The sequence below is a fragment of the Leisingera sp. ANG1 genome (assembly GCF_000203975.2).
In the GTDB taxonomy this organism is placed as follows: domain Bacteria; phylum Pseudomonadota; class Alphaproteobacteria; order Rhodobacterales; family Rhodobacteraceae; genus Leisingera.
This window is the reverse complement of sequence record NZ_AFCF02000001.1, coordinates 224,030-336,694: the sequence shown is the minus strand read 5'-3', so window position 1 is coordinate 336,694 and position 112,665 is coordinate 224,030. Positions and strand designations below refer to the sequence as shown.

At 62.7% G+C, this 112,665-nt stretch carries 109 protein-coding genes (2 of these 109 only partly in view); 56 read left to right on the top strand and 53 right to left on the bottom strand.

Translation table 11 applies throughout. The features are described from left to right. Nucleotides 1–183, bottom strand: partial view of a heme A synthase gene (gene ctaA, locus GC1_RS01655; RefSeq protein WP_019296253.1) — the 5' portion only. It extends 963 nt beyond the left edge of the window; 183 of the gene's 1,146 nt are visible here — the first part of the coding sequence; the start codon lies at nt 181–183; the stop codon falls past the left edge of the window. A gap of 60 nt (nt 184–243) precedes the next feature. After that, entirely contained in the window at nt 244–996 is a 753-nt protein-coding gene (locus tag GC1_RS01650) for an RNA methyltransferase (RefSeq protein WP_019296252.1), read from the bottom strand. Nucleotides 997–1,162: 166 nt separating this feature from the next. Between GC1_RS01650 and GC1_RS01645 the strand changes: the two genes are divergently transcribed. Beyond that, the gene (locus GC1_RS01645; protein WP_019296251.1) at nt 1,163–1,795 is read left to right on the top strand and encodes a thiamine phosphate synthase; all 633 of its coding nucleotides are present in this window, start codon (nt 1,163–1,165) and stop codon (nt 1,793–1,795) included. 12 nt (nt 1,796–1,807) lie between these two features. On the opposite strand, the gene GC1_RS01640 is transcribed toward GC1_RS01645, so the two are convergent. After that, nucleotides 1,808–2,959: a HupE/UreJ family protein gene (locus GC1_RS01640; RefSeq protein ID WP_019296250.1), complete on the bottom strand. Its 1,152-nt coding sequence runs from the start codon at nt 2,957–2,959 to the stop codon at nt 1,808–1,810. On the opposite strand from GC1_RS01640, the gene GC1_RS01635 reads away from it, so the two are divergent. The 4 genes from GC1_RS01635 to GC1_RS01620 all read left to right on the top strand — a co-directional run bounded on the left by GC1_RS01635 (nt 2,958) and on the right by GC1_RS01620 (nt 6,425). Further along, the gene (locus GC1_RS01635; protein WP_019296249.1) at nt 2,958–3,767 is read left to right on the top strand and encodes a DUF4198 domain-containing protein; all 810 of its coding nucleotides are present in this window, start codon (nt 2,958–2,960) and stop codon (nt 3,765–3,767) included. The genes GC1_RS01640 and GC1_RS01635 overlap by 2 nt on opposite strands. Before the next feature lie 41 nt (nt 3,768–3,808). Further along, nucleotides 3,809–4,717, top strand: coding sequence for a PfkB family carbohydrate kinase (locus GC1_RS01630; protein ID WP_019296248.1), 909 nt, complete (start codon nt 3,809–3,811; stop codon nt 4,715–4,717). Beyond that, complete coding sequence (locus GC1_RS01625) at nt 4,714–5,628, top strand: pseudouridine-5'-phosphate glycosidase (protein ID WP_019296247.1); 915 nt, start codon at nt 4,714–4,716, stop codon at nt 5,626–5,628. Before GC1_RS01630 ends, GC1_RS01625 begins: the two co-directional genes overlap by 4 nt. Nucleotides 5,629–5,708: 80 nt before the next feature. Next, complete coding sequence (locus GC1_RS01620; protein WP_019296246.1) at nt 5,709–6,425, top strand: DUF502 domain-containing protein; 717 nt, start codon at nt 5,709–5,711, stop codon at nt 6,423–6,425. Here the strand turns inward: GC1_RS01620 and GC1_RS01615 are convergent. Then, complete coding sequence (locus GC1_RS01615; RefSeq protein ID WP_019296245.1) at nt 6,422–7,450, bottom strand: patatin-like phospholipase family protein; 1,029 nt, start codon at nt 7,448–7,450, stop codon at nt 6,422–6,424. The genes GC1_RS01620 and GC1_RS01615 overlap by 4 nt on opposite strands. Nucleotides 7,451–7,550: 100 nt before the next feature. Further along, on the bottom strand, nt 7,551–8,324 hold the full coding sequence (locus GC1_RS01610; protein WP_019296244.1) for a 3-hydroxybutyrate dehydrogenase: 774 nt from the start codon (nt 8,322–8,324) through the stop codon (nt 7,551–7,553). Nucleotides 8,325–8,752: 428 nt separating this feature from the next. Here GC1_RS01610 and GC1_RS01605 point away from each other — a divergent pair, with 428 nt between their 5' ends. From GC1_RS01605 to GC1_RS01585, 5 genes are all read left to right on the top strand, one after another. Continuing rightward, the gene (locus GC1_RS01605) at nt 8,753–10,468 is read left to right on the top strand and encodes an extracellular solute-binding protein (RefSeq protein WP_029204820.1); all 1,716 of its coding nucleotides are present in this window, start codon (nt 8,753–8,755) and stop codon (nt 10,466–10,468) included. Between the two features lie 72 nt (nt 10,469–10,540). Beyond that, nucleotides 10,541–11,374, top strand: a complete 834-nt coding sequence (locus GC1_RS01600; RefSeq protein ID WP_019296242.1) for an arsenate reductase/protein-tyrosine-phosphatase family protein — start codon at nt 10,541–10,543, stop codon at nt 11,372–11,374. A gap of 21 nt (nt 11,375–11,395) precedes the next feature. Beyond that, nucleotides 11,396–11,872, top strand: coding sequence for an arsenate reductase ArsC (locus tag GC1_RS01595; protein ID WP_019296241.1), 477 nt, complete (start codon nt 11,396–11,398; stop codon nt 11,870–11,872). Then, complete coding sequence (locus GC1_RS01590; protein ID WP_019296240.1) at nt 11,869–12,525, top strand: aquaporin; 657 nt, start codon at nt 11,869–11,871, stop codon at nt 12,523–12,525. The genes GC1_RS01595 and GC1_RS01590 overlap by 4 nt, the downstream gene beginning before the upstream one ends. 172 nt (nt 12,526–12,697) lie before the next feature. Continuing rightward, nucleotides 12,698–12,889, top strand: coding sequence for a hypothetical protein (locus GC1_RS01585; protein WP_443136559.1), 192 nt, complete (start codon nt 12,698–12,700; stop codon nt 12,887–12,889). A 23-nt stretch (nt 12,890–12,912) separates the two neighbouring features. Here GC1_RS01585 and GC1_RS01580 read toward each other — a convergent pair whose 3' ends face one another. Continuing rightward, nucleotides 12,913–13,536, bottom strand: a complete 624-nt coding sequence (locus GC1_RS01580; RefSeq protein WP_019296238.1) for a helix-turn-helix domain-containing protein — start codon at nt 13,534–13,536, stop codon at nt 12,913–12,915. A 64-nt stretch (nt 13,537–13,600) separates the two neighbouring features. Here GC1_RS01580 and GC1_RS01575 point away from each other — a divergent pair, with 64 nt between their 5' ends. From GC1_RS01575 to GC1_RS01560, 4 genes are all read left to right on the top strand, one after another. Next, nucleotides 13,601–15,106: a class I adenylate-forming enzyme family protein gene (locus tag GC1_RS01575; RefSeq protein ID WP_019296237.1), complete on the top strand. Its 1,506-nt coding sequence runs from the start codon at nt 13,601–13,603 to the stop codon at nt 15,104–15,106. Further along, the gene (locus tag GC1_RS01570) at nt 15,103–15,768 is read left to right on the top strand and encodes a DsbA family oxidoreductase (protein ID WP_019296236.1); all 666 of its coding nucleotides are present in this window, start codon (nt 15,103–15,105) and stop codon (nt 15,766–15,768) included. The genes GC1_RS01575 and GC1_RS01570 overlap by 4 nt, the downstream gene beginning before the upstream one ends. A 151-nt stretch (nt 15,769–15,919) precedes the next feature. After that, nucleotides 15,920–17,155: a multidrug effflux MFS transporter gene (locus GC1_RS01565; RefSeq protein WP_019296235.1), complete on the top strand. Its 1,236-nt coding sequence runs from the start codon at nt 15,920–15,922 to the stop codon at nt 17,153–17,155. A 61-nt stretch (nt 17,156–17,216) separates the two neighbouring features. After that, nucleotides 17,217–18,890: a tetratricopeptide repeat protein gene (locus GC1_RS01560; protein WP_019296234.1), complete on the top strand. Its 1,674-nt coding sequence runs from the start codon at nt 17,217–17,219 to the stop codon at nt 18,888–18,890. A 57-nt stretch (nt 18,891–18,947) separates the two neighbouring features. On the opposite strand, the gene mfd is transcribed toward GC1_RS01560, so the two are convergent. Next, the gene (gene mfd / locus GC1_RS01555) at nt 18,948–22,400 is read right to left on the bottom strand and encodes a transcription-repair coupling factor (RefSeq protein WP_019296233.1); all 3,453 of its coding nucleotides are present in this window, start codon (nt 22,398–22,400) and stop codon (nt 18,948–18,950) included. Between the two features lie 42 nt (nt 22,401–22,442). Further along, complete coding sequence (locus GC1_RS01550) at nt 22,443–22,964, bottom strand: hypothetical protein (protein WP_019296232.1); 522 nt, start codon at nt 22,962–22,964, stop codon at nt 22,443–22,445. Nucleotides 22,965–23,146: 182 nt separating this feature from the next. Here GC1_RS01550 and hemB point away from each other — a divergent pair, with 182 nt between their 5' ends. Further along, nucleotides 23,147–24,145, top strand: a complete 999-nt coding sequence (hemB, locus tag GC1_RS01545) for a porphobilinogen synthase (RefSeq protein WP_019296231.1) — start codon at nt 23,147–23,149, stop codon at nt 24,143–24,145. A 150-nt stretch (nt 24,146–24,295) separates the two neighbouring features. After that, a complete protein-coding gene (locus tag GC1_RS01540) occupies nt 24,296–24,871 on the top strand; it encodes a YSC84-related protein (protein WP_019296230.1) in 576 nt (191 codons plus the stop codon). 92 nt (nt 24,872–24,963) lie between these two features. Here the strand turns inward: GC1_RS01540 and GC1_RS01535 are convergent, their stop codons facing one another. Further along, nucleotides 24,964–25,932 carry an NAD(P)-dependent oxidoreductase gene (locus GC1_RS01535; RefSeq protein ID WP_272946421.1) on the bottom strand — a complete coding sequence of 323 codons (969 nt, stop codon included), beginning with the start codon at nt 25,930–25,932 and terminating at the stop codon, nt 24,964–24,966. Between the two features lie 24 nt (nt 25,933–25,956). Between GC1_RS01535 and GC1_RS01530 the strand changes: the two genes are divergently transcribed. Further along, nucleotides 25,957–28,434 carry a penicillin acylase family protein gene (locus GC1_RS01530; RefSeq protein WP_019296228.1) on the top strand — a complete coding sequence of 826 codons (2,478 nt, stop codon included), beginning with the start codon at nt 25,957–25,959 and terminating at the stop codon, nt 28,432–28,434. 61 nt (nt 28,435–28,495) lie between these two features. On the opposite strand, the gene hflX is transcribed toward GC1_RS01530, so the two are convergent. The 4 genes from hflX to trkA all read right to left on the bottom strand — a co-directional run bounded on the left by hflX (nt 28,496) and on the right by trkA (nt 33,039). Then, entirely contained in the window at nt 28,496–29,767 is a 1,272-nt protein-coding gene (gene hflX / locus GC1_RS01525; protein WP_019296227.1) for a GTPase HflX, read from the bottom strand. After that, on the bottom strand, nt 29,767–30,006 hold the full coding sequence (gene hfq / locus GC1_RS01520) for an RNA chaperone Hfq (RefSeq protein ID WP_005611588.1): 240 nt from the start codon (nt 30,004–30,006) through the stop codon (nt 29,767–29,769). Before hfq ends, hflX begins: the two co-directional genes overlap by 1 nt. Before the next feature lie 119 nt (nt 30,007–30,125). Continuing rightward, nucleotides 30,126–31,661, bottom strand: coding sequence for a TrkH family potassium uptake protein (locus GC1_RS01515; protein ID WP_019296226.1), 1,536 nt, complete (start codon nt 31,659–31,661; stop codon nt 30,126–30,128). A 1-nt stretch (nt 31,662) separates the two neighbouring features. Beyond that, complete coding sequence (gene trkA / locus GC1_RS01510) at nt 31,663–33,039, bottom strand: Trk system potassium transporter TrkA (protein ID WP_019296225.1); 1,377 nt, start codon at nt 33,037–33,039, stop codon at nt 31,663–31,665. A gap of 113 nt (nt 33,040–33,152) precedes the next feature. Between trkA and GC1_RS01505 the strand changes: the two genes are divergently transcribed. Both GC1_RS01505 and GC1_RS01500 read left to right on the top strand, forming a co-directional pair. Further along, the gene (locus GC1_RS01505; protein ID WP_029204818.1) at nt 33,153–33,620 is read left to right on the top strand and encodes a hypothetical protein; all 468 of its coding nucleotides are present in this window, start codon (nt 33,153–33,155) and stop codon (nt 33,618–33,620) included. 508 nt (nt 33,621–34,128) lie between these two features. Continuing rightward, the gene (locus tag GC1_RS01500) at nt 34,129–36,468 is read left to right on the top strand and encodes a caspase family protein (protein ID WP_052260466.1); all 2,340 of its coding nucleotides are present in this window, start codon (nt 34,129–34,131) and stop codon (nt 36,466–36,468) included. A 44-nt stretch (nt 36,469–36,512) separates the two neighbouring features. On the opposite strand, the gene ntrX is transcribed toward GC1_RS01500, so the two are convergent. The 5 genes from ntrX to dusB all read right to left on the bottom strand — a co-directional run bounded on the left by ntrX (nt 36,513) and on the right by dusB (nt 43,732). Next, nucleotides 36,513–37,922 carry a nitrogen assimilation response regulator NtrX gene (gene ntrX, locus GC1_RS01495; protein ID WP_019296221.1) on the bottom strand — a complete coding sequence of 470 codons (1,410 nt, stop codon included), beginning with the start codon at nt 37,920–37,922 and terminating at the stop codon, nt 36,513–36,515. After that, nucleotides 37,919–40,201 carry a sensor histidine kinase NtrY-like gene (locus GC1_RS01490; protein WP_019296220.1) on the bottom strand — a complete coding sequence of 761 codons (2,283 nt, stop codon included), beginning with the start codon at nt 40,199–40,201 and terminating at the stop codon, nt 37,919–37,921. Before GC1_RS01490 ends, ntrX begins: the two co-directional genes overlap by 4 nt. A gap of 100 nt (nt 40,202–40,301) precedes the next feature. Next, the gene (locus tag GC1_RS01485; RefSeq protein WP_019296219.1) at nt 40,302–41,666 is read right to left on the bottom strand and encodes a response regulator; all 1,365 of its coding nucleotides are present in this window, start codon (nt 41,664–41,666) and stop codon (nt 40,302–40,304) included. 3 nt (nt 41,667–41,669) lie between these two features. Further along, entirely contained in the window at nt 41,670–42,749 is a 1,080-nt protein-coding gene (locus GC1_RS01480) for a two-component system sensor histidine kinase NtrB (RefSeq protein WP_019296218.1), read from the bottom strand. Continuing rightward, complete coding sequence (gene dusB, locus GC1_RS01475; RefSeq protein WP_019296217.1) at nt 42,746–43,732, bottom strand: tRNA dihydrouridine synthase DusB; 987 nt, start codon at nt 43,730–43,732, stop codon at nt 42,746–42,748. The genes GC1_RS01480 and dusB overlap by 4 nt, the downstream gene beginning before the upstream one ends. Before the next feature lie 182 nt (nt 43,733–43,914). Here dusB and GC1_RS01470 point away from each other — a divergent pair, with 182 nt between their 5' ends. From GC1_RS01470 to GC1_RS01455, 4 genes are all read left to right on the top strand, one after another. Next, nucleotides 43,915–45,051 (top strand): bifunctional 2-C-methyl-D-erythritol 4-phosphate cytidylyltransferase/2-C-methyl-D-erythritol 2,4-cyclodiphosphate synthase, encoded by a 1,137-nt coding sequence (locus tag GC1_RS01470; RefSeq protein ID WP_029204817.1) that lies wholly within the window; start codon nt 43,915–43,917, stop codon nt 45,049–45,051. After that, a complete protein-coding gene (locus GC1_RS01465) occupies nt 45,048–45,554 on the top strand; it encodes a phosphatidylglycerophosphatase A family protein (protein WP_019296215.1) in 507 nt (168 codons plus the stop codon). The genes GC1_RS01470 and GC1_RS01465 overlap by 4 nt, the downstream gene beginning before the upstream one ends. A gap of 2 nt (nt 45,555–45,556) precedes the next feature. Continuing rightward, nucleotides 45,557–46,048, top strand: a complete 492-nt coding sequence (locus tag GC1_RS01460) for a CinA family protein (RefSeq protein ID WP_019296214.1) — start codon at nt 45,557–45,559, stop codon at nt 46,046–46,048. Nucleotides 46,049–46,187: 139 nt separating this feature from the next. Then, nucleotides 46,188–47,369, top strand: a complete 1,182-nt coding sequence (locus tag GC1_RS01455) for an ammonium transporter (protein WP_019296213.1) — start codon at nt 46,188–46,190, stop codon at nt 47,367–47,369. 85 nt (nt 47,370–47,454) lie between these two features. Here GC1_RS01455 and tmpT read toward each other — a convergent pair whose 3' ends face one another. Together tmpT and GC1_RS01445 are read right to left on the bottom strand one after the other, a co-directional pair. Then, nucleotides 47,455–48,096, bottom strand: a complete 642-nt coding sequence (tmpT, locus tag GC1_RS01450; RefSeq protein WP_019296212.1) for a thiopurine S-methyltransferase — start codon at nt 48,094–48,096, stop codon at nt 47,455–47,457. Between the two features lie 93 nt (nt 48,097–48,189). Continuing rightward, entirely contained in the window at nt 48,190–48,636 is a 447-nt protein-coding gene (locus tag GC1_RS01445; RefSeq protein WP_019296211.1) for a type II toxin-antitoxin system RatA family toxin, read from the bottom strand. Between the two features lie 74 nt (nt 48,637–48,710). On the opposite strand from GC1_RS01445, the gene hpt reads away from it, so the two are divergent. Both hpt and GC1_RS01435 read left to right on the top strand, forming a co-directional pair. Continuing rightward, a complete protein-coding gene (hpt, locus tag GC1_RS01440; protein WP_019296210.1) occupies nt 48,711–49,256 on the top strand; it encodes a hypoxanthine phosphoribosyltransferase in 546 nt (181 codons plus the stop codon). A 245-nt stretch (nt 49,257–49,501) separates the two neighbouring features. Then, on the top strand, nt 49,502–49,876 hold the full coding sequence (locus GC1_RS01435) for a hypothetical protein (RefSeq protein ID WP_019296209.1): 375 nt from the start codon (nt 49,502–49,504) through the stop codon (nt 49,874–49,876). A gap of 3 nt (nt 49,877–49,879) precedes the next feature. Here the strand turns inward: GC1_RS01435 and GC1_RS01430 are convergent, their stop codons facing one another. Next, on the bottom strand, nt 49,880–51,022 hold the full coding sequence (locus GC1_RS01430) for an amidohydrolase (RefSeq protein WP_019296208.1): 1,143 nt from the start codon (nt 51,020–51,022) through the stop codon (nt 49,880–49,882). After that, complete coding sequence (gene lipA / locus GC1_RS01425) at nt 51,019–51,972, bottom strand: lipoyl synthase (protein ID WP_020424455.1); 954 nt, start codon at nt 51,970–51,972, stop codon at nt 51,019–51,021. Before lipA ends, GC1_RS01430 begins: the two co-directional genes overlap by 4 nt. Before the next feature lie 207 nt (nt 51,973–52,179). On the opposite strand from lipA, the gene GC1_RS01420 reads away from it, so the two are divergent. Beyond that, complete coding sequence (locus tag GC1_RS01420; RefSeq protein ID WP_019296206.1) at nt 52,180–53,094, top strand: hypothetical protein; 915 nt, start codon at nt 52,180–52,182, stop codon at nt 53,092–53,094. Between the two features lie 174 nt (nt 53,095–53,268). Next, complete coding sequence (locus GC1_RS01415) at nt 53,269–53,817, top strand: peroxiredoxin (RefSeq protein ID WP_019296205.1); 549 nt, start codon at nt 53,269–53,271, stop codon at nt 53,815–53,817. Nucleotides 53,818–53,889: 72 nt separating this feature from the next. Here the strand turns inward: GC1_RS01415 and GC1_RS01410 are convergent, their stop codons facing one another. Further along, the gene (locus GC1_RS01410) at nt 53,890–54,963 is read right to left on the bottom strand and encodes a DUF6456 domain-containing protein (RefSeq protein ID WP_019296204.1); all 1,074 of its coding nucleotides are present in this window, start codon (nt 54,961–54,963) and stop codon (nt 53,890–53,892) included. 232 nt (nt 54,964–55,195) lie between these two features. Here GC1_RS01410 and GC1_RS01405 point away from each other — a divergent pair, with 232 nt between their 5' ends. Further along, entirely contained in the window at nt 55,196–55,546 is a 351-nt protein-coding gene (locus GC1_RS01405; protein ID WP_019296203.1) for a DUF6477 family protein, read from the top strand. A gap of 15 nt (nt 55,547–55,561) precedes the next feature. Here the strand turns inward: GC1_RS01405 and GC1_RS01400 are convergent, their stop codons facing one another. Together GC1_RS01400 and GC1_RS21810 are read right to left on the bottom strand one after the other, a co-directional pair. After that, nucleotides 55,562–57,109, bottom strand: coding sequence for a trimethylamine methyltransferase family protein (locus GC1_RS01400; RefSeq protein ID WP_019296202.1), 1,548 nt, complete (start codon nt 57,107–57,109; stop codon nt 55,562–55,564). Nucleotides 57,110–57,252: 143 nt separating this feature from the next. Continuing rightward, nucleotides 57,253–57,750, bottom strand: a complete 498-nt coding sequence (locus GC1_RS21810; protein WP_152612169.1) for a GNAT family N-acetyltransferase — start codon at nt 57,748–57,750, stop codon at nt 57,253–57,255. Nucleotides 57,751–57,946: 196 nt separating this feature from the next. On the opposite strand from GC1_RS21810, the gene guaA reads away from it, so the two are divergent. The 11 genes from guaA (at nt 57,947) to GC1_RS01340 (ending at nt 69,702) form a co-directional block, all read left to right on the top strand. Beyond that, the gene (guaA, locus tag GC1_RS01390; RefSeq protein WP_019296200.1) at nt 57,947–59,515 is read left to right on the top strand and encodes a glutamine-hydrolyzing GMP synthase; all 1,569 of its coding nucleotides are present in this window, start codon (nt 57,947–57,949) and stop codon (nt 59,513–59,515) included. A 147-nt stretch (nt 59,516–59,662) separates the two neighbouring features. After that, a complete protein-coding gene (locus GC1_RS01385) occupies nt 59,663–60,349 on the top strand; it encodes a sulfotransferase family 2 domain-containing protein (protein WP_019296199.1) in 687 nt (228 codons plus the stop codon). 17 nt (nt 60,350–60,366) lie between these two features. Next, nucleotides 60,367–61,206 carry a glycosyltransferase family 1 protein gene (locus GC1_RS01380; RefSeq protein ID WP_019296198.1) on the top strand — a complete coding sequence of 280 codons (840 nt, stop codon included), beginning with the start codon at nt 60,367–60,369 and terminating at the stop codon, nt 61,204–61,206. A gap of 264 nt (nt 61,207–61,470) precedes the next feature. Continuing rightward, nucleotides 61,471–62,976 carry a hypothetical protein gene (locus tag GC1_RS01375; protein WP_019296197.1) on the top strand — a complete coding sequence of 502 codons (1,506 nt, stop codon included), beginning with the start codon at nt 61,471–61,473 and terminating at the stop codon, nt 62,974–62,976. 136 nt (nt 62,977–63,112) lie between these two features. Further along, complete coding sequence (locus tag GC1_RS01370; RefSeq protein WP_019296196.1) at nt 63,113–63,997, top strand: DMT family transporter; 885 nt, start codon at nt 63,113–63,115, stop codon at nt 63,995–63,997. 103 nt (nt 63,998–64,100) lie between these two features. Beyond that, nucleotides 64,101–65,225, top strand: a complete 1,125-nt coding sequence (locus GC1_RS01365) for an OmpP1/FadL family transporter (RefSeq protein WP_019296195.1) — start codon at nt 64,101–64,103, stop codon at nt 65,223–65,225. 140 nt (nt 65,226–65,365) lie between these two features. Next, nucleotides 65,366–66,229, top strand: a complete 864-nt coding sequence (locus tag GC1_RS01360; protein ID WP_019296194.1) for a hypothetical protein — start codon at nt 65,366–65,368, stop codon at nt 66,227–66,229. Between the two features lie 59 nt (nt 66,230–66,288). Then, nucleotides 66,289–67,206 (top strand): homoserine O-acetyltransferase MetA, encoded by a 918-nt coding sequence (gene metA, locus GC1_RS01355; protein ID WP_019296193.1) that lies wholly within the window; start codon nt 66,289–66,291, stop codon nt 67,204–67,206. Between the two features lies 1 nt (nt 67,207). Next, nucleotides 67,208–68,161: an alpha/beta fold hydrolase gene (locus GC1_RS01350; RefSeq protein ID WP_019296192.1), complete on the top strand. Its 954-nt coding sequence runs from the start codon at nt 67,208–67,210 to the stop codon at nt 68,159–68,161. 61 nt (nt 68,162–68,222) lie between these two features. After that, nucleotides 68,223–69,092 carry a polyphosphate kinase 2 gene (gene ppk2, locus GC1_RS01345; RefSeq protein WP_019296191.1) on the top strand — a complete coding sequence of 290 codons (870 nt, stop codon included), beginning with the start codon at nt 68,223–68,225 and terminating at the stop codon, nt 69,090–69,092. Beyond that, a complete protein-coding gene (locus GC1_RS01340; protein ID WP_019296190.1) occupies nt 69,085–69,702 on the top strand; it encodes a TetR/AcrR family transcriptional regulator in 618 nt (205 codons plus the stop codon). The genes ppk2 and GC1_RS01340 overlap by 8 nt, the downstream gene beginning before the upstream one ends. A 9-nt stretch (nt 69,703–69,711) precedes the next feature. Here GC1_RS01340 and GC1_RS01335 read toward each other — a convergent pair whose 3' ends face one another. From GC1_RS01335 to GC1_RS01310, 6 genes are all read right to left on the bottom strand, one after another. Next, nucleotides 69,712–70,770, bottom strand: a complete 1,059-nt coding sequence (locus tag GC1_RS01335; RefSeq protein WP_019296189.1) for an adenylate/guanylate cyclase domain-containing protein — start codon at nt 70,768–70,770, stop codon at nt 69,712–69,714. Then, complete coding sequence (locus GC1_RS01330) at nt 70,767–71,135, bottom strand: group I truncated hemoglobin (protein ID WP_019296188.1); 369 nt, start codon at nt 71,133–71,135, stop codon at nt 70,767–70,769. Before GC1_RS01330 ends, GC1_RS01335 begins: the two co-directional genes overlap by 4 nt. Nucleotides 71,136–71,270: 135 nt before the next feature. Beyond that, on the bottom strand, nt 71,271–71,882 hold the full coding sequence (locus GC1_RS22940; RefSeq protein WP_019296187.1) for a CatB-related O-acetyltransferase: 612 nt from the start codon (nt 71,880–71,882) through the stop codon (nt 71,271–71,273). A gap of 152 nt (nt 71,883–72,034) precedes the next feature. Then, on the bottom strand, nt 72,035–72,520 hold the full coding sequence (gene rpsI / locus GC1_RS01320; RefSeq protein WP_019296186.1) for a 30S ribosomal protein S9: 486 nt from the start codon (nt 72,518–72,520) through the stop codon (nt 72,035–72,037). Between the two features lie 5 nt (nt 72,521–72,525). Beyond that, nucleotides 72,526–72,984 carry a 50S ribosomal protein L13 gene (rplM, locus tag GC1_RS01315; RefSeq protein ID WP_019296185.1) on the bottom strand — a complete coding sequence of 153 codons (459 nt, stop codon included), beginning with the start codon at nt 72,982–72,984 and terminating at the stop codon, nt 72,526–72,528. A gap of 167 nt (nt 72,985–73,151) precedes the next feature. Next, nucleotides 73,152–74,555, bottom strand: coding sequence for an aminotransferase-like domain-containing protein (locus GC1_RS01310; protein WP_019296184.1), 1,404 nt, complete (start codon nt 74,553–74,555; stop codon nt 73,152–73,154). Nucleotides 74,556–74,651: 96 nt separating this feature from the next. Between GC1_RS01310 and GC1_RS01305 the strand changes: the two genes are divergently transcribed. From GC1_RS01305 to asd, 3 genes are all read left to right on the top strand, one after another. Next, nucleotides 74,652–74,885 carry a DUF1127 domain-containing protein gene (locus tag GC1_RS01305; protein ID WP_019296183.1) on the top strand — a complete coding sequence of 78 codons (234 nt, stop codon included), beginning with the start codon at nt 74,652–74,654 and terminating at the stop codon, nt 74,883–74,885. Nucleotides 74,886–74,984: 99 nt separating this feature from the next. Beyond that, entirely contained in the window at nt 74,985–75,221 is a 237-nt protein-coding gene (locus tag GC1_RS01300; protein ID WP_019296182.1) for a hypothetical protein, read from the top strand. An 84-nt stretch (nt 75,222–75,305) separates the two neighbouring features. Continuing rightward, complete coding sequence (gene asd / locus GC1_RS01295; protein ID WP_019296181.1) at nt 75,306–76,196, top strand: archaetidylserine decarboxylase; 891 nt, start codon at nt 75,306–75,308, stop codon at nt 76,194–76,196. 10 nt (nt 76,197–76,206) lie between these two features. Here the strand turns inward: asd and GC1_RS01290 are convergent, their stop codons facing one another. Beyond that, nucleotides 76,207–76,629, bottom strand: coding sequence for a PaaI family thioesterase (locus GC1_RS01290; protein ID WP_019296180.1), 423 nt, complete (start codon nt 76,627–76,629; stop codon nt 76,207–76,209). Nucleotides 76,630–76,687: 58 nt separating this feature from the next. Between GC1_RS01290 and GC1_RS01285 the strand changes: the two genes are divergently transcribed. From GC1_RS01285 to gluQRS, 4 genes are all read left to right on the top strand, one after another. After that, nucleotides 76,688–77,473: an enoyl-CoA hydratase gene (locus GC1_RS01285; protein WP_019296179.1), complete on the top strand. Its 786-nt coding sequence runs from the start codon at nt 76,688–76,690 to the stop codon at nt 77,471–77,473. 322 nt (nt 77,474–77,795) lie between these two features. Then, nucleotides 77,796–79,151, top strand: a complete 1,356-nt coding sequence (trmFO, locus tag GC1_RS01280; RefSeq protein WP_019296178.1) for a methylenetetrahydrofolate--tRNA-(uracil(54)-C(5))-methyltransferase (FADH(2)-oxidizing) TrmFO — start codon at nt 77,796–77,798, stop codon at nt 79,149–79,151. Nucleotides 79,152–79,184: 33 nt separating this feature from the next. After that, nucleotides 79,185–79,799, top strand: a complete 615-nt coding sequence (locus tag GC1_RS01275; protein WP_019296177.1) for a class I SAM-dependent DNA methyltransferase — start codon at nt 79,185–79,187, stop codon at nt 79,797–79,799. Further along, on the top strand, nt 79,796–80,656 hold the full coding sequence (gluQRS, locus tag GC1_RS01270) for a tRNA glutamyl-Q(34) synthetase GluQRS (protein ID WP_019296176.1): 861 nt from the start codon (nt 79,796–79,798) through the stop codon (nt 80,654–80,656). Before GC1_RS01275 ends, gluQRS begins: the two co-directional genes overlap by 4 nt. Nucleotides 80,657–80,692: 36 nt before the next feature. Here the strand turns inward: gluQRS and hisI are convergent, their stop codons facing one another. Then, entirely contained in the window at nt 80,693–81,052 is a 360-nt protein-coding gene (hisI, locus tag GC1_RS01265; protein WP_019296175.1) for a phosphoribosyl-AMP cyclohydrolase, read from the bottom strand. Nucleotides 81,053–81,129: 77 nt separating this feature from the next. Between hisI and GC1_RS01260 the strand changes: the two genes are divergently transcribed. Beyond that, entirely contained in the window at nt 81,130–81,582 is a 453-nt protein-coding gene (locus GC1_RS01260; RefSeq protein ID WP_019296174.1) for an iron-sulfur cluster assembly scaffold protein, read from the top strand. Nucleotides 81,583–81,884: 302 nt separating this feature from the next. On the opposite strand, the gene GC1_RS22935 is transcribed toward GC1_RS01260, so the two are convergent. The 5 genes from GC1_RS22935 to sciP all read right to left on the bottom strand — a co-directional run bounded on the left by GC1_RS22935 (nt 81,885) and on the right by sciP (nt 87,788). Continuing rightward, entirely contained in the window at nt 81,885–82,007 is a 123-nt protein-coding gene (locus tag GC1_RS22935; RefSeq protein ID WP_019296173.1) for a hypothetical protein, read from the bottom strand. A 148-nt stretch (nt 82,008–82,155) separates the two neighbouring features. After that, nucleotides 82,156–84,246 (bottom strand): ATP-dependent DNA helicase RecG, encoded by a 2,091-nt coding sequence (gene recG / locus GC1_RS01255; protein WP_019296172.1) that lies wholly within the window; start codon nt 84,244–84,246, stop codon nt 82,156–82,158. Next, nucleotides 84,243–86,495 (bottom strand): NAD-dependent DNA ligase LigA, encoded by a 2,253-nt coding sequence (gene ligA / locus GC1_RS01250; protein WP_019296171.1) that lies wholly within the window; start codon nt 86,493–86,495, stop codon nt 84,243–84,245. The genes recG and ligA overlap by 4 nt, the downstream gene beginning before the upstream one ends. A 168-nt stretch (nt 86,496–86,663) precedes the next feature. Further along, entirely contained in the window at nt 86,664–87,383 is a 720-nt protein-coding gene (ctrA, locus tag GC1_RS01245) for a response regulator transcription factor CtrA (protein WP_019296170.1), read from the bottom strand. Between the two features lie 117 nt (nt 87,384–87,500). Then, a complete protein-coding gene (sciP, locus tag GC1_RS01240) occupies nt 87,501–87,788 on the bottom strand; it encodes a CtrA inhibitor SciP (RefSeq protein WP_019296169.1) in 288 nt (95 codons plus the stop codon). Between the two features lie 147 nt (nt 87,789–87,935). On the opposite strand from sciP, the gene mnmA reads away from it, so the two are divergent. Further along, nucleotides 87,936–89,081, top strand: a complete 1,146-nt coding sequence (gene mnmA, locus GC1_RS01235; RefSeq protein WP_019296168.1) for a tRNA 2-thiouridine(34) synthase MnmA — start codon at nt 87,936–87,938, stop codon at nt 89,079–89,081. A gap of 264 nt (nt 89,082–89,345) precedes the next feature. On the opposite strand, the gene lpxB is transcribed toward mnmA, so the two are convergent. From lpxB to pyrH, 13 genes are all read right to left on the bottom strand, one after another. Then, a complete protein-coding gene (gene lpxB, locus GC1_RS01230) occupies nt 89,346–90,512 on the bottom strand; it encodes a lipid-A-disaccharide synthase (RefSeq protein ID WP_019296167.1) in 1,167 nt (388 codons plus the stop codon). Next, complete coding sequence (locus tag GC1_RS01225) at nt 90,509–91,297, bottom strand: LpxI family protein (RefSeq protein ID WP_019296166.1); 789 nt, start codon at nt 91,295–91,297, stop codon at nt 90,509–90,511. The genes lpxB and GC1_RS01225 overlap by 4 nt, the downstream gene beginning before the upstream one ends. Before the next feature lie 4 nt (nt 91,298–91,301). Next, nucleotides 91,302–92,087 carry an acyl-ACP--UDP-N-acetylglucosamine O-acyltransferase gene (lpxA, locus tag GC1_RS01220; RefSeq protein WP_019296165.1) on the bottom strand — a complete coding sequence of 262 codons (786 nt, stop codon included), beginning with the start codon at nt 92,085–92,087 and terminating at the stop codon, nt 91,302–91,304. A 1-nt stretch (nt 92,088) separates the two neighbouring features. Continuing rightward, entirely contained in the window at nt 92,089–92,559 is a 471-nt protein-coding gene (gene fabZ / locus GC1_RS01215; RefSeq protein ID WP_019296164.1) for a 3-hydroxyacyl-ACP dehydratase FabZ, read from the bottom strand. A 75-nt stretch (nt 92,560–92,634) separates the two neighbouring features. Next, entirely contained in the window at nt 92,635–93,189 is a 555-nt protein-coding gene (locus GC1_RS01210; protein WP_443136561.1) for an OmpH family outer membrane protein, read from the bottom strand. Nucleotides 93,190–93,244: 55 nt separating this feature from the next. After that, nucleotides 93,245–95,635 (bottom strand): outer membrane protein assembly factor BamA, encoded by a 2,391-nt coding sequence (bamA, locus tag GC1_RS01205; RefSeq protein ID WP_019296162.1) that lies wholly within the window; start codon nt 95,633–95,635, stop codon nt 93,245–93,247. Between the two features lie 127 nt (nt 95,636–95,762). Next, complete coding sequence (locus tag GC1_RS22930) at nt 95,763–95,888, bottom strand: hypothetical protein (protein WP_019296161.1); 126 nt, start codon at nt 95,886–95,888, stop codon at nt 95,763–95,765. A gap of 143 nt (nt 95,889–96,031) precedes the next feature. Further along, nucleotides 96,032–97,381 carry an RIP metalloprotease RseP gene (rseP, locus tag GC1_RS01200; RefSeq protein ID WP_019296160.1) on the bottom strand — a complete coding sequence of 450 codons (1,350 nt, stop codon included), beginning with the start codon at nt 97,379–97,381 and terminating at the stop codon, nt 96,032–96,034. A 4-nt stretch (nt 97,382–97,385) separates the two neighbouring features. Continuing rightward, a complete protein-coding gene (gene dxr, locus GC1_RS01195) occupies nt 97,386–98,558 on the bottom strand; it encodes a 1-deoxy-D-xylulose-5-phosphate reductoisomerase (RefSeq protein ID WP_019296159.1) in 1,173 nt (390 codons plus the stop codon). A 16-nt stretch (nt 98,559–98,574) separates the two neighbouring features. Further along, nucleotides 98,575–99,351, bottom strand: a complete 777-nt coding sequence (locus tag GC1_RS01190; protein WP_019296158.1) for a phosphatidate cytidylyltransferase — start codon at nt 99,349–99,351, stop codon at nt 98,575–98,577. Continuing rightward, nucleotides 99,348–100,106: an isoprenyl transferase gene (locus tag GC1_RS01185; RefSeq protein WP_019296157.1), complete on the bottom strand. Its 759-nt coding sequence runs from the start codon at nt 100,104–100,106 to the stop codon at nt 99,348–99,350. Before GC1_RS01185 ends, GC1_RS01190 begins: the two co-directional genes overlap by 4 nt. 8 nt (nt 100,107–100,114) lie before the next feature. Next, complete coding sequence (gene frr, locus GC1_RS01180) at nt 100,115–100,678, bottom strand: ribosome recycling factor (RefSeq protein ID WP_019296156.1); 564 nt, start codon at nt 100,676–100,678, stop codon at nt 100,115–100,117. 253 nt (nt 100,679–100,931) lie between these two features. Beyond that, on the bottom strand, nt 100,932–101,681 hold the full coding sequence (pyrH, locus tag GC1_RS01175; RefSeq protein WP_019296155.1) for a UMP kinase: 750 nt from the start codon (nt 101,679–101,681) through the stop codon (nt 100,932–100,934). 114 nt (nt 101,682–101,795) lie between these two features. On the opposite strand from pyrH, the gene miaA reads away from it, so the two are divergent. The 6 genes from miaA to GC1_RS01145 all read left to right on the top strand — a co-directional run bounded on the left by miaA (nt 101,796) and on the right by GC1_RS01145 (nt 110,168). Next, the gene (miaA, locus tag GC1_RS01170) at nt 101,796–102,671 is read left to right on the top strand and encodes a tRNA (adenosine(37)-N6)-dimethylallyltransferase MiaA (protein ID WP_019296154.1); all 876 of its coding nucleotides are present in this window, start codon (nt 101,796–101,798) and stop codon (nt 102,669–102,671) included. A 130-nt stretch (nt 102,672–102,801) separates the two neighbouring features. After that, nucleotides 102,802–103,605 carry a helix-turn-helix transcriptional regulator gene (locus GC1_RS01165; RefSeq protein WP_029204814.1) on the top strand — a complete coding sequence of 268 codons (804 nt, stop codon included), beginning with the start codon at nt 102,802–102,804 and terminating at the stop codon, nt 103,603–103,605. A 311-nt stretch (nt 103,606–103,916) separates the two neighbouring features. Next, a complete protein-coding gene (locus GC1_RS01160; RefSeq protein WP_019296152.1) occupies nt 103,917–105,581 on the top strand; it encodes an ABC transporter substrate-binding protein in 1,665 nt (554 codons plus the stop codon). A gap of 119 nt (nt 105,582–105,700) precedes the next feature. Beyond that, nucleotides 105,701–106,753: an ABC transporter permease gene (locus GC1_RS01155; protein ID WP_019296151.1), complete on the top strand. Its 1,053-nt coding sequence runs from the start codon at nt 105,701–105,703 to the stop codon at nt 106,751–106,753. A 15-nt stretch (nt 106,754–106,768) separates the two neighbouring features. Beyond that, entirely contained in the window at nt 106,769–107,983 is a 1,215-nt protein-coding gene (locus tag GC1_RS01150) for an ABC transporter permease (RefSeq protein WP_019296150.1), read from the top strand. Nucleotides 107,984–108,077: 94 nt separating this feature from the next. Continuing rightward, on the top strand, nt 108,078–110,168 hold the full coding sequence (locus GC1_RS01145; RefSeq protein WP_019296149.1) for a dipeptide ABC transporter ATP-binding protein: 2,091 nt from the start codon (nt 108,078–108,080) through the stop codon (nt 110,166–110,168). A 153-nt stretch (nt 110,169–110,321) separates the two neighbouring features. On the opposite strand, the gene GC1_RS01140 is transcribed toward GC1_RS01145, so the two are convergent. Both GC1_RS01140 and GC1_RS01135 read right to left on the bottom strand, forming a co-directional pair. Further along, nucleotides 110,322–110,696: a hypothetical protein gene (locus GC1_RS01140; protein ID WP_019296148.1), complete on the bottom strand. Its 375-nt coding sequence runs from the start codon at nt 110,694–110,696 to the stop codon at nt 110,322–110,324. A gap of 118 nt (nt 110,697–110,814) precedes the next feature. Then, complete coding sequence (locus tag GC1_RS01135) at nt 110,815–111,399, bottom strand: lytic transglycosylase domain-containing protein (RefSeq protein WP_019296147.1); 585 nt, start codon at nt 111,397–111,399, stop codon at nt 110,815–110,817. 230 nt (nt 111,400–111,629) lie between these two features. Here GC1_RS01135 and ssb point away from each other — a divergent pair, with 230 nt between their 5' ends. Together ssb and GC1_RS01125 are read left to right on the top strand one after the other, a co-directional pair. Continuing rightward, nucleotides 111,630–112,148 carry a single-stranded DNA-binding protein gene (gene ssb / locus GC1_RS01130; protein WP_019296146.1) on the top strand — a complete coding sequence of 173 codons (519 nt, stop codon included), beginning with the start codon at nt 111,630–111,632 and terminating at the stop codon, nt 112,146–112,148. A gap of 389 nt (nt 112,149–112,537) precedes the next feature. Next, a protein-coding gene (locus tag GC1_RS01125) for a methyl-accepting chemotaxis protein (protein WP_052260465.1) crosses the window boundary here: on the top strand, nt 112,538–112,665 show its 5' end (the start). It continues 2,077 nt past the right edge of the window; only the first 128 of its 2,205 coding nucleotides appear in the window; its start codon is at nt 112,538–112,540; its stop codon lies beyond the right edge, outside the window.

Genomic DNA, 112,665 nt, shown 5'->3' with positions numbered 1-112,665 from the left:
GTCGGTCAGGCGGGTCAGCCCGCCCACCACGATCATTGCAACCACAAGCGCAAACAGCACCATAAGCCAGGCGCGGATCGCCTTGCGGGCACCGCCGCGGCCGCGGTCGATCAGTCCCGGCTGCACCGCGGGCGCGTCTGTCTTCTCGCCCTCAACCTCTTCGAAAATGCTGCGCTTGCTCATGCTTGCCTCTTTGTCTGTGGTGCCAAGCTACGGGCGGGTTATTCAAAGGTCCAGAGCGGCCTATTCGCCGCCGCGTTCTTTCCAGCGGACCATCTGGCGCATGATGCCGTGCAGCATCTGCACGTCCGAACGCGTCATCCGCATCCGGCTCCACAGATTACGCAGGTTGGTCTTCATGCCCTCGGCCTTTTCCGGCGGGAAGAAGAAGCCAGCCGCGTCCAGACGGTCCTCGTAATGCTCCACCAGCTTTTCGACCTCAACACCTGTGGCCCATTCGCCTTTGCGGCCCAGATCGGTGGTCTCATGCAGCACGTCGCTGGACTGGCGCATCCATTCATATCCGGTCAGCAGCACGCATTGGCCGAGGTTCAGCGAGGCATAAAGCGGGTTCACCGGCACCGAGATGATGGCGTTGGCCTTGGCGATATCCTCGTTTTCCAGCCCGGCACGTTCCGGACCGAACATCACCGCGACCTTCTCGCCCGCCGCGATCTTCTCTGCCGCGATCTGCATCGCCCGTTCGGGGCTGTAGACAGGTTTGGTCAGCCCGCGCTGGCGGGCGGTGGTGGCAAAGACATAGGTGCAGTCGCCCAGCGCCTCCGGCACGTCGGCGCACAGCTGCGCCTCATCCAGCAGCCGCCCGGCGCCAGAAGACATCGCCACCGCCTTGGGGTTCGGCCAGCCGTCGCGCGGCGCCACGATGCGCATCCGGTCGAGGCCGAAGTTCCACATCGCCCGCGCCGCGGCACCGATATTCTCGCCCATCTGCGGGCGGACAAGGACAAAGGCGGGCTGGGGCGTATCGGTGGGCATCGTGTTCTCCGGCAAAATCGGACCTGCTGTACTGCCCGCGCGGCGGCGGGGCAAGGTCCAGCGCGGCTTTGGGCTGCAAATACCGGGGCTTCACCGCCGCAAATCCTTGCGTCCGGCCGGAAATCGGCTAAACACCGTCAAACCGCCTGAACAATGGAGCACCGCCATGGGAAGCCCCTCTGACGCACCGGAGCAGCCGCAGATCTACCTGATCTCCCCGCCGAGTTTCGAGCTGGGCAAATTTCCCGGCCAGCTGGCACGGGTGCTGGATGAGGTGGACGTGGCTTGTGTGCGCCTGGACCTGGCGAGCCGCGATCAGGACACCCTGAGCCGCGCAGGCGACGCGCTGCGCGAGGTGACCATGGCGCGCGACGTGGCGCTGGTGATCTCTGACCATCAGATCCTGGCGGAGCGGCTGGGCCTGGACGGCGTGCATCTGACCGATGCGTCAAAATCCATCCGCACCGCGCGCAAGGCGCTGGGGCCGGATGCGATTGTCGGCTGTTTCTGTGGCGCCTCGCAGCATGACGGCATGGTGGCCGGTGAGGCGGGCGCGGATTACGTGAGCTTTGGCCCGGTGGGCACCTCCGGTCTGGGGGATGGCGCGCAGGCGGAGGCTGACCTGTTCCAGTGGTGGTCGCAGATGATCGAGGTGCCAGTGGTGGCCGAGGGCGGCCTGACTGAGGATCTGGTGCGCGGCATTGCGCCCTTTACCGACTTCTTTGGCATCGGCGATGAGATTTGGCACGCGGAAGACCCGCTGGCGGCGATGAAGGTGCTGATGCGGGCGATGGGCTGAGGCGTTACGCACTCACAAGAACACCCGCTCCACAAACCAGTAGCCGCCGATCATTGCGATGGTGACAGAGGCCGGGATCGCCACCCGGCCGCGGTATTTCGGATGCCGCCCGAACCACAGGCGCACGCCGAGGTAGGCGGCGGCAATCACCGCCAGCTGACCCAGTTCCACCCCCACGTTGAAGCCGATCAGCGCAGGCAGGAACTGGCTGGCAGGCAGGCCGAACTCCCCCAGCACGGAGGCAAAGCCCAGCCCGTGCAAGAGCCCGAAGCCGAAGATCACAAAGCTGCGCCAGGTGTGCAGCTTGCGGGCAAAGATGTTCTCGACCGCGACGAACACGATCGACAGGGCAATCAGCGGCTCAACGATGGCGGGGTCCACCTTGACCATGCCCAGCGCGCCCAGCGCCAGGGTGATGGTATGGGCCACAGTGAACAGGCTCACCTGCAGCAGCAGCGGCTTCACCCGCGGGCTGAGGAAGAACAGCCCCAGCACAAACAGGATGTGATCCAGCCCCTTGGGCAGAATGTGAGTGAAGCCGACAGGAATGTACTCCATGAAGGCCTCAACCGGGGTCTTGGCTGCGCCGCCCTGCAGCGGGATCGGAGGGGACGTCTCACCGCCCTGCAGGTAGCCGGTATAGGGTTCTTCGACTCCGTTCTGCCGCAGCACCACGCCGCCTGAGCCCTTTGGCCAGGTAATGCGCAGGCTTCCGGCTTCGGGCGGGATCTCTCCTGTGAGCTCAAGGTAGGACGCCCGCGGCAAGCTGGCGTTGCCGACCTCGGGGATGGTGATCCTAGCGACAACCAGCGCAACCGGGCTGCCAGCCTGCACGGAAAACGTCTCCAGCCAATCCTCGGCGAACAGCTGCACCATAGGTTCCAGTTCATCGCCCCCCAGCGCGCGCAGTTCGTCATAGTCGGCGGCCTGGGCGGTCTGGTTGGTGTCCGTCAGCCCATCGAGGTTGATGCCCGCAACAAAGGCCTCGACGTTCAGGCGCAGCTTCAGCGTGATCTGCCCGTCCTTCACCGTGAAATCGGCAATCGCCGGCGTGACCTCATGCGCGCGGGCTGGCGGCGATGCTATTGCAACCACGCAGAACAGCAGCGCAAATAGGCCCTGCAACCAAGTGACGCCGCGCCTCACAGCCAAGGAACCATTCATGCAATACCGCCTGTTCTGCTCAATTCTTTGTGCCGGGCTGGCCCTTGGGGCCGCGCCGGTTCTCTCCCACGAGTTTTGGATTGAGCCGGAGAAATATCAAGTTAAATCCGGGGAAACTGTGGTGGCTAAGCTGCGCAATGGCCAGGAGTTCAACGGCGCCGAGCAGCCTTACCTGGATCATCGGATTGCCCGTTACGACGTGATACATGATGGCACAACCACTCCGTATGAAGGCCGCATGGGGGATATGCCCGCCTTTTCTGCGGAGGTGATGCAGGACGGGCTGGCGGTGCTGATCCACCAGACGCAGCCGCAGACCATCAGCTATGACAGCTGGGAAGAGTTCCAGGCTTTCATTGATCACAAGGCGATTGGTGACGTGCGTTCCCGGCACCAGGCGCGCGGGCTGGCGGATGCGGGTTTCACTGAGCAGTACATCCGTTATGCCAAGGCGCTTGTGGCGGTCGGCGATGGTGCCGGTTCGGACCTTGCCACCGGGCTGGAGACCGAAATTGTGGCCTTGGCCAATCCCTATGCGGACGACACAGCAGGCGGGCTTCCGGTCCGGGTGCTGTATCAGGGTGCTCCACGGGCAGGCGCGCAGGTCGAGGTATTTGCCAAGGCCCCGGATGGCACAGTTTCCATTACAACCCAGCTGACGGATGCGCAGGGGGAAACCGCTGTTGCCGTCCTCCCCGGCCACAGCTACCTGCTGGATGCGGTGGTCCTGCGCCCTGCCCCGGAGGGCGCGGATTACGTTTGGGAAAGCCTGTGGGCGGCGCTGACATTCGCGGTGCCTGTCCGGTGATGCCGCTTGCAGAGGCCTGTCAAAGGCGGCAATAGGTCATTATGACACAAGCCCCTACCCCCCAAACACCCGCCATCCTGTGCATCGGGTCGGTCCTGTGGGACATCATCGGCCGCTGCACCAGTGAAATGCAGCGCGGATCGGACATGCCCGGGCGCATCACCCGGCTGCCCGGCGGCGTCGCCATGAACATCGCGATGACCCTGTCGCGCTTTGGTATGAAGCCTGCGCTGCTGACTGCCGTGGGCCGCGACCCCGAGGGCGACGAGCTGATCCACGCCTGCGGCCATTTCGGCCTGATCACCGACCATATCTACCGCTCCGAAGATCTGCCCACCGACCGCTACATGGCCGTAGAGGGTGCCAACGGGCTGATTGCCGCCATTGCCGACGCCCATTCGCTGGAGGCTGCAGGCGACAAGATCCTGCGGCCGCTGTCCGACGGTTCGCTCGGCACCGAGGCTGCGCCTTATGAGGGCCAGGTGGCGCTGGACGGCAACCTGACGCTGTCGCTGCTGGACGACATTGTCGCCAGCCCTGCCTTTGCCAGGGCTGACCTTCGGGTGGCGCCTGCCTCGCCCGGCAAGGCGGAACGGCTGCGCCCGTTCCTCACCCGCACGCGCGGCACGCTTTATGTGAACCTGGAAGAGGCCGGCATCCTGTGCCAGGCGGAGTTCACCGACAGCGAAACCGCCGCGCAGGCGATGCTGGACCGGGGTGCTGCCCGGGTGCTGGTCACCGATGGCGGCTCCTCTGCCACCGTCGCTGATGCCGAGGGCGCCATCACCCTGCACCCGCCCCGCGTTACCGTCGCCCGGGTGACCGGCGCAGGCGATACATTCATGGCCGCCCATATCGTTGCCGAGGCACGGGGCGAAGACCGCAAAACCGCTTTGGCCTCAGCCCTCAAGGCTGCGGCGACCTACGTTTCAGGAGAACCCCCGCTTTGATCGACATTCAGTATTCAGCCGAAGTCCAGGCCGCCAAGGCCGCAGGACAGGCCATCGTTGCGCTGGAAAGCACCATCATTACCCACGGCATGCCCTATCCGCAAAATGTCGAGGTCGCAGCGCAGGTGGAGCAGGATATCCGCGATGCCGGTGCCGTGCCTGCCACCATGGCGGTGATTGAGGGCGTGCTGCATGTCGGGCTTGAACCCGATCAGCTGCAGGCGCTGGGACAGGCCAAAGGGGTTGCCAAGATCTCCCGCGCCGACATGCCCGCCTGCATCGCCACCGGCGGCACCGGCGCCACCACCGTTGCAGCCACCATGATCGCGGCGCGGCTGGCGGGCATTTCCGTCTTTGCCACCGGCGGTATCGGCGGTGTCCACAAGGGGGCGGAGACCACGTTCGACATTTCCGCCGACCTGATGGAGTTGGCGCAAACCCCGGTGACCGTTGTGGCCGCGGGTGCCAAGGCGATCCTCGACCTGCCAAAGACGCTGGAAGTGCTGGAAACCCAGGGCGTGCCGGTGATTGCCTACGGGCAGGACAGCTTCCCCGCGTTCTGGTCGGCCCAGTCGGAGCTGAAGGCACCGCTGCGCATGGACACCCCCGCCGAAATCGCACGCGCCCATGCCACGCGCCAGGCCATGGGGCTGCCCGGCGGCCAGCTGGTGGCCAACCCGATCCCGGCAGACGCCCAGATCGCGGCAGAGGAATTGGCCCCGGTGATTGCCCAGGCCCAATCCGAGGCGGACGCCCAGGGTGTTGCAGGCAAGGACGTGACCCCCTTCCTGCTGAGCCGTATCTTCGAGCTGACCGAAGGCCGCTCGCTCACCGCGAACATTGCATTGGTGCGCAACAATGCCCGGCTGGCGGCAAAGATCGCACAGGAACTCAACAATCTCGCACAATGAGTTGATTTTTGGGGCGGAAACCATTGCTCCGCCCCAAAACAGTGCCTAGGTTCCACGCGGAATTCCTGGAAAACTGATCTATGACCACGCCATTCGACGAAGAACCCCAACGCCGCCGCGGCCTGTTCGCCAGCCTGCGGGCCTCCTTCTTTACCGGCATCGTGGTGATTGCGCCGGTGGGGCTGACCATCTGGCTGCTGTGGTCGGTGATGGGCTGGATCGACAGCGTGGTGCTGCCGCTGGTGCCGCACACCTTCCGCCCTGAGCAATACATAGGCATCAACCTGCGCGGCGTCGGGCTGATCATCTTCCTGTTGTTCACCATCATCGTCGGCTGGATTGCCAAGGGCATCATCGGCCGCTCGCTGATCACCTTTGCCGAAGGCCTGGTGGACCGGATGCCGGTGGTGCGCACGGTTTATTCCGGTATCAAGCAGATCTCCGAGACCGTCTTTGCCCAGTCCGAGCGCAGCTTTGAAAAGGCCTGCCTGGTGCAATACCCGCGCAAGGGCATCTGGGCCATTGGCTTCATCTCCACCCATGCCAAGGGTGAGATTGCCAAGCGCGCCGAAACCAGCGGCGGGCTGGTCAGCGTTTTCCTTCCGACCACGCCGAACCCCACCTCCGGTTTCCTGCTGTTCGTGCCGGAGGAAGACGTGATCGAACTGGAGATGTCGGTGGAGGACTCGGCCAAGCTGGTGATCTCAGCAGGCCTCGTATATCCGAACCCCAAGGACCCCACCAAGCCGGTGGAAAACGGCAAGAAGCCGAAGGTCCTGGAAAAAGAAGACGCCTAACCGAACATTGCCGGCAGATCGGCGGAGGAGCGCACCCCAAGGTTTCCCCGGTCCCGCGCAAGGAACGCCTCTGCGGCAGCCCGTCCTGCCTGTTTCAGCCGCGCCAGGATCTGCGGCACCGGAAACAGCTTGGTGGTGACCGACAGCTGCGTCATCAGATCGTCATCAGCGATCATGTGCACCCGCACCTGTTTCATCCGGCCCTGCTGAATGGTGCCATCGGCCAAAAGACGCTGCACGAAATTGATCGCCCGCAGTTCCCGCAGCAGCGAGGAGTTGAAGCTGATCTCATTCACCCGGTTGCGGATCTGCTGCGGCGTCTTGGGGATCTCGTCGCGCTCCAGCGGGTTGATGTTGACGATCACCACATCCCCTGGCAGGTCCTCGCGGAACAGCGGAAACAGCGCTGGGTTGCCGGTGTAGCCGCCGTCCCAATAGGCCTCCATGCGGCCTGTTTCCGGGTCCTCGATCTCCACTGCCTGAAACAGGTCCGGCAGGCAGGCGGAGGCCAGGATCGCGTCGGTGCTGATCTCCTCACCCTCAAAGATGCGGATCTTGCCGCTGCGCACGCAGGTCGCGCAGATGAAAAGCTCCGGGCCTTCGCCGGCGCAGACCTCGGCAAAATTGAACTGCTCCACCACCTCGCGCAGCGGGTTCTTGTAGAACGGGCCATAATGATAGGGCGAGATCACCTGACTCAGGCTCTCCAGCGGCGAAAACGGCATCGCCGCCTCCAGTGCGCCAGCCCAGGCCACCGCATCAAACCGCGTCAGCCAATGATTGAACCGCATGTCGCCCACGGCGCCCATCCGCGCCCACAGCCCGTCCAGCGCCGCCTTGGCGCCTGCGCGACCGTCCTGCACCATGCCGGCCTTGAGCGCCGCCCCGTTCAGCGCCCCGGCGGAGGTCCCGGTGATGCCGGCAACCTCGATCTCCTCGTCCTCCAGCAGCCGGTCGAGCACACCCCAGGTGAACGCCCCATGCGCGCCGCCGCCCTGCAGGGCCAGATTAATCCGTGTCACCAAACGCCACCTGCCTATTTCACCTTTGTGAAAATACTCCGGGGGTGAATTGCCCCGTCGGGGCAAGAGGGGGCTGGCCCCCTCCCGCCGTTACCGCACGCGCTTACAGCGCCGTCCAGCCGCCATCGACGCTGAGGGTGGTGCCGGTGATCTGCGCCGCCGCGTCCGAGCACAGGAACACCGCAGTGCCGCCCAGTTGCTCCACCGTGGCAAACTCGCGGCTCGGCTGGCGTTCCAGCATCACCTTCTTGATCACCTCATCCCGGCCCATGTTGTATTTCTCCATGGTGTCGGGGATCTGCGCCTCCACCAGCGGTGTCAGCACATAGCCCGGGCAGATCGCGTTGCAGGTGATCGGCTCCTCCGCGGTCTCCAGCGCCACGGTTTTAGTCATGCCCACCACCCCGTGCTTAGCGGCCACATAGGCGGCTTTGTAGGGCGAGGCAGTCAGCCCGTGCGCTGACGCAATGTTTACGATCCGTCCCCAGCCTGCCGCACGCATCTTGGGCAGTGCTGCTGCCATGGTGTGGAAGTTCGAGTTCATGTTGATGGCGATGATCGCATCCCATTTTTCCTGAGGAAACTCGTCAATCGGCGCCACATGCTGGATGCCGGCGTTGTTGATCAGGATATCGCAGGCTCCGGCCTTTTCGATCAGCGCGCGGCAGTCCGTGCCCTTGGACATATCGGCCTGGACGTACTGGGCCTTGACGCTGAACTCACGGGCGAGTTCTGCTGCGAGCGCGTGATCCTCTTCCCGGTCGGTAAAGGAGTTCAGAACCACATTGGCTCCTGCCCGTGCCAGCTCTCGGGCCACCCCCAGGCCAATGCCTGAATTCGATCCGGTGATAACGGCGGTCTTGCCTTGCAATGTCATCGCATCCTGCCTCTTGGCTGATTGAAACTGCCGCCACTGTGCCATGCTGCAGATGCAAAAGAAACGCGTAAGACTACGGATGCCGCGAAGGTCATTCCTGCCATTTTCGCAGCTTGCAAAAAGAGAGAAACGGGCAGAAAAAAACGCCCGCACAAGGCGGGCGTTAGTTATTGAGGCAGGTTTCATACAGGCAAGAAACCTATCGAGCAGTGACCCCTTTATAAGCAATTTCCGGCTTTCGTCCAAGCTAAAAGTTTGAAAAGACGAAAAAGCGCACGTAGCGTGCGGAGGCAAGAAAATAAGGGCAGAGCGGGATTGTTGTGAATCAGCGAAAAGAAAATTTCCGGACTCTTCGCGCGGCATTGGCTGGAATCACCCTGGCAATTACCGCGAATTATGCGCAAGCAGAATCGGCCCATGGCATAGCTATGTACGGCGACCCCGCACTGCCACCGGATTTTGTGTCTTTACCCTATGCGAACCCGGACGCGCCGAAGGGCGGCAAGGTTGTGTTCGGCAATACCGGAGGTTTTGACAGCCTCAATCCGTTCACCCTTAAGGGGACCTCTCCGTGGCAGCTGAGGTTCTGGGGATACGAGAGTCTGATGGGCCGTTCCTGGGACGAGCCATTCACCCTTTACGGTCTTCTGGCCGAATCGATTGAGGTGCCCGAGGACCGTTCCTGGGTCGAATTCACCCTGCGGCAGGAGGCCCGATTCTCTGACGGCAGCCCGGTGACGGTCGAAGACGTGATCTGGTCTTACGAGACTTTGGGTACCCAGGGGCATCCGCGCTACCGCGGGTTCTGGACCAAGGTGGAGACCATCGAACAGACCGGACCGCGCAGCCTGCGGCTGACCTTCAATGTTGAGGACCGCGAGCTGGCGCTGATCGCTGGCATGCGGCCGATCCTGAAAAAGGCGCAATGGGACGGCAAGGACTTTGCCAGCGATGCCGTTGAGGGCGCGCCCATCGGCACCGGCGCCTATGTGGTCAGCGCTTATGAGCCCGGCCGCTTTGTCACCCTGCGCCGCAACCCGGACTATTGGGGCGCGGACCTGCCCCTGCAGCGCGGAACCCAGAATTTCGACGAGCTGCGGATCGACTTCTTCGGGGATGAAACCGTTCTGTTCGAGGCCTTCAAGGCGGGCGAACTCAGCGCATTGCGCGAATTCAATGCCGAAAAATGGGAAAGCGCCTACAGCTTCCCGGCGATCACCCGCGGCGATGTGGTCAAAAGCGAGATCCCGCATCAGCGCCCCTCCGGCATGACCGGGCTGGTGATGAACACCCGCCGCGCGCCGCTGGATGATTGGCGCGTGCGCGAGGCGCTGCTGCTGGCGTTCAATTTCGAATACATCAATGGCACCGTGACGGGCGGTGCCCAGCAGCGCATCACCTCCTATTTCTCCGGCTCGGTTCTGGGAATGCGCCCCGGCCAGGCAGAGAACAAAGTGCGCGCGCTTTTGGAACCATTCCAGGACAGCCTGCTGCCCGGCACGCTGGAGGGCTACACCCTGCCCCAAGGCGACGGCAGCAAGCGCAACCGCGGCAACCTGCGCAAGGCGATGAAACTGCTGGAAGAGGCCGGCTGGACCGTCACTGATGGCGTGCTGCGCAATGCGGCGGGCACCGCGCTGGAGCTCAGTGTGCTGATCCGCCAAGGAGACGGCGAGATGAAAACCGTCACAGAAATCTACGCCCGCGCCCTGGAGCGGCTGGGCATTACCTTGACGGCTGAGACCGTGGACAATGCGCAATACGCCGAACGGGAAAACGCCTACGACTTCGACCTCACCCGGTTCCGCCGGGAACTGTCGCTGAGCCCCGGCAACGAGCAGCGCTATTACTGGGGCAGCGACGGTGTGGATCAGCCCGGCAGCCGCAATCTGATGGGCATGGACAGCCCGGCGGCGGAGGCGATGATTGACGCCATGCTGACCGCAACCGAGCCTGAGGATTTCACCGCAGCGGTGCGGGCGCTGGACCGGGTTCTGACCGCCGGGCGCTATGTCATTCCATTCTGGAGCTTTGATACAGGGCGCATCGCCCACATCAAGGAGATGCGGTTCCCGGACAGGCTGCCGATTTACGGCGACCGAACCGGGTTCATGCCGGACGTCTGGTGGTATCAGGCGGACTGACCGTGCAAAGCGGTTCTGCGCACACCACCAAGCCTGTTGACAGCAGCTATCTATTTCCGTATTTCGCGAAATATGGAAATAGAACTGTCAGATAAACTCGCCGCTCTGGCGCACCCGAAGCGGCTGGCGCTGTTCCGGCTGCTGATGCGCCGATACCCGGACGGCGTGCCGGCGGGTGAAATTGCGCAGGCGCTGGAGTTCAAGGCAAACACTGCCTCAGCTTACCTGTCTGCCCTTAAGCAGGCCGGCCTCATCACCCAGCAGCGCACCGGCACCTCGCTGATGTATGCCGCCAACCTGCCGGGCCTTCGCGGCATGTTCGACAGCCTTTTGACCGGCTGCTGCCAGAACCGGCCCGATATCTGTACCCCTGTCACCAGTGAAGTGGAAACCATGCCGACAACTGAACGCCCGTTTAATGTCCTGTTTATCTGTACTGGTAACTCTGCCCGCTCCCTGCTGGCCGAGGCTATTCTGAACTCCGAGGGCGGCGGCAGGTTCCGCGCCTTCTCTGCCGGAACGCGGCCATCGCCGGGACCACGCCCTGAAGTGATAGCCCTGCTGCAGGCCAAGGAGATTGACACCAGCAGCCTTCGCTCCAAGGATCTGGATGAGTTTTCCGGCCCGGACGCGCCGCAGATGGATTTCATCTTCACCGTCTGCGACCACGCCGCCAATGAGGAATGCCCGGCCTGGCCCGGCCAGCCGATGAGCGCACATTGGGGCCTCGCAGACCCGGTCAAGGCCGAAGGCACCGATGCCGAACGCCGCCTTGCCTTCCAGCAGGCCTATGGGCTGCTCAGAAACAGGATCAGAGCCTTTGCGGCGCTGCCCTTTGAAACACTCGACCGCATGTCGCTTCAGCATCAGGTTGACGATATCGGCCGCCTGAACTCATCCGACTAAACGAAAGCACGGACATATAACATGAACATCCTGGTCCTTTGCACCGGCAATTCCGCGCGCTCCATTCTACTGGAGTCGATTTTCAACACGCTGGGCGCTGGCCGAACCCGCGCCTATTCGGCGGGATCCAATCCCACCGGCAAGGTGCATCCGCAGTCGCTGGTGCTGCTGAATGAGCTGGGCCACGACGTTTCCGGTGCCCGCTCCAAGAGCTGGGACGAGTTCGCCGAAGCGGATGCGCCGGAAATGGACATCGTGATCACAGTCTGCGCGTCTGCCGCTGGCGAGACCTGCCCGATCTGGCCCGGTGCCCCCGTGCGCACCCATTGGGGGGTTGAAGACCCGGCAGCGGCAGATCAGCCGGAGTGGGACAAGGCATTCCGCACTGCCTACATCACGCTGGAGAAGCGTGCCAAGGCCCTGCTGGAACTGCCGTTTGAAAACATGCAGCCAGCGGAACTTTCCGAACAGCTCAAGCGGATCGGAGAGATCGCATGACCGCGCAGAAACTGCTGGCCGAGGGTCTGGGCACCGCCATGCTGCTGATCGGCGTCGTCGGCTCCGGCATCATGGCAGAGACGCTGGCGGATGGGAATGTAGCGCTGGCACTCTTGGCCAATGCCATCGCCACGGGCTGCATGCTTTATGCCATCATCACCACGCTTGGACCCGTTTCCGGCGCCCATTTCAACCCGGCGGTGACGCTGGCCTTTGCCCTGCGCGGCGAGCATTCCTGGAGCGCTGTCGCCCCCTATGTCATAGTGCAGATCGGCGGCGGCATCCTCGGCGTTTGGGCCTGCCACGTGATGTTCGATCTTGCAATTCTGCAAAGCTCCGCCACCATGCACCGGACCGGTACCGCACAATGGTTTTCCGAAATCCTGGCCACCTTCGGTCTCTTGTTCGTGATCTTCGGCGGCCTCCGCTCGCGGCCCGACGCGGTGCCTGCGCTGGTTGGCCTTTACATCACCGGCGCCTATTGGTTCACCTCCTCGACCAGCTTTGCCAACCCGGCGGTGACCATCGCCCGCGGCTTCAGCGACACCTTTGCCGGCATCTATCCCGGCCACATACCGATGTTCATTCTGATGCAACTGATTGCGGTTGGCATCGGCCATCTGGTGCTGCCACGGCTCTTCGCGAAAAGCTAGAGATCAGCAAAAATCCGCTCACATGAGCCGCCCCAGGTCAGCACCCTGGGGCGAAAGTTACAAAATGACACGAAAAGTGTTACCATGAGGGTCTGCGAACCATAAACAACCGTTTGTCAGGGAGTGCCCCCAAATGCCTGTACAAGCAGCAGCTGCCAGCTGGATTGACAGGATGCCCCGCATCAAACAGCGCTTTCCGCATCTGAAAGCCAGCAACGCGCCGTCAATACTGGATGACCGGGACAGATTCGTTGCCTATTTGGCGCGAACGCATCACCTCACCATGAATGAAGCCAAGGAAGAGGTGGACGATTTCCTGTACATCGAAAGCCTGCTGAGAGAGCTGGACGGCCGCCCGCACTGATCCTTCCCGGAAGTATCCGCCAGTCAGGCCAGTGACGTCACCCAGAGGATCGTCGCGTCCTCGGGACTGACGGAAATGACATTGTGCCCCATCGCCGCGTCGTAGTAGGCACTGTCGCCGCGGCGCATCTCCACCGGCTCGTAGAATTCCGTATACAGCTTGACCACCCCGGTCAGCACATAAAGGAATTCCTCGCCGTCGTGGCGCACCCAGCCATCGAATTCATCCATCGACCGCGCCCGCACGCGCGCCCGGTAGGGCAGCATCTGCTTGCGTGTGAGCCCGTCGGCCAGCAGCTCGTGCTCATATGTCGCGGTCGCATGGGCGGAACCGTCACCGGATTTGGTCACCGTCATCCGGCCGTTCACCTGGTCCCGCTGCGGCGGCGTGAACAGCTGCGGAATGGAGATTTCCAAGCCCTCTGCCAGCTTCTTCAACGCCTCGTAAGTCGGTGACATCTGGCCGTTTTCGATCTTGGACAGGGTAGAACGCGCCAGCCCGGCCTGATTGGCCGCATGCTCCAGCGTCCAGTCGCGCGCCTTGCGCAGCTCGCGCACGCGGGCGCCCAGGTCCAGTGGTTCTGCTTGATCGTCGCCGCCGTTCGCGCGGGCGATGGTGATCAGGGATTTCGGATCGCGGCTTTTCATAACAACTCTATAAGCCGCACCTGCGAAGCTTGCAACGCAGCACAGCGCGGGCTAGCCCTTTGCCATGCTGTCGGTTTTTGATCAGGGGCCGTTTGCGCCCTGTCCTTCGCCCTTCAACCTTGCCGCCCATGTGCTGCGCCATGCCGCGCGGCTGGCGGGCAAGACCGCGTTGTCGGTACTTGACGGTGATGCTCCTGATGATTGGAGCTATGCCCGGCTGGAGGCCGCCGTGCGCGGCACCGGCACCGGGATGCTGCGCGCTGGCCTGGTTCCGGGTGACATCGTGCTGATGCGGCTGGGGAATACGGTGGAGTTTCCGGTTGCCTATCTGGGCGCCATTGCCGCCGGGCTGATTCCGGTGCCGACCTCATCGCAGCTGACAGAGGCGGAAACCGCGCGGATGATTTCAGACCTCGATCCGGCGGCGGTGCTGCGCGACCCGGCTGTGGCTTGTGCGAGTCACCCGAAACAGATCAGCACCGAGGCGCTGCTGGACATGCACGGATTGCCGCCGTGCGAATACGCCATGGGCGATCCTAAGCGGCTGGCTTATGTGGTCTACACTTCCGGCACCAGCGGAAATCCGCGTGCGGTGGCGCACGCCCACCAGGCGGTCTGGGCGCGGCAGATGATGGTGGACGGTTGGTACGGGCTGACAGAGCATGACCGGCTTCTGCATGCCGGCGCCTTCAACTGGACCTACACCCTGGGCACCGGGCTGATGGACCCTTGGGCGGCAGGCGCCACCGCGCTGATCCCGGCCCCCGGCACGCCGCTGGAGGACCTGCCTGCCCTGCTGCAGAAGCACCGCGCCACGATTTTTGCCGCGGCCCCTGGCGTCTACCGCAAGTTCCTGAGCGGCAATGCGCTGGACCTGCCGGACCTGCGGCACGGGCTTTGCGCAGGTGAAAAGCTGTCACGCCATCTTCACGAAGCCTGGGAGGCTGCCACCGGCTGCGGCCTCTATGAGGCTTTCGGGATGTCGGAGTGTTCGACCTTCATCTCTTCCTCGCCCGCGCACCCGGCGCAGGACGGCGCCTTGGGCCAGCCGCAGCCGGGCCGCAGGGTCGCGATTGTCGGCATGGAGGGGCCAGTTCCCGTGGATGAGGAAGGCACCATCGCCATCCACCGGTCTGACCCCGGCCTGATGCTGGGCTACCTGGGTGCGCCGGAGGAAACTGCGGCCCGCTATCAGGGTGACTGGTTCCTGACAGGCGATCAGGGGGCAATGTCTGCGGACGGCCAGATCCGCTATCTGGGACGCAGCGACGACATGATGAATGCCGGCGGCTACCGGGTGTCGCCGATTGAGGTTGAGACCGCCTTGGCCGCCCATCCCGGCATCACCCAGGCAGGCGCCGCCGCGGTTGAAGTGAAGGAAGACACTTATATCATTGCCGCCTTCTATACTGGTCCCGAAGAGTTGAAGACCGAAGACCTGCAGGCCTTTGCATCCGAACGCCTGGCCCGCTACAAGCAGCCCCGCGCATATGTTCACCTGGACGCGCTGCCCACTGGCGCCAACGGGAAACTGCTGCGCCGCGCCCTGCCCGCCCTGTTCAAAGGATGACCCAAATGCCCGCCGTCAAGCTCGACATCCTGTCCGACCCGATCTGCCCCTGGTGCTATATCGGCAAGACCCATTTGGACAAAGCGCTGGCCGAGGTGCCGGACCATCCGTTTGTCATCGAATGGCACCCCTTCCAGCTGAACCCCGACATGCCGCGCGAGGGCATGGACCGGCGCGAATACCTGGAGCGCAAGTTCGGCGGCAAGGAGGGTGCGGTAAAGGCCTATGCCCCAGTGGTGGAGCACGCCGAGAAGGCCGGGCTGACGATCAATTTCGAAGCCATGCAGCGCACCCCGAACACGCTGGACGCGCACCGGCTGATCCATTGGGCCGGGGTTGAGGGCAAGCAGACACAGGTCGTTGATGGGCTGTTCAAGGCCTATTTCGTCGACGCCAAGGATATCGGCAACCACGCAGTTCTGGCGCAGGTCGCGCAAGAGGCAGGCATGGAAGCGGACGTCGCCGCCCGCCTGCTGGAAGGCGACAGCGATGTGCAAGCCATCCGCGACCGCGACGCCCATTCCCGCAAAATGGGCGTGAGTTCGGTCCCGACCTTCATCGTTGCCAACCAGCACGCAGTGCCAGGCGCTCAGCCGCCGGAGCTGTGGAAACAGGTGATTGAAGACATCCTGCAGCAGTTGAAGGCCGCAGAGACCGAATAGGCGGGCGGAAATTACTTAGCATCGCAACTATGCACAGCAACCTGTGCAGCCGGGCGCTAGCACGGCAGGAAGGATTGTGGTAGCGGAACCGAACAGCTCCCAGACCGGCCTCATTCCCCGGATCCATCTGAAGAGCTGTTAGAGGTTTCAGATGTCCCAATCCCAGGCTCACAACCCGGCCCATGGCATGGCCAAGGCTGAGTTCATCGCTCTGATTGCGATGATGTTTGCCACCATTGCGCTGTCGATCGACGCCATGCTGCCTGCCCTGCCGGAAATTGGCCAGACGCTCAGCCCGGACAACATAAACCGGGCGCAGCTGGTGCTGACGTCCTTTGTGCTGGGCATGGGGCTTGGCACTTTCTTTACCGGTCCGCTGTCGGACGCCTTTGGCCGCAAGCCGGTGGTGGCTGCGGGATGCGCCCTTTATGTCCTCGCCGCGCTGACCGCCTGGCTGTCGCCTTCGCTGGAGGTTCTGCTGATCTCCCGCGTGCTAATGGGGATCGGTGCTGCCGGCCCGCGGATTGTGGGCGTTGCCGTTGTCCGCGACCTTTATTCCGGTCGCGAAATGGCACGGCTGATGTCGATTGCAATGATGATCTTCATGATTGTTCCGGCCATTGCCCCCTTGATGGGGGCCGGCATTATCGCCCTGTCCGGCTGGCGTGCCATCTTCCTGCTGTTTGCACTGTTTGCAGCGATCATTGTGCTGTGGACCAGCCTCCGCCTGCCGGAGACGCTGGCCGTAAACGACCGCCGAGCCTTTCGCGCGCCGCTGCTGATGGCCGCGGTCAAGGAGATGCTCACTCACCCGACGGTGCGCCTGTCGATCATGGTGCAGACGCTCTGCCTGGGCATGCTGTTCACCATGCTGACCATGGTGCAGCCGGTTTACGACATCATCTTTGGCCGCGCGGACAGCTTTCCCTTGTGGTTCGGGCTGGTCGCAGTGATTTCCGGCACCGCCAGCCTGCTGAACGCGGCTATCGTGGTCCGGATCGGTATGCGCCGCATTGTCACCGTTTCGCTGGCCGCCCAGATCCTGATCACTGGCGCGATGCTGCTGATCAGCGGCTGGAGCCTGCCGGACCCGTGGATGTTCGGCCTGTTTGTGGCCTGGCAGGCCAGCGTTTTCTTCATGGTGGGCACCACGGTCGGCAACCTCAATGCCATGGCGATGGAGCCGATGGGCCATATCGCCGGCATGGCGGCGTCGGTGATCGGGGCGATCTCGACAGTTCTGGCTGCCGCCGTTGCCGCACCTGTCGGGCTGCTGTTTGACGGCTCGCTGGTGCCGCTGGCGGCAGGTCTCTTGATTATGGCCTGCATTGCTTTCCTTCTGATGCTGCAAATGGCCAAGGCCGAGGCGCGTCTGCCCGCCCAATAAGCGCCTTGCCCGCAACCTGGCCGCTCCCTAACCTTCCCATGTGAATGGGGAGGTTTTTTTCATGGGCTATGATTACGATCTCGGCAGTTATTCCTGCCAGGTGACAACCGCTTCGCCTGTGGCGCAGCTCTGGTTCGACCGGGGACTGGTCTGGACCTATGGCTACAACCACGAAGAAGCCATCGCCTGCTTTCGCCGCGCGCTGGAACACGACCCGGACTGCGCCATGGCCCATTGGGGTGCTGCCTATGCGGCCGGTCCGAATTACAACCTGCCCTGGGATCTGCGCGACGCCAAAAGCCGGGCCGAAGCGCTGGCCGAAGCCTTTGACGCGGCGCAATCCGCCCTGGCCTGCATAGAAGGCTGTACAGAGGCCGAACAACTGCTGATCCGCGCCATTCAAACCCGCTATCCCCAGCGCGAGCCGGGTGAGGACATGCACGCCTGGGACTATGACTTTGCCGAGGCGATGCGCACGGCCTTTGCCGCCTGCCCGGATCATCTGGACCTGCGCACGGTCTATGCCGAGAGCCTGCTGAACCTGACGCCCTGGAAGATGTGGGACCTGAAGACCGGCGAGCCCGCCGAAGGTGCCGCCACGCTGGAGGCGCAGGAGGTGCTGGAATGGGCGATGAACAGTGATCCGGCGGCGATGCAGCACCCGGGGCTGCTGCACCTCTACGTGCATCTGATGGAAATGTCGCCCGTGCCCGAAAAGGCGCTGAAGGCCGCCGATGCCCTGCGCACACTGGTTCCGGACGCGGGTCACCTGGTGCATATGCCGACCCATATCGACGTGCTGTGCGGCGACTACCGCAGTGTGGTTTACTGGAACCAGAAAGCGACCGAGGCGGACCTGAAATTCTATGAACGCGAAGGCGCGTTCAACATCTACACCGGCTACCGCCAGCACAACTACCATTTCGTTATTTACGGCGCGATGTTCCTGGGCCAGCTGGAACCGGCGCTGGCGGCCAATCAGGGGATTCTGGACACCACCCCGCCGGAAATGCTGCTGGTCGAAAGCCCGCCCATTGCGGATTTCTTTGAGAGCTACCTGGCGATGCACCCGCATATCCTGGTCCGCTTCGGGCGCTGGGAGGAGGCGATGGCGCTGGAGCTGCCGGAAGATCAGGACCTTTACTGCACCTTGACAGCCAACACCCATTACGCGCGTGCCATCGCCTATGCCGCGACGGGCCGGGTGGCACAGGCTGACGCGGAGGAGCAGTTGTTTCTGGCAGCCAAGTCCCGGGTGCCGGACAGCCGCCGGCTGCACAACAACAAGGTCGTTGATCTGCTTGAAATCGCATCAGAAATGCTGCGCGGGGAAATTGAATACCGAAAGCAGAACTATGACGCGGCCTTCACCCACCTGCGCCGCTCGGCGGAGCTGGACGACAATCTGCCCTATGACGAACCCTGGGGCTGGATGCAGCCCACCCGCCACGCGCTGGGGGCGCTGCTGTTCGAACAGGGCCACGCTGAGGAAGCCGAGGCCGTCTATCGCGCGGACCTTGGGCTGGACGATACCTTGTCTCGCGCCTCTGTGCATCCTGGCAATATCTGGAGCCTGAAGGGGCTGCATGATTGCCTGAAGGCCCGCGGCGAAAGCGTTGAAATCAGGCACATTAAACAGCAGCTGGACCTGGCGCTGGCGCGGGCTGACCAGGCCGTGGGCGCCTCCTGTTTCTGTGCTCAGGCAGCTATGACGCCCACCCCCTGCTGCGGCTGAGCAAATTTCTTGCGAAGAAATTTGCCAAGGAAATTCGAATTTCCTTGGCGCTTAAACTCAAGCCTTCGCCTTCTTTTTCTCGGCCACGACCTTTTCCGCCAGGTCGCGTGCGATAGCAAAGGCGCCCTTGATCTTGTCGGCATCTTTCTTCCAGTCGCGGCGCACGACGATCTTGTTGTCCTTCACCTTGGCCAGGCCGTTCTGACCCTGGATGAACTCCACCAGCCCCTGCGGCGAGGCAAATTTGTCGTTGTGGAACTGAATTGTCGCGCCCTTCGGCCCGCCGTCCATCTTGGCGATGCCTGCGCGTTTGCACATCGCCTTGATCCGGACCACCAGCATCAGCGTGTTCACTTCCTTGGGCAGCTTTCCGAAACGGTCGATCAGCTCGGCCGCGAAGCCTTCCAGCTCTACCTTGGTCGACAGTGACGACAGGCGGCGGTAGAGGCCCAGGCGCACATCCAGATCCGGCACGTAATCCCCGGGTATCAGCACCGGAACGCCCAGGTTGATCTGCGGCGCCCATTGCTCGTCGGCATCCGACAAGCCCTCCATCTCACCCGCCTTGATCTTGGCAATCGCCTCTTCCAGCATCGACTGGTAGAGCTCATAGCCAACGTCACGCATCTGGCCGGACTGTTCCTCACCCAGAAGGTTGCCGGCACCCCGGATATCAAGGTCTTGCGAGGCGAGGGTGAAGCCTGCGCCCAGCGTGTCGAGCGATCCGAGTACCCGCAGCCGCTTCTCTGCCGCCGGGGTCAACCGCTGGCGCGGTTTGGTGGTGAGATAGGCATAGGCGCGGGTCTTGGAGCGCCCGACGCGGCCGCGGATCTGGTATAGCTGCGACAGGCCGAACATGTCAGCCCGGTGCACCACCATGGTGTTGGCGGTCGGAATATCGAGGCCGCTTTCGACAATCGTGGTGGCCAGCAGCACATCGTATTTGCCGTCGTAGAAGGCGTTCATCCGGTCGTCGAGCTCCCCCGCCGCCATCTGGCCATGAGCCACCACGTAAGTCAGCTCCGGCAGCTGTGCCTTCAGGAACGCCTCGACGTCTGGCAGATCAGTGATCCGCGGCACCACATAGAAGCTCTGGCCGCCGCGGTAATGCTCGCGCAACAGTGCCTCGCGGATCGTAACGGTATCGAATTCGCTGACGTAGGTGCGGATTGCCAGACGGTCCACCGGGGGCGTGCCGATGATCGAGAGATCCCGCACTCCGGTCAGGGAAAGCTGCAAGGTCCGCGGGATCGGGGTTGCCGTCAGCGTCAGCACATGGATGTCGCTGCGCAGCTGTTTCAGCCGCTCCTTATGGGCCACGCCAAAGTGTTGTTCTTCGTCGATGATCAACAGACCGAGGTTCTGGAACTTGATGTTCTTGGCCAGCACCGCGTGGGTGCCGACCACGATGTCGACGGTGCCCTTGGCCAGCCCTTCGCGGGTTTGGCTCGCTTCCTTGGTGCTAACAAAGCGCGACAACTGCCTGACCTGCAAAGGGAAACCGCGGAACCGTTCGGCAAAAGACGCGGCATGCTGGCGCGCCAGCAGCGTAGTCGGCGCAACCACCGCAACCTGCAGGCCCGACATCGCAGCAACAAAGGCCGCGCGCATCGCCACCTCTGTCTTGCCAAAGCCGACGTCGCCGCAGATCAGCCGGTCCATCGGCTGGCCGGAGTGCAGGTCCTCCATCACATCCTCGATGGCGCGCAGCTGGTCGTCGGTCTCCTGATAGGGGAAGCGGGCCGAGAACTCCTCCCACGCGTGCGGCGGCGGATCCATCACCGGTGCCTTGCGCAGGGCGCGTTCGGCGGCAATGCGGATCAGCTTGTCCGCCATCTCACGGATGCGTTCCTTCAGCTTGGCTTTCTTCGCCTGCCAGGCGCCGCCGCCGAGCCGGTCCAGCAGCCCTTCGTCGTGTCCGTATTTGGACAGAAGCTCGATGTTTTCGACCGGCAGGTACAGCTTCGCCTGTTCGGCGTATTCCAGCAGGATGCATTCATGCGCCGCGCCCGCTGCAGTCACCACTTCCAGCCCCTTGTAGCGGCCAATGCCGTGGTCTACGTGCACCACCAGATCGCCGGGAGTCAGCGATTGGGTTTCGGTCAGGAAGTTCTCTGCCTTGCGGCGTTTCTTCGGCGCCCGGATCAGCCGGTCGCCCAGCACATCCTGTTCCGCGATCACTGTCATGTCCGGGGCTTCGAACCCGTGTTCCAGTGCCCAAACAGCCAGATGCAGGCCGGATTTGCCGATGCGGGTGCCATCCATCAGCGGAATCGCTTCAGCCAATCCCTCATCCTCGATCAGCCCGGTCAAACGTTCCCGCGCGCCTTCGGAATAGGAGGCGATGAGGACTGGTCCCTCTTGCATCCGGGACTTAATATGTGCCGCCAAGGCACCGAAAAGGCTGATGTTTTCCTGCTGCCGTTCCGGTGCAAAGTTGCGCCCGATGCGCCCGCCCGCATCCGCCACACCGGGACCGGAGGCCTGCGGAAGCGGGTGGAATTGCACCACCCGCATGTCCGAAACTGCTGCCTCCCATGCCGCATCATCCAGATACAGCAAGCCCGGCGGTGTCGGTTTATAGACTGTGTCGATCCGCCCTTTTTGCTCCAAGGCGTGTTTGCGGGTGCCGTACTGGTCCTCGATGCTGTCCCAGCGCGCCAGCCGCGCGGGCGTCATCTGATCGTCCAGCGTGACAGTCGCCTGCGGCAGGTAGTCGAACAGCGTTTCCAGCTTCTCATGAAAGAACGGCAGCCAGTGTTCGATCCCCTGGTGCTTTCGCCCTGCACTGACGGCCTCATAGAGCGGATCATCAGTGCCAGCCGCGCCAAACTCAATCCGGTAGTTCTGGCGGAACCGGGTGATCGCCGCCTCGTCCAGGATCACCTCAGAAACCGGTGCAAGCTCCACCACTTCCAGCTTTTCGGTGGTGCGCTGGGTGGCGGGGTCAAAGCGGCGGGCGCCATCCAGCACATCGCCGAACAGGTCCAGCCGCACCGGGCCGCTTTCGCCCGGCGGAAAAATGTCGATGATACCACCGCGAATGGCATAGTCGCCCGGCTCCATCACCGTGGGACTTTGGGAAAACCCCATACGAACCAGGAAGTTGCGCAGCGCATCTTCATCCACCTGGTAGCCGACGCGGGCGGTAAAGGCCGCCTCGCGCAGCACTTCGCGCGCGGGCACCCGCTGGCTGGCGGCATTGAGCGTGGTCAGCAGCACGAACTGCTTGGGCATCTGGTGCACCAGCGCCGCCAGCGCGGCCATCCGCGCCGCGGAGATGTCCGCATTGGGCGACACCCGGTCATAGGGCAGGCAGTCCCAGCCCGGAAACACAAATACCGGCATATCCGGCGCAAAGAAGGCCAATGCCGCGCGCATCGCCTCCATCCGCTTGTCATCGCGGGCCACATGCATCACCGGTGCCCCGGATTTCTGCACTTCCTTCAGGATCAGCCGGGCGTCAAACCCTTCGGGCGCGCCGCCCATGGTGATTGCACGCTGTGTCATACGGTTTCCTTTCCGGGACTTCCTCCGGGATGGCCCCGGGTCTTACAGGGCTCCGATTGCCAGGTTCTGGTACATCCCCCAGAACGCCGTGACCAGAATGGAGACCGTTCCGACAAACTGAATGTAGAGACGGCAAAACGCCAGCCGCCTGCGCAGATCCTCCCCCGCGGCCTGCTCCCGCGCGATCCGGCGGGCGGTGAAAAAGCTGATCAGCCCCACAACCGACATCGGAAAGGCCAGCAGGAACACCGCCTGGGCGATCTCCATCAGATACACAAACCCAAGCGTCGCCAGTGCCGACAGCACGAAACAGGCCAGCGCCACAATCCACGGCCCCGAGACCTCAGCGATATAGAGCATCCGGTTCACGTTGACCCGGGTGATATCCTCCAGGTCCCGCTCCGCCTGGCCGCCGCGGCGGCGCGCCCGGTAGACCATGTCGTAAGGAACGCCCAGAATCCAATGGCTGGCAGAGGACCACAGGACAGCCAGCGAAATCCAGTACCACAGGTTGGAGAAAGACCGCAGGTCAATCATCTCATAGATAATTTCGAGAAGATCCACTCAAGCCCCCGTCTGCCGCTGCCGGCCCTTGGGGCCTTTTCTTGTAACCGGCCCTATATCAACCGGGAAGCGCCCGCAGGCAAGCCCGCAGGGCGCACAAGTTTCCCGGCGCGGCGAATGTGCCTCTTGTTCCCGGGGCGGCTTCCATGCCACCCATGGGCCAGCCAAAACGAGAGACCGCCATGAAGCCCACCGTCGCGCCCTTTCCCGCCGCCCGCCTGCGCCGCACCCGTGCCAGCCAGGCGATCCGCAACCTGGTGCAGGAAAACACCCTGACCCCGTCTGATTTCATCTGGCCGGTGTTTGTCCGCGACGGCGAAGGCCAGGAGGAGCCGGTTGCCTCAATGCCGGGCGTGATGCGCCGTTCGGTCGACAGGATTGCCGAGGCGGCGGTGGAGGCCCAGGCACTAGGTATTCCCGCCATCTGTCTGTTCCCCTACACCGATGCCTCGCTCAAGACCGAGGACTGCGCCGAGGCCTGGAACCCGGACAACCTGACCAACCGCGCCATCCGCGCCATTAAGGATGCGGCGCCGGAGATCGCGGTGATGACCGACGTGGCGCTGGACCCCTATAACATCAACGGCCATGACGGCTATGTGGTGAATGGCGAAATCGTCAACGACGCCACCGTCGAGGCGCTGGTCAAGATGACCCTGGCCCAGGCCGATGCCGGCGCCGACATCATCGGCCCCTCGGACATGATGGACGGCCGCATCGGCGCCATGCGCACCGGATTGGAGCAAGCCGGACACCACAATGTGGCGATCCTGTCCTATTCTGCCAAATACGCCTCAGCCTACTACGGCCCGTTCCGCGATGCGGTCGGCGCTTCCGGCGCGCTGAAGGGCGACAAGAAGACCTATCAGATGGACCCGGCCAACAGCGACGAGGCGCTTCGGCTGATCGAACGCGACCTGATGGAAGGCGCCGATATGGTTATGGTCAAACCCGGTATCGCCTACCTGGACATCTGCCAGCGGGTGAAATCGGCCTTTGGCGTGCCGACCTACGCCTATCAGGTCTCCGGTGAATACGCGATGATCCAGGCCGCGGCGCAAAACGGCTGGGTGGATGGCGAAAAGGTGATGATGGAAAGCCTGATGGCCTTCAAGCGCGCCGGCTGCAACGGCATCCTCACTTACTTCGCTCCCGCCGCGGCGCGTCTGCTGAACGGCTGAGCCGCCAAGCCAGGCGGTGATGATCACTTCAGCGGGAAGCCGCCAATATCTGCCTTTGCAGCGGATGACAGGCAGCGGTTTTCCGCGTATAACCCTGCCCAGAGCCGGACCAAACCGGCCTTGGAGCAATTCATTACAGGCACCTGAAAAATGAGCGATAATTCCTCTACCCGCATGACCCGCCGCGGTTTTGCCCTGACCGCTTTGGCCGGCGCAGGCGTGACTGCCGCCTGCGGCAACGGCGTCGGCAACACAAACGCAGCCACCATCGACGCCCGTGTCGATGCCACGCTGAACCATATGTACAACCAGTACCCCAATACCCGCACCCTGGCGGACAAGGCTTCCGGCATGCTGGTGATGCCGCTGGTGACTGAGGCGGGCTTTGTCTTTGGCGGCGCCTATGGCCGCGGTGCGCTGCGGATCAATGATGTGACCGTCGACTACTACGCCACCTACAAGGGCAATGCCGGCATTCAAATCGGCGCCCAGCAATATGCCCACGTGCTGTTTTTCATGACCCAGGACGCGCTGTCCGGCTTCCGCCGCTCGCAGGGCTGGGCAGCTGGCGCCGATGCCGAGTTTGTCATCATGAACGAAGGCGAGTCTTTGCGGGCCGATACCAATACGCTGACCTCGCCGGTGCTGGCCGTGGTCTTTGCCCAGGCGGGCCTGCGTGTGGGTGCCACCCTGGAAGGCACCAAATACACCCGTATCATTCCCTAAGCGGAAACAGGCGGCAGAACCCGCCTTTTCTTCTGGCTTGAAATATCCTCGCTGGAGGCATGGCCTTTCCAATTGGAAAGGCCACTTTCATGTCAGCCGTCCAGCTTGCGCAGCCGCTTGAACAGCGACGAGGTGTCCCAGCGCCCGCCGCCCATCTTCTGCACATCCTTGTAGAATTGATCGACCAGCGCCGTCACCGGCAGGCTGGCGCCGGTTTCATTTGCCGCGTCCAGGCAGATGCCCAGGTCCTTGCGCATCCAGTCCACCGCAAAGCCATGCTCGAAATGATCATCCAGCATGGTCTCGTAGCGGTTGGCCATCTGCCAGCTGCCCGCCGCGCCCTGGCTGATCACCTCGACCACAGCGCGCCCGTCAAGCCCTGCCTTCTCCGCGAAATGCAATGCTTCACTCAGGCCCTGCACCAGACCGGCAATAGCAATCTGGTTGCACATCTTGGTCATCTGCCCGGCGCCGCTCTCGCCGATGCGGCGGCAGATGCGGGCATAGGCATCAATCACCGGCTCCGCACGCGCATAGGCATCCTCATCGCCGCCGCACATTACCGACAGCACCCCGTTCTCCGCTCCCGCCTGGCCGCCGGATATCGGCGCATCGACAAACGCGATCCCCTGTTCCGCCGCGGCGCCATAGAGTTCGCGCGTAACCTTGGCCGACACAGTGGTGTGGTCGGTAAAAACCGTGCCCTTGGCCATGCCGGCAAACGCTCCGTCAGCGCCCAGGCAGACCGAGCGCAGGTCATCGTCATTGCCGACACAGGCCATTACGAACTCCGCGCCCGAGGCCGCTGCCCGCGGGGTCGCCGCAAAGTGGCCGCCATGCTCCTTGGCCCAGGCCTTGGCCTTGGCCTCGGTGCGGTTGTAGACGGTGACCTCATGGCCCGCGGCCTGCAGGTGCCCCGCCATCGGATAGCCCATGACGCCAAGCCCCAGAAACGCGATTTTTGCCATCTGCTTTTCCCCTGATCTGTCTTCGCATATGTTGGCACCAACCCTACCACCGCCGCCGCGGGGCGCAATCTGCCATGCGGCTGGAAATGACAAAAACCCAAGGGAAAACAACCGCTGATGGGACTTCTTTTCCGCTGGCTGCTGCGCCTTGCTGCGGGCCTGATTCTGCTGAGCGTTCTGGCCGCCGCGCTGGTCTATTACCTGGCTTCGCAGTCGCTGCCCGAATACAACAAGGAGCTGGCACTGCCCGGCCTCTCCTCGCCTGTCGAAATCGTGCGCGACAACGCCAATGTCCCGCATATCTTCGGCAGCTTCGGTGCCAGCGATGAAGATGTCTATTTCGGCCTAGGCTACGCCCACGCGCAGGACCGTCTGTGGCAGATGGCAGTGATGCGGCGCACGGCACAAGGACGCCTGTCGGAAATCTTCGGCACCCGCACGGTGGAGACCGACACCTACCTGCGCCGCCTCGATCTCTACAATCTGGCGCGGCAGTCGGTAGAAGTGCAGTCGCCTGAGGCGCTGGCCGCGCTCAAGTCCTATGCCGACGGTGTGAACGCCCGGCTGCTGGAAATCAATGAGGACGCATTGGGCCGCGGCGCGCCGGAAATGTTCCTGTTTCAGATGCCGCTAGCCCCCTGGCAGCCTGCCGACAGCATTGCGATCATGAAGCTGATGGCGCTGCAGCTTTCGGGCCACATGCGGGAAGAGATCCTGCGCGCCCGCACCTCGCTGGCGCTGAATGATGCGGACCGGATCCGGGACATCCTGCCGGACGCCCCCGGCAAAGGCGTGACCGCCCTGCCCGAATACGCCGAATTGGTACCGGGCGCCCGGCAATTTGCGGCTTCAAAGCCCTCAGGGGATGATAGTCTTCTGTTCCCGGTTGCCCCGCGCGGCCTCGCTGGCGCCTCCAACGCCTGGGCCGCCGCGCCCAGCCGCTCGGCAGCGGGCGGAACGCTGCTGGCAAACGACCCGCACCTCGGCCTCAGCGCTCCGGGTGTTTGGTATCTGGCGCGGCTGGAGCTTGGCACCGGCGGTGTGATCGGCGGCACCATCCCCGGCATTCCGGCGGTGATCACCGGCCGCTCCGACACCTTGGGCTGGGGGGTCACTTCCTCCTACATGGACGATCAGGACCTGTTCATTGAAAAACTGAACCCCGAAAATCCGCAGGAATACCTGAGCGTTGACGGCTACAAGAAATTCGTCACCCGCCCCTCAATCATCAAGATCAAGGACGAGGCCCCCGTCACTCTGACCCTGCGCTGGACCGACAACGGCCCGGTGCTGCCCGGTTCCATGTTCAACCTGGCGGAAATCACTCCGCCCGGCCACGTGGTGTCGCTCGGCTGGACTGTGCTCAGCCCCAGGGACACCTCGATGAGCGCGACCATCGGTCTGATGCGCAGCGCCTCTGTGCAGGAGGCGATCATCGCAGGCGAAGATTTTGTTGCCCCGGCGCAGAACCTGACGCTGGCGGACAAGGACACAGTCGCGCTGAAAACCGTTGGCGCCTTCCCGCTGCGCCAAGCAGACCACCAAAGCAAAGGGCGGATGCCCAGCCAGGGCTGGCGCCCGGAGAACCGCTGGCAAGGCCAGGCGCCTTATGCTGAAAACCCGGAATTCGTCAGCCCCGCGGGCGGCATCCTGGGCAACACCAACAACAAGATCCTCGACCGCCCCTTCCCCAAACATGTCTCCTTTGACTGGGGTGATACCCAGCGCATCCACCGCTGGGAAAAGCTGATGCAGAACCGCGAGGTGCATACCCGCGACAGCTTTATCGAGGCGCAGCTGGACACCGTGTCCTACACCGCGCGCACCCTGCTGCCGCTGATCGGCGCAAACCTGTGGTTCACCGGCGAGGCCGCTCCGGCCGGCACCCGCGAACGCCAGCGCCAGATCGCCCTGACCCTGCTGTCAGAGTGGAACGGCGAGATGAACGAGCATCTGCCGGAGCCGCTGATCTACGCCGCCTGGCTGCGCGCGCTGCAGGCCCGTCTGATCACCGATGAGCTGGGACCGGTCGCCAAATCCTACCGCCATGTGGAGCCGCTGTTCATCGAGCGCGTCTTCCGCAACGTCGACGGTGCTGCCGCCTGGTGCGACGTGCGCCAGAGCGCGCCGGAGGAGACCTGCACCGACATGGCCCGCCTCGCACTGGATGACGCGCTGATCTGGATCGAGGAGCGTTATGGCGATGCGCTGGAATCGCTGCGCTGGGGGGATGCGCATCAGGCGGTGCAGGACCATGCGGTGCTGGGCGACGTGCCGCTGCTGCGTTATTTCGTGAACATCCGCCAGTCCACCAGCGGCGGCGACAACACGCTGCAGCGCGGTAAAAGCTCCGGCAAGGATCCCGACCCGTTCCAGAACATCCACGCTGCCGGCTACCGCGGTGTCTATGACTTTGCCGATCCGGACAGTTCCGTCTTCATCACCGCCACCGGCCAGTCCGGCCATCCGCTGTCGCGTTACTATGACGACATGGCCCAACTGTGGCGCCGGGGCGAGTACATCCCGATGTCGCTGGACGAAGAACTGGCCCGCGCCGCGGCTGTCGGCATCACCCGGATCACCCCCCGCCAATAATAACGGGGCAATAAAAAACGGGCGCTGCGGCGCCCGTTTTTCTTTCTGAATGATGCAAGCTTCACAGCCTTTCGAACTTGGCCTTCTGCCGGTCGGTCCACAGCACGGTGATGTCAAACCCGGTCTCGGTCTGCTCCTCGCGCTGCACCAGATCCTCCTTGAACAGCCAGGCCCGCTGCTTGCCCTGCGCGAAGGTAAGCTGCAGCAATTCCTCGTGCCGGACGCCCTGCAGCTGCTCCGCAATGTCGGCCAGCAGTCCGTCCAGCCCCTCACCAGTCAGAGCAGAGATCGCATGGATGCCTTCCTCGCGCTCAGCACGCTGACGGCGCGCGTCCGCCTCTTCCTCAGACAGCTGGTCCAGCTTGTTCCAGACCTCGATCCGGGCGCGGTTTTCATCCACGCCCAGCGACGTCAGGATCGCCTCCACATCCTCTGCCTGCTCTTCGCTCTGGTCGTGGCTGATGTCGCGCACATGCAGGATCACATCCGCCGCCAGCACCTCTTCCAGCGTGGCACGGAAGGCGGCGACCAGCTCTGTCGGCAGGTCCGAGATGAAGCCCACGGTGTCGGACAGGATCACCTCCGGCCCATCGGGGATCTGCACCCGGCGCATGGTCGGGTCCAGGGTGGCAAAGAGCATGTCCTTGGCCATCACCTCAGCGCCCGTCAGCCGGTTGAACAGCGTCGACTTGCCGGCGTTGGTGTAGCCCACCAGCGCCACGATCGGATAGGGCACCTTGGCGCGGGAGGCACGGTGCAGCGTCCGGGTCTTCACCACCTTGTCGAGCTGCCGGCGCAGCCGCACCAGCTGGTCGTCGATGGCACGCCGGTCAGCCTCGATCTGGGTTTCGCCGGGTCCGCCGACAAACCCCAGGCCGCCGCGCTGGCGCTCCAGGTGGGTCCAGGCCCGCACCAGCCGCGTCCGCTGATAGCTGAGCGCCGCCATTTCAACTTGCAGCACGCCTTCACGCGTCGCTGCTCGGTCGGAGAAGATCTCCAGGATCAGCCCGGTCCGGTCGAGGATCTTGACCTTCCAGGCCTTCTCCAGGTTGCGCTGCTGCACGGGGGAAACCGGCCCGTCGATCAGGACCAGTTCAATTTCATTCGCCTTCAGGATGCCTGCCAGCTCTTCGATCTTGCCGGAGCCGAACAGCATTCCTGGATGCGCCTTGGGCAGGCGCACCACGTTTGATCCGATCACCTCAAGATCGGGCAAGGCCGCTGCCAGCGCAACGGCCTCCTCAAGCGCGGGAGCAGCCTCGCGGCGCCCGCTGTCTGATTTGATTTCCGGATGCAGGACCCAGGCGCGGGTCTGCTTCCTGTCATGCTCCATCAATTGGAGTCTTCACCCTCATAGAGACTGATCGGCTGGGCCGGCATGATGGTCGAGATCGCGTGTTTGTAGACCAGCTGCGACTGTCCGTCGCGGCGCAGCAGCACGCAGAAGTTATCGAACCAGGTGATCACACCCTGCAGTTTGACCCCGTTGATCAGAAAGATTGTAACCGGAACCTTGGTTTTGCGAACGTGATTCAGGAAGGCATCCTGAAGATTCTGTCTGTCCGAAGCCATTTTTATTATCTCGCCTTTGTTCTTGCCACGCGCTGCGGACCAGCACGCACGTTAAAATTCAGTATGAACAAAGAAAATATAAGTTTCCACCCGAAAAACACTTTTCACTGCCAAGGCGGTCAGCTGCGCCAGAGGTTCGGGGACAGCAGCGCGATAAAGGCCAGGGTTTCCAGCCGCCCCAGCACCATGGCGACACACAGGATCAGCTTGGCCGGGTCGGTCAGCAGGTTCAGCACAATCGGCGTGCTGCTGGCGCTTTCGGTCAGCGGGCCAGTGGTCGACAGCGCGGCAATTGCCAGCACAAGGGACTGCTCGAAGCTGGAGCCGACGGCGGCCAGCGCGGTGCTGACCAGTGCCAGCGACAGGGCAAACAGCATGAAAAAGATCCAGGCAACAAAGGCCCCGTTTTTCTGCAGCCGCTTGGTGCGGTCGCCCTCGCCGCTCACTGAACTCGGGTGCACCAGCCGCTCCATTTCGCGCAGCCCGTTGAGGTAGAGTGCGTAAACCCGCAGCAGCTTGACCCCGCCGGCCGTTGTCGCCACGCCGCCGCCGAACACCGCCAGCCCAAGCAGGATCATGCCCGGCGTTTCCAGCCCGGACCAGGTGCGGGCCGCCTCCCAGTGCACACTCTCGAAGCCGGTGGTGGACAGGAAAGACATCACCGTGAACACCGTCCCCCACAGTGCCCTTAGCGCCTGCAGCAGATCCTCGCCCGCGTCCACTTCATAAGCCGCCACCCAATGGCGCAGGAACAAAAGCAGCGGCACACCAAAGACGATCAGCAGACCGGTTCGGAATTCCGGGTCCTTGTCCAGCCGCCCCTGCCCGGATGTCACCGTGTCGCTGGAGAAAGTCAGCCGTGACAGCGCGAAGAACATGAACAGGAACATAACCATCTCGCCAGCAATGCCGCTGCCTGCGTTCTCGACCCCGCCAGTTGCGGAAATGCCCGAGGTCGCCATCACCGACATCGCATGGCTAAGGCCTGTAAGCGCTTGCTCTCCTGTGATCATCAGGAGCAGCCACAGAACCATGGTCAGCCCGGCATAGACCGGCGCAAGCGTGCGGGTGACAAGCACCAGCTGGCGCCGCGGGTCCGCCCGCTCCATATGGCCAGGCCCCGCAGTGCCGCCGCCCGGCTCCCCCTTGGCGGTGACCTCGAACCCGCCCAGCGACATTGGTGCCAGCACGGCTGAGGCTGCTACCCACATCAATAGCCCGCCCATCCAGCCGACCATGGCCCGCCACAGGTGCACGCTGGGCGGCAGGCGGCCGGGATCGGCCCAGATATCGGCACCGGTGGTGGTGATGGCGCTGATCATGTCGAAATAGGCATTCACATAGCGGGTGCTGACCAGCGCATCCTGCACCGGCACTGCCAGGAACAGCGGCAGAACCGTGAAGGTCGCCAGCAGTGACAAAAGCTGCCCCGGCATCCCGTAGCGCGGCACCCGGTTGCCCATCGACAGGGCAATCAGCACCACTAGGATCAGCCCGGCCAGGCCGGAGTAGAAAAAGCTCTGCGATGTGTGATGGTCGTCCAGCACCAGCGCATGAATGGCCGGCAGCCACATCGCCAAGGAAGCGATGCCCCAGATCAGCAGGAACAGCGGCAGGCGCAGGACGCCAATGGGGGCTTGGACCACGCGGCGCATGCTAGAAGTAGTCGATCGACACCTGCAGGAGCCGCTCCACCTCGGGCACGTCGTCCGCCATTGCAAACAGCGCGATCACGTCGCCTTCCTCGATCCGGGTTTCACCCGACGGGCGCAGCATATCGCCGCCCTTCAGAATGCCGCCAACCAGCACGCCCTCGGGAAAGTCGGTCTCGCGGATCATCTGCCCGGCAATCGGCGAGGTCGACAGCACCTCGGCCTCGATCATCTCTGCCTCTGCGTCGCCCAGCGAGTAGACCTGCCGCACCCGGCCATAGCGGATGTGGCGCAGGATGGAGCTGACAGTGGTGGAGCGCGGGTTGATATAGGCGTCAATCCCGAGGTGCGGCAGCAGAGGTACCAGAGTCGGGTCATTGATCAGCGCAATTGCCAGCGGGCAGCCTTCGGCCTTGGCGCGCACTGCCGCCAGCATGTTGACCTTGTCGTCGTCGGTCACCGCCAGCAGCGCGTCGGCCTTGTCGATGCCAGCCTCGATCATCAGCGAGCGGTCCAGACCGTCACCGTTCAGCACGATTGTGCGCTCCAGCGCCTCGGCGGCGCGTTCGGCGCATTTGCGGTCCCGCTCGATCACCTTGGCCCGGATCCGCGAGGTGCTGCTTTCCAGCGCTTTCGCCACTTCCAGCCCGACGTTGCCGCCGCCGACCACAACTACCCGGTCCTGGCGTTTCTCTTTCTTGCCGAACACCTCGATGGTGCGCGGCACGTCGTCCACATGCGAGAACACATAGCAGCTGTCGCCCACGAACAGCTGGTCGCCCGGCTCCGGCGCAAACAGTGTGCCATCACGGCGGACCCCCACCACAATTGCACGCAGCGTAGAAAACAGGTCCGTCAACTGGCGCAGCGGCGTGTTTACCACCGGGCATTCGGCATCAATCTGGATGCCCAAAAGCTGCGCCTGGCCGCCCATGAAGGTCTCGGTATCAAAGGCGGCTGGCGCCGACAGCCGCTGCATCGCCGCCGCGGCAACCTCCCGCTCCGGGCTGATCACTACGTCAATCGGCAAATGCTCGCGCTGGTACAGATCGGAATAGATCGCGGTCAGGTAGCTCTTGGCCCGCAGCCGCGCGATCTTGCGCTGAACCTTGAAGACGGAGTGCGCCACCTGGCAGGTCACCATGTTGACCTCGTCCGAGTGGGTGGCGGCGATGATCATGTCCGCGTCCCGTGCCCCGGCCCGGTCCAATACGTCCGGATATGAGGCAAAGCCGTGAATGCCCTGCACGTCCAAAGTGTCGGTCGCCCGCCGCACCAGCTCCGCATTGCTGTCAACCACCGTGACATCATTGTGCTCACCGGACAGGTGCCGGGCGATCTGCCAGCCGACCTGGCCCGCGCCGCAGATAATGACCTTCATTTACATGTCCCTTGGCGGAGTTTCGGGCAGAGATTTGTCCGATGTGAATGACAGATGCCGCTTTCACGGTCAAATTAATTGTAACTTCCTCAGTTTGCGGCCATTCTTTCACCATGCGACGGAGTTTGACAGTCACGGCAGCCGCTGTTTTGCTGGCCTTCGCAACGGCCTGCGGACCGCTGCCGGTCTACTACAAGCAGGGGGCAGAGGTTTCCCGCCTGCAAAGTGATGAGCTGACCTGCGCCACCCAGGCACTGAAAGACGCCCCTGTCGCAAATGAAATCCGGCAGCATCCCCCTGTCTTCTACCCGGGCAGGCAGGTCTGCCACGGCGGCAAGTGTTACTACCGGCCTGGATACTGGGTGGACGGCGGCATTTACACTGTCGATGTGAACAAGCCCCTGCGCAAACGGCTGGAAAAATCCTGCATGGCCTCGAAAGGGTATCAGCAAATTGCGCTGAAACGCTGCACCCAGCGCAACGCGGCAGTCCCCGCAGGGCCGCGGCTGGCCCCCTTGAGCGAAGCCTCCTGCGCGCAGCGGAACCGGGATGGCAGCATTGTCATCCGCACCGGCGGCTAGGAAATCCAGTCTCCCCGCGGACCTGAACAGCTATTTTGCGGCAGGACAGTTTTGATTTGCGGCCTAAGATCAAGTAGGCTGAACACCGATTGTTTTATTTGCAACCAGTATTCTCAATAGAGAAAGGTACCCGATGCGGATTCATTTCCTGTTTGCAGCGCTGCCCTTGGCAGCCGTCACTGCGGCCTGTGAACCAACGGCTCCGATAGCGCCGCCGCCTTCAGCCGCACCGGCCCCTGCTCCCGCAACCTACAGTGCGCCTGCCACGCGGCCTGCGTCCGCGACTTCAACTGCTCCTGTAGCGGCTCCAGCACCGGCGGCGCCAGCCATTGAACCCGTTGGCCCGCCGGGCGGTGGCGGCGCTGGTGCCGGCGGCGGCGGCGGCGGGGGGGGCGGCGGGGGGGGCGGGGGGGGGGGGGGGGGGGGTGGGGGGGGGGGGGGGGGGGGGGGGGGCGGTGGTGGCGGCTCCGGCGGTGGCGGAGGCTGGGGTTAACCCCCTGTCCTCGCCATGACAGCCCTCCCCCCCCTTCATCCAGCGATTGCAGCCGCATTGCTGACCTTTGCGCTGCCGCCAGCGGCAGCGCAGGCGGCCTATGAAACCAGCGAACGGGGTGCCGCCCCGGAAACCGCCATCGTCATCGGCATCCAGGATTACGACCACGTCAGCGATCTGACCAATACCCGCAAGGACGCTGAGGCGATGGCCGGGATGCTCAAGTCCTTCGGGTATACCGTCTACGAGGGCTACGACCTGGACAAACGCGGCTTTGAGGCGCTGCTGCGCCAGGCCGCGCTCAACATCCGCGATGGCAGCCAGGTGTTTTTCTATTACGCAGGCCACGGCATCCAGCTGGGGCGGCGTAACTATCTGCTGACCAGCGATGCGGAGCTTTCGGGCATTCACGATCTGCCGTTCCAGTCGGTGACGCTGGACCGCGTGTCCGCCATTCTGGGCGGCAAGGCCGGGAGCCAGATCCTGATGCTGGATTCCTGCCGCGACAATCCGGTGCCGCAGGCCAAGCTCAACGCCGAGGTCGGCGCCCAGCTCTATGAGGCGCGCGAAGGTTTTGACGTGTTCCGCCCGCCGCTGAACACACTGGTGGCGTTTTCCACCTCCCCCGGCGCCACCGCTCTGGATGGGGAGCCCGGCAGCAACAGCCCCTACACCGCCTCTGTCGTGCGGCATTTTCCCGACAACCCCAATGAGGACGCCATGACCGTGCTGGCGGCCATCCGCAGCGATGTCTACAGCGCCACCGGCAACACCCAGGTGCCCTGGGAAAGCTCCACCTTGATGCAGAAGATATATCTGCGCCCCGCCGAACGGTCGCTGAATGTCGCCCTAGCGGAGCCGGAAGCCACCACGGAACCTGCACCTGCCAGCCTCGACCAGATCCCGGCAGAACTGTCTCTGAAGGTGCCGCTTGGCCGGGCCTTGGAACTGGCGCCGGAAATCAACCCCTACGTCCAGGCCGGCACCAAGGTGTCGATTGTTGAGACACCCTCCGCAGGCGTGACCTCGCTGCGGTCCGGAGAGGGAAGCGCCCTCAGCCTCAGCTATGCCCCCAAACTGTCGGAACTGCCCGCCCGCAAGGACGGCGGCCAGGTCCGCAAGGACCGGATGGTGCTGCGGCTGGCGCAGGCGGACACGGTACGCGACGTCACCGTCAACCTGGAGATGATTGCCCGCCAATGCGATCTTGAAGCAGGCGACCTGCTGGATCCGCAAGGCGTCGGCCTGTTCCGCTTTCCCAATGAAATCGACCTCAAGGCAGCGGAAACCGCCTGCCGCGAGGCCGTCGAGGCGGCGCCAGACCTCGGGCGGCTGCATTATCAGCTGGGCCGCGCCCTGCAGGGCCAGGGCCGCCTGATGGAGGCCTACGAAACCTTTGAGAAGGCAGCGGAACTGGGCCATGTCCGCGCCTATAACGCGGTCGCCTACCTGCATGTCACGCCGAATGTCGACCGCGAAACCGTGCCGATCCCCTACAATCCGGACAAGGCATTTTCCCTGTGGGACAAGGGGATCGAGGCCGGCGACCCGTTTTCGATGCATGCCCGCGGCAAGCGGCTCCTGCGCAAGAACGGAACGGCGGAGGAGAAACAGCGCGGCTTTGACCTGCTCAGCCGCGCGGTGGAGCTGGGCCATACCTATGCTCTGAACGAACTGGGCGTGTTCTTCCTGTGGAGCGGCGATGAACTGGCGCAGCCGGAGCGCGGGCTGACCTATCTGGAAGCCTCCGCCGGGCGCGGCGACATCTACGGCACGGCCAACCTGGGCTATGTCTACCGGGATGGCGGCGCTGGCAAGGCGGTGGACAAGGAAAAAGCCCGCGCGCTGTTTGCCGAGGCCGCCCAGCTGGGCCATCCGCATGCCCCGGGTGAGATCGGCCGGATGATCATGAACGGCGATCTGCCCGGCAGCGATGCCGCCGAGGCGCTGGAATGGTATGACATGGGGCTTGCACGCGGCGACGCTTGGGGCGGCGCCAACGGTGCCTGGGTTGCGCTGAACCGGCTGGGAGACCGCATTCCGGCCCATGCTGCAGCGGCGCGGGCCGGCAAAGCAATGGCGCTGAACGACCCGGATGCTCGTGCCGCCGCACGGGAGCTGCTGGCGGGTATGACAACGGCGGACATATCCGCCGCCACCCAATCCGTCCTGCGTGAGCTCGGCTCCGGCATTTCTGTTGACGGCCAGTTCGGCCCGGCCTCACGCCGGGAACTGGCCGACTGGGCCCGCCAAGCGGGTCTGCCCGCAACGGTTCCGGAGGACGCCATCAGCCAGCTTCAACTGGCAGCACAGGTCCATTTCGCACTGAACCCGATCCGCCAGGACCTGTTCTGATACCAAAGCGCGCCCGGAGCTTTCCGGGCGCGCGGGGGCCATTCTCAGGCCTGTTCTTCTTCGGCTTCCACATGCGCCACCCGGGCGCCCGCCTTGTTGGAAGTGACCACCCCCAGCGACTTCAGCTTGCGGTGCAGTGCTGAGCGTTCCATGCCGACAAAAGACGCCGTGCGGCTGATGTTGCCGCCAAAGCGGTTGATCTGGGTCAGCAGGTATTCGCGTTCAAACGCCTCCCGCGCCTCGCGCAGCGGCAGGGTCGCCAGCGCACCGGACAGCACCACCCGGCCTTCCTCCTGCGGCTTTTCTTCCTCGCGCGGCAGATCCTTGGCCTCAATCGGGCCGCTGCCGTCACCCAGGATCAGCACCCGCTCCACCAGGTTTTTCAGCTGGCGCACATTGCCCGGCCACAGCATGGTCTGCATCAGCGCCACGGCCTCATCTGTCAGCTCGCGCAGCGGCAGGCCCTGGGCCTCGTTGAACTGGGCGATGAAATGGCCCGCCAGCAACGGGATATCCTCGCGCCGGTCCGCCAGTGAGGGCACCGCCACCGGCACCACGTTCAGCCGGTGATACAGCTCCTGGCGGAACGTGCCGGCCTCGATCTCGGCATCCAGATCCTTGTTGGTGGAGGACACCACCCGAAGGTCGACTTTGATCTTGTCCGAACCGCCGACCCGCTGGAACTGCTGGTCCACCAGCACACGCAGGATCTTGGACTGGGTGCCCAGCGGCATGTCTGCGACCTCGTCAAAGAACATCACGCCGCCATGCGCCTGCTCCAGCAGCCCCGGCTCCACACCGCGCTCCGAGGATTCGCGGCCGAACAGAACCTCTTCCATCCGGTCCGGTTCAATGCTGGCGCAGTTCACGGTGACAAAGGGCGCAGAGGCGCGGTTTGAATTGGCGTGGATATAGCGCGCTGCAATCTCCTTGCCGCTGCCCGCCGGGCCGGTCAGCATCACCCGGCCATTGGATTTCGTCACCTTGTCGAGCTGGCTGGTCAGGGTGCGGAACGCCGCAGAGGTACCGATCATCTCTGCCGGCCCGGTGTCCTTGCGCTTCAGATCGGTATTCTCCCGGCGCAGGCGCGAGGTTTCCATCGCACGCCGGATCACCACCATCAGCTGGTCGATGTTGAAGGGCTTCTCGATGAAGTCATAGGCGCCCTGCTTGATCGCCGCGACCGCGATTTCAATGTTGCCATGGCCGGAAATGATCACCACCGGAATATCCGGCGTGTCCCGCTTCACCGCCTTCAGGATGTCGATCCCGTCCATCTGGCTGTCCTTCAGCCAAATATCCAGGATCATCAGGGCCGGCTGGGCCTCTTCCAGCCGCGCCATGCATTCGTCGGAACTGCCCGCCTTGCGGGTGGCATAGCCTTCGTCCTCAAGAATGTCCGAGACCAGTTCGCGGATGTCGCGCTCGTCATCAACAATCAGAATGTCACTCATGTCAGACCTGCTTTCACTGTGCTCTTGTTAGGCGCCGCCGCTTTCTGGGCTGCGGCGGGCAGGCGGATCACCGCCATTGCGCCGTTATGCGCGTGTCCCTCGAACACCGGGGCATCTTCCAGCGTCAGCGTGCCCCCGTGCTCTTCGATGATTTTCTTGACGATCGGCAGCCCCAGCCCGGTGCCAGCATCCCGCGTGGTCACATAAGGCTCGAACAGCCGCGCCCGGTCTTCCGGCAGACCGATGCCATTGTCCGCAATCCGGACCTCATAGGCAGCGCCGGCCTTTTGGACAGAAACCCGGATTTCCGGCAGCAGCCCCTCCGGAGCGCCTTTTTGCTGCAGGCTTTCAATGGCTTCACCTGCGTTCTTGATCAGATTGGTCAGCGCCTGGCCAATCATGGTTGCATCCAGATCCGAGGGCATCTCCGCCTTGGGCAGATCCGCCTTGATCCGGACATCCGGCTGGCCCTGCTGCTGCAGGATCACCGCGTCCCGCACCAGTTTCACCAGATCCTCCTCGCGCCGTTCCGGTTCCGGCATGCGGGCGAATTTCGAAAACTCATCTACGATCCTGCGCAGATCATTGGTCTGGCGCACGATCACGTCAGTCATGGATTGGAGCTGATCGCTGTTCTCCTCGCCCAGCTTGGGGGCGAACTTGCGCTTGATGCGTTCGGCGCTCAACTGGATCGGGGTCAGCGGGTTCTTGATCTCATGGGCAATGCGGCGGGCCACATCACCCCAGGCCGCCATCCGCTGGGCGCTGACCAGATCGGTCACATCATCAAAGGCCACCACATAACCTTCCAGCCTGCCCTCGCCGGAGCGGCGCGGCGACATTCTGACCAGCAGGTTCTCCAACTGGCCTTGGCGGGTCACCTTGATCTCTTCCTGTACCACCTCGGCACCGGTCTCGATCAGCTCTGCAAACAGCGGTCCGAACTCAGGCACCGCAACGGCCAGCGCCAGCGATTGCTGATCCTCCTGCCAGTCCAGCAGCCGTTCGGCAGAGCGGTTCACGAAGGTCACCCGGCCGTCAGCATCAAGGCCAACCACGCCTGAGGTCACGGAGGACAAAACCGAGTCGAACAGCCGCCGCCGCCGTTCAATCTGGCGGGTGTTGTCCAAGAGCCTGCCGTGCTGGGCCTTCAACTCCCGGGTCATCTGGTTGAAGTACTGGCCGAGCTGGGAAATTTCGTCACCGCCGTCCTCAATCGGCACCTGCACATCCAGATTGCCGGCCCCGACCCGCTGCGCCGCCACTGTCAGCCGCCCGACCGGACGCGACAGCCGCTCCGCAAACCACATGCCCAGCCACATCGCGGCCAGGATCAGGATAACCGCAAACCCGATATACAAGAGCGCAAATTCAAACAGCACCCTTCCCCGTTCGCTTTCCAGCTGCTGGTACAGATGCGCAGTTTCCTGGGTGTCATCCAGCAGGTTCAGCAGCTCGCCGTCCACGTCCCGGCTGATATACAGGAACCGGTCGACAAAAGCGTCCAGCCGCACCAGTGCGCGGAACTCGCTGTTGTCCCAGTCCTCGATCAGCAGCAGTCCGTCTTCGCGGGCAGCCCCGAGCTGCCGCTCGCTGGGCTTTTCGAAATCGAACTCATAAGACCGCTCGCCGCGCGCACGGATCAGCCCTGCGCTGTCAACAATATAGGCCTCGCGCAGTCCCCGCTGAACCTGCAGCTGGCCTTGGGCCAGCACCAGCCGCAGTTCGGCATCGTTGATGAAAAAACTGCGCGACCGGCTGCTGTCGAGGTAGCGTGCCAGCGCACGGGCATCCTCGGTCAGATCACCTTTCTGCTGCGACTGATAGGCTTCTGCAGCCTCCAGCGAGCTGCCGATCACCTGCCGCACCCGCTGCGAAAACCAGCCCTCAAGCCCGACATTCACCGTCAGCACCGCAAAGACAGCAACAATGACGGTGGGGATCAGCGCCAGGAACCCAAAGGCCCCGATCAGCCGCAGGTGCAGCCGGGAGCCAGCCGATTTCGACCGCCGCGCTGCAAACAGGCGCACGATCTGCGCCATCACCAGCGCTGCAATGGTCAGGATGTAAACGAGGTCGGCCAGCAGAATCAGCCGCAGCGACCTGGACGAGGCCCCCTGCCCCAGCGGGCCGATGATAAGAAACGTCGCCAAGGCCAGCACCGGACCCAGCAGAACCAGTCCGATGGTGCCGATATTGCGCGCCCGGCGGGTTCTCCGCCACCGGTCCAAGGCCGCAAACGGCCCGTATGCCGCCCTCAGATGTGACTTATGCGCCACTTACTGCCCTCATCCTGATGTGCGACTCTTTGCGAGTCACCGCCATATCTCGTGGTCCTGCCTAGGAAATTTACAACAGGGCCACATTTCTGTGGCGATATTACATCAGTTTGCGGCGGCGTGTCACCTCAATATCCAGATCGGTAATCTTCTTACGCAGGGTATTCCGGTTGATCCCCAGCAAATCCGCGCATTTTGCCTGATTTCCGCCAGTCGCCGCTAGGGCGATTTCGATCAGCGGCGTCTCCACCTCGCGCAGCAGCCGCATATACAATCCCGGCGGCGGCAGCATATCGCCATGCAGGTCAAAATACCTCTGCAAGTGGCGGCCCACTGCTTCCGACAGCTTCTCATTTGCAAATCCCGCCGCTTCCGGCTGCGGTCCGGCTTGCGGCCCCAGCACCGCCTCCGCATCCGCCTTGGTGATTTCTTCGCTGCGCGAAGTCAGCGCCAGGCGGCGGACAGTGTTTTCAAGCTGCCGCACATTGCCGGGCCAGGAGAACCGGCGCAAAACCTCGCGCGCAGCTTCGCTCAGCACCCGGTGCGGCGCGCCTTCGTTTTCGGCCTTGATCAGGAAATGCTCCGCCAGCAGCGGAATATCCTCGACCCGTTCCCGCAGCGCCGGCACATGCAGTTCCGAGCCGCAGATCCGGTAGTAGAGATCCTGACGCAACCCGCCGCCTTCCATCGCCGCACCCAGATCCTTCTGACTGGAGGCTATGAACCGCGGCGCGTGATCGCCCGGCACATCCATCATCCGCACCAGCCGCGCCTGTGCCTCCTCCGGCAGGTCGGCCAGCTCATCAATCACCAGTGTGCCGCCCTTCACTTGCGCCAGCAGCCGCGACGGGCCTTCCAGCGCGATCAGATCCGCCGCATCCGCATGCACAAAGGGCAAGGTGCGGCGGTCCGAAAAATCATGAATTGCCTGCGCAATCAGCGACTTGCCGGTACCGCTTTCACCGGTGATCAAGAGCGGCAGATCGGTGTTCATCACCCGTGCAATGAGCCGGTACAGCGCCTGCATCACCTCGCTGCGGCCAATCAGCGGCAGCTCCTCGGGGCGTTCCGCTGTATCCGGACGCGCAGCAGGCGCCACCCGCTTGGCCGCCAGCGCCTTGGCGGTGCGCTTCATCAGTTCCGGCAGGTCAAAAGGCTTGGGCAGGTAATCATAGGCCTCCGCCTCCTCCGCCTTGATCGCCGTCATGATGGTGTTCTGTGCCGAGATCACGATCACTGGCAGCCCGGGCCGGTCCGCCTGGATCTTGGGAAGCATCTCCAGCCCGTTCCCGTCCGGCATCATCACATCGGAGATGACGACATCGCCCTTGCCCTCTCCCACCCAGCGCATCAGCGTCGTCAGTGAAGAGGTCGCATGCACCTTGCAGCCCGCGCGCGTCAGCGCCTGGGTCAGAACGGTGCGGATGGTGCGGTCGTCATCAGCGACCAGAACGGTGCCGTCCATGGATCAGCTCTCCTGCGGTTTGGCGTCACGCGGCACGCGCGACAGCGACAGCCGGAACACCGTGCGCCCGGGAACCGAGCTTACGGAAATCCAGCCATTATGCTCCGAGACGATCTTGCTCACCAAAGCAAGGCCGAGCCCGGTGCCGTTCTCCCGGCCCGAAACAAACGGGTCGAAAATATCGTCCTTGATCTTGTCCGGCAGCCCTGGCCCGTCATCGGTAATTTCGATCTGAAGGGGCAACAGTTTGCCGGTCCCGTCACTGCGGCGCAGCCGGAAGGAATGTTCATAGAAAGTACGTATCTGAATATTTCCGCCTTTTGGATCAGCAGCTTCCGAGGCATTCCTCAACAAATTCAGCACCACCTGCAGCAGCTGGTCCGCATCGCCCCAGGCCATCGGAAGCGAGGGATCGTAGCTCTCGGTGATGGTCATATGGGCACCAAAACCCAAGAGCGCAGACCGCCGCGCGCGGTCCAGAACATCATGCAGGTTCACCGGCTGGAACGCCGGTTCAGTCAGGTTGCCAAACTGCTCCACCTGCTCCAGCAGTTTCACGATGCGGCGGCTTTCGCTGACGATCAGGTCGGTCAGCTCCAGGTCCTCCGGTCCCAGCCCCATGCTCAGAAGCTGCGCTGCGCCGGTGATGCCCGCCAGCGGGTTCTTGATCTCATGCGCCAGCATTTCTGCCATACCGATGGCAGAGGCGGCGGCGGATTTGGCGGAATGGGTCTGGGTCATCCGCCCGGCCAGCTCCCGCGGGGTGACCATCAGCAGCATCACCCCCTCCTGCCCCTGCAACGGCGCGATCTGCACCCCGCATTGCAGCGGCGCCCGGCTGCCGGAGCCGACGTCGATATCGTTCACAAACAGCGGTGTGCTCTGCACCCGGGCCCGGGCAAAGGCCTCCTCGATCGGCGCGTCGATCGCCAGCGTATCCCACACCGGCTGCCCCAGCAGCGCCTTGCGCGAGGTGTTCAGGAACCCCTCACCGGCGGCGTTCACATCAGCAATCTTGTCCCAGGCGTCGATCAGAAACGCCGGCACCGGCAAAGAGGCCCAGAGAGCTGCGCTGTCCATCATGCGGCGGCCTCCGGTCTTTCGGCGCTCAGCGCCTCCGGCAGCAGCGCCAGAACTTCTTCCGGGTTCTTCTCCGTCAGCACCGCCCTGCGCCTGGCGGGGGTGGTTCCGGCCTCATCCATGTACCAGCCCAGGTGCTTGCGTGCGACACGGACGCCAAGATCCTGCCCGTAGAAATCCAGCATTGCCCGGTAATGCTCTGAAACCATTTGAATAAACGCATCTCCTTGCGGAATCTCCGGCGCCGGTGTGCCCCACAGGTGATGCGCCACTTCAGCCAGCAGCCAAGGCTTTCCTTCGGCCCCGCGCCCGATCATCACGCCATCTGCGCCAGAAAGCTCCAGCGCCTGCCGGGCAGAGGCGGTATCAACGATGTCGCCATTTGCCAGCAGCGGCACAGTCACCGCGTCCTTGACGCCCCGGATCGCCGCCCAATCGGCAGAGCCCTTGTAGAACTGGCAGCGGGTGCGGCCGTGGATCGTCACCATCTGCACCCCGGCCTCGCAGGCGCGGCGCGCCACGTCCGGCGCGTTCAGGCAGTTGTCGTCCCAACCCAGCCGCGTCTTCAGCGTCACTGGCACATCCACGGCTCCGACCACCGCCTCGATCAGCTTCAGCGCATGATCCGGCGTCTTCAGCAGGGCAGAGCCGGAATAGCCGTTGGTCACCTTCTTGGCCGGGCAGCCCATGTTGATGTCGATGATCCGCGCGCCCTGCCCGGCGACCTGTTTCGCCGCCTCGGCAATCCAGTACTCGTCCCGCCCGGCCAACTGCACCGCGGTGTTCTCCACATCCGCGCTCAGCTCAGCCCGCTCGCGCACGCCGGGCTTGGCCTGAACCATCTCCTGGCTTGCCACCATCTCGCTCACCATCAGCCCAACGCCGAAGGAGCGGACAAGATCCCGGAACGGCCGGTCGGTGATTCCCGCCATCGGCGCCAGTGCGATGGGCGGGGACATGGAGGTGGTTCCAAGCGTGAAGGACAACTGCCTAATCCTTGTGCAACTGAGAGGTTTTTACCCGAAGCTTCTGCTATGCAGCAATGAATTGCGCCTCTGCAAGCCGCTCTCGATCTTCATTTGCCTATTTTTTAATCACATTCCGCCGGGTGATTGCCACTTCCCGCGCCACCTCATAAACAATGCGGGACCTATCGGACGAGGACCGCATGACCACAGCCGCCCTGATCGTCGCCGCCGGCCGCGGCACCCGCGCAGGCGGCGGCACGCCCAAACAATGGCGCCCGCTCAAGGGCCGCCGGATGATCGACTGGACCCTCGAAGCCTTTGCGAATGCAGGTGTGGACCTCACGGTTCTGGTGCTGTCACCGGATGACGCCGCCGCCTGGGAAGAATTCTCCGGCAGCCCCGGTCTGATCCTCGCTGAAGGCGGCGCAGAACGGGCTGCCTCTGTCCTGAACGGTCTCAAGGCGCTGGAGCTGCACGGCGTAGACAAGGTGCTGATCCACGACGCCGCCCGCCCCTGTGTCAGCCCTGCCCTGATCCACAGCATTCTCAATGCCTTGGACGCCGGACCTGCCGCAGCCCCGGCGCTGGCGGTGACGGACGCGCTGTGGACCGGAGCAGACGGCAGCGTCACCGGCACCCAGGACCGCAATGGCCTGTTTGCCGCGCAGACGCCCCAGGGTTTCCGGTTTCAGGACATTCTGGCGGCACATCTTGCCCACCCCGGCGGAGCCGCCGATGATGTCGAGGTGGCACGCGCTGCCGGGCTTGACGTCCGCATTATCCCGGGGGAGCCGGACAATATCAAAATCACCCGCCCCGAGGACTTCACCCGGGCGGAGCGTATTCTGGGAGCAGACATGGATATCAGGCTTGGCAACGGCTACGACGTGCACCGCTTTGGCCCCGGCGACAGCGTGATCCTGTGCGGGGTGGAAATCCCGCATGAGAAAACCCTGCAGGGCCACTCTGACGCCGATGTTGGTATGCACGCCGTCACTGACGCCATCTATGGCGCGCTGGCGCAGGGCGACATCGGCCAGCACTTCCCGCCCTCGGACCCGCAGTGGAAAGGCGCGGCCAGCGAGATTTTCCTGCGCCACGCCGCCAATCTGGCGCGCGAGATGGGGTTCACCCTGTCGAACGTCGATTGCACCCTGGTCTGCGAATACCCCAAGGTTGGCCCGCACGCCGCCAGAATGCGCGCGGTGATGGCTGAAATCCTGGGCATCGGCGCAGACCGTGTGTCAATCAAGGCCACCACGTCGGAGCGCCTCGGCTTCACCGGCCGCGGCGAGGGCATTGCCGCTATCGCCACCGCAGCGCTGGTGAAATCATGAAGAGACAACGCCTGGCCTTCCTGATCGGCACCGTGGGCGGCATCGGCTACCTGCGCCCCGCGCCCGGAACCTGGGGTTCGCTTGCAGCCCTTCCCCTGGCCTATCTGCTGCACCAACTGGGCGGGTTTCTGCTTCTGGCGCTGGCAACCGTGATCTGCATGATCGTGGGCGTCTGGGCGGCAGAGGCAATGACCCGCAACCGCGAGAACATGGACCCCTCGGAATTTGTCCTGGACGAGGTCGCTGGCCAGTTCACCGCGCTCTGGGCCGTGTCCTACCCGGCCTGGGCGCATGATATCGAGATCACCGCGCTGTGGCCGGGCTGGATCGCCGCCTTTGTGCTGTTCCGCCTGTTCGACATCCTGAAACCCGGCCCCGTCGGCTGGGCCGACCGGCAGAAGGGCGCAACCGGTGTGATGATGGACGACATCATCGCGGGCATCCTGGCCGCCATCTGCGTGGCTGCGCTCGCCTTCCTGTCGCACGGCGTCTTGGGGATGTGACCATGGACGCGGATGAGCTGATCAGACGCGCAACCGCCGCAGGCATCACCATCGCCACGGCCGAAAGCTGCACCGGCGGCATGATTGCCGCGGCGCTGACGGATATCCCGGGCTCCTCCGCCGTGGTCGACCGCGGCTTTGTCACCTATTCCAACGCCGCCAAGATGCAGATGCTGGGCGTCAAGGCGGAGACGCTGGACTCCGTCGGCGCAGTCAGCGAGGAGGTCGCCGCGGAAATGGCGGCAGGCGCAGTGCGGAACGCAGGCGTTACCCTGGCCGTCTCCGTCACCGGCATCGCAGGCCCCGGCGGCTCAGAATTCAAGCCCGAGGGCCGCGTCTGCTTTGGCCTGGCCCGCGCAGGCCAGACTGCCACAACAGAAACCGTGGAATTCGGCGCCATCGGCCGCGCCAAAGTCCGCGCCGCCACCCGTGACCACGCGCTGGAGCTGCTGGCGCAGGCCGTTTCCCAAATCGAACGCGAAACGGGCAGCTGACCCGCAACGGCGCTCAATTTTTCAGCACTTGCAAAAAAGCCCCGTTTTTGTGCGCCTCCCGCACCCCTGCCGCTTTTTTCTGCGCGCGGTCTGCGCTTTCTCCTGACCTCACCGGCTTTTGAGGGGAAGGAACAATCGGATGAACGGAGCGGATACCGCATGGATCATTGTGGCCACGGCCCTGGTCCTCTTCATGACATTGCCAGGCCTGGCCCTGTTCTACGGCGGCCTTGTGCGTGCCCGCAATGTGCTCAGCGTCTTCATGCATTGCTACGCCATTGCCTGTTTGATGAGCGTTCTGTGGCTGGCCTTCGGCTACAGCATTGCCTTCGGAAGCGGCACCTCCGGTATCTGGGGCGGTCTGGACAAGATGTTCCTGAACGGCGTCACCGCCGACAGCCTGTCCGGAACCCTGCCAGAGGTTCTGTTCTTTGCCTTCCAGATGACCTTCGCCATCATCACGCCCGCGCTCATCGTCGGCGCCTATGTGGAGCGCGTCGGCTTTGGCTTTGTGCTGGTGTTCTCCGGCCTCTGGATGCTCTTGTGCTATGCGCCGGTGGTGCACTGGATCTGGGGTGGTGGCTTCCTGGCGGATGACGGCATCTTCGGCGACGTGGGCGTCAAGGACTTTGCCGGCGGCATCGTGGTGCATGAGACCGCAGGCCTCGCAGCCTTGATCATCGCCTTCTTCCTGGGCCCGCGCAAAAACCGCACCATCCCGCCGCATAACCCCGGCTATGTGATGATCGGCGCCGCAATGCTGTGGGTCGGCTGGTTCGGCTTCAACGGCGGCTCCCAGCTGGCCGCAGACGGCGGCGCGGCAATGGCACTGACCGTGACCCATATCTCCGCTGCCACCGCGTCGCTCAGCTGGGCGCTGTGGGAAAAGATCAAATACGGCAAGGCCTCCCTTGTGGGCCTGGTCACTGGCACCATTGCAGGCCTCGCCTCGATCACCCCGGCGTCAGGCTTTGTCGGCCCGATGGAAGCGCTGATCATCGGTGCCATTGCCGGCGTGCTTTGCCAGGAAATGGTTAATCTGGTGCGCAACAAGATGCAGATCGACGACACCCTGGATGTTTTTGCCGTGCACGGCGTCGGCGGCATCTTCGGCACCATCATGATCGCCATCTTCGGTGCCGGCGCCTGGGCCGCGCAGCTGGGTGCGCTGGTGATCGTCGGCATCTTCACCGTGGTGGTAACCATCGCGCTGGTGAAGATCTCCGCTTTGATCACATCCCTGCGCGTGGATCTTGAAAGCGAGACCAATGGCCTCGATCTTTCTGTTCACGGTGAGCGCGCATACGACATGAACAGCTGACCCCGGCTATGACGGATGCCACCACTCACGGCAGACGGTGCCATTTCGCACCGGACGGGTCCCCTTGGGGGACCCGTTTTCTGTTTCAGGAGAAGGGAGTTAGCAGCCAGGCCTGTTCCAGCGCATTGCAGCGTTCGCCGATCCGGCCGTCCGCGGCGCGTTCCTCGATCAGACTGATTTCATGGCTGCCCTGATAGAGCGCACGCACCGCTGATCCCGGCACCGAAAACGGCGGCCCGTCCATCAGGGATTGATCGTAGTCGAACCCGATCAGCAGTTGTTTTGCGTTTCCAGTGATCCGGTTCAAATGCGCCGCATAGGCCTGCCGGTCCTCTGGTTTCACCGCGACCAGCGCCGCCCGGTCATAGACCGCGTCAACCGCGCCAAGATGTGCCGGGGCAAGGGCAAAGAAATCACCTGCGTAAAGGGCCAGCTCGCCTGACTGATAGCGGATTAGCCCTTCTGCTTGGGAGACGTCCGGTGTCAGCCCCAGCCGGGCAAAGACCTCCTCCACCGCGCCTTGATTGAACTCCACACCGGTCACACGCAGTCCCAGTGACAGCAGCCAGTCCAGGTCCAGCGCCTTGCCGCAAAGAGGGAGGAACACGCTTTGGCCGGCCGAAATCCCGAGCCGGGAAAAATGCTTGATCAGCAATGAGTTCGGCGCCGCTTCGTGAAAGCCGATGCGGTTCTCGCGCCAGCGCGCCTGCCAGAATTCCTGTTCCATTGCAGCTTCCCTTTCAGCTGGAAGTATCATTTCCAAAAGGTGATACGACTTGAAGCGCGCTTGAGGTCAACAGCTATCTCGCGCGGCAATGCCTCAGCTGTACAGCTCCGCAGCGCGGCGTTCGAACGCGCGTACGATGCGCTGCATCGCCTCGTTGAAGACAACGCCGATGATGCCCTGCAGAACCGCATTCTTGAATTCGAAATCGACGAAGAAGTCGACGTCGCAGCTGCCATCCTCGCGCGGGGTGAAAATCCAGTGGGACTTCATGTAGCGGAACGGGCCGTCCAGATACTCGGTATCGATTTTTCTCTCGCCCGGATAAAGGGTTACCCGGCTTCCGAAGCGTTCGCGGAAGACCTTGAAGGAGATCACCAGATCCGCCTCCATCACTTCTGCCTCACCCATCGGCGCACGGCTGCGGATACGGGCGGCGGCGCACCAGGGCAGGAATTTCGGGTACTGCGCGACATCGGCCACCAGATCGTACATCTGCTGTGCCGAATAGGGCATCTGGCGGGTTTCCGAGTGTGTGGGCATCTGTCCGCTGATTTTCTGCTACAATTACCGGGCGTGATGTCCTATGTACGCGCGGGAAATTCAAGGGGGCAGCCATGACACAGCGTCCATATGTCATTGATGTGATGATCTCGGCCAAGGCAATCGCCGCGCGGATCGAGGAGCTTTGCGAGGAAATCCAGAAGGAATTCGGCAATACCGACAAGCTGGTCGTGGTTGGCCTGCTGCGCGGCAGTTTCGTATTCATCGCCGATCTGGTGCGGGAGCTGGATCTGCCGATCGAGGTCGATTTCCTGGAGGCGTCCTCTTACGGCGACTCGATGGAAAGCAGCCGGGAAGTGCGCATTCTCAAGGACTTGCGCGGTGCCATTGAAGGGCGCGACGTGCTGGTCGTGGAAGATATCGTCGACACCGGCCACACGCTGAACCATGTCACCCACCTGCTGCAAAGCCGCAATCCGGCGCGGCTGAAATCCATTGCGCTCTTGGACAAGCCGTCGCGGCGCGAGGTGGATTTCCGCTCTGATTGGGTTGGCTTTGAAATCCCCGACGAATTTGTTGTCGGCTATGGCATCGACTATGCGCAGCGCAACCGGAATCTGCCGCATATCGGCAAAGTGCGGTTCACCGACGAGGGCTGAATCAGCCAATACCCGGGGGTGACGTGCGTGCACCCCCTGTACACCGCCTGTGCACCCCCTGGTGCAGCCAGCGGCGGCGCTTGTGCAAAACTGCCACAAACCACGATAAACACAGCGCAATCGGGAACCGGCGGCCCTCCGCCGGTTCCGGCCAAGCGGGTGGCGCTTTCCGGCGCAGCGGATTTGCCTTTCGCCGCAACCTGCCTCATGTGATTTCCAAACGCAGCGATCACAGGAGATCCGCCATGCAGAAGTTTTTGACCGCAGCAGCGGCAGCCGCAATGACCCTGTCCCTTGTCCCCGCAGCCACCCACGCGGGGCCGCCGAAATGGGCGCCCGGCCACAGCAAGAGCGCAGCCCATTATGCGCCGGGCCAGGTCAAGAAACGGCACCACCGCAAGCACAGTCACGATCACGATCATGACCATGATCACGACCGGTACGATGGCCGCATCCGCGGTGACGACTGGGTCTATATTGACGACTACGGCCGCTGGGGGCTGAACCCGCCGCGTGAGGGGCACCGCTATGTGCGCCAGGGCGACAAGATCTTTGAGGTCGTCAAGGACACGCTTGCGATCATCGGCGCGGTGGCCGTCGTCAATGCGCTGACCCAGTAAGGGTCAGCCCAGCAGGTTTCTGAGCGTGTGCAGAAAGATCCCGGCCCCGGCCGGGATTGCTGCGTCCGGGAAGTCGAAATCGGGGTTGTGCAGCTGCGGCTGCGCCTCGCCGGACCCCAGCCAGAACATCGCGGCCTTTGCCTGCTTGCCGAACTGGCCGAAGTCCTCGGACCAGCGCTGCGGATAGTCCCGCATATGCGCCGGATGGCCTGCCGCGGCGCAGGCGGCCTGCAACAGCTCCACCGCCTCCGGGTGGTTGGTGCAGGCGTCGAACACATCGTCGAATTCTATTGAGAACCCCAGCCGCTCCGCCGCGCAGACCTGTTCCGCCAGTGCCGTGGCCTCTGCAATCAGCTGATCCATTCGGATGTTTGTAACGGTGCGCAGAGTGGCCCAAACCTCGCCCTCGCCAGGGGCGATGCCAAAGGTGGCTTCACCCAGCTTGGCATGGGTCAAGGTGACCAGCGCGAACTCCGGCCCCAGATCACCGCCGCTGCCCAAGGCGGCAAGGCCCGGCAGAAGCCGGGAGATGGCACCGGCAGGCGACACCCCGTCCTGCGGCGCGGCAGCGTGGGAGGTTTTACCGGTCAGTTTGATCCGCATTCCGCGTGACGCGCAGTTGGCAGCGCCCGAACACAAGGCCACCTGACCCACCGGCAAGCCCGGCAGGTTGTGCAGGGAAAAGGCATAATCCGGCGCGATTTGCGCGAAACCCGGATCGGCAATCACCGCCGCTGCGCCCTTGCCGGTTTCCTCGGCGGGCTGAAACAGCAGCACGGCGCGGCCCCTTGCTGGGCGCTGTACCGCGAGATCCGCGGCCAGCGCCGCCACCATCGTCATATGGCCGTCATGGCCGCAGAGATGGCCGCGGCCTGCGTGGGTGGAGCGGTAGGGTTGATCCGACAGCTCCTCGATCGGCAAGCCGTCCAGCTCGCAGCGGATCAGCACCGTGGGGCCGTCCGCCCTGCCCTCAAAGACCGCGGCAACACCGTGGCCGCCAAGCCCTGTCAGCAGTTGGTCGGGCTGATGCTGGCGCAGGTAGCCCGCCACCATGACGGCGGTCTTTTCCTCGGCGCCGGAAACCTCGGGGATTTGATGCAGGGCGTGGCGCAGCTGCGTCAGCTGCGCCAGACGCTCAGGCGTCATGCCAGGCCCAGCTTCTTGTTGCGGGCCTGGCGCAGGCGGGCGAAATCGTCGCCTGCATGGTAGGAGGACCGCGTCAGCGGGGTTGCCGAAACCATCAGGAAGCCCTTGCCATAGGCGGCTTTCTCGTAGGATTTGAATTCCTCGGGCGTCACGAAGCGGTCCACTGCGTGGTGTTTCGGCGTCGGCTGCAGATACTGGCCGATGGTCAGGAAATCGATGTCCGCAGCGCGCATGTCGTCCATCACCTGCTTCACCGCCTGCGCGTCCTCGCCCAGGCCGACCATGATGCCGGATTTGGTGAACATCGACGGATCCAGTTCCTTGACCCGTTGAAGCAGGCGCAGGGAGTGGAAATAGCGCGCGCCGGCGCGGACCTCAGGGTAGAGGCCCGGCACGGTCTCCAGATTGTGGTTGAAAACGTCGGGCCGCGCCTCGACGACCGTTTCCAGCACCGAGGGATCGCATTTCAGGAAATCCGGGGTGAGGATTTCAATGGTGGTGTTCGGGCTGCGGTGGCGCACCGCGCGGATAGTCTGGGCAAAATGCTCTGCGCCGCCGTCCTCGATATCATCGCGGTCCACGGAGGTGATCACCACGTGGTTCAAACCCAGTTTTTCGACCGCATGGGCGACGCGGCCCGGCTCAAACGCATCCAGCGCCTCAGGCGGCTTGCCGGTGGCGATGTTGCAGAAGGAACAGGCGCGGGTGCAGACCTCCCCCATGATCATCATGGTGGCGTGGCCCTGGCTCCAGCATTCGCCGACATTGGGGCAGCCCGCTTCCTCGCAGACTGTCGTCAGCTTGTTGTCGCGCATGATCTTGTGGGTTTCGGCATAGCCTTTGCCGCCCGGCGCCTTGACCCGGATCCAGCTTGGCTTTTTGGGCTGAGCATTGTCGGGACGATGCGCCTTTTCGGGGTGGCGCTGCTCCGGGATCTTGAGGTCTCTCACGTGGGTTTCCCTTCCGGCCTTTGGCTTTGTGAGCGGTTTAACACAGCTGATCTGGCTTGGCACGGTCATATCGTCAACCCTGCCTTGCCGCCTTGTCATGGCTCAAACTCCGAAAATGTGCCGTTTTTCTTTGCCAAAGCGGCGCAGCGGGACACATAATTCCACCAAGCATCAGGATTTCGCTGCAGATCATTCAGGGAGGGACGCATGGCCAAGGAACTGGAGAAATTCAAGGCAGAGCATAAGAAGCTGGCTGCAGGCACCAAGAAATTCACCACCGCAGAGGGCGACAAGCTGAAGAAGCGGATCGGGATTTCACTGGGCAACGCCTGGGAGGGCGAGGATTATTTCCGCGAAAGCCTGGCCAAGGCGCGCAAGGACGGGGTGAAATCGGAAAAGCTGGCCGATTTCCAGAAGAACAAGCATTTCAAGGACGGGCTGGTCACCTGGAACAAGGCGGTGGACATCCACCAGGAGGAAGTCGGCGCGATGAAGGGGTTCTGCGCTGATGCCAAGGCGCATATGGCCAAGCAGCAGGCGCTCTTGAAGGACATCGAGAAGGACCTGAAGAAACGCGGCAAGTCCTCAGCCTCGAAGAAGGATATCGAGGCGCTGCAGGGCGAGCTGGAAAAGGAGATTGCCGCCGTCAAGAAGGCGTCTGAGTATGAGGGCAAGCTGAACGCGGCGCAGAAGCTGTACGGCGCGAATTTCCAGAAGACGGTCGACAAGATCCTGAAGGAAAAGGCGGAAGGCCATGACAAGAAGAAGGACGCAACCGAGCTGCCGCAGCTGCTGGTGGACCGCAACCTGAAGAAATACACCAACCGGGTCGGCGCGCTGGTCAAGGCGATCAATGCCCATTGCGTGACCGCCATCGACAAGGCGGGCGAGGATCTGAAAGCCGCAGCGCCCGAACTGAAAGAGGCGGCGGCGAAATACAAGGATCTGAAGAAGATCAACGACCAGTATCAGACCGCCAAGAAGAAGTTCCCGGGCGCCATTGAGGATTCCAAGGACAAGAAGAAGCTTCTGGCGACGCTCAAGAAGTTCAACGACCTGACCGCCGCTGCCGAACGCAAGATCCGCGGCACCACGGTCACCATCAAGAAGGCTGCGGCGTAACGTCCCTGCCAGGGGCGAAGATGCCGTATTTGCGAGGTTTTCCGGCGCTGGACTGCCGTGTTCGCGGACTGGCGCCGGAAACCTGCGCGCAAATCACCGGGACGTGTTGAAGCCAGCTTAGAATCATTTTAAGCCTGCCCGCCGAATGAAATCCGCAATCAGGAGCAAGCTGAGATGAAAGCTGGCGTTAAGCTGCCCGACGTGACCTTCCACACCCGTGTCCGCGACGAAGCGATCGAGGGCCCGAACCCGTTCCGCTGGGAAGACAAGACCACCGCTGACTACTTTGCAGGCAAGCGCGTTGTGCTGTTCTCGCTGCCGGGCGCCTTCACCCCGACCTGCTCGACCTACCAGCTGCCGGGCTTTGAAAAAGGCTTTGCCGACTTCCAGGCCGAGGGCATCGACGCGATCTACTGCATGTCCGTGAACGACAGCTTTGTGATGAACGCCTGGGCGCGCGCGCAGGAGCTGGAAAACGTGGAAGTGATCCCGGATGGCTCCGGCGAGTTCACCCGCAAGATGGGCATGCTGGTCGCCAAGGACAACCTGGGCTTCGGCAACCGCTCCTGGCGCTATGCGGCCATCGTGAACAACGGTGTTGTTGAGGCATGGTTCGAAGAGCCGGGCCTGTCCGACAACCACGGCGAAGACCCCTATGGCGTGTCCTCCCCGGAGACCGTGCTGAAGCACCTGAAAGAAGCCAAGGCAGAAGTCGCAGCCTAAGCTGCACTGCCCGATCTGGCATTCGAACGGGTCCGCGCTGCGGGCCCGTTTTCGTTTGAGGCATCGTGCGCCTCAACCGATCATCTCTTCCTGCTGCGGGCTGGCCTCGCCGTAGTAATCGGCCAGGTGCTGCAGGGCGATGCGCAGCACCACCTTGCCTGACCGCGCAGGCCAGCCCAGATTGCGCTCTGCGGTTTCCAGCCCCTCAAGGTGGCAACAGCAGCGCAGGGCGATGTCGCTGAGGCCGGCCCCGAGCTTCTGCAGCGCCCCAGTCATCCGCTGGTGGGCTTCTGCCGCCGCCTGGTGGCTGGTGCTGCGCATCGGGTGGGTGCCCTGGGCGAAATACAGCTCCTCCTGCATCAGGTGGCTGCTGATCTGCGCCAGTTCGAAATCCTCGCGCAGACGCCGCCCGGCCCGCACCATCGGCTGGGTCAGGAAGGACTTGCCGTCCTTGTCCGACAGCCGGGACAGCATTTCCAGCGGGGTTTCGGCGCCGCTGTAACGGGATTTGCGGCCCAGTCCGCCGCCCTCGCCCGCGTCCGGCGCCCCAAACGGTGTCTGCGCTTCGGCAAAGCCGCCCTCCAACCGGGCGCGGGCGCGGTTTTCCTGATCGGCGATGATCCGGTTCAATGCGGTGCGCCCGCCCGCGGTGATGGAATAGCGGCTGATCCGGCCCCGGCGGGAGCAGGCAATCCAGCCGGTCAGCGCCAGCGCCCCTGCCAAGGGCCGCGACACCGCCACCTTATGCCCGTCGGCCTCCTGGCCTTCGCGCACCACAACGGCCATTTCCATGCCTTCTGCTGCGGCCAGAACTGCGCCGCCGCGGCTGAGCAGGGTCAGCACGCTGGCCGCTTCCCGCTCAAACCCCGACCGCAGGCTGCGGCTTGCGGCGGAGGGCTTTTCCTCCTGCCGCGGTTTCGCTGCTTCGGACCGGTAGCGCCCGGCCAGATAGGTCAGCACCTCGTCAATCAGCGGATCGTCCCGCAGGACCTCTACCCGGCGGACCTGGCGCAGGATGGTGGATGGATGGCAGCCCGCCTTGCGGGCCAGCTGGCGGATCGGGCGGCCAGCCTCGGTGTGCTGAAGGTAGCGGCAAGTTTCCAGCGGCACCCAGCCAGGAAAGGGTGCCTGTGTCATGTTTTGCATTCGTAACCCCCGGTCGTGAGCCAGGCTGCCGGGCCAGCCGCACTCAAAGGTGCCTGCGGCATGTCCCATTTCGCCCGGCTGGATTTGGACAAAAGCGCGGATCGGACATCATTGTTTCCAGAAAAACCATAATCATCACAAAACGGACCGTTCGCCGGTCGCCCCCTTTCCGCAACACCACCTAGGGTTGTGTTATAGCAGAGCCAGATTAGAGATAGGAAAGGAGACGATCATGCAGGATGTTTTCAGCCGCGTTTCGTTGCTCCGGCGCCCGAGGATCCTGGCACGGGCCGCCCGGTTAGGCGCCCGGAATTATTGCCGCAAGCGCGACCTGCGCCGCATACTGGGCTATGGAGATGTGCCCAAGCCTGCTGCCGCCGTGATGCGGCTGCTGGAGCTGGAGGAGGCGCTGAACGCAGAACGCAAGGCAGGCGAGGCCGGCTATTCGATGATCCGCCACGTGGATGTACTGATCGCACTGGCCGGTGAGGCAGCGTGTTTGAAGGCACGTGCGAAAACAAGAACGGCGGCCCCGCGGGACCGCCGTTTTGCTGCGACAGAGGGTCCTGCCCCCTGCCCCTGATCTTCAGGCTCGCGCTTACATGAAGGCGTCGGGCATGGAGGCCTTCTTCTCGGCCACATACTCGTCCAGCGCCATCTTGATCGACGGATCGAGTGCGGGCTGCTCGTAAGTTGCCAGCAGCTTCTCAACCCGGCTTTCGGCCAGCGCGTAGGTGTCGCGCGCGCCTTCTTCTTCCCACTGCTCGAACGGCTTGTAGTCGAGCACTTCGGATTTCCAGAAGGCCGATTTGAAGTTGGCCTGGGTGTGGGCGCAGCCGAGGTAATGGCCGCCGGGGCCAACCTCGCGGATGGCTTCCATCGCCTGGCCGTTCTCGTCCACCGGGACGCCCTTGGCGAGGCCGTGCAGGGTGCCCAGCTGGTCCGCGTCCATCACGAACTTCTCGAAGTCGGCAACCAGGCCGCCCTCGAGCCAGCCGCAGGAGTGCAGCATGAAGTTCACGCCGGACATCAGGCCCATGTTGAGCGAGTTGGCGGTTTCATAAGCCGCCTGCGCATCCGGCAGCTTGGAGCCGCAGAAGGAGCCGGCCGAACGGAACGGCACGCCCAGGCGGCGGGCCAGCTGGCCTGCGCCATAGGTGACCAGCGACGCTTCGGGGGTGCCGAAGGTCGGAGCACCGGAGTTCATGTCGATCGAGGACACGAAGGCGCCGAAGATCGCGGGCGCGCCGGGGCGGCACAGCTGGTTGTAGGCGATACCGGCCAGAACCTCTGCCAGCACCTGGGTCAGGGTGCCTGCCACCGACACCGGCGCCATGGCACCGCCGACGATGAACGGCGAGATGATGCAGGCCTGGTTGTTCTGGGCGTAGACTTCCAGCGAGCCCATCATCACGTCGTCGAAGGTCATCGGCGAGTTGATGTTGGTCAGCGAGGTCATCACGGTGTTGTTCTGCACGAATTCCTTGCCGAACAGGATGCCGGCCATATCGACGGAGTCCTGGGCGCGGCTGGGTTCGGTGACGGAGCCCATGAACGGTTTGTCGCTGAGGGTCATATGCGCCATCAGCATGTCCAGGTGGCGCTTGTTCACCGGGATGTCGGTGGGTTCGCAGACGGTGCCGCCGGAGTGGTGCAGCCACTTGGACATATAGGCCAGCTTCACGAACTTGTTGAAGTCGTCCATGGTCGCATAGCGGCGGCCGCCGCTGCGGGTGCGCACGAAGGGCGGGCCATAGACCGGAGCCAGAACCAGGTTGCGGCCGCCGATGACCACCGATTTCTCGGGGTTGCGGGCGTGCTGGGTGAATTCCGCAGGTGCGGTTTCGCACAGCTTGCGGGCTAGGCCGCGGGGGATGCGCACGCGCTCGCCCTGGACATCGGCACCGGCATCGCGCCAGCGCTGCAGCGCCGCCGGGTTATCAACGAAGTTGACGCCGACCTCTTCCAGGATCGTGTCCGCGTTGTACTCGATGATCTCCAGCGCTTCCTCATTCAGGATCTCGAAGTTCGGAATGTTGCGCTCGATGTACTTGGCGGTTTCGATCTTGACGCTGGTGCGCTCGGCGCGGCGGGCGGCGCCGCCGCCGGAACCGCGGGCACGACGGCGCGGGGCTGCTTCTGTCATGGTTTATCCTCACCACAGGCATTTCATTGCGAAGGGTATTATAGCCCTCGCGCGCGCCGCCGCCGCAGGATTGCGGCCATTCAAGTTGAAAAGCGACATTCGCAGCACAGAGTTCGCCGGAACTCGCACCCGCCAAGCCGGTTTTACGCTTTCAGCAGCGGATCAAGACTGTCCCAATGCACCCGGATCGCGGGCATGGCGTATCCGAAAACGTCAATCTCCTTGCGCTCGCCGGCACTGCCGCCGATCCGGAAATAGAACGCCAGTGCGCGGGAATTACTCTCTGCGACCCACAGATAAGCCGAATTTGCACCCTGGGCCTGCAAACGGCGGGCGGCCTCCTTCATCAGACGGCGGCCAAGACCTTGTGACCGGGCGGTTTCCGACACATGCAGGTTGTCGATATAGGGTTCATCTCCGGTCCAGACGGTTATAAAGCCCTGTATCCCCGCACCCTCTGCAACAAGCACGACGTCACGGTCCGAAAACTGCAGCTTTTGCCAGTGCCGGGCGAGGTCGGACACGACCTGCTCCTGCAGATACGCCGACGGCAGGACACCGGCATAAACACTGCGCCAGCTGGCAATCTGCAATTGCGCAACAGCCGCGCGGTCGCCTGCCCGCATTTCCCTGATAACCACTGTGCATGCCTCCCCTGTACCGGAAGTTCAGCAGAGCAGAAGCTTTACCTGCAAGGCAAGCCTCTGCACCGAGTTTTACTGCACCGCACCCAGCCGGAGGGTTTTCAGAGCCGGGTGAGCTGTTTGCCCGGCACCCTGTGCCACTGCAAGCACCAAAGCCCTTGCGAAAAAAACCTCCTTGGCCTATGGCGCGTGCATGACCCAAGACACCCATGACCGCCTTCTCATCATCGACTTCGGCAGCCAGGTCACGCAGCTGATTGCGCGCCGCCTGCGCGAGCTGAATGTCTATTGCGAAATCCACCCCTATCAGAATGTCACCATGGACTTTGTGCGCGAACTGGCGCCCAAGGCGGTGATCTTCTCGGGCGGGCCTGACAGCGTGACCCGCGAGGGCAGCCCGCGGGCGCCGCAGGAGATTTTCGACTACGGCGTGCCGATCCTGGGCATCTGCTATGGCCAGCAGGTGATGATGCATCAGCTGGGCGGCAAGGTGGAAAGCGGCCATGGCACTGCGGAATTCGGCCGGGCCTTTGTGACCCCCACGGTTGAGACGCCGCCGCTGCTGGAGGGCTGGTTCGCAAACGACAACGACCGCGAGCAGGTCTGGATGTCGCACGGCGACCACGTCAGCAAGATCGCCCCGGGGTTCGAGGTCTATGGCACCTCCCCCAACGCGCCTTTTGCCATCACCGCCGATGTCAGCCGCAATTTCTATGCGGTGCAGTTCCACCCCGAGGTGCACCACACCCCGAACGGCGCCAAGCTTTATGAGAACTTTGTCAAACTGGCGGGTTTCTCCGGCGACTGGACCATGGGCGCCTACCGCGAGCAGATGATCGAGAAGATCCGCGAGCAGGTCGGCGACAAACAGGTGATCTGCGGATTGTCCGGCGGCGTCGACAGCTCGGTTGCGGCGATCCTGATCCACGAGGCGATCGGCGACCAGCTGACCTGCGTGTTTGTGGACCACGGCCTGTTGCGCAAGAACGAGGCGGAAGAAGTCGTCGCGATGTTCCGCGACAACTACAACATCCAGCTGATCCACGCGGATGAGAGCGATCTGTTCCTGGGCGAGCTGGACGGCCAGTCCGACCCGGAAACCAAGCGCAAGATCATCGGCAAGCTGTTCATCGACGTGTTCCAGAAACACGCCGACACCATCGACGGCGCCGAGTTCCTGGCACAGGGTACACTGTACCCGGACGTGATTGAATCGGTCTCCTTCTCGGGCGGGCCTTCGGTCACCATCAAATCGCACCACAACGTCGGCGGCCTGCCGGAGAAGATGGGCCTCAAGCTGGTGGAACCGCTGCGCGAGCTGTTCAAGGACGAGGTCCGCGCGCTGGGCCGCGAACTGGGTCTGCCGCAGAGCTTCATCGGCCGCCACCCTTTCCCCGGACCGGGCCTGGCAATCCGCTGCCCCGGCGAGATCACCCGCGAAAAGCTGGAGATCCTGCGCGAAGCGGATGCGATCTATATCGACCAGATCCGCAAGCACGGTCTGTACGATGACATCTGGCAGGCCTTTGTGGCGATTCTGCCGGTCCGCACCGTTGGCGTGATGGGCGACGGCCGCACCTATGACTACGCCTGCGCCCTGCGCGCGGTGACATCTGTCGATGGCATGACCGCGGACTACTATCCGTTCAGCCACGAGTTCCTGGGCGAAACCGCCACAAGGATCATCAACGAAGTGAAGGGCATCAACCGCTGCACCTACGACATCACCTCGAAACCTCCGGGAACCATCGAGTGGGAATGATCCCTGCAGTTCACGGGCTTTGAAACCGCGGTGGAAACCACGCCTGTTTTAAAGAACGTTTAAACAATTTGCGCCATCTTGAGCCAAACGCTTGGCCGCCGGTTTAACCACGGCGGCCAACTGCTTGGAGGCAAATGGAGGCGCAAAATGCCCTTGATCAAATACAAAGACGTGCTGCTGCACTTCGCGCATATTCCCAAGTGCGGCGGCACATCCATTGAGCGTTACATTCAGGGCCTGAACGGCGTCAGCCTGGCGTTTGTGGACGAGCAGTATGTCGCTAATCCGCCCCAGCAGCACTGGAACATATCCTCCCCGCAGCACATCGACGGGGAATCGATTTCGCGGCTGTTTCCCAAGGATTTTTTCACCGGCTTTTTCACCATCGTGCGCGATCCGATTGCCCGGCTTGAAAGCGCCTACAAGTTCCAGCGGCTGGTGGAACGCCGGATCGGCAGCGATGAAACCCTGGACCAGTTCGTCAAGACCCGCCTGCTGGAGAATGTGCTGACCAAGGGCTGGATGGACGGTCATTTCTACCCGCAGTCTGGCTTCTTCTATCCCGGCGCCAACTACCAGGTTTTCAAGCTGGAAGAGAACGGCGCCGAGAAAGCCAAGGCGTTCATTGATGCAGCCCTGTTCGGCAACCCGGCCAGCCAGCAGATGACGCACAGCAACCACCTGCGCGTTCCCGAAGGTTTCAACCCCGGCGACCTGGTTTTGAGCGACGAAGGCTTGGCCGTTGCCGAGAAGATCTACGGCATGGACTTCGATAATTTCCAGTATCAGCGGCGCTCCGCCGTCCGGCAGCTGCCCGAAGCGGCTGCTGGCTGAGGTCTGATCGGCATCCCATGACACAAAAATACAATATTTGTTTGGCGCAACCGGATAACTACCCGCACACCGGCGCCTTTTCTGAGCTTGCTGACCTGATTCAATTCGCACTGCGGGATCTTGGCTATGAAGCGGCAATACACAAAAACAAGATCGACCCGTCAGCCCGGAATATCCTTATCGGCATTCACTTGATGACCTGCGCCATGGCCAAGGTCGTTCCAGCGGACACTATCATCTTGAACACCGAGCAGTTAGGCAGCACCCTCTCGCATTGGAACAAAAACATCGTTGAGTGGTTTTCACATGACTTCACCTTGTGGGATTACAGCGATGCCAATGTCAGCTATCTGAATGACTTTGGTGTAAAGCGGGTTGAGAAGCTTCAAATCGGATATCAAAAGGAACTCTGCCGGATCACGCCCCGGCAAAAGAAAGACATCGACGTTCTGTTCTACGGCAGCGTGAGTCCGCGACGCAAGAAAATCCTTGATGACCTTCGCGCGTGTGGTTTGACGGTCAAACAGCTGGAAGGTACTTACGGAAAGAGCCGTGATGATTGGATTTCCCGATCCCGTATGGTGCTGAATCTCCATTTCTACGACTCTCAGATTTTCGAGATCGTCCGCGCCTTTTACCTGATGACCAACGGCATCCCTCTGGCAAGCGAACTCAATAGTGGAACAATGATCGACGAATGCTACCGTGACGGCATCCTGGGCCTGCCTTATGACGGGCTTGCCGAGGGCATAGCTGAAGTGCTGCAAGATGAAGCAAAGCTGGAACGGATTGGCAAAAAAGGCAACGAGACGATTGCTCGGTATCCCCAGGCGCATTTGCTGCGCGAGATACTCTAGCGGCTGAAAATCCCACTGCTTCTGCAGGCCGCGCAGGGTTCTGCAAGACTTAGCACCTTAGCTTGATCTCACCACCCTTTCTCAATGAAATCAAAAACATATTATGGCGGCCCGGATTGGCAAACCGGGCCGCTTTGTGTTGCTGCGGCCGGCATTTACAAGTTTTCACCCGGCTTGCAGATGGGTTACCGGCAGCCTGCGGTTAACCAATTTGTCAGGTGTTTTTGAAATAGTCTCCAGGACGCCGACGGCTTGGAGAACCCAATGATTATTTGCCACCCGCTGAAACTCATCTTTATCAAAACCAAAAAGGTAGGCGGCACGTCATTTGAAATCGCCTTGTCCAACTTTTGCGACGACACCAGTGTGATCACCCCTGTGTCTCCCGAGGACGAAGAAACCCGCGCAGGCCTGGGCTATCCCGGGGCACAAAATCACCAGCGCCAAACCTGGCCCGACGGCACTGAAACGGAGGGGGATTTCTACAATCACATCCCCGCCGCAGAAGCCAAGGCCCTCATCCCGCAGGACATCTGGGACAGCTACACAAAGGTCACCATCTGGCGCGATCCGTATGACGCGGTCATTTCCCGCTACTACTGGGAGATGGCCGAGACTGAGAGCCTGAACTTCGGGCTGTTTGTGCACAAGTTCTACGGCATGCTGACTGAAAACGTCCAAATCGCACCGCTGGAAGGGCCGGCTGCACCCGATGTCTTTTTACGATACGAGCATCTGGAAGAGGACATCGCGGCGCTTGGCGTCGAAGGCCTGTGGGAGCGGTTTTCAAGCCTGCGTGCCAAGGAAGGTGTCCGCCCGCGCACCGGCACTGATGCCGCAACGCTCTATGCCCGCTATCCGGGGGCCGCGGATGTCGTTGCAGAACAATGCGCCGACGAAATACGCAAGTTCGGCTACAAGCGCCCAGGCGCGGCACCAGCCACGCCCAAGCACGAACAGCCCGCCAAAAGCGACTTTTTCTTCACTCTTTCGGCCGGGCGCACCGGTACCGCCTGGCTGGCGCAGTTCCTGGGTGACAATCTTCGGATCAAATCCATCCACGAGCCGCTGAACATTGAAGACTTCGGCACACAAATGCCGGAAATCAAGCACATGCGGACTTTCAACACTTATGGCATGAATACCCGGATGCAGAAGTTCTGGAAGGACAAGCTGGCGTCGCTGGAAGCGCCCTATGCCGAGTCCAACCATACCTTAGGCAAATGCGGGCTGATCGAAGCGCTGGCAGAAAGCCCCATCCGCAGCCGCACCACCGTGATCCTCCTGCGCCGCGACCTGGCCAAGCAATGCGCCAGCTATGTCGGCCGCAATGACTTTATGAATATCACCATCCGGTGGCAGTGGTACCTGGACATGGGCTACAGCAATTTGATCGTTGACCCTGCCCGTTTCCTGCCGCTGGGTCAGGTCGGCTGCGCCATCTGGTACGCGCTGGAGATGGAGGCGCGCTATGCGTACTACCTGCTGAAATACGGCGGGCAAATTAAGTTTGTCGGGGCCATGCTGGAAGAGGCCACCAAGCCGGCAGGTGCCCCCAAACTGCTGGCGGCCCTAGGCCACCGCGGCCGGGTCTTGCTGCCGGAAAAGAAAAACGCCACCCGCGACTCCTCCGGAGTGACAGAGCAGCTGACCGCGGAAATCCGCACTCTGCTGGATCGTCTGAACTTCGACCCGGTGGAGGCTGCCTCTGCCTATATCAAGTCAGGCCGTTCACTGGATGCGCAAGAAGCGCACCGCGCGGCGGCCTGAAACTGGCGCGCGGCCTCCTTCGCTTGCGCCGCGCTGTCAACTGGCAGGCCTGTAATCGCAGCTGCCGCGCCGCCATGCGCTTGACCCCGGGTGAAAATTCCGCCTTTCCTCTCCCCAGCTGAACAAGGGGGCAGGCATGGCAGAGGGCGAGACACGCGCAGGGCTGGCGGCGCTGTGGATGGTGGGGGCGATTGTGTCCTTTTCGGCCATGGCGATTGCCGGGCGTGAGGCCGGGCTGACGCTGGATACCTTTGAAATCATGGCCTACCGCAGCCTGGTGGGGGTGCTGATCGTGGTGGCTGTCCTGACAGCGGCAGGCCGCTGGCATCAGGTGCGGCGGCAGCGGCTGGGGGTGCATCTGCTGCGCAACCTGTTCCACTTCACCGGCCAGAACCTGTGGTTTCTGGCGGTGACGCTGATTCCGCTGGCCCAGGTCTTTGCGCTGGAGTTCACCTCGCCCCTGTGGGTGATCATCCTGTCGCCGCTGTTGCTGGGCGAGGCGCTGACCCGGCGGCGGATGCTGGCGGCGGCGCTTGGCTTTGCCGGCATTCTGGTCGTGGCCCGCCCCAGCCCCGAGACGCTGAACCTTGGCCTGGCGGCAGCGGCGAGCTGCGCCATCTTCTTTGCCCTCACCGCGATCCTGACCAAACGGCTGACCCGGCACGAGCACACCGCCTCAATCCTGTTCTGGCTGACCTCGATGCAGCTGGTGATGGGGCTGCTGGCGGCAGGATGGGACGGCGACATGGCGTTGCCGGACGCAACCACCCTGCCCTGGCTGGTGCTGATCGGCATTGCCGGGCTGACTGCGCATTTCTGCCTGACCACAGCCTTGTCGCTGGCGCCGGCCAGCGTGGTGGTGCCGGTGGATTTTGCCCGCCTGCCCGCCATCGCCATCCTTGGCATGGTGATCTACGGAGAGGCGCTGGACGCCTGGGTGCTGGGGGGAGCCGCCATCATCTGCATTGCAAATTATCTTAATATAGTTGCAGGCCAGCCGCGCAGAACCCCTCAAAGCTGACCGAATCCGGCTAGTTGCCGCGCGGTTAATGTTGATTTGCCGAAATCCGCCCGATTACGTTCGCGTAAAGCGGCTTCCACTGGCCGCAACTCAGGGAGGAACAATGAAACGCTATCTTGCAACCTCGGCGGCTTTGGCGCTGGTATCTGGCTCTGCCATGGCGAGCGGTCTGGACCGCACCGGCCAGCCGATCGGCATCATCTTCGAAGAAGGCAACTACGCCGAGTTCTCGTTTGCTACAACTTCGGTGGACCTGTCGGGCAACGACCGCACTTCGCTGAACCCGCTGGGGTCTGCAACCGGTGATGTCGGCGAACGGTTCAACATGTTCGGCGCGGGCTACAAGCGCGACATCAATGAGCAGCTGTCCTTTGCGCTGATCTTCGACCAGCCGTGGGGTGTGGATGTCGCATATCCCACCAGTGGTTCGCTGCTGCTTGGCGGCACGACTGCACAGGCGGATTCGAACTCGCTCACTGCGATGCTGCGCTACAAGTTCAATGACCGCTTCAGCGTCCACGGCGGCATCCGCTACCAGGAGCTTGACGGCGAGATCAATCTGCAGGGCGGCGCTTACAGCTCCATCGGTGGCAGATACAACGTGAAAGTGGACAAAGATGGCGCGTTTGGCTGGGTGGCCGGCGTCGCCTATGAGATCCCCGATATCGCCCTGCGCGTGGCACTCACCTACAGCTCTGAAATCGAACATGATTTCAACCTGAACGAAACCTTTGCCACCACCGCCACCGCCAGCACCACGACAAAAACCAAAACGCCGCAATCGGTGAACCTGGACTTCCAGACCGGCGTCGCCCAGGACACGCTGCTGTTCGGCGGCATCCGTTGGGCTGAGCACAGCGTAACTGATTTGGTGGTTCCGGGCCTGAGCACCCTGGCCGGCCGCTCCGTTGATCTGATCGACCTGGACGACTCGATCACCTACACACTGGGTGTCGGCCGCGCCTTCAACGAGAACTGGTCCGGTTCTGTGGCGCTGATCTATTCGGATTCGGACGGCGACAACCTGGTCTCGCCGCTGGCGCCGACCCACGGGTATGAGGCAATCCGCGTCGGCGTGCAGTACAAGCAGGACAACATGACCGTCTCTGCCGGTGTCCGCTATACCCAGCTGGGCGATGCGGTTGCCTCCCCTGGCGGCAACCCGGTCACCAACTTTCAGGACAACGACGCAGTCAGTTTCGGCCTGAAGGTCGGCTTCCACTTCTGATCCGGGCACCTGCCGGGCAGTTTGCCCCGCTCCCGTTTGGGGGCGGGGTTTTCTTTTGCCGCGGCGCATGCGCGCATGGAATTGACCCGGCCCCCGCGGGTGGCTAGCAAGGCGTGACACCTTCAGGGACTTGGACTTTCATGCTCTACTCTTCTGCACAGGACTGGCGCGACGCCCCCAGCAAACGGGTGCTGTTCTTTGGCATGTCCGGGCTTGGCAAAACCTATGTCAGCAACGTTCTGCGCGGGGCCGGCAGCTGGTTCCACTACTCGATCGATTACCGCATCGGCACCCGTTACATGGGCGAATACATCGCCGATAATGCCAAGGCCGAGGCGATGAAAGTGCCGTTTCTGCGCGAACTGCTGCTGACGGATTCGATCTTTATCGGCTCCAACATCACCTTCGAAAACCTGCGCCCGGTCTCTGCCTATCTGGGCAAGCCCGGCGACACCGCCAAGGGCGGGCTGCCGATTGCCGAGTACAAGCGCCGCCAGGAGCAGTTCCGGGTTGCCGAGATCCGCGCGCTGCTGGACACCGAGTATTTCGCGGACCGGGCGCAGCAGCTGTACGGCTATCCGAATTTCATCTGTGACACCGGCGGGTCGATCTGCGAATGGGTCGACGCCAATGACCCGAACGACCAGATCCTGTCCGAGCTGAGCAAGCACACGCTGATGGTCTGGATCAAGGGCAGCGAGGAGCACACCGCCGAACTGGTCCGGCGCTTTGACCGGGCGCCCAAGCCGATGTCTTACCAGCCGGAGTTCCTGAACCGCGTCTGGCAGGAATACCTTAAGGAAAACAAGATACCTGAGGCGGATGTGGATCCCGATGCATTTATCCGCTGGACCTACTCCCAGGCACTGGCGCACCGCCAGCCGCGCTATCAGGCGATGGCGGACAATTGGGGCGTCACGGTGACTGCCAGCCAGATCTCCGCCGTCAAGGATGAGGCTGGTTTCGTGGATTTGATCGCCGAAGCCCTTGAGGACCGCGGCTAAGCCGACTATCTGACAACCTCCGCTATATCGTACAACTTTCCGCAAATCAGGATACTGACATGCCCATCAAGATCCCCGCTGACCTGCCCGCCTATGACGTTCTGACGAACGAAGGCGTGATGGTCATGTCGCCGGATCAGGCGGCACGTCAGGACATCCGGGCCCTGCGCATCGGGCTGCTCAATTTGATGCCCAAGAAGATCCAGACGGAGAACCAGTTTGCCCGGCTGATCGGGGCGACGCCCTTGCAGATCGAGCTAAGCCTGATCCGGATGACCGAGCATCAGACCAAGAACACTGCGGCTGCGCATATGGAGGAGTTCTATCACTCCTTCCAGGAGGTGAAGCACGAGAAGTTCGACGGGCTGATCATCACCGGCGCTCCGATTGAGCATCTCGACTTTCCTGAAGTTACCTACTGGGAAGAGATGCGCGAGGTGTTCGAGTGGACCCAGACCAACGTGCATTCGACCTTTGGTGTCTGTTGGGGCGGCATGGCGATGATCAATCATTTCCATGGCGTGAAGAAACACATGCTGGACCACAAGGCGTTCGGCTGCTTCCGGCATCAAAACCTGGCGCCGGCCTCGCCGTATCTTCGCGGGTTCTCGGATGATTTCGTGATCCCGGTCAGCCGCTGGACAGAGATGAAACAGCCGGAGGTCGATGCCGCCGAGGGGCTGACGACACTCCTGGGCAGTGACGAGGTCGGACCCTGCCTGATTGAGGACAAGGCGCACCGGGCGCTCTATATCTTCAACCATTTTGAGTACGACAGCGATACGCTGAAGCAGGAATACGACCGCGACGTGGCCAATGGCACCCCGATCAACGTGCCGGGCAACTACTATCCGGACAATGATCCCAGCCGCCAGCCGCAGAACCGCTGGCGCAGCCACGCGCATCTTCTCTATGGCAACTGGATCAATGAGATTTACCAGACAACGCCTTATGACATGGATGAGATCGGCCGCTAGAATGCTGGTCTGGGCAGGCCTTGCTGTGGCAGCGGGGACTGCCCTCACGCTTTGGCAGGCGGGCCGGCGCGAGGCCGCGGCTGAGGCCCGCCATCCGCCGCAGGGGCAGATTCTGGTGGTCGGCAGCCATCGGGTGCATGTGGTGGAGATGGGACGGCCCAAGGGCAGCGCGCCGGATCTGGTGCTGCTGCATGGCTCCAGCGGAAACACCCGCGACATGACGTTCCGGCTGGCGCCAGCACTCGCTGACGAGTTCCGGATTCTGATCTTCGACCGCCCGGGCCTGGGCTATTCCAGCCCGCTCAACGGTACGGGCGCGACCATCCGCCAGCAGGCGGAGGTGCTGCGCCAGGCCGCGGCGCAGATGGGGGCAGAGAAGCCAATTGTGCTGGGCCAAAGCTATGGCGGTGCAGTGGCGCTGGCCTGGGCGGTGGATCACCCCGAAAGCGTCTCTGCGCTGGTTTCGGTGTCCGGGGTGGCTTACCCTTGGACAACGCCGCTGGACCCGCTCTACCGTCTCACCTCCTCTCGTTTTGGCAGCGCTGTGGCGGTGCCGATGCTGGCGGCCTATGTCCCGGACTTGGTGGTCAGCCGCTCCCTGCAGGAGATTTTTGCCCCGCAGGCAGTGCCGGAAGGATATGCAGAGCATTTTGGCACCAGCCTGTCGTTGCGGCGCGGGTCGCTGCGGGCCAACGCCCGGCAGCGGGCGAACCTGCTGGAGGAAGTGACAGAACTGTCGCAGCATTACCGCCGCATCACGGTTCCGCTGGAGGTGATCCACGGCACTGAGGATGATCTGGTGAACCTCAAGCTGCATGCCGAAGGGCTGGCACGGGATGTCGACAGTGCGCGGCTGACGCGGCTGGAGGGGATTGGCCATATGCCGCAGCACGTCGCAACGGAAGATGTTGCCGATGCGGTGCGCCGCGCGGCGGAACGCGCGTATTTGCGTTAAAGCGATTCACATTCCATACTTCCTTCCCATATAAGGGGTTGAGGACAGAAGGGTTTTGCACATGCCGCTGCCGTTTGACGGGGCCATCAGCCGCTTTTTCCAGAGCGGCGCACCGGAGGAGATCCGCGAGGCCATCAAGGGCGCGGACAAAGATGAAATCCTCAGCCCCAGCTATCCGCACAGGAAGCTGATGAAGCGCAAGGCTTATGACAAAGAGCTTGAGGCGCTGCAGATTGAATTGGTCAAGCTGCAGTCCTGGGTCAAGGCCACGGGCCAGCGGATCGCCATCGTCTTTGAGGGCCGCGATGCGGCTGGCAAGGGCGGCACCATCAAGCGGTTCCGCGAGAATCTGAACCCGCGCGGTGCGCGGATCGTGGCGCTGTCCAAGCCCACCGAAGCGGAGCAGAGCCAGTGGTATTTTCAACGCTACGTCCAGCAGCTGCCGTCGGGCGGCGAGATCGTGTTCTTCGACCGCAGCTGGTACAACCGCGGTGTGGTGGAAAAGGTGTTCGGTTTCTGTACGGATCAGCAGCGGGAGCGGTTCTTTGACCAGGCTCCTGGATTTGAAGCGGCTTTGACTGAAGATGGAATCCACCTGTTCAAATTCTGGCTCAACGTCGGCCGTGCCGAGCAGCTGCGCCGCATTCTGGCACGCGAATCCGACCCGCTGAAACAGTGGAAACTCAGCCCGATCGACGTGAAGGGGCTGGAGAAATGGGACGACTACAGCGCCGCCATTTCAGAAACTTTCGCGCGCAGCCACAGCGCTGAGGCCCCCTGGACAATCATCCGCTCCGATGACAAACGGCGGGCTCGGCTGGCGGCGATGCGCTGCGTGCTGCATGCGATTGACTACGCTCAGAAGGACGCCAAGGCGATTGGCGCCCTGGACCAAGAAATTTGCGGAGGCCCGGAAATCTGGGATGCCTAAACGCGGTTATCATCACGGCAACCTGCGCCAGGCGCTGGTCGAGGCCGCCCTGCAGCTGATCGAGGCTAAGGGGCCGACCGGCTTTACGCTGTCGGAAGCGGCCAAGCAGGCCGGTGTTACCCCGGCGGCGGTCTACCGTCATTTTGAGGGCCGCGAGGATCTGATCGCGGAGGCCTCGCGCCAGGGCTATGTGATGTTTGCCGATCTGATGCAGCACGCCTATGACAAGTATCAGCCGTCAGCACTGGCAGCGTTTGAGGCAACCGGGCGGGCCTATTTGGCCTTTGCCCGCAAACATCCCGGCCACTATATCGCGATGTTCGAAAGCGGTATTTCGGTGAACCGCACGCCGGAACTGGCAGATGCCGCGGCACGCGCGCGCGCGATTCTGGAACGCGCTGCGGCGGACCTCAGCCAGCATATCCCTGCGGAGAAACGCCCGCCGGCCTCGATGTTCTCTGCGCATGTGCTGGCGATGAGCCACGGGGTGGTGGAGCTTTATGCGCGCAACTCACCCGGTGCTGCCTCCCCCTTTCCGCCGGAGGACCTGCTGGAAAGCGGCATCGGGATTTATTTGCGCGGGCTGGGGCTGATCGGGCCGGACAATTAGAACCGGCCGCTAAAAACGCCCGCTGGGCTGCGGGGCGCTCAGCTCATCGCCGACGTTCACCAGGTTCACCTCGCCGATGCCCTTGATGTCTTCAGGGCCGATGTCGGTTACGTGGAATTCCTCTGACAATGCGTCCTTCATGTCCTCTGGCGCGACGATTTTCATCGGGTTGGCAAAGACTTGCAGACGGGAGGCCAGGTTCACTGCGGGGCCGAAGACGTCATAGACGTACTTCTGAATACCCACCACAGACCCCACGGCTGAGCCGGTGCCAAGGCCGATCCGCGCCTGCCATTTGTGCTGATGGCTCTGGTTGCGCCGGTCCAGATAGCGCAGGAAACGGGTGGCGCAATGGGCCACGGCGGTGGCGTGGTCCGGCGTCGGTTCCGGCATTCCGGCAACCGCCAGATAGGCGTCGCCGATGGTCTTGATCCGCTCGCAGCCGTATTGCTCGACGATGCGGTCAAACGCAGTGAAGATGTCGTTCAGCTCTCCCAGCGTGACCGTCGGATCGGTGCGGGAGGCAAAGTCGGTGAAATTCACGAAGTCCAGCATCACCACCGACACCTTGGGATAGAGCTGCGGGGTGACGACGCCGAAGGTCTTGAATTCCTCATAGACGGAGCGCGGCATCAGATTCAGCAGCAGCCGCTCCACCCGTTCCTTCTCGCGTTCCAGCTCGCGGGTGTTGCGCTCCACCATGGTGGAATAGCTGTCGATCATGCTTTCCAGCTCGCGGATGCGGGTGATGTTCTGGCATTCCACCACCAGCAGCGCCTCGTTCAGGTGGCTGGCCTGGGAAATGTTGATGGCAAACACCAGCGTGCGGCGTTTGCGCTTGATCTTCAGCTCCGCTGAATAGCGCAGGCCCTCGTCGCAGAGCGGCCCCAGGTCCTCCGGCTGCAGGCCATCGATGGCATCGGTTAGTGACGCGCCCTCCCCCGGGGTGCCGAACCATTCCGCAAAGGGCTGATTGTGAAAGACAAATCCAAGGTCTGATGCCCGCACTACGGCAACGCCGACACCAATAGCACGCAGCAGCTGTTCATTGATGGCGGCAATGCTCATGCCGCATCCCGGGTAACGATGATGCTGCGTTTGCCCTCGATGGCGCTGAGCGTGGTGCGGATGTCCGGCTCAGACAGCCCATGCTGTTCCAGCGCTTCTTTCAGCAATGCGCCCATCTCGTCGAAGTCTTCGTGGGTTATGCCGAGGGCCCTGTGCACTGCCTCCAGCCGGTCGTCGCTGAAGGACGCAGGCCCGCCCAGGAGCGAGGAAATGAACTTGGTCTGGTGATCAATGAGACGCGCCATGTCGACATCAGCGAAGTAGTCGCCGATCTGGTCAGAATCGAGCGCCAGCTCGTAGAAGGTCATTACAACCCGGCTAATGGCGCTGAACCCGCCGTATTTCTCATAGATTGTTTGCGGCATGACAGCTGTCCCCCCATCAGGAAGCGGTCCGCCCATGTTACGCTAATTTTGCGAAAAAGTTAACGCCCGGGGGCCGCTCGGGGCGCCCGGGCCGGGAAACAGCTCAAAACAAGGCCAAAATCCCGGCCTCCCGAGTCAGGCCGCGCTTTCATCCGTGAAGGTCACCAGATCGCTGACGATACACTGCAAACCTTCGATAAGATCCACGGTCGGCTGCGTAGACAGCAGCGGTGCCATTTCCTGGATCAGCGGCAGCGGCAGGTCCCACCAGCGCAGTTTCAGCAGTTTCTGGCAGACCGCATCATCAAAGCGTTTGCGCACAAGCTGCGCCGGGTTACCGGCCCAGACCTCATAAGCGCCCACATTGCCGGTTACAGTGGCATTGGGGCTGATGACAGCGCCGTCGCCGATTTTGACACCCCCCAATAGGGTGGCATTGGCGCCAATCCAAACGTCATTTCCGATCACCACATCGCGGCTGCCGGAGTGCTGCGCATGAGTCTCGGCTCCGCCCAGATGTTCCGTGAAGGCTTCGCCAAACGGAAAGGCGGAGATCCGGTCCAGCGCCGGAGACTGATCCAGCATGATCCGGACACTGCGGCCGATCGAGCAGAAGGAGCCGACTGCCACATTGGCACCGCCGCCCTGCCCTTCGATTTCCATATCTTCATAGCCATGAGTGAAGCGGCCGATTTCCAGTTTGCCGTCGCCGATCGGGGCAGTCTTGAATTGGTCTGGTGATGTCATGCTGTTCTGCCTTCCGTTTCCCGTCCTAGGATTTCCGTGCCACCCTAGGAAATCTTTCTAAAGGAACCCTGAAAGCATCCGGAAGCAGGCGGGCACTGGAACGAAAAAGGGCCCGCCAGCGGCGAGCCCTTCCAAAAGCATATGTTTCCAGCTTAACGCTTGGAGAACTGGAACGAACGGCGGGCTTTGGCCTTACCGTATTTCTTACGTTCCACAACGCGGCTGTCGCGGGTCAGGAAGCCGGCCGCTTTCAGAGCGCCGCGCAGCGACGGATCGTACAGCTGCAGCGCTTTGGAGATGCCGTGCTTGACCGCACCGGCCTGACCGGACAGGCCGCCGCCCTTGACGGTGGCGTAAACGTCAAACTCGCCTTCGACGCCGGCAACCTGGAACGGCTGGCGCAGGATCATCTGCAGCACCGGACGGGCGAAGTACTTGTTGATTTCCTTGCCGTTCACCTCGACCTTGCCGGAGCCCGGCTTGATCCAGACGCGGGCAACAGCGTCTTTACGCTTGCCGGTGGCATAGGAGCGGCCCAGTTCGTCACGAACCGGCTCACGCGCGATGGTTTCTTCAGCCACTGCTTCCACACCGGTTGCAGCTGCGAGCTCTTCGAGAGTGTTGATCTGATCAGACATCAATATCAGCTCCGGGTGTTTTTCTTGTTCATGGATTTGACGTCCAGAACTTCAGGTGCCTGGGCTTCGTGCGGGTGCTCGGCACCAGCGTAAACGCGCAGGTTGGTCATTTGCTGACGCGACAGGCGGTTGCCCGGCAGCATACGCTTGACCGCTTGGGTCACAACGCGCTCCGGGTGTGCACCTTCCAGGATTTCCTGCTTGGTGCGCGACTTGATGCCGCCCGGGTGGCCAGTGTGCCAGTAGAAGTGCTCATCGCGCTTCTTGCCGGTCATCTGCACCTTTTCGGCGTTGATGATGATGACGTTGTCGCCCATGTCCATATGCGGAGTGAAGGACGCTTTGTGCTTGCCGCGCAGGCGCATGGCAACGATCGAGGCAAGACGGCCCAGCACCACGCCCTCGGCGTCGATGATGATCCACTTCTTCTCGATATCTGCCGGAGTAGCAGAGAAGGTTTTCATGGCAGGTCAATCCTGTTTGTCGTGAAAGGCAGAATCCCATCGGTCATCGGCCTGAATTCGATGGACGGGGTTTACGGGCATCCCAAGCCCCAGTCAACACCACCAAACAAGAATAAATCATTTGAAAACAGCGCGTTAAAAAATAGGTATAATAATACCCCACAAAATCACACGCTGATCTGCTCCGGCGGGTTGTCCAGCAGGGCGCGCAGGCGCAGCATTGCCTCCTCAAACTGTTTCAGCGGCACATGCGCGTTGATGGCAATGCGCACCGCATGGGGCGCGCGGCCGTCGCGCAGGGCGAACTCATCCGCAGAGCGGATCTGCACCCCGTTGGCCTCTGCCGCGCGGGTAAAGGCGGCGGCGCGCCAGCCGGACGGCAGCTTCAGCCAGAGGAACGGAACCTCCGGGTTCCAGGTCAGGTCAAAGCCGCCAAGCGCGTTGACCGCCACCCGCACATAGCGGGCCATCTCACTGCGCACGGATTGCACCAGCCCGGGCAGGCGCGGGTCACTGAGCAGGATCCTCACCAGTTCCGCAAGCGGCTGGGCCAGGCCGAAATAACCATACTCCGCCACCCGGCGCAGATCCGCCGCCCGCCCCTCCGGCGCAAGGGCAAAACCGACGCGCAGGGCCGGCGTCAGAATCTTGGAGATCGAGGACACGTGCCAGGCCAGTTCCGGCGCCAGCGCCCGGTAGCTGGGGGCACGCGCCTCGCCCAGGCGGTAGCAGTCATCCTCGACAATCTGCACCCCGTGGCGGCGGGCGATGCGGACAATCTCCTTGCGGCGCTCCAGCGGGGTGAACAGTCCGGTGGGATTGTGCACTTCGGGGCTGGTGCAGATCACAGAGGCGCCGGATTTGCGGATGGCCAGTTCCATCGCATCCGGGCGGATGCCGTGTTCATCCATCGCCACCTCGACCACCTGCGCCCGCAGAAGCTCAGCCGCACGGCGGAATCCTGCATAGGTCAGGTCCTCGACAAGTATCACTGGCTGGGGGCCTTCCAGAATCGCCTGCAGCACCACCATCAGCCCGTTTTGGCCGCCATGGGTCAGCACCACGTCCTTTTCGCTGACCGGGCCAACCGGCGCCTTGGCAATCCATTCTGCAGCGGCCTGGCGTACCGGTTTATAGGCATCACGGGTCGGGTAGTTCAGGAAATTCCGCGCCTCGCCCTCGGCCACTTTGTGCAGCGCTTCGCGCACCGCTGACACCTGCCCCATGTCGGCAATCCGCGGGCTGAACAGGCTGACATGGCCGGGATCGCGCGCCTCCAGCAGATGCAGCTCCCGCGACCATACGTCATCGGGCACCGGCTTCTTCTTTTCGGCTACAAAAGTGCCGCGCCCGACTTCGGCCTCCAGCACCCCCTCATCGGTCAGGATGCTGTAGGCGCGGGCGACAGTGCCGGGTGTTATGCTCAACTGATACGCGAGATCGCGGACCGGTGGCAGCTTTGTACCAATTTTCAGGCTCCCCGCTTCAACAGCAGAGCGGATTGTATCTGCGACCTTTTTGTACTTGGGACCTTTTGTCTCACCCAGGGCTTGCGGCCAAATTGTACCCATTACAATCCATCCTTGGACAACATCTCACCCCCTTTGTATCAAAACACTACGACAAATCAACAGGATTGTATCAACACAATACGAAGGAAGCCTCCCATGGCACAGCACACGCAAATGGCACAATCGAACATGTCCTTTCTGAACAGCCGCCCGGCCCTGCCGGTGCTGGCGCAGTGGGCCGTCTCCTTTGCCGTGCTGGTGACCAAGTGGAGCCTGCGCCATCGCACCCGAACCCATTTGAAACACCTGAGCGAGACGCAGCTGAAGGACATCGGGCTGAGCCGTGAGGACGCCCATTATGAAGCCACTCTTCCGTTCTGGCGCCCGTGATCCCCTGGGCAAAGGAACAACCTGACGGCCGGGGTTCGCCCCGGCCTTTTTTATTTACGCTTGCCTGGCGATAAGCGCACCACGCACAAGGACGCAGACATGGCGCACACCAACAAGGTAATCCACTCCGTCAATCTGGACGGCGATTTCGTTTGCGTTGACATTTTTCAGCGTCCGGACGGCACTTTTGGATTTGACGAGTTTCGCCGCGACCCGGAAGACGGTCGCGGCTGGTACAGTATCGGCCACTATGGGAGCCAAGTATTTGCCGACGCTGAATCCGCGATTTTGGAAGCACGGAACAGCATTGGCTGGTTCCAGGACAAGCAGGGCTAATGCACTGCCTGCTGCAAACCGCTCTTGGCGCGCCCGCCGCTTCTTGCTAGGCGCAGCGGGACGAAACCTGATTTGGCAGATTTGATGCGGCGCGACCCCATTCTTGTTGTTAACCGCGAGACCGGTGAGACCTTTGAAGAGGCGGTGCTGGGCGAGAAGTGGATCCGCTGGGCCTATCAGAACGCCAGCGCACGGCCGGTGGAAAAGCTGCTGTTCCGCTCATCCCTGATCAGCCGGCTGATGGGCGCCTGGTTCGATTCCCGGTTCTCCAAGGGCAAAATCGCGGCAGTTGTCGACGAACTGTCCATCGACATGAGTGAGGCCACGGCTCCGGCAGACAGCTATGGCTGTTTCAATGACTTCTTCGTGCGCCACCTGAGGCCCGAGGCCCGCCCCTTCAGCGCGGACCCGAAGGACATTGTATCGCCCGCCGATGGCCGGGTGCTGGTGTTCCCGGAACTGGCAGAGGACGTGTTTGTGCCGGTCAAGGGCTATCCGATGTCGGTTCGCACCATGCTGCCCGGCATTGCGGAGCGGTTCATTGGCGGCGCGCTGGCAATTGTGCGGCTGTGCCCGGCGGACTACCACCGCTACCACTTCCCCGCCGCGGGCCGCATCACCGCAGCACAGGACATTCCCGGCGCGCTGCATTCGGTGAACCCGATTGCACTTGGCGCGGGGCCGGATGTGTTCGGCGAAAACAAGCGGACCTGGACCCTGATCGAAACCGAAAACCTGGGCAGCTATTGCTTCGTCGAGGTCGGCGCCTTCGGTGTCGGCTCCATCGTCAACACCCGCACCTCGGGCGCGGTGCAGAAGATGGACGAGAAAGGCTATTTCAAGTTCGGCGGCTCCACCGTGGTGGTGGTGTTCGAGCCGGGCAAAGTGCGGTTCGCCGATGATCTGGTGGCAAACAGTGCCAAGGGCCGCGAAACACTGGTCAAGGTGGGCCAGCCTTTCGCCACCGCCCTGTGAAAGCTGCCCCCTAACGCTTGGGCGGGATTGAATAGGTCATCGAGGCACGCGCCACCGGCTCTGCCATGCCCTCGGAATAGATCAGCACATCGGCCACCGCCAGAACCCGGCCCAGCTTCAGCAGCCGCGCCTCGCCGATCAGGTCTGCCCCGGCCGCGGGCTTGCGCATGAAATCGAGCGAGCAGTTGGTGGTCACGGCCAGCGCCTCCTGCCCCAGATGCGCCAGGATCAGCGCGTAGACCGCGCAATCGGCCAGCGCAAACATCGACGGGCCGGACACCGTGCCGCCGGGGCGCAGGTGCTTCTCTGCCGTCAACAGCCGCATCCTGAGATGCTTTTCCTCCATCGCGTCGATGGCAAAGTCATCCCGCACCTGCGGAAAAATCTCATGCAGGTATTCCGTCAGACCTGCGAAATCAAATGCCAGCGCCATGCTTTCCCTTTCTGTTCGCCCCGCCTAGAGTTGCCCCCGGATTTGCGAGGAGGGCAAGATGGCAATTCTGGAACGTCACGACACGGGCGCAATTGCGCGGCTCACCATGAACACGCCCGAGAAGCTGAACGCGCTGTCGGACGAGATGCTGGCTGCGCTGCAGGAACAGATCGATGCCTTGCGCGAGGACAGCCGCATCAAGGTTGTGATTCTGTCAGGAGCGGGCAAGGCGTTCTGCGCAGGCCATGACGTCAAGCAGATGACCGCGGGCCGCGCGTCTGAGGACGGCGGCAAGGCTTACTTCCAGGATCTGTTTGCCCGCTGCACCAGCGTAATGACGGGGCTGCAGTCCCTGCCCCAGCCGGTGATTGCCCAGGTTCACGGCATCGCCACCGCGGCGGGCTGCCAGCTGGTTGCCTCCTGCGATCTGGCGGTGGCGGCTGAGGGCACCAGATTCGGCGTCAACGGCGTGAACATCGGATTGTTCTGCTCCACCCCGATGGTGGCGCTATCGCGGAATATCCCGCGCAAACAGGCGTTTGAGCTGCTGACAACTGGCGAATTCGTCGATGCCGCCCGCGCTGTCGACCTAGGCCTCGCCAACCGCGCCGTGCCGCTGGAGCAGTTGGAAGCTGAAACCAACCGGCTGGCCGAGACCATCGCCTCCAAGCTTGGTGCTGCGGTGAAAATCGGCAAGCAGGCGTTTTACGAGCAGCTGCAAATGCCGCTGGACCAGGCCTATGCCTATACCAGCGGCGTGATTGTTGAAAACCTGATGCACCGTGACACCATCGAAGGTATGGCCGCGTTCATCGAAAAACGTGCCCCTGACTGGCAGGAATGAGTTTTTCCGAAAATTTACGGAAAGCTTTAGCCTTTGTTTACCAATAGGAACGTAATGTTTCCGTAATAGGCCAAATGACCGCCTTTCAATTCGGGCGGAAAGATGGCAAAGATTGGGCACGGCCGCTGAGCAGTCACCGGCCCGCACAATTTGGGCTGCTGCTGCGGAAGGGTCCCTCCAACCGGTCTCTCACCCGGCGATCCATCCCCGCAGCGGCGGCCCCAAATTTCCCCAACCAGCCCAGACAATCCGCGCCCGGCCATCCGCCTGCGCAACTGCCAAGCCTGTTGCACGATCCCGCCCCCTGCCCTATGTGGCGGGCATGACAGATCATTCGGCACAAACACTGCATATCGTGGGCGGCGGCATGGCCGGCTCGGAAGCGGCCTGGCAGGCGGCAAACATGGGCGTTCAGGTGGTGATCCACGAGATGCGCCCCAAGGTGGAAACCTTTGCCCACCAGACCGGCAACCTGGGCGAAATGGTGTGTTCCAACTCCTTCCGCTCCGATGATGACGAGCAGAACGCCGTGGGCCTCTTGCATTGGGAAATGCGCGCCGCAAACGGGCTGATCATGACCACCGCAGATGAGCACCGCCTGCCCGCCGGCGGCGCCCTGGCGGTAGACCGCGACCCCTTTGCCGAAACGGTGACCGCCAAGCTGAAGGCGCACCCGAATGTCACTGTTTCTTATGAAGAAATCACCGAACTGCCCACCGATGGCCACTGGATCTTTGCCACCGGCCCGCTGACCTCGCCGGAACTGGGCAAGGCAATCCAGGCCGAAACCGGTGCTGAGGCACTGGCCTTCTTTGATGCCATCGCGCCGATTGTCTATGCAGAAAGCATCGACATGTCCCAGGCCTGGATGCAGTCGCGCTATGACAAGGGCGAGACCGAGGAAGAGCGCACCGCCTACCTCAACTGTCCGATGGACAAGGACCAGTACGAGGCCTTCATCGACGCGCTGCTGGCCGCCGACAAGACCGAGTTCCACGAGGGTGAGACAGCAGGCTACTTCGACGGCTGCCTGCCGATCGAGGTGATGGCCGAACGCGGCCGTGAAACCCTGCGCCACGGGCCGATGAAGCCGGTTGGCCTGACCAACCCGCACCAGCCGGAGGTCAAGGCGCATGCGGTGGTGCAGCTGCGCCGCGACAACGCGCTGGGGACGCTGTTCAATATCGTCGGCTTCCAGACCAAGATGAAATACGGCGCCCAGACGGAAGTCTTCAAGATGATCCCCGGACTGGAAAACGCCAGCTTTGCCCGGCTCGGCGGCATCCACCGTAATACTTTCATCAACTCGCCCACACTGCTGGACGCGCAGATGCGGTTGAAGTCCAAGCCCAACATCCGCTTTGCCGGCCAGATCACCGGTGTTGAGGGCTATGTAGAAAGTGCTGCCATGGGCCTGCTGGCAGGCCGCCTGGCAGCGGCTGAGGTTCTGGGCCAGGAGCTGCCGGAAGTGCCGCAGGACAGCGCCATGGGCGCGCTGATCCACCACATCACCGGCGGTGCCGAGGCCAAGACCTTTCAGCCGATGAACGTGAACTTCGGCCTGTTCCGCCCGGTTGACGGCCTCAAGGGCGGCCGCCGCGGCCGCAAGGACCGCTACAAGGCCTATACCGACCGCGCCAAGGATGTCTGGCAGGAGTGGCTGAAAAACTTTTCCTAGACGAAAAGCCCTGCCCGCGCCTAAACTTTTCCCATGAGCGAAAAGTTTCTGGACAAGGCGTACGGCCTTGAAACACCGGAAGCGACCCTGAAGCACTATGACCAATGGGCCGCTTCCTACGACGCAGAGATTGCCGAAAACGGTTACGCAACACCGGGGCGGATTGCCCAGGCTTTGGCAAAATACCAAACCGACATGAGCGAGCCCGTGCTGGATTTCGGCTGCGGAACCGGTTTGGCCGGCCTTGCGCTGCGGCTGCAGGGGTTTGAAACCGTGGACGGCATGGAGCCGTCGGAAGAAATGCTTGCCCAGGCCCGCAGCAAAGACGCCTACCGCACGCTGACGCGGATCGATCCCGCGGCGAAACAGCCGATCCCGCACGGCGCCTACCGCCTGATCACCGGTTGCGGCGTTCTGGGCACAGGCGCAGCGCCGCCCGCGGTGTTCGACACGATCATGCACGCCCTGCCGCGCGGCGGATTGTTCGCCTTTTCCTACAACGATCACGCGCTGGCGGACCATGCCTACACCGGCAAGCTCAATGAATGGCTGGACTGTTCAGCAGCACGGCTGCTATTCCGGGAACACGGGGATCACCTCCCCGGCATTAACCTGAAGTCCACCGTTTATGTAATTGAGAAAGCGTGACATTCACCACACGTTTCGCGCCGTCGCCAACCGGACCGCTGCACCTGGGCCATGCCTATTCGGCGCTTCTGGCGCATGATATGGCCGTGGCCAATGGCGGCACCTTCCTGCTGCGCATCGAAGACATCGACCAGTCGCGCGCGCGCGCCGAGTGGGAGGCGGAAATCTATGAGGACCTTCACTGGCTTGGCCTCAGGTGGCCGAAACCGGTGATGCGCCAGTCGGAGCGGTTACCCCGTTACCGGGCAGCACTCAAACAGCTGACTGCGATGGGCCTCACCTACCCCTGCCGCTGCAACCGTGCTGATATCGAGGCGGCTGCCGGCGCGCCGCAGGAAGGGGTGCCTCAGTTCGGCCCGGACGGACGCATCTACCCTGGCACCTGCCGCAGCCGCCTGCCATCGGAGACCGCGGACCGGGACGTGATCCGCCTGAATATGGAGAAAGCGGTCCGCGCCGCCGGTTTGCGAAGCTTCGCGGAGACCGGGCCGGAGTTCCAGGGCGCGCATGCTTTGGACCCTGACGCGCTGATCTCAGGTGTTGGCGACATCATTCTGGTGCGCCGCAACATGGGCAGTTCCTACCACCTGTCGGTGGTGATGGATGACGCGGACCAGGGCATCACACATGCGGTGCGCGGTGCAGACCTTTTCGAGGCAACCCAAATCCACGTCCTGCTTCAATGCCTGCTGGACCTGCCCACACCCATTTACCACCACCACCATCTGATCCGCGATGAGAACGGCAAACGCCTCGCCAAACGCGACGACGCCCGCGCCATCGCCAAATACCGCGCCGAAGGGACCACCCCGCAAGACATCCGCGAAATGGTGGGCCTGCCGCTTCTTTCTGGCTGAAAATATCCCCGCCGGAGGCACGGCCCGCCAGGGCCGTTATTCCATCGGCTTCATCAGCTCAACCTCTTCCCCGTCCCGCACCGCGGTATAGAAACAGGTCCGCCGGTTGGTGTGGCAGGCCGCACCGGTCTGGCGCACCAGTGCCAGAAGGCAGTCACGGTCGCAGTCAATCCGCAGATCCACCAGTTCCTGCACGTGGCCGGAGGTCTCGCCCTTGATCCAGAACGATTGCCGCGAGCGCGACCAATAGGTGACCTTGCCGGTTTCCAGCGTCTTCGCCACCGCATCGGCATTCATCCAGGCCATCATCAGCACCTCGCCGGAGGCGTCGTCCTGCGCAATGCAAGGGATCAGCCCAGCATCGTTGTAGGTCAGGCTGGCGGGATCAAAGGACATGTCTAAAAACCTTTTGCATCTGCTGTTCGGCTCCCTATGTATGGGGAACCTGCAAAATGGGAAAGACCGGGAAAGCAATGTCTGGCGATAGTGATCTGATCAAGCTGTATTCCTCGCGCATTCTGGCGCTGGCAGCCGACATTCCGCACCTCGACCGGTTGCAGGCGCCGGACGCCACGGTCAAGAAACGATCGCCCTTGTGCGGCTCTGCCGTGACCGTCGACGTCAAGGTTGAGGATGGCCGGATCACGGATTTCGGTCAGGACGTGAAGGCCTGTGCCCTGGGTCAGGCCTCTGCCGCGGTGGTAGGCGCCAATGTCATTGGCCGCTCGCAGGAAGAGGTTGAAACCGCCCGCAATCAGCTCAAGGCCATGCTGACCCAGGACGGACCGGTCCCTGATGCGCCGTTTGACGGGCTGGAAGTTCTGCAGCCTGCAAAGGAATTCAAGAACCGCCACGCCTCGATCATGCTGGCGCTGGAGGCAACTCTGGAAGCGATGCAGACCGCTGCCAAGGAGCAATGCGCCTGAGGCACTAGGTCCGCGGCACAAAACGCTCACAGCAAGGAGCACCAGACTGCCCTGCATTCTTGCAGGGCTTTGGCTTTCTATGCCCCGCACCAATGAAAAAACCGCCGCACATCCGGGCAGATGGCGGCGGCAGTCATGCTCTGTTGTGCGGGACCCGGGCGGGCCAGGCAGGATCTTGAGGCAATTCAGTCGAAGATCGGGCCGAGGGGGATCTGCACAGGCGGTTGATCCCCTAAGAACAGTCCGGGACAGGAAAGGGCCGGCCCGGCACAGCAGAGGCATTCAGGAAAACGGTACAGGCGTCAGAACAGCCCCGGCAGGTGCAGCGCCGCCACCAGCATCACCATCAGCGAGGCCGCACCGATGGCGTCCTGCAGCAGGGTTGAATGGGCGTTTTGAATGGTGGTCTTGATCTGTGCAATCATGGCTCGGGCCTCCTCCAGTCTGTGTCGCTGCTCTCTGGCAATCTTGTTGCCTCTTTGTTCTCATTTTCAGGCGCGCCTGTAAAGAACTTTTTGAGAACATTTGCGAACACAAGAGAACGCCGCAGCGAAACAGTCGCGGGAGCGGAGGCTAACCCACTGAAATCAAACGGATCGCCTGATCCTGTTTCATCAGCCACAACAGAACGCGCGCCGCCTTGCCGCGCTCCCCCTCCAGCTTGGGATCAGCCGCCAGCAGCGCCCGCGCGTCGCTTTGCGCCACTGCCATCAGCCCGGCCTGTCGTTCCAGGTCGGCTATTTGGAATCGCGGCAGCCCGGATTGCGCGGTGCCGATCATATCGCCCGCCCCGCGCATCTGAAGGTCGGTCTCGGAGATCCGGAACCCGTCTTCGGTCTCGCGCAGCACTTCCAGCCGCTTGCGGCCGCCCTCGGTCAGCGGCGGCTGGTACATCAGGAGACAGGTCGACTCGGCACTTCCACGCCCCACCCGCCCGCGCAACTGATGCAGCTGAGCGAGGCCAAAGATCTCCGCACGCTCAATTACCATGATCGAGGCATTGGGCACGTTCACCCCGACCTCAATCACCGTGGTGGCCACCAGAACCTTTGTCTTTCCTTCAACAAACGCCGCCATCGCCGCGTCCTTCTCAGAGGGGGGCATCTGGCCGTGCACCAGTCCAACTGTTCCTTCGCCGAGAATAGCGCGCAGGTGCTTGAAGCGTTCTTCCGCCGCCGTCAGGTCGCTCAGCTCGGATTCGTCCACCAGCGGGCAAACCCAATAGCACTGCCGCCCCTCGGCAATCGCCTTGCGCAGGTGGTCCACCACCTCCTGCATCCGCTCTGTGCTGATGACCGCAGTCTTCACCGGCTTACGCCCCGGCGGCTTTTCATCCAGCACCGAGACGTCCATATCCCCGTATTGCGCCAGTGCAAGCGACCGCGGGATCGGTGTCGCAGTCATCACCAGAACATCGGCGCCCTTGCCTTTTTCCGCCAGCTCCATCCGCTGGCGCACGCCGAAGCGGTGCTGTTCATCGACAATCGCGAGGCGCAGGTCACGGAATTCCACGTCATGCTGGAACACTGCATGAGTGCCGACCAGAATGTGAATATCGCCGCGCTTCAGCGCCGCCAATTTTGCCTTTCGCTCAGCGCCCTTGTCGCGGCCCGTCAGGATCTCGATCACCACGCCCGCGTCTTCGGCCAGCGGCGCCAGGCCTTCCATGTGCTGCTGCGCCAGAATGCCGGTTGGGGCCATCATCACCCCCTGCCCGCCCGCTTCAACAGCTACCAGCAAGGCCATGAAAGCAACCAGCGTTTTTCCAGCACCCACATCGCCCTGCAGAAGCCTGTTCATGCGCTTGTCCGAGGCCATATCGGCAGAGATTTCCTCGATCGCGCGGGCCTGTGCGCCTGTGGGCCGGTACGGCAGCGCCTGCAGCACCTTGGACTGCAACCGTCCGGTGGCCGCACTTTGGATACCACGCGCCTTGCGCTCCTTCTGGCGCGCCAGCGCCAGGGTCAGCTGATGGGCAAAGAGTTCGTCATAGGCCAAACGCGCCCGGGCCGGCGCCTGCGGGCTGAGGTCATCCGGCCCTTGCGGCGCATGGGCAAACTGGAGCGCCTCATGCCAGGCGGGCCAGTTCTCCTTAAGCATCTGCGCCGGGTCGATCCATTCTGCCAGTTCCGGCATCCGCGCCAGCGCGCTTTGCGCCGCTTTGTACATGGTCTTTTGCGTGACCCCATGGGTCAGGCTGTAGACCGGTTCAAACTCCGGGATGCCATGCGCCTCTTCCACCGGCAGCATGTGGTCCGGATGCACCATCTGCGCGAGGCCGTCGAATAGCTCCAGCTTACCCGAGACCACCCGCCGGGATCCTTCGGGCAACTGCGCCTCCAGATAGCGGCTACGGCCGTGGAAGAAGACCAGCTGGAACTCGGTCTCCGCGTCCTCCACATGAATGCGGTAAGCCCCGCCGCGGTTGCGCGCCGGGCGGTGACGGCCAATGGTCACCTCGACCGTCACAGAGGCGGGCAGTTCTACCCCGCGAATGGTATCGCGGCGGCGGCGGTCAACCACCGAATAAGGCAGCGAAAACAGCAGATCCCGCGGCGTTTCGATATCAATCTGGCTGAGGTTCTGCGCCGTTTTCGGGCCGACACCCTGCAGGGTCTCGGCGCCGGCAAACAACGGAAACAGGATCTCGGGACGCCCGCTCATGCCTCTGCGATCAGCTCCAGCCAGCCGTCTTCGTCCATAGTCCGGATACCTAGTTCCGCCGCCTTCTTGGCCTTGGAGCCAGCGCCCGGACCCGCCACCAGGATGTCGGTCTTCTTGGAGACTGAGCCGGAAACCTTGGCCCCCAGCGCCTCTGCCCGCGCCTTGGCTTCGGCCCGGGTCATCTTCTCCAGCGTGCCGGTGAAGACCACGGTCTTTCCAGCCACCGGGCTGTCCGCGGCCGGGGCATCCGGCGGCACGATGGTGAGTTTTGCCACCAGCCGGTCAAACGCCGCGCGCTCCTCTGCGTTGGCAAAGGCGTCGGACAGGGAAAGGCCCAAAACTGCGCCGATCCCGTCCACGCCAATGAGGTCGGCCCAGGCAGACGAGGCGTCCGCGGGAACATCGCAAGCCGCAACGGCTGCCGCACGGGTTTCAGAGATCTTCGCGCGCCTGCCTTCGTCAGCTGCGGCTTGACGCTCCGCCTCTTCGGCTTCATCCGCGGCCCGGTGGGCCAGCGCAGCCGGGCGGGCAGTATCAATCGCCTCCGCCATTGCCTGCCAATCCCGGTAGTGCAGCGCCAGATCGCGGCCTGCAACCTCGCCAGCGTGGCGGATGCCAAGGGCAAAAATCAGCTTGGCCAGCGGGATGGTTCGCTTTTCCTCAATCGCCGCAAACAGGTTCTCGGCGGACTTCTCTCCCCAGCCCTCGCGGTTTTTCAGCTGCTGCAGGCCAGACCCATAATTTGCTTGCAGATCAAAGATATCTGCAGGCTCCTTGATCCATTCATCACCGTGGAACTGCTCCACCTGCTTGGCGCCCAGCCCTTCGATGTCAAAGGCTGCGCGGGAAACAAAATGCTTCAGCTTCTCCACCGCCTGGGCGGGGCAGATGATGCCGCCGGAGCAGCGGCGCACCGCATCGCCCTCTTCCCGTTCCGCCGGGCTGCCGCACTCCGGGCAGATGTGCGGGAACTGGTAAGGTTCTGCGCCATCCGGGCGTTTGGCCAGATCCACATCGGCCACCTTGGGGATCACATCGCCGGCGCGGTAGATCTGCACCCAATCACCGATGCGGATGTCCTTGCCGCCGCGGATTTCCTCGCCCTTTGAATCGCGCCCCTGAATGTAGTCCTCATTGTGCAGCGTGGCGTTGGATACCACCACCCCGCCAACCGTCACCGGGGTGAGCCGCGCCACCGGGCTGAGCGCGCCGGTGCGGCCGACCTGAATGTCGATGGCCTCCAGCCGGGTCCAGGCAAGTTCGGCTGGGAATTTGTGCGCAATCGCCCAGCGGGGTGTGGTGGAGCGGAACCCCAGCCGCGCCTGCAGCGCCAGATCATTGACCTTGTAGACCACGCCGTCGATGTCATAGCCGAGCGTAGCTCGCTGCTCCTCGATGCTGCGGTAATGCGCGATCATGTCTTCGGTGGACGCACAGAGCCGGGTCAGCGGATTGGTCTGAAAGCCCAGGGACTTCAGCCGTTCGATTGCCTCTATCTGGGTCTCTGCCAGCGGTTCGCTCAGCTCTCCCCAGCTGTAGGCAAAGAACCGCAAGGGCCGCGCACGGGTGATTTCCGCATCCAGCTGCCGCAAGGAGCCCGCAGCCGCATTGCGCGGATTGGCAAAGGTCTTGCCGCCGCGTTCCTCGTGCCGGGCATTCAGCGCCTCGAAATCCGCGTGGCTCATGTAAACTTCGCCGCGCACTTCCAGAACGTCCGGCGCCCCTTCCAATTGCTGCGGGATGTCGGCAATGGTGCGGGCGTTGGCGGTCACGTTCTCGCCAATGCTGCCATCGCCGCGGGTCGCCGCCTGGATCAGCGTGCCGTTTTCATAACGCAGGGACAGCGACAGCCCGTCAATTTTAGGCTCCGCCGTGAAGGCCAGGGCATCCGCCGGGCTGAGGCCGAGGTACTTGCGGATGCTGCGGTCGAAATCCGCGACGTCTTCATCCTCAAAGGCATTGCCCAGCGACAGCATCCGAACGGAATGAGTGATCTTGCCAAAGCCGGACGCGGCAGGCGCGCCGACCGCGTCCAGCTGGGTGGCCGCTTCCGCGAGTTCAGGGAAAGCATCCGCAAGAGCCCGGTAGCGGCGCTTAAGCGAATCATATTCTGCATCACTGATCTCCGGCGCGTCGTCCTGGTGATAGGCCAGATCAGCCGCCCGCAACTGCTCTTCAATCGCCTCAAATTCCGCCTTAGCGTCATCTGCTGTCAGGCTGGCCACGTCTTTTTCTGTCAATTCTGCCACGCGCGGTCCCTCTTCGTTCTCCCCTCCGGTGATAAGGCTCCACGCGCGCCGCGTCCAGCGCATCTGACAGTCGGCGCACTGCAGCCGTTAAAAACAAAAAGACCCGCCCAAAGGCAGGTCTTTGCAACCGGTGGCGCATCATCACGCGCCACCCGGGTGTTCTTCCTTTCAGGCGCCGACAGCCATCCGCTGACCGCCTGACATATGATCTTCCTGCGGATCACGCAGCACATAGCCGCGGCCCCAGACAGTTTCGATGTAGTTTTCGCCGTCTGTCGCGTTGCTGAGTTTCTTACGCAACTTACAGATGAAAACATCGATGATTTTCAGTTCCGGTTCATCCATGCCGCCATAAAGATGGTTCAGGAACATCTCCTTGGTCAGCGTGGTACCCTTGCGCAGGGACAGAAGCTCCAGCATCTGGTATTCCTTGCCGGTCAGATGCACCGCCTTGCCGCCGGCCTCCACCGTCTTGGCGTCCAGATTGACCGCGATCTTGCCGGTCTTGATGATCGACTGCGAATGGCCCTTGGACCGGCGGATAATCGCGTGGATCCGCGCCACCAGTTCCTCGCGGTGGAAGGGTTTGGTCAGATAGTCATCCGCGCCAAAGCCGAAGCCCTTGATCTTGTTGTCGGTATCGTCTGCACCGGACAGGATCAGAATGGGGGTTTCGATGCGGGACATGCGCAGCTGGCGCAGCACCTCATGGCCGTTCATATCCGGCAGCCCCAGATCCAAGAGGATCAGATCATAGTCGTAAAGTTTGGCCAGATCGATCCCTTCTTCCCCCAGATCCGTCGTATAAACGTTCAGGTTGGCATGGGTCAGCATCAGCTCGATGCTTTTTGCCGTGGTCGGATCATCCTCAACCAGCAGAATGCGCATATTATTTTCTCCGCCTGTACACTGTTTCCCTCAGGTCGCGTTAACCTTGGTGGAAAAAAGTTAATGCCTCGTTACCATGATGGTTAATTTAGAATTTCAACTCAAGGGCGGCCTGATTTATTTTGCGTCCTGATCACGGAATTTCTTGAGACGTGTGGTTTTTAGGGCCTCTTCGCCATGATCGGCAACGGCTGCAACCCAGCTGCGGAACTCTTCCTCGCTCAGCCCATAGCGGCGCATCGCCTCCTTCTGCGGCAGCAGCCCATAGAGCACGCCGCGCACTACAGCTGCCTTGCGCGAGGCCACCCAGCGCTTGGTGGTTTCCGGCGGCAAATCCGCCCGGGTCATGATGGTGCCATCCGGCAGGGTAACCGCCCGCGGCCCGTCGACTTTCTTCAAAAACATCTTTCTTCCCTCTGAAGATCTTGTTCGTTGGGTCTGACACCAGAATTTCCCAACAGGCTTAACGCCGCATGAACCACGCCCCTTGAGAGTCCTTAGGATTTTCATATATTCTGCGGCGCCTGCCCCCTTGCCTTCAGGAGCTGCCCCATGGCGCTGGACCACGACACGGAACTCAATTCACTCGGCTTTGCCAAACCGCCCTCGGAAACCCGGGTGGTTGTGGCGATGTCAGGCGGCGTCGACAGCTCTGTTGTTGCTGCATATTTGGCCGATCAGGGCTATGACGTGGTCGGCGTGACGCTGCAGCTCTACGATCACGGCGCGGCCCTGGCGAAAAAAGGCGCCTGCTGCGCGGGCATCGATATCCATGATGCGCGGCGCGTGGCAGAGGAACGCGGCTTCCCGCACTACGTTCTGGATTATGAGAACATTTTTAAGGATGCGGTGATTGACGAGTTCGCCGACAGCTATCTGGCTGGTGCAACCCCGGTACCCTGCATCCGCTGCAATGAGCGGGTGAAGTTCAAGGATCTCCTGGAAACCGCCAAGGATCTGGAGGCCGACTGCATGGCGACCGGTCATTACATCCAGCGCAAGATGGGCGAGCACGGGCCGGAATTGCATTCTGCTGAAGACGCCAACCGCGACCAGAGCTACTTCCTGTTCTCCACCACGCCGGAGCAGCTCGATTACCTGCGCTTCCCGCTGGGCCACCTGCCTTCCAAGGACGCCACCCGCGAGATGGCGGCCCAGTACGGCCTGGCGGTGGCGGACAAACCCGACAGCCAGGACATCTGTTTCGTGCCGGACGGTAACTATGCCAGCGTGATCGAGAAACTGCGCCCCGGCGCAGCGGAGCCGGGCGAGATCGTGCATTCCGACGGCCGGTTGCTGGGCAGCCACGAGGGCGTCATCCACTATACCATCGGCCAGCGCCGCGGCCTCGGCATCGGCGGGCTCAGCGAACCGCTTTATGTGGTGAAACTGGATGTGGACACAAAACAGGTGGTTGTCGGCCCCAAGGAGCTGCTGGCCACCCGCACCATCCCGGTGCGCGAGATCAACTGGCTGGGCGACGAGCCTTTTACCTCACGCGAGGAATGGCACCTCAAAGTCAAGGTGCGCTCCACCCGCCCGCCGCGGGAGGCGATCATCCGGCCGCTGACAGAGACCACTGCCGAGGTAGAGTTGCTGACGCCGGAGGAAGGCGTGTCACCCGGCCAGGCCTGCGTGTTCTACGCCTATGAGGGCAGCCGCATTTTCGGCGGCGGCTGGATCTGGCGCGGCTACTGATACCCCGCCTGCCGGGTCAAGGGAGGCAGAGCCTCCGTGCGGCACGAGCGGCTAGCCCTTGACGCGGCATATCTTTCTAAAATGGACTGCGCGCCTAAGGGCAGTCCTGCCCTTAGGCGGTTCTCAGCCAAAAAATTCCCGGCATTTGTACTTTTGCCAACCGTCTGCGTTCTGCGGCTGCGCAGCGGCGCACTCCGCGCGGGGGCGCAGCGCCCGCGCCACCAGAAGCCGCGCGGCGGAGGCTTTGCATCCGGCGCGCCCGGTTCACCTGCCGGGCAGCCGGTCGAGTACGGCCCGCGCGGCCCGCAACCCGGGGGCTTCCCCGCCCTGGCCCAGGCGCTCCATGGTCAGTTCCATCGCCTCCAGCTGCGCTCCCGGGTTCGCAGCCACCGCTTCCAAGCCGGCAGCGATTTTTTCAGGCGTGCAGTCAGGCCCCAGGCATTCCGGAACCACACGGGTGCCGCTTACCAGATTGACCAGCGTCACCGTGTCGATCAGCGCCATCCGCTTCATGATCTGCCAAGTGAGCCATTGAAACTTATAAGCAATCACCATCGGCGTGCGGGCTGCAGCCAGTTCCAGCGAGACTGTGCCAGAGGCGGCCAGCGCCAGGCTGGCTGAGGCAAAAGCCGCGCGTTTAAAGGCCTTGGCGCGCCCGGCCTCATACCGGTTCGGATCCACCATGACAGTGCCCCTCGGCCACTCCTGCAGCGCCTCTTGCACAAGCCCTGCAACAGGTGCAGCGGCGGGAACCACGATCCGGCAGTCTGGATGCGTGGAAGTGAACTGCTCCAGCGCCTTTCCGAATACCGGGGCTAACCGCGACACTTCGGACCGCCGCGATCCGGGCAGCGCCAGCACAAACGGCGCATCCCCCAAGCCGAATTCACTGCGGAAGGCGGCAATCTCCGCTTCCGTCGCCTGCGGCTCCGCCACCACCGGGTGGCCGGCAAAGTCGCAGTCCATGCCAGCGGCTTCCATATAGGGCGGCTCAAACGGCAACAGCGCGAGCACGTGGTCGATGACCTCAGCCATCTTCTGCGCCCGCTTGGGCCGCCACGCCCAGACCGAGGGCGCCACGTAATGCACGGTGCGGATGCTGCTGCGATCCTTGACCAGCCGCGCCACGCGAAGGCTGAAGTCCGGGCTGTCGATGGTGATCAGCAGATCCGGATTAGCCTCCAGCACGGCATCCGCTGTTTCCCGGATGCGGCGCTTCAGGTGGCGGTACTTGGGCAGCACCTCTGCCAGCCCCATCACCGACAGCTCTTCCATGGGAAAGCGCGAAGCCAGCCCCTGCTCCGCCATCAGCGCGCCGCCGATGCCGTCAAAGCTGACGCCAGGTTCCAGCTGTTTCAGCCCCGCCATCAGCGCCCCGCCCAGCCGGTCGCCCGAAGGCTCCCCTGCCAGGATGAAAACCCGCAGGCTCATGCCTCGCGCAGCCAGAGGAACAGCCCCAGCCGGTCGCAGGCCGCAATCACCGCATCCTGATCCAGCACGATGACGCCGCCTGCCTCCAGCACGATACCGGAAAGCCGGGCCTTGGCGGCCGCTTCAACCGTCTCCACGCCAATCGTGGGAAGGTCGGCGCGGCGGTCCTGCGCCGGTTTCGGCGCCTTGAACAACAGGCCGCCCTGCCCATCTGGACGATTTTGCAGCGAAGTCAGCATCCAGTCGGTGCCAAACAGGTTCTCGACCGCAATCGCCTGCTGCTTGCGCACGGCGCAGGACTGGCCGATGTCAGCCGCAGACATGGCCGCCACGATCTCCGCGCCGCGTTCCGCGTCAGCCTTGTCCAGCTCGCCCGGCTGCACTTTGGTCGGTACGCCGGCAGCCATCAAAAGATCCGGTGCCACCTCATGAGCCGCGCGGACGGCAAAGCCTGCCTGTTCGAAAATCCCGATAATCGCGCGCAAGGCCCCATCGTCACCAGCCGCAAGCGCCGCTTGCAGCACCGGCACCAGCGGCATCGTGGCCGCATCAATAGCAGAGGGATCAATATGCGGGCGGCGCACAGCGCCAGCCAGGCAAATCTCGGTCACTTCCGCCGCCTTCAGCCGCTCCAGAAAACTGCCGAGCTGTTCAAAGCGAAAGGTGATTTCCGGATCGACCATATCCGGTTCTGCCCCTGCCATCGCGCAGATCAGCGGACGGCCCGGCGCATGCGCGGCCACTTCAGCCGGCAGCGCGCCGGTGCCTGCAATCACTGCCAGCATCGCATTAGCCTCCCGGTGTCAGGAAAGAGCGGTCGCTTCCGCCGGTGATGAAGGCAACAATACGCTGCACATATTCACTGTCGGTCTCATCCCCCAGCCGCTTGGCGCGCTCTTGGAAGGTTCCCTCACCCTGGGCCAGCATCTGAAACGCTGCGCGCAAGGCGGTGATGTCGCTGCGGGCGACGCCGCGGCGCTTCAGGCCGACCAGGTTCAAGCCGTCCAGCTCACCGCGCTGCGCCTGCACCAGGCCATAGGGAATCACGTCGTTGGTCACCATGGTAACCGCGCCGATGATGGCGCCCTTGCCGATCCGCACCCATTGATGGATGCCGGACAACCCGCCGATGATTACATCGTCCTCCAGCACGCAGTGCCCCGCCACAGCGGCAGAGTTCACCACGATCACCCGGTCGCCGACCTGGGCGTCATGGGCGATATGGCAGCCGGCCATGAAAAGACCGTCATCGCCAATACGCGTCACGCCGCCGCCGCCCTCGGTGCCGGCATTCACCGTCACATGCTCGCGGATGCGGTTGCGCTTGCCGATCACGGTCTTGCACTTCTCGCCTTTGAACTTCAGGTCCTGCGGGATCTCCCCCAGCACCGCAAAGGGGAACACCACGGTCTCGTCACCGATTTCGGTATCGCCGGTGACAACTACATGGGATTTCAGAACAACCCTGTCCCCCAGAACCGCCTCGGGGCCAACCACGCAGAAAGGACCGATTTCGCAGTCTTGCCCTAGCTTGGCACCCTCTTCAATCACGGCACTGGGGTGGATCTTGCTCATTTCAGCTTTCCTCGGCCTGGCGGTCGACCATTGCGGTAAATTCAGCCTCTGCAGCCACTTCGCCCTCAACCGTCGCGCGGCCCAGGAACTTGAAGATCTTGCCGCCCGGCTTGCCGCGCAGGGTTTCCACATGCATCTCCAGCACATCGCCCGGCACCACCTTGCGGCGGAACTTGCACTTGTCGATGTTCATGAAATAGATCAGCAGGTCGGTGTCGACCATATCCATGCCGACACCCAGCATCACGCCGGCGGTCTGCGCCATCGCCTCGACGATGGTCACGCCCGGCATGATCGGCGTGCCCGGAAAATGACCCTGGAAATGCGGCTCGTTCATGGTGACATTCTTGATGCCGCGTGCCGATTTATAGCTGTCGATGTCGACCACCTTGTCGACCAGCAGGAACGGATAACGGTGCGGCAGGATCCGCTGGATCAGTTGAATGTCAGCGCTTTGCAGCTCGGTGGTCATGCTTGGTTTCCCATTTACGTCAAGAATACTGCGCTGTCCCTAGCAAGCGGACAGGCTTTGGGCAAGTTCGCGCACTCAGCGGTCGCCGTCCTCATCTGCGGCGCCGTCACCCAGAACGGCATCGATCCGGGCGATTGCCAAGGCCGTGATGTCGGCCGCGTCGGCACTCAGAAAGACCGAGGAATGATCGAGGATCGCCCCAGCCCCGGCTTCCCGCATGATTTGCTGCAGCACCGGCAGAGACGCCTTGATGAACTCCCGCCGGGCATCCTCGCCCATCTGGGTTATCTCGCGCAGCTTCTGGTCCTGGCGGCGGCGGGTTTCCTGGACTTTCTCATCAAAGGCATCCGCCAGAGCGCGGAAAGCTTCCGGCTCCATCTCGCTGCGCCGTTCGGTCAGGTCCAGCTCCTCCTTACGCAGTTCCGCCTCGATACGGCGGTTCTCCGCGGTCAGAACCGCGCCTTCGGCCTCGATCTCGCGTTCCACCCGCTTGCCAAAGGCGCTTTCCGAGAACAGCCGGTCCGGCTGAATCGTGAGGATGCCGCTTTGCGGCAGCCCCAGCTGAAATTCGGCCCCGCTGCTGCCCGCAGTCTCCTGTGCGCGGACGGGTGCAGTGCCGGCGCAGATCAGCGCCAGGACAAGCCCCAGCGCTGCCCTGGCTCCGGGCTTCGGCTGCCGCACCAGATCAGAACCTCGCCTGCAAGGTCAGGTCAAAGCTCTGCTCCTCGTCAAAGTCCTCTTTCTTGAGGGCTTTGGAGAAGTTGAACCTCAGCGGGCCGAACCCGGTGGTCCAAAGAAGCGAGACACCAACCACGTGGCGGAAGGATTTTTCGTGTCCGACAATGCTGTTGCTTTGGATGGTATCGACATTTTGCAGCCCCCACAGGCCGCCGACGTCATAGAAAATGCCGCCGCGCATCCCCAGTTCTTCGGGCAAACCAAGCGGGAATTCTGCATCGAACCGCGCAACCGCATAGTAGTTGCCGCCCAGGAAGTCGTTGTACGGGCCATTGGGACCGCCAGAGGACCGATCCCGCGGCCCGATACCACCCGGCTCAAACCCGCGCATGACAGAAGGCGTCAGAACAAAGCGGTCGATCGTCCGGCTGTTTCCGCTGCCTTCCCATTGGAAAGCACCGGCCTCCAGCGTGGCGCGGATGGTGACTTCTTCGTTCCAAATCTGTTTCTGAGCAACGAGTTTTGTGGTTGCCTTGACGTATTCGGAATCCCCGCCCAGACCTGCATAGTCAGCGCCGATTTCAACCAGGAAACCAGCAGTCGGATCGAGCCCGGTCAGGCGGCTGTCATACCGGTAGGTAAAGCCAATTGCGCTGGCATTCCGTTCACCCTGCCCAATCTCGCTGCGGATAATCGGGCCAGCCAGATTCTGGTTGGTGTCATCGTCGTCAAACTGCATCTCGTCCGCGTCCCAAGTGTAACGGACCTGCAGCGAGGTGTCCTCGCCGGTATCGAACGTCAAAGCTGGCTGGAAGAAGACGCGCTTGGTCTTGTATTCGGAGAAACTGGAGTCGGTTTCATTGAGGCCCAGGTCCAGATCAAACCGCAGTTTCCGGCCCAGCAGGTAAGGCTCGGTGAAGCCCAGCACGTAGGAATCGGATTCCGTCGCGGTTGCGATATTCAGCGACAGCCGCTGGCCGCGGCCAAGGAAGTTGTTTTCCGTCAGGCCGATGCTCAGACCAAAGCCGTCGGTGACCGAGTAGGCGCCGCCGAGGTTCAGCGAGCCGGTCGGCTGTTCTTCGACATCCACATCGACGATCACCTGATCGGCAGAGCTGCCTTCGCGGGTTTCCACGTCCGCATTGGCAAAGAAGCCCAGCGCGCGGATCCGCTCCGCGCTGTTGCGGATGGAGCGCGGGTTGAAGGGGTCGCCTTCAACAGAGGCAAACTGCTGGCGGACAACCCGGTCCAGGGTGGTGGTGTTGCCTTCGATGTCGATCCGTTCGACAAAAACGCGCGGGCCGCGCGTCAGCACGAATTCAATGTCCAGGGTCAGGTCACGGTCATTGCGGGTGACCCGCGGCTCAACCCGCAGGAAATCGATCTCATTGCGGACGGCCAGGCCTTCCATCCGGTCGATCGCATTTTCGACCAGGGACGGTGTGTAAGTCACGCCCGGCTTGATTTTCAGCGTGGAGGCAAATTCATCCGCATCCGCTTCCGGCATTTCGCTGGTGACGGTGATATTGCCGAACTTGAACTGCTGGCCTTCGGTCACGTCAACAACCAGGAACACAGCGTCGCGTTCCTCGGTCACTTCTGCGTTGGCGCTGTTCACCCGGAAGTCGACATAGCCGCGCGACAGGTAGAAGTCGCGCAGCACTTGCTTGTCGAATTCCAGCCGGTCCTCGATCAGGGTGTCGGAACGGATGAAGCCGCGCAGCAGGCCGGCCTGCTTGGTTTCCAGCACCCGGCGCAGACGGCGGTCCGAATAGACCCGGTTGCCGGTGAACGACACGCGCTCCACCTCGATGGTGTCGCCTTCGGAAATCTCGAACACCAGGTCAACGCGGTTGTTGCTGCGGCGGATGATCCGCGGGGTCACGCGCGAGGCCAAACGCCCCTGCACGCTGTAGGCTTCGGCAATTGCGGCGGCGTCACGCTCTGCCTGCGTAGGGTTGAACACCCGGCGCGGCGCAGATTCGATGATCTGGTCCAGCGCGTCGTCCTTGAGGCGCTTGTTGCCTTCGAAACTGATCTGATTGATGGTCGGGAACTCAGTGACCTTGATCACCAGCGTGCTGCCGCGCGGCACGATTTCCACTGTTTCAAATACGCCACTGTCAAGAATGCGCTGGTAGGCGTCGTTCAGCTCGCCTGCGCTGACCGTCTGGCCGCGCTCGATGCCGGTATAAGCGACAACGGTCGACGTCTGAATGCGCTGATTGCCCTCTACCTGCACCGAATTGAAGCGGTAGCTTTGCGCTTCTGCCGGCAGCGGTGCCAGCGCGTAACCCAGCGCAACTGCCAGAGAAATAGCAGAAACTTTGCGGTACAAGATATTGATGCCCGACTTGCGCTCGACACAGGACTTGCCTGCGATTTTCCCCCAAACCATTTTTCAGAACCCGATTTTTATAGCAGCTTTGCGACGTGCGTACCGGGTTTGAAAGCGCTTGTCAAAACCAACTAAGGCGCAACTTGAGGGCAACCGGCGCGGCGGGCTGGCGCGCCGGGTGCGGGAATCACAAAGTGGCGAGCCAGGTGCCTGCGGTCAGCGCGCCGACAATGGCGAAACCAGTCAGTGCCCGGTCCCAGTTCAGGCGCACCAAGAGGCCAAGGCCGCGATAGGATTGCGAGAGTGTGTGCATCGGATATCCCCCAGTTCTTCACCCGCCCGCAAGCACGGCGCTCAGCGGCGCGGGCTGCAGGTTGAGGAAAAGTTAACGGGGGAATGTGGCAGCACTTGGGCGGCACTATGGCCGCCCTTTGTTAGTGCTTCAGCTGTCGTTGATCAGCAAAACAGGTCGTTGCCCAAGGCAAACACCATCAGCGACAGCACCACAGCTATGCCAAAGGTCATCAGCACCCGCACCGCCCGGTCGCTGGGCGGACGCCCTGCAACGGCCTCATAGGCATAGAACACCAGGTGGCCGCCATCCAATGCGGGAATGGGAAACAGGTTCAGCAGCCCCACTGCAGTCGACAGAACCGCGATGAAGCGGATAAAGCTCTCCGCCCCCTGGCTGGCCATCGCGCCGGAGGTTTCGGCAATGCCGATCGGCCCCGACAGGTTACAGGTGCTGATCGCCCCGGTGATCATGTGCTTCAGGCCAGACAGCGAGGTCTCCACCACCGCCCAGACCTGATAGCTGCCTGCCGCAAGAGCTTCACCAAATCCCGCGGCTTCGGTTGCCGGCGAAAATGCCAGCCCGCCGACGATACCGATCCGCCAGCGGGTGGCAAAGCCGCCATCCGGCTGCGGCTCATCGGTGCGCCGCGGCGCCAGCGCCATTTCGACGGTTTCGCCGCCGCGCCAGACATCCAGCACCAGCACCTTGCCGTCAGCCGCTTCAACCAGTTCCTTAAGCTGCTCAAAAGACACCAGCGGGGTGCCGTCCACTGCAACAATCACGTCATCCGGCTGCAGCCCTGCATCAGCCGCCGCGCTGCGCGGCACTACACCGTGCACGTAAGGCGGATACAGAAAGGGCCCGTCGACCACGATCTCGTCACCGCCCCGGCGCACGGCGTACTCCAGCGGCTGCTGCTGCGGCAGCGCCTGCCGGAATGCCTCCCACGCATCGCTGTCCTGGTAGTTCGGAACAGGAACTCCCCCTGCGCTGATCAGCTCATCCCCCTGCTGCAAACCGTTCTCGAGCCCGGGCAGCGGCGCCAGGGCTCCAATGGTCAGAGGTTCGCGCATATTGCCCTGCGACAGCGCTACAGCGGTAAAGATGATGGCGGACATCACGAAGTTGAACACCGGACCTGCCGCAACCGTCGCCGCCCGCGCCCACAAGGGCGCACCGTGCATGGTCCGGCGCAGGGCGGCGGGATCCGCGGCGGCGGCCTCCATTGCCTGCGCATCCTTGCCGGAGGCCGCATCGGAATCGCCCAGGAATTTCACGTAACCGCCAAAGGGAAGCGCGGCCACCTGCCAGCGGGTGCCGCGCTTGTCCATCCGGCTCCACAGCACCGGGCCGAACCCGATGGAGAACACCTCGGCATGAATGCCCGACCAGCGGCCGACGATATAGTGGCCGTATTCATGCACCGCCACGATCACCGACAAAGCGACGACAAAGCTGGCGATTGTATAGAGAAAACCGCCAAACTGCGGGACAAAAGAAAGTACGTCCAAAATTCTACCCTATGCGTTCTTCTGCGGCGCGCGCCGCCTGTTTCCTGGCGACATGGTCAACCCGGGTCACGTTATCAAGTGTCATTGCGGCATCTATGAGGCCGCCATCCGCCTCGATCCGCTCCAGCACTGCAGCGGTCACGGCGGCCATATCGGTGAACCGGATGCGCCCGGCAATGAACTCGTCCAGCGCCTGTTCCTTGGCCGCGTTAAACGCCGCGCCCATCAGCCCGCCCCGCTCCATCACCTCATAGGCCTGGCGCAGCGCCGGATAGCGGGCCGGGTCCGGGGCGCGGAAATTCAGCTGGCCGATGCGGGCCAGGTCCAGCCGCTCCACCGGCAGGTTCTGGCGCGCGGGCCAGTGCAGCGCATAGCCGATGGCATGGCGCATATCGGCAGCACCCAGATGCGCCATCAGCGCGCCGTCATTGAAACCGACCAGCGCGTGCACCAGGGACTCGGGATGCACCAGTACCTCGATCTGATCGGGCCGGACACCGAAGTACTCCCTGGTTTCAATGACTTCCAGCGCCTTATTGAACATGGACGCGCTGTCGATGGTGATCCGCTGCCCCATGTCCCAATTGGGATGCGAGGACGCCTGCGCCAGGCTTGCCTTCGCCAGATCCTCCAGCGGCCAATCCCGGAAGGCACCGCCCGATGCGGTGATGACAATCCGCTCAACCGCTTCAATGTCTTCCCCCACCAGCCCCTGAAACACCGCCGAATGCTCGCTGTCGACCGGCAGCAGCCGGGCGCCGTGTTGTTCCGCGGTTTCCAGCAGCAGCCGGCCTGCGCAGACCAGCGATTCCTTGTTGGCAAGCGCCAGCGTGGTGCCGTGTTTCAGCGCCTCCAGCCCCGGGGCCAGCCCCGCAGCGCCGACAATCGCCGACATGATCCAGTCTGCCGGGCGCGCCGCCGCCTCAACCAGCGCCGCCTGCCCCGCTGCCGCTTCGACATCAGAGCCCGCCAGCGCGGCCCGCAAATCCGGCAGGCGGTCTTCAAAGGCGGTAACGGCAACATCCGCACGCAAGGCTATGGCGTCTTCGGCCAGCCTGGCGATATTCGCTCCGCCGGTGAGCGCCACCACGTCATAGGCGTCAGGCGCGCGGCGGATCAGGTCGATGGTGTTCTGTCCAATCGACCCGGTGGCGCCGAAGATCGAGATTTTCCGCATGGTCTTTCCTGACTGGTTATCCCCAGAAGGCAGCGACGGCCAGGAACATGGCCGCTGCGCCCAGCATCCCGTCAAAGCGGTCAAACAGCCCGCCATGGCCGGGAATCAGCGCACTGGAATCCTTGACGCCCATCTTGCGCTTCAGGGCGCTTTCCGCCACATCGCCGGCCTGGCTGGCCATCGACAGAAGAACCGACAGCACGACAAGGCCAAAGCCCTGCCCCAACTGCGCGGCGAAGACAGCCCCGACAATGGCAGCCGCAATCCAGCCCGACGCGGTGCCGCTCCAGGTTTTCTTGGGGCTGACACGGGGCCAGAACTTGGGTCCGCCAAGGGCCTTGCCCGCAAAATACCCGGCCACATCTGTCGCTACCACAATGCAGATCAGCCACAGCATCCAAGCCATGCCCATCTGGCCGCGCAGCCAGATAAAACCGAACCCTGCCAGCAGCACCCACAGCGCGAATCCGGTGAAGTACTGCCGCCGTTCACGGATCTGACTGAAACCGGCGGCCACAGGTGCGGCCAGCACCGGCAGCACCCACAGAGCGGGCAGCAGCGACGCCAGCAGTACCGCAACGGCTGAGATCGCGCCAAGCTGCAGCGCCGTGCCGCTGCGTGACGGCATCAGCATCCGTACCAGCTCCCACACCATGCCGCCGCAGCACAGCGCGATCAGAGCATTGAAAATGAACCCGCCAGCCCAGACCGCAAAACCGCCTGCGGCAATCATCACGATGGCAGACACGGCCCGCGGCAGCAGGTCCGCCCACCGGTCCTTGGCAGCACTCATGTCTTGACCGCCCCGAACCGGCGGTCGCGGCGGCCATAGCTGTTGCACAGCCGCTCCAGCTCCTCGCCCGAGAAATCAGGCCACAGCGTGTCGATGAACTCATATTCCGCATAAGCCGACTGCCACAGCAGGAAGTTTGAGATCCGCGCCTCGCCGCTGGTGCGGATCACCAGGTCCGGATCCGGCAGCACATGGGTGTCCAGATAGCGCGGCAGGGTTTCTTCATCGACGTTTTCGGGGTCCAGCCGGCCTTCGGCCACATCCCGCGCCAGCCGCTTGGTTGCGCGTGCGACCTCATCCCGGCCGCCATAGTTCAGCGCAATGGTCAGTTGGGTGCCGCTGTTGCCTTCGGTCTTACGCTCCAGCTTGTCCATCAGATCAATCAGCTTGGCATCCAGCCGCACCCGGTCGCCGATAAAGCGCACACGGACGTTCTGTTCAGCCAAGGCGTTCATTTCCTTGGAGATGTAGCGGCGGAACAGGCTCATCAGACCGGCAACTTCGGTCTGCGTCCGTTTCCAGTTCTCGGTCGAGAAGGCAAATATGGTCAGGTATTCCACGCCCAAAGCCGGGCAGCACTCGACAACTTCACGGACCCGGCGCGCACCTGCATGGTGGCCAAACAGCCGCGGCCTGCCCCGGGCCTGCGCCCAGCGGCCGTTGCCGTCCATGATTATGGCCACATGGCGCGGGCCGGAGCGGGCCGCCGGAACTTCTCCGGCAGCACTCGCGTGCGGGTTTGTGTCTCCTGGCATACTGCCCGTCAGACCTGCATGATCTCGGCTTGCTTGGTCTCAAGCGCCTCGTCCACATGCTTGATCATCTTGTCGGTCAGCTCCTGCACCTCGGCTTCCCAGAACTTCTGATCGTCTTCCGACATGCCGTCGGCCTTGGCCTTCTTGATCTGGTCCATGCCGTCGCGGCGGACGTTGCGGATCGACACCCGGGCGTGTTCGGCATACTGGCCGGCCACCTTGCCCAGTTCGCGGCGGCGCTCCTCGTTCAGCTCCGGGATCGGCAGCATGATGATGGTGCCGTTGAGCTGCGGGTTGATGCCCAGGCCGGATTCGCGGATCGCCTTCTCCACCTTGCCGACCAGGCCCTTGTCCCAGACGTTGATGGTGACCATGCGCGGCTCCGGCACGTTGACGGTGCCCACCTGGTTGATCGGCGTCGGCGAGCCGTAGGCATCCACCATCACCGGCTCCAGCATCGAGGCCGAAGCCCGGCCGGTGCGCAGCGACGCAAATTCGGTGCGCAGGTTGGCCATGGCGCCATCCATGCGGCGTTTCAGATCGTCGGTATCCAGTTCAAAATCATCAGACATGCTGCTCTCTCCCCTTATCTGAGGCGGTCTTCCATTGGCTCATAAGCCATTGGAAGGCTGATGTATAGCGATCAAGCGGAGGATTTGGTGCCGCCGGGGCGGCATCTCCGCGCTTTGGCCACGCCCTCCGTGATGCACGATCTAGCCTGCCTGCCGCGGAATTCACGGGATCAGCCCCGCACAGGCACTCAGGTCAGATCACAAAAAACCGCGGGCGATCACGGCCCGCGGTTTCAGCCGGCTGCTCGGCAGCTCAGCCGTGAACCTTGGTATAAGTCCCCTTGCCCGCCAGAATGCCGCGGAAACCGCCCGGCTCATCCAGCGGGAACACGATCAGAGGCAGGTTGTTGTCACGGGCAAGCGCGATGGCGGAGGCATCCATCACCTTCAGCCGCTTGGCAAATACGTCGTCGTAACTGATTTCGTCATAACGGACCGCATCATCGTGCTGCGCCGGGTCCTTGTCGTAGACGCCATCAACCCCGTTCTTGCCCATGAAGATCGCCTCGCAGGCCATCTCGTTGGCGCGCAGCGTCGCAGCAGTGTCGGTGGTGAAATAGGGGTTGCCGGTGCCGGCAGCAAAGATGCAAACCCGTTTCTTTTCCAGGTGGCGCACAGCGCGGCGGCGGATATAGGGCTCGGCGACCTCATCCATCCGGATCGCCGAGATCACGCGGGTGAACACCCCCAGGCCTTCCAGTGCAGACTGCATCGCCAGCGCGTTCATCACCGTGGCCATCATGCCCATGTAGTCAGCGGTCGTGCGCTCCATCCCCTGGGCCGAACCGGACAGCCCGCGGAAGATGTTGCCGCCGCCGATCACCATGCAGATTTCCACCCCCATGTCGTGCACGGTCTTCACCTCGCGGGCGATGCGCTGCACGGTCGGCGGATGCAGGCCGAACCCCTGGTCGCCCATCAGTGCCTCGCCCGAAATTTTCAGCATGACGCGTTTATAGGCGGCGGCCGGATCCAGTTCCGGCTTTTCTTGCGGTTGAGGCATGTTGCGCTCCAGAAGATGTGAGGGTTAATTTGCGCGGCAAAATGAAGGAATTCGCTGCCAGTTTCAATCCACGCAGCGCGCTTTCCCCGCAGTTTTGCGGAACTGGCATCAAAGATGGACTGCACCCCGATGAACCTGCCCGACATCGACCCCGGCAAACCTGTGCTGATCGCAGGCCCCACGGCCTCTGGAAAGTCCGCGCTGGCGCTGGAAATTGCGGCCCGTCAGGGCGGAATCATTGTCAACGCAGACGCCAGCCAGGTCTATGACTGCTGGCGGGTGATCACCGCCCGCCCCTCGGCAGAGGAAGAGGCGCAGGCGCCGCACGCGCTGTATGGCCACGTCCCGTTTGACGCGGAATATTCCGCCGGCCACTGGCTGCGCGAGGTGCTTCCGCTTCTGGACGGGCCGGAACGGTTGATCATCGTCGGCGGCACCGGTCTCTATTTCACCGCCCTGACAGAGGGCATGGCCGAAATCCCCGCCACCCCGCCCGCGGTGCGCACCGAAGGCGACAGCCTGCCGCTGGATGCGCTACGGGCAGAGCTGGATGCGGAGACCGCGGGCCGCATCGACCTGATGAACCGCGCCCGGGTGCAGCGCGCCTGGGAAGTGCTGAAGGCCACCGGACGCCCCCTGGCCAGCTGGCAGGACGAAACCCCTGCCCCGGCGCTGCCGCTGCAGAACTGCACGGCAATGGTTCTGAACTCGGACAAGCAATGGCTGGAGGAACGCATCCGCAAACGCTTCGGACTTATGCTGGATCAGGGAGCGATGGCCGAGATCGACGCCATGCGCAGCCGGTATGACCCCGCGCTGCCATCTTGCAAAGCCATAGGCGTGCCGGAACTGATGGGCTACGCCGACGGCCGCCTGACGCTGGAGGAAGCGGAAGAGCGCGCCGCCGTCGCCACCCGGCAGTTTGCCAAACGGCAGCGCAGCTGGTTCCGCGCCCGGATGAAGGACTGGCACCAGATCTCGCTCGCTTGAGCCCGCACCATCTCGCGCCAGCCCCTAAAACTTTCATCACTTCAGCCTTCAGCAAGCGGAAACTTGCCAGAATCAGCGATCCGTGACCTGCTGCGGCCACCAAAACCGGTTCTGCTGCTTAAGATTGCTGATGCCCTTTGATTCAGATCTTCCCAGAGAGTTCCATGCCGCGCCGCTGGTCCGGCTGGCACCGGACGGCGGCTGGCAGACCGCATTGGCCCACAGCCGAAACGAACACCTGCTGATCTGGATCACGCGCGGGCAAGGCCGCTTCTTCCTGAATGGGGAGCAGCGCGGCTTCGGCCTGCATAGTGTCATTTTTGTGCCGGCCGGGGCACTTTGGTCGGCCGAATTCTCCCGCCAGTGCCTGGGCCAGGTGCTATCGATGACAGGCCCCTTGCTGCCGCCCTTTCCTGAAGCCCCTGTGCACAAGCGCTTCACCAGCCTGCAGGAACAAACCGGCCTGGGCGGGCACTTCGAGGCGATCAGCCGCGAGCAGGCTGCGCAAGGACAGCATTGGCACCGCGCCGTGCAAGCCCATAGCGAGCTTGCAGCCGTCGCTCTGCAACGTCAGCCGGACACGGCACCTCGGCAATCTGCGGCGCTGCGCCTGTGCCGGGCCTACTGCCAGCGCATTTCCGGGGTGCAGGGCTGCCAGACCACAATGGCTGCGCATGCTGAGGCCCTGAACGTGACCCCGACACATCTGACACGGGTCTGCAAAGCTGCCGCAGGCAAGACCGCAGCGACCCTTCTGACAGAGCGCCAGCTGCACGCCGCACGGACACTGCTGATCACTTCAGATATACCCATTCGCGACATTGCCGCCCGGCTGGGCTTTGGCAGCGCCGCCTATTTCACACGCTTCATCACGCAGCATACCGGCCAGCCCCCCAGCGGATTGCGCGATTCCGCCCGCAAAAAACTGCAATAGCCTGATCCGTCAGCAGAATCCCGCCGCATGGCCTGACACACCGGAAATTCCTTCAAATGCCGGCCCTATTACTGGGCAGTTTTGAACAGTATGCGGACGTATGCCGCCCCGAATAATAAAACCGACGCCGGAAATGTCGTATTTTTACACGGAAACGACGAAACTGTGCATTGACGAAACGCCGTATCTCTGCCGGAATGCAGGCATGGGGAAACTTTAATCCAAAACCTGAACCAAAATCGCCTGGCACACCGCCGGGCCAATATCCGTTTCGCACAAAAATGACCGAACGGTACGACAGGGAGACTTAAATGACCAAAGACACCATCAACGGAGCCCCGATCCATTGGGCCGCCAAGATGCACGCCAAGGAAGTGCTGGACGGCAAGCTGGACCGCAGGGAATTCCTGACCCGCGCCACCTCGCTGGGCGTCACTGCCGCCGCTGCCTATGGCATGATCGGCCTGGCCGCCCCGGTTAAGGCGGCAGAAGAGAAAAAGCAGGGCGGCACACTTCGGGTGCAAACCGAAGTCCGCCCGCTGAAGGACCCGCGCACCTTTGACTGGTCGCAGATGGCCAACAAGACCCGCGGTACCATCGAATACCTGGTGGAATACAACAACGACGGCTCCTTCACCGGCATGCTGCTGGAAAGCTGGGAGATCAACGAGGACGCCACCGTCTATACCCTGAACGTCCGCCAGGGCGTCAAGTGGAACAACGGCGACGACTTCACCGCCGAAGATGTTGCCCGCAACATTGCAGGCTGGTGCGACAAGGGGCTGGAAGGCAACTCCATGGCCGGCCGTTTCGCAACCCTGATTGACAGTGAAACCGGCCAGGCAGCCGAAGGCGCGATCGAAGTGGTCGACAGCCACACAGTCAAACTGAACCTGCCGGCCTCCGACATTTCGCTGATCGCAGGCATGGCCGACTATCCGGCGGCCATCGTGCATTCCTCCTTCCAGACCAACGACTTCACCCAGAACGTCGGCACCGGCCCGTTCCTGCTGACCGAGCTGGAAGTCGGCGTGCGTTCGGTTCTGGAACGCAACGACGACCACACCTGGTGGGGCGAAGCGATCTATGGCAAGCCGGCACTGGACCGCATCGAATACGTCGATTTCGGCACCGACCCGTCCTCCTGGCTGGCGGCGCTGGAATCCGACGAAGTCGACATGCTCTATGAATCGGTCGGCGAATTCATCGACGTGATGGACGGCCTCGGCTACAAGAAGTCCGAAGTTGTGACCATGTCCTCGATCGTGATCCGCACCAACCAGCTGGCGGAAATCGACGGCAAGAAACCCTATGCTGACAAGCGCGTCCGCAAGGCGATCCAGATGGCGGTCGACAACTCCGTCTGCCTGGAGCTTGGCTACGGCGGCCGCGGCGAAACTGCGGAAAACCACCATGTCGGCCCGATCCACCCGGAATACGCCGAACTGCCGCCGCAGAAGGTTGATCCCGCCGGTGCCAAGGCGCTGATGGAAGAAGCCGGCATGATGGATTTCGAGCATGAGATCCTGTCGATCGACGACGACTGGCGCCGGAACACCACCGACGCGGTGGCAGCACAGCTGCGCGACGCTGGCTTCAAGGTTAAACGGACCGTTCTGCCGGGCTCGACTTTCTGGAACGACTGGGCCAAATACCCGTTTTCCTCGACCAACTGGAACCACCGCCCGCTGGGCGTTCAGATCTGGGCGCTGGCCTACAAATCCGGCGAAGCCTGGAACGAATTCGGCTGGGAAAACCCGGAGTTCGACGCCCTGCTGGCAGAAGCCCTGTCCATTGCTGACGCTGACAAGCGCCGCGAAATCTCTGCCAAGGGCCAGGCTCTGATCCAGGAAGAGGGCGTGACCATCCAGCCCTACTGGCGCTCGCTCTACCGCCACATGCGCGAAGGTGTTGTCGGTGCCGACATGCATATCTCCTTCGAGCATCACCACTACAAGTGGGGCTGGGCAGCCTAAGCCCGACCGGCTCCTGACTCTTGCACCGCCCCTCCTCCGGGGCGGTGCTTTCCAGCTCAAAAGATAAGAGACCCGCCCCTTGAGCCGGGTCCGATCCGCCAGACTGACAGGGGACCCAAATGGGACTTTTCATTCTCCGCCGTTCGGGCGTGATGCTGCTGACGGCCCTGTGCCTGACGTTCATCGTGTTCTTCCTCACGAACCTCTACCCCAACCTCGAAAAACTCGCCAAAACCCAGGGCAACTTCCGCATGTCGGATGAGGCCGTGGCCAGCTGGCTGGACGCCAACGGTTATGGCGGCTCCATGGTTTCGAAATACGGGCAATGGCTGGGCGTTCTGCCGGGCTGGACCCGCGAGACCGAGAAAGGGTTCACCGGCCGCTGCATGACCGGCGCGGTCAGCGCTGAGGAAGCCGCCGAAGCGCCGACCTTCTGCGGCATTCTGCAAGGTGACTGGGGCTATTCGACCCGGTTCAAGGATGAAGTCTCCACCATCATCGCAGAACGGCTCGGCAATACAGGCCGCCTGATGTTCTGGGTGCTGGTGCTGATGGTGCCTTCTGCCCTGATCATCGGGGTGCTGGCAGGCATGCGCGAAGGCTCTGTCACCGACCGAAGCCTTTCAACCGCCTCTATCCTGACCACGGCAACACCCGAATATGTTTCCGGCGTGATATTCATTGCCGTGTTCACATCCTCCACCGTGGGCCTCAAATGGTTCAAGGGCACCGCCACCTCGGCGATGGACAACCCGAACTTCGAGAACTTCTTCCTGCCGGTGCTGACCATCGCGCTTTACGGCATGGGCTATATCGCCCGGATGACCCGCGCCTCGATGACCGAGGTTATGACCGCGCAATACATCCGCACCGCCCGCCTAAAAGGTGTGAGCTTTCACAACATCGTTCTGAAGCACGCGCTGCGGAACGCACTGATTGCCCCCTTCACCGTCATCATGCTGCAGTTCCCCTGGCTGCTGAACGGCGTGGTGATCGTCGAGACCCTGTTCAACTACAAGGGCTTCGGCTGGATCCTGGTGGAAGCCGCAGGCAACAACGACATCGAACTGCTGCTGGCCGTTTCCGTGGTCTCAGTCTTCGTGGTGCTGATCACCCAGCTGATCTCTGACATCGGCTATGTGTATCTGAACCCGCGTATCCGGATCTCTTAAGGAAGGCAGCAGAGCATGGAACCTCTTAGCACATTCGAAATTGCGGGGCGTATCATCTACCAGCTGTCCCCGGTCTGGTTTTCGCTGGTAATCCTCTACGCAGCTTCCATCGGCTTCAAACGGCGCCTTGGCCTTTATGGCAAGCTGTTTGACAGCCCCATCGGCATGATCGGCTTTGGCCTGGTGATGTTCTGGGTGTTCACCGGCATCTACGGCGCCATGGACATGATCATTACCCATGACCCGCTGGTGCAGGTCTCGGGCATGAAGAACAAGGTCCCCGGCACCCCGATGAACGGCGCCACCGAAGCGGACTACCCCTATTACCTGCTTGGCGGCGACAACCTGGCGCGCGACGTGTTCAGCCGCCTGGTCAAAGGCGCCTGGGAAGTCATCAAGATCGCCCCGATGGCAGCTGTCTTTGCCTTCATGGTGGGGATTACCCTGGGCCTGCCTGCGGGCTACTACGGCGGACGCCTGGACACCACGCTGTCCTTTGCCGCCAACCTGATCCTGGCCTTCCCGGTGATCCTGCTGTTCTACCTGCTGGTCACGCCTGAAATCGTCGCCACCGGTGTTCCGAACTATATGGCGATCGTTCTGTTCATCTTCCCGATTGTCTTTGTCGGGGTGCTGCTGAACTCACGCTATTACACCCGGCCCAAAGTGCGCAACCTGGTGCTGCCGCTGGTTCTGGGGATCATCATCTGGTTCTACCTGCAGCTGGTTTCCAATGGCGGCTACCTGATCAACACCCCGGCCTATTCGATCCCGGGCCTGCCCCGCGTGATGGATATGTTCGACATCCCCGGCGGTATCCTGGTGGTGTTCGTCTCGGTGGTCTTCGTCAACTCGCCCACGGTGTTCCGTATCGTGCGCGGCCTGACGCTGGACATCAAAACCCGCGATTACGTGGCGGCTGCCCAGACCCGCGGCGAGGGCCCCTGGTACATCATGCTGTGGGAAATCCTGCCCAACGCCCGCGGGCCGCTGATCGTCGATTTCTGCCTGCGCATCGGCTACACCACCATCCTCTTGGGTACCCTCGGCTTCTTCGGCCTTGGCCTGCCGCCGGAAAGCCCGGACTGGGGTTCCACGATCAATGATGGCCGCAAGCTGTTGTCGATCTACCTGCACCCGGCGCTGCCGCCTGCCTTTGCGCTGCTGACGCTGGTTCTGGGTCTGAACCTGCTGGCCGACGGCCTGCGCGAAGAAAGCCTCAAGGATTGATCCGGCCGGGGGACCGGCCCGTCCGGTCCCCCGGTAAATTGGAGCCAGATGAAGGGGATCCTTTCCCCGCCCGCTCCAACAGGGAGAAAAGAATATGAACAAACTGGCAGACTACGACGGCCCGATCCTCGAGATTAACAAGCTGTCGATCTCCTTCTTCACCCGCCTGCGCGAAATCCCCGCGGTGATGGATTTCTCGGTCACCGTGCAGCCCGGCGAGGCGGTTGGCCTCGTGGGCGAATCCGGCTGCGGCAAGTCCACCGTGGCGCTTGGCGTCATGCAGGATCTGGGCAAAAACGGCCGTGTCGTCGGCGGCACCATCAAGTTCAAGGGCCGCGACCTGGCGGAGATGAGCGCCGAAGAACTGCGCGACATCCGCGGCAATGAGATAGCAATGATCTATCAGGAGCCGATGGCCTCGCTGAACCCGGCAATGAAAATCGGCAAGCAGCTGATGGAAGTGCCGATGATCCACGAGGGCGTCAGCGAAAAAGAAGCCTATGCCCGCGCCCTGGAAGTGGTGACCGACGTGCGCCTGCCCGACCCGGAGCGGATGCTGAACTCCTTCCCGCACCAGCTGTCGGGCGGCCAGCAGCAGCGGATCGTGATTGCGATGGCGCTGATGTCCAAGCCTTCACTCTTGATCCTCGATGAACCCACCACCGCGCTCGACGTGACGGTGGAGGCCGCGGTGGTTGAGCTGGTCAAGGACCTGGGCAAGAAATACGGCACCTCGATGCTGTTTATCTCGCACAACCTCGGCCTGGTACTGGAAACCTGCGACCGGCTCTGCGTGATGTATTCCGGCGAGGCGGTGGAGCGCGGCTCGATCCACGATGTGTTCGACGAAATGCAGCATCCCTATACCCAGGCGCTGTTCCGCTCGATCCCGCTGCCCGGCGCCGACAAGAACTCCCGCCCGCTGGTGGCCATTCCCGGGAACTTCCCCCTGCCCCACGAACGCCCGCCCGGCTGCAACTTCGGCCCGCGCTGCGATTACTTCGAAGAGGGCCGCTGCGATCAGGACATGGTGATCCCGATGTCCCCTGTGCACGGCAACGACCGGCACGAAACCCGCTGCCTGAAGTTCCAGGAAATCGACTGGAACGCCCCGATCACGGTGGGCGAGCAGAAGGAAAAGACCGCACCGGGCAAGGTTGTCCTGAAGATGGACAACCTCAAGAAATACTACGAGGTGGCTGCCAACGCCCTGTTCGGCGGCGGCGACACCAAGGTGGTGAAAGCCAACGAAACCCTCAGCTTCGAGGCCCGCGAGTCCGAAACCCTCGCCATCGTCGGCGAGTCCGGCTGCGGCAAGTCAACATTCGCCAAGGTGCTGATGGGACTTGAGACCGCCACGGAGGGCCAAATCCTGCTCGACAACCGCAATATCGAGCAGATTCCGATCGAGGAACGCGACACCAAAACTGTTTCCGACGTGCAGATGGTGTTCCAGAACCCCTTTGATACGCTGAACCCCTCGATGACCGTGGGCCGCCAGATCATGCGGGCGCTGGAAATCTTCGGTATTGGCAATTCCGAGGCTGAACGCCGCAAGCGGATGCTGGAGCTTCTGGACCTGGTGAAACTGCCCCGCGCCTTTGCCGACCGCATGCCGCGGCAGCTATCGGGCGGCCAGAAACAGCGTGTGGGCATCGCCCGCGCCTTTGCCGGCGGTGCACGGATTGTGGTTGCGGACGAACCTGTCTCGGCGCTCGACGTGTCGGTGCAGGCCGCGGTCACTGACCTCCTGATGGAGATCCAGCGCAACGAAAAGACCACGCTGCTGTTCATCTCCCACGACCTCAGCATCGTGCGCTATCTCAGCGACCGGGTGATGGTGATGTACCTCGGCCATGTGGTGGAGCTGGGCGACACCGATCAGGTGTTTGCGCCGCCCTACCACCCCTACACCGAGGCACTGCTGAGCGCGGTGCCGATTGCCGACACCTCCGTGGAGAAAGAGCACATCGTTCTGGAAGGCGACATTCCGTCAGCCATGAGCCCGCCGCCGGGCTGCCCGTTCCAGACCCGCTGCCGCTGGAAGTCCGAGGTGCCGGGCGGGTTGTGCGAGAAGGAGGTTCCGCCGGTGCGCACACTGGACGGCGGCCACCAGATCAAATGCCACCTCAGCGACGACGTGCTGGAGCGCATGAAACCGGTGATCAAGGTCGCAGCAGAGTAAGGCGCCAGATCAAAACGTGACAACAAAGCCGGGGTTTCAGCACCCCGGCTTTTTCATGCGCTGGCATCGCCGCAAAGTAAAACCCCATGCGGTGCCAGGCGGCAGCACATGGGGTTCCACATCACTCCCCCACTCCCACGGGGGAAACCTGGTTCAGCTCAGCAGCAGAACTGCAATCATCAGCAGGTTGATCGAGGCGAACTGCATCAGCCGCGGCGCCTTGCTGCCCTTGGCGGCGGCCAGCAAAGCCGCAGCCACGGACGCCGCAAGCCCAACCTGCGCAAGCCCGCCGCCAATTGTTCCGGCCAGCCCGGTTTCCGGCCCCCAGGCCGAACCCGCGATGCCCATGCCCTTCACGCCAACGCCGATCAGAATGCCTGTCACTGCGCCTGCCAGGCTCAGCACCGCACTGCGCGGCTGCAGCGGCAGGCGGCTTGCCAGAACGCTGTCGATCATCTGGCGGGTCGGCACCGCGCTTGGCTGCCAGTCAATGCGCTCAAGGCGTTCGTCGAAGCTGTTGATATACAAGGCATTCCCTCCAGAACCTGCGCACAGATTTACGAAAAATTAAGGCAAATGCTTGACGCTCAGGCGGAGTTAACGGGGCATTAAGGAAAGTTATCCACACGTTAACAGCTGCGCGGCATCAACTGCCCCAGATCTTCCGCACGTAGTTCTGGGTTTCCTTGTAAGGCGGCACCCCGCCATACTTCTGCACCGCTTCCGGACCGGCGTTATAGGCCGCCAGCGCCAGCCGCCAGGACCCGAACTTGCGGAACTGGCGCGCCAGATAGCGGGCGCCGCCCTCCAGGTTCTGCTTCGGCACCGCCGGGTTCACCCCCAGCGCCCGCGCCGTGGCCGGCATCAGCTGCGCCAGCCCCAGCGCCCCCTTGTGCGACTTGGCATTGGGGTTCCAGTTGCTCTCCTGCTGGACCAGGCGCAGGAACAGATCCTCCGGCACCCCATGCTGGCGCGCCGCATCACGCGCCAGTTCCAGGTACTGGCCCCGGTACTTGCCGCTGTAGGGCAGCGTGCCGCCGGCGGACGGGATACTGTAGGTCTTGGGCTGCAGCCGGGAGGAGTTCTTGTACTGGGACGCCGCCCGCCCATCCAGCACCCTGGTATGGGCCGCGAACAGATCACGGCGGTTCTTGGTGCTGAGGATATCGGAGGCCGCAGGCTGCCCTGCGCCAACCATGGCTATAACCAAACCCGCAATGGCTTTGCGCATTTATGCTGTCCCGCACTGTCCCTTTTGCGCAAATATAGCGGATGCGGAGCAAATTTAAAGCAACACAGGCGTGAACCGCCGCTCCGCCAGCGCAAAATCGGCCGAAACCATCCACAGATGCCTGCTTTTCACAGTTGGCACAGAACTATACTGTGCCTGAAACGCGGCGCGGCCGGATTCGCCCCAGCCCGCTGCAGGATAAGAAATTCAGGACGGAAGGACGGAACTTCATGGCCGGCTCACTCAACAAAGTCATGCTCATCGGCAACCTGGGCCGCGACCCCGAGGTGCGCAGCTTCCAGAACGGCGGCAAGGTGTGCAACCTGCGCATTGCCACCTCGGAAACCTGGAAGGACCGCAACACCGGCGAGCGCCGCGAGAAGACTGAATGGCACTCCGTCGCCGTCTTCAGCGAGGGCCTGGTGCGTGTTTGCGAGCAATACCTGCGCAAGGGCTCCAAGGTCTATATCGAAGGCCAGCTGCAGACCCGCAAGTGGCAGGACCAGAGCGGCCAGGACCGGTATTCGACCGAGGTCGTGCTGCAGGGCTTCGGCTCCACCCTGACCATGCTGGATGGCCGCGGCGAAGGCGGCGGTGGCGGCGGCCAGGGCGGTGGCGGCTATGGCGGCGGCAATCAGGGCGGCGGCTACGGCGGCGGTTATGACAGCAGCTCGCAAGGCGGCGGCGGTGGCGGCAGCTATGGCGGCGGCGCGTCCCACAACATCGACGACGACGAAATCCCGTTCTAAGCCGGCCAGGGCGAATCATAATTTACGACAGCTTTGCGCTGCAGCCCTCCGCCCCGACCGGGGTGGAGGGCTTTTCTGTTAACGCAGCATTTTCGCGGGCTTTACGAAGGTTCCGCCACCGGAGCGAAACGGCGCTACGTCAGCGCCGATTCTGTTCTTCCTGACTACTCAGCAGCATCTGCCGCTTACGCTGGGACAGGATTTTCAGATTATATTTCAAGGGGCTAGCCATCGTATGCGTAAGGGTGCCCCGTTTGGCGATGCTGCGTGCCTGCTGCAAATCCTAAACGGCCCCTTAACACAGCGCACCGCACGGCTAGGCAAAAATTAAGACATATCACGGATGCTGAATGGATCGGTCGTAAAAAGGTACATCAAGGATTCGGAATATGGGTATGCGTTTTTTGCAGCATCTCTCGATCAGCACCAAGATCGGAATGCTCCTGGCGGCTCCGCTGCTTCTCAGCCTTTGGTTCATCGGGCAAACCCTGCTCGACCTGCAACGCAAGGCCCAGGT

What these genes read in the sequence shown, in the direction of transcription:
- GC1_RS01430 (WP_019296208.1), bottom strand. Translation starts at nt 51,022, where the DNA reads ATGACGCCTGAGCGTCTGGCGCAGCTGACGCAGCTGCGCCACGCCCTG.
- recG (WP_019296172.1), bottom strand. Translation starts at nt 84,246, where the DNA reads ATGAGCGGGCGTCCCGAGATCCTGTTTCCGTTGTTTGCCGGCGCCGAG.
- hisI (WP_019296175.1), bottom strand. Translation starts at nt 81,052, where the DNA reads ATGTCCTTTGATCCCGCCAGCCTGACCTACAACGATGCTGGGCTGATC.
- hfq (WP_005611588.1), bottom strand. Translation starts at nt 30,006, where the DNA reads ATGGCTTCGGACAGACAGAATCTTCAGGATGCCTTCCTGAATCACGTT.
- GC1_RS01570 (WP_019296236.1), top strand. Translation starts at nt 15,103, where the DNA reads ATGACCCAAATGCCCGCCGTCAAGCTCGACATCCTGTCCGACCCGATC.
- GC1_RS01380 (WP_019296198.1), top strand. Translation starts at nt 60,367, where the DNA reads ATGACACAAAAATACAATATTTGTTTGGCGCAACCGGATAACTACCCG.
- trkA (WP_019296225.1), bottom strand. Translation starts at nt 33,039, where the DNA reads ATGAAGGTCATTATCTGCGGCGCGGGCCAGGTCGGCTGGCAGATCGCC.
- GC1_RS01445 (WP_019296211.1), bottom strand. Translation starts at nt 48,636, where the DNA reads ATGCCCACACACTCGGAAACCCGCCAGATGCCCTATTCGGCACAGCAG.
- GC1_RS01225 (WP_019296166.1), bottom strand. Translation starts at nt 91,297, where the DNA reads ATGCTGGCAGTGATTGCAGGCACCGGCGCGCTGCCGGCTGAAGTGGCC.
- GC1_RS01530 (WP_019296228.1), top strand. Translation starts at nt 25,957, where the DNA reads ATGGGACTTCTTTTCCGCTGGCTGCTGCGCCTTGCTGCGGGCCTGATT.
- miaA (WP_019296154.1), top strand. Translation starts at nt 101,796, where the DNA reads ATGGACTGCACCCCGATGAACCTGCCCGACATCGACCCCGGCAAACCT.
- GC1_RS01375 (WP_019296197.1), top strand. Translation starts at nt 61,471, where the DNA reads ATGATTATTTGCCACCCGCTGAAACTCATCTTTATCAAAACCAAAAAG.
- GC1_RS01640 (WP_019296250.1), bottom strand. Translation starts at nt 2,959, where the DNA reads ATGAATGGTTCCTTGGCTGTGAGGCGCGGCGTCACTTGGTTGCAGGGC.
- GC1_RS01540 (WP_019296230.1), top strand. Translation starts at nt 24,296, where the DNA reads ATGAGCGATAATTCCTCTACCCGCATGACCCGCCGCGGTTTTGCCCTG.
- GC1_RS01160 (WP_019296152.1), top strand. Translation starts at nt 103,917, where the DNA reads ATGACCAAAGACACCATCAACGGAGCCCCGATCCATTGGGCCGCCAAG.
- GC1_RS01260 (WP_019296174.1), top strand. Translation starts at nt 81,130, where the DNA reads ATGTCTGGCGATAGTGATCTGATCAAGCTGTATTCCTCGCGCATTCTG.
- GC1_RS01300 (WP_019296182.1), top strand. Translation starts at nt 74,985, where the DNA reads ATGGCGCACACCAACAAGGTAATCCACTCCGTCAATCTGGACGGCGAT.
- GC1_RS01365 (WP_019296195.1), top strand. Translation starts at nt 64,101, where the DNA reads ATGAAACGCTATCTTGCAACCTCGGCGGCTTTGGCGCTGGTATCTGGC.
- fabZ (WP_019296164.1), bottom strand. Translation starts at nt 92,559, where the DNA reads ATGACCACCGAGCTGCAAAGCGCTGACATTCAACTGATCCAGCGGATC.
- GC1_RS01190 (WP_019296158.1), bottom strand. Translation starts at nt 99,351, where the DNA reads ATGAGTGCTGCCAAGGACCGGTGGGCGGACCTGCTGCCGCGGGCCGTG.
- GC1_RS01305 (WP_019296183.1), top strand. Translation starts at nt 74,652, where the DNA reads ATGGCACAGCACACGCAAATGGCACAATCGAACATGTCCTTTCTGAAC.
- GC1_RS01360 (WP_019296194.1), top strand. Translation starts at nt 65,366, where the DNA reads ATGCTCTACTCTTCTGCACAGGACTGGCGCGACGCCCCCAGCAAACGG.
- tmpT (WP_019296212.1), bottom strand. Translation starts at nt 48,096, where the DNA reads ATGGAACAGGAATTCTGGCAGGCGCGCTGGCGCGAGAACCGCATCGGC.
- ctrA (WP_019296170.1), bottom strand. Translation starts at nt 87,383, where the DNA reads ATGCGCATTCTGCTGGTTGAGGATGATCCGACCACGGCAAAAAGCATC.
- dxr (WP_019296159.1), bottom strand. Translation starts at nt 98,558, where the DNA reads ATGCGGAAAATCTCGATCTTCGGCGCCACCGGGTCGATTGGACAGAAC.
- GC1_RS01285 (WP_019296179.1), top strand. Translation starts at nt 76,688, where the DNA reads ATGGCAATTCTGGAACGTCACGACACGGGCGCAATTGCGCGGCTCACC.
- pyrH (WP_019296155.1), bottom strand. Translation starts at nt 101,681, where the DNA reads ATGCCTCAACCGCAAGAAAAGCCGGAACTGGATCCGGCCGCCGCCTAT.
- GC1_RS01150 (WP_019296150.1), top strand. Translation starts at nt 106,769, where the DNA reads ATGGAACCTCTTAGCACATTCGAAATTGCGGGGCGTATCATCTACCAG.
- GC1_RS01645 (WP_019296251.1), top strand. Translation starts at nt 1,163, where the DNA reads ATGGGAAGCCCCTCTGACGCACCGGAGCAGCCGCAGATCTACCTGATC.
- GC1_RS01465 (WP_019296215.1), top strand. Translation starts at nt 45,048, where the DNA reads ATGAAGAGACAACGCCTGGCCTTCCTGATCGGCACCGTGGGCGGCATC.
- GC1_RS01415 (WP_019296205.1), top strand. Translation starts at nt 53,269, where the DNA reads ATGAAAGCTGGCGTTAAGCTGCCCGACGTGACCTTCCACACCCGTGTC.
- mnmA (WP_019296168.1), top strand. Translation starts at nt 87,936, where the DNA reads ATGGCGCTGGACCACGACACGGAACTCAATTCACTCGGCTTTGCCAAA.
- GC1_RS01580 (WP_019296238.1), bottom strand. Translation starts at nt 13,536, where the DNA reads ATGAAAAGCCGCGATCCGAAATCCCTGATCACCATCGCCCGCGCGAAC.
- GC1_RS01460 (WP_019296214.1), top strand. Translation starts at nt 45,557, where the DNA reads ATGGACGCGGATGAGCTGATCAGACGCGCAACCGCCGCAGGCATCACC.
- GC1_RS01335 (WP_019296189.1), bottom strand. Translation starts at nt 70,770, where the DNA reads ATGAGCATTGCCGCCATCAATGAACAGCTGCTGCGTGCTATTGGTGTC.
- GC1_RS01290 (WP_019296180.1), bottom strand. Translation starts at nt 76,629, where the DNA reads ATGGCGCTGGCATTTGATTTCGCAGGTCTGACGGAATACCTGCATGAG.
- ntrX (WP_019296221.1), bottom strand. Translation starts at nt 37,922, where the DNA reads ATGAGTGACATTCTGATTGTTGATGACGAGCGCGACATCCGCGAACTG.
- asd (WP_019296181.1), top strand. Translation starts at nt 75,306, where the DNA reads ATGCGGCGCGACCCCATTCTTGTTGTTAACCGCGAGACCGGTGAGACC.
- GC1_RS01435 (WP_019296209.1), top strand. Translation starts at nt 49,502, where the DNA reads ATGCAGAAGTTTTTGACCGCAGCAGCGGCAGCCGCAATGACCCTGTCC.
- GC1_RS01650 (WP_019296252.1), bottom strand. Translation starts at nt 996, where the DNA reads ATGCCCACCGATACGCCCCAGCCCGCCTTTGTCCTTGTCCGCCCGCAG.
- GC1_RS01565 (WP_019296235.1), top strand. Translation starts at nt 15,920, where the DNA reads ATGTCCCAATCCCAGGCTCACAACCCGGCCCATGGCATGGCCAAGGCT.
- GC1_RS01505 (WP_029204818.1), top strand. Translation starts at nt 33,153, where the DNA reads ATGCGACGGAGTTTGACAGTCACGGCAGCCGCTGTTTTGCTGGCCTTC.
- GC1_RS01620 (WP_019296246.1), top strand. Translation starts at nt 5,709, where the DNA reads ATGACCACGCCATTCGACGAAGAACCCCAACGCCGCCGCGGCCTGTTC.
- GC1_RS01350 (WP_019296192.1), top strand. Translation starts at nt 67,208, where the DNA reads ATGCTGGTCTGGGCAGGCCTTGCTGTGGCAGCGGGGACTGCCCTCACG.
- GC1_RS01630 (WP_019296248.1), top strand. Translation starts at nt 3,809, where the DNA reads ATGACACAAGCCCCTACCCCCCAAACACCCGCCATCCTGTGCATCGGG.
- ppk2 (WP_019296191.1), top strand. Translation starts at nt 68,223, where the DNA reads ATGCCGCTGCCGTTTGACGGGGCCATCAGCCGCTTTTTCCAGAGCGGC.
- GC1_RS01400 (WP_019296202.1), bottom strand. Translation starts at nt 57,109, where the DNA reads ATGACAGAAGCAGCCCCGCGCCGTCGTGCCCGCGGTTCCGGCGGCGGC.
- GC1_RS01420 (WP_019296206.1), top strand. Translation starts at nt 52,180, where the DNA reads ATGGCCAAGGAACTGGAGAAATTCAAGGCAGAGCATAAGAAGCTGGCT.
- GC1_RS01405 (WP_019296203.1), top strand. Translation starts at nt 55,196, where the DNA reads ATGCAGGATGTTTTCAGCCGCGTTTCGTTGCTCCGGCGCCCGAGGATC.
- GC1_RS01575 (WP_019296237.1), top strand. Translation starts at nt 13,601, where the DNA reads ATGCTGTCGGTTTTTGATCAGGGGCCGTTTGCGCCCTGTCCTTCGCCC.
- GC1_RS01310 (WP_019296184.1), bottom strand. Translation starts at nt 74,555, where the DNA reads ATGGGTACAATTTGGCCGCAAGCCCTGGGTGAGACAAAAGGTCCCAAG.
- GC1_RS01635 (WP_019296249.1), top strand. Translation starts at nt 2,958, where the DNA reads ATGCAATACCGCCTGTTCTGCTCAATTCTTTGTGCCGGGCTGGCCCTT.
- GC1_RS01155 (WP_019296151.1), top strand. Translation starts at nt 105,701, where the DNA reads ATGGGACTTTTCATTCTCCGCCGTTCGGGCGTGATGCTGCTGACGGCC.
- rplM (WP_019296185.1), bottom strand. Translation starts at nt 72,984, where the DNA reads ATGAAAACCTTCTCTGCTACTCCGGCAGATATCGAGAAGAAGTGGATC.
- GC1_RS01485 (WP_019296219.1), bottom strand. Translation starts at nt 41,666, where the DNA reads ATGGACGGCACCGTTCTGGTCGCTGATGACGACCGCACCATCCGCACC.
- GC1_RS01385 (WP_019296199.1), top strand. Translation starts at nt 59,663, where the DNA reads ATGCCCTTGATCAAATACAAAGACGTGCTGCTGCACTTCGCGCATATT.
- hflX (WP_019296227.1), bottom strand. Translation starts at nt 29,767, where the DNA reads ATGGAGCATGACAGGAAGCAGACCCGCGCCTGGGTCCTGCATCCGGAA.
- GC1_RS01605 (WP_029204820.1), top strand. Translation starts at nt 8,753, where the DNA reads ATGTACGGCGACCCCGCACTGCCACCGGATTTTGTGTCTTTACCCTAT.
- GC1_RS01135 (WP_019296147.1), bottom strand. Translation starts at nt 111,399, where the DNA reads ATGCGCAAAGCCATTGCGGGTTTGGTTATAGCCATGGTTGGCGCAGGG.
- guaA (WP_019296200.1), top strand. Translation starts at nt 57,947, where the DNA reads ATGACCCAAGACACCCATGACCGCCTTCTCATCATCGACTTCGGCAGC.
- GC1_RS01480 (WP_019296218.1), bottom strand. Translation starts at nt 42,749, where the DNA reads ATGATGGACAGCGCAGCTCTCTGGGCCTCTTTGCCGGTGCCGGCGTTT.
- GC1_RS01610 (WP_019296244.1), bottom strand. Translation starts at nt 8,324, where the DNA reads ATGACATTGCAAGGCAAGACCGCCGTTATCACCGGATCGAATTCAGGC.
- bamA (WP_019296162.1), bottom strand. Translation starts at nt 95,635, where the DNA reads ATGGTTTGGGGGAAAATCGCAGGCAAGTCCTGTGTCGAGCGCAAGTCG.
- GC1_RS01185 (WP_019296157.1), bottom strand. Translation starts at nt 100,106, where the DNA reads ATGCCAGGAGACACAAACCCGCACGCGAGTGCTGCCGGAGAAGTTCCG.
- GC1_RS01600 (WP_019296242.1), top strand. Translation starts at nt 10,541, where the DNA reads ATGGAAATAGAACTGTCAGATAAACTCGCCGCTCTGGCGCACCCGAAG.
- GC1_RS01145 (WP_019296149.1), top strand. Translation starts at nt 108,078, where the DNA reads ATGAACAAACTGGCAGACTACGACGGCCCGATCCTCGAGATTAACAAG.
- GC1_RS22930 (WP_019296161.1), bottom strand. Translation starts at nt 95,888, where the DNA reads ATGCACACACTCTCGCAATCCTATCGCGGCCTTGGCCTCTTGGTGCGC.
- trmFO (WP_019296178.1), top strand. Translation starts at nt 77,796, where the DNA reads ATGACAGATCATTCGGCACAAACACTGCATATCGTGGGCGGCGGCATG.
- GC1_RS01470 (WP_029204817.1), top strand. Translation starts at nt 43,915, where the DNA reads ATGACCACAGCCGCCCTGATCGTCGCCGCCGGCCGCGGCACCCGCGCA.
- GC1_RS01515 (WP_019296226.1), bottom strand. Translation starts at nt 31,661, where the DNA reads ATGCGCCGCGTGGTCCAAGCCCCCATTGGCGTCCTGCGCCTGCCGCTG.
- GC1_RS01330 (WP_019296188.1), bottom strand. Translation starts at nt 71,135, where the DNA reads ATGCCGCAAACAATCTATGAGAAATACGGCGGGTTCAGCGCCATTAGC.
- GC1_RS01590 (WP_019296240.1), top strand. Translation starts at nt 11,869, where the DNA reads ATGACCGCGCAGAAACTGCTGGCCGAGGGTCTGGGCACCGCCATGCTG.
- GC1_RS01595 (WP_019296241.1), top strand. Translation starts at nt 11,396, where the DNA reads ATGAACATCCTGGTCCTTTGCACCGGCAATTCCGCGCGCTCCATTCTA.
- mfd (WP_019296233.1), bottom strand. Translation starts at nt 22,400, where the DNA reads ATGACACAGCGTGCAATCACCATGGGCGGCGCGCCCGAAGGGTTTGAC.
- GC1_RS01455 (WP_019296213.1), top strand. Translation starts at nt 46,188, where the DNA reads ATGAACGGAGCGGATACCGCATGGATCATTGTGGCCACGGCCCTGGTC.
- GC1_RS22935 (WP_019296173.1), bottom strand. Translation starts at nt 82,007, where the DNA reads ATGATTGCACAGATCAAGACCACCATTCAAAACGCCCATTCAACCCTG.
- GC1_RS01500 (WP_052260466.1), top strand. Translation starts at nt 34,129, where the DNA reads ATGACAGCCCTCCCCCCCCTTCATCCAGCGATTGCAGCCGCATTGCTG.
- GC1_RS01560 (WP_019296234.1), top strand. Translation starts at nt 17,217, where the DNA reads ATGGGCTATGATTACGATCTCGGCAGTTATTCCTGCCAGGTGACAACC.
- GC1_RS01275 (WP_019296177.1), top strand. Translation starts at nt 79,185, where the DNA reads ATGAGCGAAAAGTTTCTGGACAAGGCGTACGGCCTTGAAACACCGGAA.
- GC1_RS01165 (WP_029204814.1), top strand. Translation starts at nt 102,802, where the DNA reads ATGCCCTTTGATTCAGATCTTCCCAGAGAGTTCCATGCCGCGCCGCTG.
- GC1_RS01410 (WP_019296204.1), bottom strand. Translation starts at nt 54,963, where the DNA reads ATGCAAAACATGACACAGGCACCCTTTCCTGGCTGGGTGCCGCTGGAA.
- GC1_RS01370 (WP_019296196.1), top strand. Translation starts at nt 63,113, where the DNA reads ATGGCAGAGGGCGAGACACGCGCAGGGCTGGCGGCGCTGTGGATGGTG.
- GC1_RS01585 (WP_443136559.1), top strand. Translation starts at nt 12,698, where the DNA reads ATGCCCCGCATCAAACAGCGCTTTCCGCATCTGAAAGCCAGCAACGCG.
- lpxA (WP_019296165.1), bottom strand. Translation starts at nt 92,087, where the DNA reads ATGAGCAAGATCCACCCCAGTGCCGTGATTGAAGAGGGTGCCAAGCTA.
- sciP (WP_019296169.1), bottom strand. Translation starts at nt 87,788, where the DNA reads ATGTTTTTGAAGAAAGTCGACGGGCCGCGGGCGGTTACCCTGCCGGAT.
- lpxB (WP_019296167.1), bottom strand. Translation starts at nt 90,512, where the DNA reads ATGAGCCTGCGGGTTTTCATCCTGGCAGGGGAGCCTTCGGGCGACCGG.
- hemB (WP_019296231.1), top strand. Translation starts at nt 23,147, where the DNA reads ATGAAGCCCACCGTCGCGCCCTTTCCCGCCGCCCGCCTGCGCCGCACC.
- frr (WP_019296156.1), bottom strand. Translation starts at nt 100,678, where the DNA reads ATGTCTGATGATTTTGAACTGGATACCGACGATCTGAAACGCCGCATG.
- metA (WP_019296193.1), top strand. Translation starts at nt 66,289, where the DNA reads ATGCCCATCAAGATCCCCGCTGACCTGCCCGCCTATGACGTTCTGACG.
- GC1_RS01340 (WP_019296190.1), top strand. Translation starts at nt 69,085, where the DNA reads ATGCCTAAACGCGGTTATCATCACGGCAACCTGCGCCAGGCGCTGGTC.
- GC1_RS22940 (WP_019296187.1), bottom strand. Translation starts at nt 71,882, where the DNA reads ATGACATCACCAGACCAATTCAAGACTGCCCCGATCGGCGACGGCAAA.
- rpsI (WP_019296186.1), bottom strand. Translation starts at nt 72,520, where the DNA reads ATGTCTGATCAGATCAACACTCTCGAAGAGCTCGCAGCTGCAACCGGT.
- hpt (WP_019296210.1), top strand. Translation starts at nt 48,711, where the DNA reads ATGACACAGCGTCCATATGTCATTGATGTGATGATCTCGGCCAAGGCA.
- ssb (WP_019296146.1), top strand. Translation starts at nt 111,630, where the DNA reads ATGGCCGGCTCACTCAACAAAGTCATGCTCATCGGCAACCTGGGCCGC.